General features: G+C 72.7%; 93 protein-coding genes, 1 tRNA gene and 10 pseudogenes (1 of these 104 running past the window's edge). 38 read left to right on the forward strand and 66 right to left on the reverse strand.

All coding sequences use genetic code 11. The features are described from left to right. Positions 1-35: 35 nt before the first annotated feature. Both QQK26_RS16455 and QQK26_RS16460 read right to left on the reverse strand, forming a co-directional pair. On the reverse strand, positions 36-503 hold the full coding sequence (locus QQK26_RS16455; protein WP_431307992.1) for an ATP phosphoribosyltransferase regulatory subunit: 468 nt from the start codon (positions 501-503) through the stop codon (positions 36-38). Further along, entirely contained in the window at positions 464-1,357 is an 894-nt protein-coding gene (locus QQK26_RS16460) for an ATP phosphoribosyltransferase regulatory subunit (RefSeq protein ID WP_431307993.1), read from the reverse strand. Before QQK26_RS16460 ends, QQK26_RS16455 begins: the two co-directional genes overlap by 40 nt. 120 nt (positions 1,358-1,477) lie before the next feature. Between QQK26_RS16460 and QQK26_RS07425 the strand changes: the two genes are divergently transcribed. Both QQK26_RS07425 and QQK26_RS07430 read left to right on the forward strand, forming a co-directional pair. After that, positions 1,478-2,419: an ABC transporter ATP-binding protein gene (locus tag QQK26_RS07425; RefSeq protein WP_284231632.1), complete on the forward strand. Its 942-nt coding sequence runs from the start codon at positions 1,478-1,480 to the stop codon at positions 2,417-2,419. Further along, positions 2,416-3,504, forward strand: coding sequence for an ABC transporter permease (locus QQK26_RS07430; protein WP_284231633.1), 1,089 nt, complete (start codon positions 2,416-2,418; stop codon positions 3,502-3,504). The genes QQK26_RS07425 and QQK26_RS07430 overlap by 4 nt, the downstream gene beginning before the upstream one ends. A 75-nt stretch (positions 3,505-3,579) precedes the next feature. On the opposite strand, the gene QQK26_RS07435 is transcribed toward QQK26_RS07430, so the two are convergent. Then, entirely contained in the window at positions 3,580-5,631 is a 2,052-nt protein-coding gene (locus QQK26_RS07435) for a bifunctional metallophosphatase/5'-nucleotidase (RefSeq protein WP_284231634.1), read from the reverse strand. A 93-nt stretch (positions 5,632-5,724) separates the two neighbouring features. Next, on the reverse strand, positions 5,725-6,426 hold the full coding sequence (locus tag QQK26_RS07440) for a nucleoside triphosphate pyrophosphohydrolase (protein WP_284231635.1): 702 nt from the start codon (positions 6,424-6,426) through the stop codon (positions 5,725-5,727). A 129-nt stretch (positions 6,427-6,555) separates the two neighbouring features. Here QQK26_RS07440 and QQK26_RS07445 point away from each other — a divergent pair, with 129 nt between their 5' ends. After that, positions 6,556-7,782 carry a Na+/H+ antiporter NhaA gene (locus QQK26_RS07445; RefSeq protein WP_284231636.1) on the forward strand — a complete coding sequence of 409 codons (1,227 nt, stop codon included), beginning with the start codon at positions 6,556-6,558 and terminating at the stop codon, positions 7,780-7,782. Positions 7,783-8,639: 857 nt separating this feature from the next. On the opposite strand, the gene mfd is transcribed toward QQK26_RS07445, so the two are convergent. From mfd to QQK26_RS07475, 6 genes are all read right to left on the reverse strand, one after another. After that, entirely contained in the window at positions 8,640-12,227 is a 3,588-nt protein-coding gene (gene mfd, locus QQK26_RS07450) for a transcription-repair coupling factor (RefSeq protein ID WP_284231637.1), read from the reverse strand. A 132-nt stretch (positions 12,228-12,359) separates the two neighbouring features. Next, on the reverse strand, positions 12,360-12,926 hold the full coding sequence (gene pth / locus QQK26_RS07455; protein WP_284231638.1) for an aminoacyl-tRNA hydrolase: 567 nt from the start codon (positions 12,924-12,926) through the stop codon (positions 12,360-12,362). 60 nt (positions 12,927-12,986) lie between these two features. Then, the gene (locus QQK26_RS07460; RefSeq protein WP_284231639.1) at positions 12,987-13,610 is read right to left on the reverse strand and encodes a 50S ribosomal protein L25/general stress protein Ctc; all 624 of its coding nucleotides are present in this window, start codon (positions 13,608-13,610) and stop codon (positions 12,987-12,989) included. A gap of 177 nt (positions 13,611-13,787) precedes the next feature. Then, a complete protein-coding gene (locus QQK26_RS07465; RefSeq protein ID WP_284231640.1) occupies positions 13,788-14,786 on the reverse strand; it encodes a LacI family DNA-binding transcriptional regulator in 999 nt (332 codons plus the stop codon). A 77-nt stretch (positions 14,787-14,863) separates the two neighbouring features. Continuing rightward, the gene (locus QQK26_RS07470; protein WP_284231641.1) at positions 14,864-15,766 is read right to left on the reverse strand and encodes an NAD(P)-dependent oxidoreductase; all 903 of its coding nucleotides are present in this window, start codon (positions 15,764-15,766) and stop codon (positions 14,864-14,866) included. Further along, positions 15,766-17,112 carry an NAD(P)H-dependent oxidoreductase gene (locus QQK26_RS07475; protein WP_284231642.1) on the reverse strand — a complete coding sequence of 449 codons (1,347 nt, stop codon included), beginning with the start codon at positions 17,110-17,112 and terminating at the stop codon, positions 15,766-15,768. The genes QQK26_RS07470 and QQK26_RS07475 overlap by 1 nt, the downstream gene beginning before the upstream one ends. A gap of 108 nt (positions 17,113-17,220) precedes the next feature. Between QQK26_RS07475 and QQK26_RS07480 the strand changes: the two genes are divergently transcribed. The 4 genes and pseudogenes from QQK26_RS07480 to QQK26_RS07490 all read left to right on the forward strand — a co-directional run bounded on the left by QQK26_RS07480 (position 17,221) and on the right by QQK26_RS07490 (position 20,474). Beyond that, complete coding sequence (locus QQK26_RS07480) at positions 17,221-18,234, forward strand: LacI family DNA-binding transcriptional regulator (protein WP_284231643.1); 1,014 nt, start codon at positions 17,221-17,223, stop codon at positions 18,232-18,234. 85 nt (positions 18,235-18,319) lie between these two features. Beyond that, the gene (locus QQK26_RS07485) at positions 18,320-19,678 is read left to right on the forward strand and encodes an NAD(P)H-dependent oxidoreductase (RefSeq protein ID WP_284231644.1); all 1,359 of its coding nucleotides are present in this window, start codon (positions 18,320-18,322) and stop codon (positions 19,676-19,678) included. Between the two features lie 125 nt (positions 19,679-19,803). Continuing rightward, positions 19,804-19,959, forward strand: a pseudogene (locus QQK26_RS16465) (winged helix-turn-helix domain-containing protein); the annotation flags it as partial. A gap of 107 nt (positions 19,960-20,066) precedes the next feature. Beyond that, a complete protein-coding gene (locus QQK26_RS07490; protein WP_284231645.1) occupies positions 20,067-20,474 on the forward strand; it encodes a FadR/GntR family transcriptional regulator in 408 nt (135 codons plus the stop codon). Positions 20,475-20,548: 74 nt separating this feature from the next. Here the strand turns inward: QQK26_RS07490 and QQK26_RS07495 are convergent, their stop codons facing one another. The 5 genes from QQK26_RS07495 to QQK26_RS07515 all read right to left on the reverse strand — a co-directional run bounded on the left by QQK26_RS07495 (position 20,549) and on the right by QQK26_RS07515 (position 24,360). Then, on the reverse strand, positions 20,549-21,259 hold the full coding sequence (locus QQK26_RS07495) for an NAD(P)-dependent oxidoreductase (RefSeq protein ID WP_284231646.1): 711 nt from the start codon (positions 21,257-21,259) through the stop codon (positions 20,549-20,551). A gap of 153 nt (positions 21,260-21,412) precedes the next feature. Next, positions 21,413-22,420: a TRAP transporter substrate-binding protein gene (locus QQK26_RS07500; protein WP_284231647.1), complete on the reverse strand. Its 1,008-nt coding sequence runs from the start codon at positions 22,418-22,420 to the stop codon at positions 21,413-21,415. A 41-nt stretch (positions 22,421-22,461) separates the two neighbouring features. Next, positions 22,462-23,580, reverse strand: coding sequence for a TRAP transporter large permease (locus QQK26_RS07505; RefSeq protein ID WP_284231648.1), 1,119 nt, complete (start codon positions 23,578-23,580; stop codon positions 22,462-22,464). Beyond that, a complete protein-coding gene (locus tag QQK26_RS07510; protein ID WP_284231649.1) occupies positions 23,577-23,780 on the reverse strand; it encodes a hypothetical protein in 204 nt (67 codons plus the stop codon). The genes QQK26_RS07505 and QQK26_RS07510 overlap by 4 nt, the downstream gene beginning before the upstream one ends. Positions 23,781-23,799: 19 nt before the next feature. Next, positions 23,800-24,360, reverse strand: a complete 561-nt coding sequence (locus QQK26_RS07515) for a TRAP transporter small permease (RefSeq protein WP_284231650.1) — start codon at positions 24,358-24,360, stop codon at positions 23,800-23,802. A gap of 301 nt (positions 24,361-24,661) precedes the next feature. Between QQK26_RS07515 and QQK26_RS16470 the strand changes: the two are divergent. Both QQK26_RS16470 and QQK26_RS07520 read left to right on the forward strand, forming a co-directional pair. Further along, a pseudogene (locus tag QQK26_RS16470) lies at positions 24,662-24,892 on the forward strand (GntR family transcriptional regulator); the annotation flags it as partial. A gap of 97 nt (positions 24,893-24,989) precedes the next feature. Continuing rightward, positions 24,990-25,349 (forward strand): annotated as a pseudogene (locus tag QQK26_RS07520) (FadR/GntR family transcriptional regulator); the annotation flags it as partial. Positions 25,350-25,370: 21 nt separating this feature from the next. On the opposite strand, the gene QQK26_RS07525 reads toward QQK26_RS07520, so the two are convergent. Beyond that, positions 25,371-25,688 (reverse strand): putative quinol monooxygenase, encoded by a 318-nt coding sequence (locus QQK26_RS07525; protein WP_284231651.1) that lies wholly within the window; start codon positions 25,686-25,688, stop codon positions 25,371-25,373. A 150-nt stretch (positions 25,689-25,838) separates the two neighbouring features. Here QQK26_RS07525 and gndA point away from each other — a divergent pair, with 150 nt between their 5' ends. Further along, the gene (gene gndA / locus QQK26_RS07530) at positions 25,839-27,287 is read left to right on the forward strand and encodes an NADP-dependent phosphogluconate dehydrogenase (protein ID WP_284231652.1); all 1,449 of its coding nucleotides are present in this window, start codon (positions 25,839-25,841) and stop codon (positions 27,285-27,287) included. A gap of 320 nt (positions 27,288-27,607) precedes the next feature. Here gndA and QQK26_RS07535 read toward each other — a convergent pair whose 3' ends face one another. Continuing rightward, entirely contained in the window at positions 27,608-29,146 is a 1,539-nt protein-coding gene (locus QQK26_RS07535) for a gluconokinase (protein ID WP_284231653.1), read from the reverse strand. A gap of 39 nt (positions 29,147-29,185) precedes the next feature. Then, on the reverse strand, positions 29,186-30,565 hold the full coding sequence (locus tag QQK26_RS07540; protein WP_284231654.1) for a GntP family permease: 1,380 nt from the start codon (positions 30,563-30,565) through the stop codon (positions 29,186-29,188). 178 nt (positions 30,566-30,743) lie between these two features. On the opposite strand from QQK26_RS07540, the pseudogene QQK26_RS07545 reads away from it, so the two are divergent. After that, positions 30,744-31,229: pseudogene (locus tag QQK26_RS07545) on the forward strand (FadR/GntR family transcriptional regulator); the annotation flags it as partial. A gap of 336 nt (positions 31,230-31,565) precedes the next feature. On the opposite strand, the gene QQK26_RS07550 reads toward QQK26_RS07545, so the two are convergent. The 4 genes from QQK26_RS07550 to QQK26_RS07565 form a co-directional block, all read right to left on the reverse strand. Beyond that, positions 31,566-33,194, reverse strand: coding sequence for a tripartite tricarboxylate transporter permease (locus tag QQK26_RS07550; RefSeq protein ID WP_284231655.1), 1,629 nt, complete (start codon positions 33,192-33,194; stop codon positions 31,566-31,568). Next, positions 33,191-33,703: a tripartite tricarboxylate transporter TctB family protein gene (locus QQK26_RS07555; protein WP_284231656.1), complete on the reverse strand. Its 513-nt coding sequence runs from the start codon at positions 33,701-33,703 to the stop codon at positions 33,191-33,193. Before QQK26_RS07555 ends, QQK26_RS07550 begins: the two co-directional genes overlap by 4 nt. Further along, complete coding sequence (locus QQK26_RS07560; protein WP_284231657.1) at positions 33,700-34,692, reverse strand: tripartite tricarboxylate transporter substrate binding protein; 993 nt, start codon at positions 34,690-34,692, stop codon at positions 33,700-33,702. The genes QQK26_RS07555 and QQK26_RS07560 overlap by 4 nt, the downstream gene beginning before the upstream one ends. A 249-nt stretch (positions 34,693-34,941) precedes the next feature. Beyond that, positions 34,942-35,262 (reverse strand): hypothetical protein, encoded by a 321-nt coding sequence (locus QQK26_RS07565; protein WP_284231658.1) that lies wholly within the window; start codon positions 35,260-35,262, stop codon positions 34,942-34,944. Positions 35,263-35,395: 133 nt separating this feature from the next. Between QQK26_RS07565 and QQK26_RS07570 the strand changes: the two genes are divergently transcribed. After that, complete coding sequence (locus QQK26_RS07570; protein ID WP_284231659.1) at positions 35,396-35,938, forward strand: MarR family winged helix-turn-helix transcriptional regulator; 543 nt, start codon at positions 35,396-35,398, stop codon at positions 35,936-35,938. A gap of 6 nt (positions 35,939-35,944) precedes the next feature. Here the strand turns inward: QQK26_RS07570 and QQK26_RS07575 are convergent, their stop codons facing one another. Continuing rightward, entirely contained in the window at positions 35,945-36,796 is an 852-nt protein-coding gene (locus tag QQK26_RS07575) for a fumarylacetoacetate hydrolase family protein (protein ID WP_284231660.1), read from the reverse strand. A 34-nt stretch (positions 36,797-36,830) separates the two neighbouring features. Between QQK26_RS07575 and QQK26_RS07580 the strand changes: the two genes are divergently transcribed. After that, positions 36,831-37,196, forward strand: coding sequence for a hypothetical protein (locus QQK26_RS07580; RefSeq protein ID WP_284231661.1), 366 nt, complete (start codon positions 36,831-36,833; stop codon positions 37,194-37,196). Positions 37,197-37,250: 54 nt separating this feature from the next. On the opposite strand, the gene QQK26_RS07585 is transcribed toward QQK26_RS07580, so the two are convergent. Together QQK26_RS07585 and glmU are read right to left on the reverse strand one after the other, a co-directional pair. After that, positions 37,251-38,228: a ribose-phosphate diphosphokinase gene (locus QQK26_RS07585; RefSeq protein ID WP_284231662.1), complete on the reverse strand. Its 978-nt coding sequence runs from the start codon at positions 38,226-38,228 to the stop codon at positions 37,251-37,253. 36 nt (positions 38,229-38,264) lie between these two features. After that, complete coding sequence (gene glmU, locus QQK26_RS07590) at positions 38,265-39,698, reverse strand: bifunctional UDP-N-acetylglucosamine diphosphorylase/glucosamine-1-phosphate N-acetyltransferase GlmU (protein WP_284231663.1); 1,434 nt, start codon at positions 39,696-39,698, stop codon at positions 38,265-38,267. Positions 39,699-39,940: 242 nt separating this feature from the next. Here glmU and QQK26_RS07595 point away from each other — a divergent pair, with 242 nt between their 5' ends. Continuing rightward, positions 39,941-41,269 carry an NtaA/DmoA family FMN-dependent monooxygenase gene (locus QQK26_RS07595; RefSeq protein WP_348520047.1) on the forward strand — a complete coding sequence of 443 codons (1,329 nt, stop codon included), beginning with the start codon at positions 39,941-39,943 and terminating at the stop codon, positions 41,267-41,269. A 117-nt stretch (positions 41,270-41,386) separates the two neighbouring features. Here QQK26_RS07595 and QQK26_RS07600 read toward each other — a convergent pair whose 3' ends face one another. The 5 genes and pseudogenes from QQK26_RS07600 to QQK26_RS07620 form a co-directional block, all read right to left on the reverse strand. Then, complete coding sequence (locus QQK26_RS07600; protein ID WP_284231664.1) at positions 41,387-43,978, reverse strand: glycosyl hydrolase 53 family protein; 2,592 nt, start codon at positions 43,976-43,978, stop codon at positions 41,387-41,389. 64 nt (positions 43,979-44,042) lie between these two features. Beyond that, positions 44,043-44,936 (reverse strand): sugar ABC transporter permease, encoded by an 894-nt coding sequence (locus QQK26_RS07605; protein ID WP_284231665.1) that lies wholly within the window; start codon positions 44,934-44,936, stop codon positions 44,043-44,045. Next, the gene (locus QQK26_RS07610) at positions 44,936-46,531 is read right to left on the reverse strand and encodes an ABC transporter permease subunit (protein ID WP_348520000.1); all 1,596 of its coding nucleotides are present in this window, start codon (positions 46,529-46,531) and stop codon (positions 44,936-44,938) included. The genes QQK26_RS07605 and QQK26_RS07610 overlap by 1 nt, the downstream gene beginning before the upstream one ends. A gap of 64 nt (positions 46,532-46,595) precedes the next feature. Further along, a complete protein-coding gene (locus tag QQK26_RS07615) occupies positions 46,596-47,813 on the reverse strand; it encodes a sugar ABC transporter substrate-binding protein (RefSeq protein ID WP_284231666.1) in 1,218 nt (405 codons plus the stop codon). 106 nt (positions 47,814-47,919) lie between these two features. Continuing rightward, a pseudogene (locus QQK26_RS07620) lies at positions 47,920-49,935 on the reverse strand (beta-galactosidase); the annotation flags it as partial. A 135-nt stretch (positions 49,936-50,070) separates the two neighbouring features. On the opposite strand from QQK26_RS07620, the gene QQK26_RS07625 reads away from it, so the two are divergent. Beyond that, on the forward strand, positions 50,071-51,081 hold the full coding sequence (locus QQK26_RS07625; RefSeq protein ID WP_284231667.1) for a LacI family DNA-binding transcriptional regulator: 1,011 nt from the start codon (positions 50,071-50,073) through the stop codon (positions 51,079-51,081). 27 nt (positions 51,082-51,108) lie between these two features. On the opposite strand, the gene QQK26_RS07630 is transcribed toward QQK26_RS07625, so the two are convergent. Then, a tRNA-Gln gene (locus tag QQK26_RS07630) sits at positions 51,109-51,180 on the reverse strand. A 49-nt stretch (positions 51,181-51,229) separates the two neighbouring features. Here QQK26_RS07630 and QQK26_RS07635 point away from each other — a divergent pair. Together QQK26_RS07635 and QQK26_RS07640 are read left to right on the forward strand one after the other, a co-directional pair. Next, on the forward strand, positions 51,230-51,724 hold the full coding sequence (locus QQK26_RS07635) for a MarR family winged helix-turn-helix transcriptional regulator (protein WP_284231668.1): 495 nt from the start codon (positions 51,230-51,232) through the stop codon (positions 51,722-51,724). A 148-nt stretch (positions 51,725-51,872) separates the two neighbouring features. Further along, positions 51,873-52,400, forward strand: a complete 528-nt coding sequence (locus QQK26_RS07640) for a hypothetical protein (RefSeq protein ID WP_284231669.1) — start codon at positions 51,873-51,875, stop codon at positions 52,398-52,400. A gap of 57 nt (positions 52,401-52,457) precedes the next feature. Here the strand turns inward: QQK26_RS07640 and QQK26_RS07645 are convergent, their stop codons facing one another. After that, positions 52,458-54,239, reverse strand: coding sequence for an ABC-F family ATP-binding cassette domain-containing protein (locus QQK26_RS07645; protein WP_284231670.1), 1,782 nt, complete (start codon positions 54,237-54,239; stop codon positions 52,458-52,460). Between the two features lie 254 nt (positions 54,240-54,493). Beyond that, on the reverse strand, positions 54,494-54,631 hold the full coding sequence (locus tag QQK26_RS07650; protein WP_284231671.1) for a hypothetical protein: 138 nt from the start codon (positions 54,629-54,631) through the stop codon (positions 54,494-54,496). A gap of 74 nt (positions 54,632-54,705) precedes the next feature. On the opposite strand from QQK26_RS07650, the gene QQK26_RS07655 reads away from it, so the two are divergent. Further along, positions 54,706-55,626, forward strand: coding sequence for a LysR family transcriptional regulator (locus tag QQK26_RS07655; protein ID WP_284231672.1), 921 nt, complete (start codon positions 54,706-54,708; stop codon positions 55,624-55,626). 299 nt (positions 55,627-55,925) lie between these two features. On the opposite strand, the gene QQK26_RS07660 is transcribed toward QQK26_RS07655, so the two are convergent. From QQK26_RS07660 to QQK26_RS07680, 5 genes and pseudogenes are all read right to left on the reverse strand, one after another. Then, the gene (locus tag QQK26_RS07660) at positions 55,926-56,861 is read right to left on the reverse strand and encodes a 4-(cytidine 5'-diphospho)-2-C-methyl-D-erythritol kinase (RefSeq protein ID WP_284231673.1); all 936 of its coding nucleotides are present in this window, start codon (positions 56,859-56,861) and stop codon (positions 55,926-55,928) included. Positions 56,862-56,902: 41 nt separating this feature from the next. Then, positions 56,903-57,739 carry a 16S rRNA (adenine(1518)-N(6)/adenine(1519)-N(6))-dimethyltransferase RsmA gene (gene rsmA / locus QQK26_RS07665; RefSeq protein WP_284231674.1) on the reverse strand — a complete coding sequence of 279 codons (837 nt, stop codon included), beginning with the start codon at positions 57,737-57,739 and terminating at the stop codon, positions 56,903-56,905. Continuing rightward, positions 57,739-58,629 (reverse strand): TatD family hydrolase, encoded by an 891-nt coding sequence (locus QQK26_RS07670; protein ID WP_431307994.1) that lies wholly within the window; start codon positions 58,627-58,629, stop codon positions 57,739-57,741. The genes rsmA and QQK26_RS07670 overlap by 1 nt, the downstream gene beginning before the upstream one ends. Continuing rightward, a pseudogene (gene metG / locus QQK26_RS07675) lies at positions 58,626-60,211 on the reverse strand (methionine--tRNA ligase). The gene QQK26_RS07670 and the pseudogene metG overlap by 4 nt, the downstream one beginning before the upstream one ends. A gap of 30 nt (positions 60,212-60,241) precedes the next feature. Further along, positions 60,242-61,579: an aminotransferase class I/II-fold pyridoxal phosphate-dependent enzyme gene (locus QQK26_RS07680; RefSeq protein ID WP_284231675.1), complete on the reverse strand. Its 1,338-nt coding sequence runs from the start codon at positions 61,577-61,579 to the stop codon at positions 60,242-60,244. Positions 61,580-61,677: 98 nt separating this feature from the next. Between QQK26_RS07680 and pdxS the strand changes: the two genes are divergently transcribed. The 5 genes and pseudogenes from pdxS (at position 61,678) to QQK26_RS07705 (ending at position 65,944) form a co-directional block, all read left to right on the forward strand. Then, the gene (gene pdxS / locus QQK26_RS07685; protein ID WP_284231676.1) at positions 61,678-62,574 is read left to right on the forward strand and encodes a pyridoxal 5'-phosphate synthase lyase subunit PdxS; all 897 of its coding nucleotides are present in this window, start codon (positions 61,678-61,680) and stop codon (positions 62,572-62,574) included. Next, positions 62,568-63,160, forward strand: a pseudogene (pdxT, locus tag QQK26_RS07690) (pyridoxal 5'-phosphate synthase glutaminase subunit PdxT). The gene pdxS and the pseudogene pdxT overlap by 7 nt, the downstream one beginning before the upstream one ends. A 16-nt stretch (positions 63,161-63,176) precedes the next feature. Then, positions 63,177-64,532 (forward strand): serine hydrolase domain-containing protein, encoded by a 1,356-nt coding sequence (locus tag QQK26_RS07695; RefSeq protein WP_284231677.1) that lies wholly within the window; start codon positions 63,177-63,179, stop codon positions 64,530-64,532. A 51-nt stretch (positions 64,533-64,583) separates the two neighbouring features. Next, the gene (locus QQK26_RS07700; RefSeq protein WP_284231678.1) at positions 64,584-64,937 is read left to right on the forward strand and encodes a DUF3140 domain-containing protein; all 354 of its coding nucleotides are present in this window, start codon (positions 64,584-64,586) and stop codon (positions 64,935-64,937) included. Next, positions 64,934-65,944: an SDR family oxidoreductase gene (locus QQK26_RS07705; RefSeq protein WP_284231679.1), complete on the forward strand. Its 1,011-nt coding sequence runs from the start codon at positions 64,934-64,936 to the stop codon at positions 65,942-65,944. The genes QQK26_RS07700 and QQK26_RS07705 overlap by 4 nt, the downstream gene beginning before the upstream one ends. A 490-nt stretch (positions 65,945-66,434) precedes the next feature. Here the strand turns inward: QQK26_RS07705 and QQK26_RS07710 are convergent, their stop codons facing one another. Beyond that, a complete protein-coding gene (locus QQK26_RS07710) occupies positions 66,435-67,367 on the reverse strand; it encodes a hypothetical protein (RefSeq protein ID WP_284231680.1) in 933 nt (310 codons plus the stop codon). Positions 67,368-67,424: 57 nt separating this feature from the next. Here QQK26_RS07710 and QQK26_RS07715 point away from each other — a divergent pair, with 57 nt between their 5' ends. Then, positions 67,425-67,838 carry a hypothetical protein gene (locus tag QQK26_RS07715; protein ID WP_284231681.1) on the forward strand — a complete coding sequence of 138 codons (414 nt, stop codon included), beginning with the start codon at positions 67,425-67,427 and terminating at the stop codon, positions 67,836-67,838. 37 nt (positions 67,839-67,875) lie between these two features. On the opposite strand, the gene QQK26_RS07720 is transcribed toward QQK26_RS07715, so the two are convergent. The 3 genes from QQK26_RS07720 to QQK26_RS07730 all read right to left on the reverse strand — a co-directional run bounded on the left by QQK26_RS07720 (position 67,876) and on the right by QQK26_RS07730 (position 70,573). After that, the gene (locus QQK26_RS07720) at positions 67,876-68,139 is read right to left on the reverse strand and encodes a protealysin inhibitor emfourin (RefSeq protein WP_284231682.1); all 264 of its coding nucleotides are present in this window, start codon (positions 68,137-68,139) and stop codon (positions 67,876-67,878) included. A 155-nt stretch (positions 68,140-68,294) separates the two neighbouring features. Further along, complete coding sequence (locus QQK26_RS07725) at positions 68,295-69,014, reverse strand: aspartate/glutamate racemase family protein (protein WP_284231683.1); 720 nt, start codon at positions 69,012-69,014, stop codon at positions 68,295-68,297. Next, entirely contained in the window at positions 69,011-70,573 is a 1,563-nt protein-coding gene (locus QQK26_RS07730; protein ID WP_284231684.1) for an NCS1 family nucleobase:cation symporter-1, read from the reverse strand. Before QQK26_RS07730 ends, QQK26_RS07725 begins: the two co-directional genes overlap by 4 nt. A 188-nt stretch (positions 70,574-70,761) precedes the next feature. Between QQK26_RS07730 and QQK26_RS07735 the strand changes: the two genes are divergently transcribed. Continuing rightward, on the forward strand, positions 70,762-71,361 hold the full coding sequence (locus QQK26_RS07735) for a cupin domain-containing protein (RefSeq protein WP_284231685.1): 600 nt from the start codon (positions 70,762-70,764) through the stop codon (positions 71,359-71,361). A 286-nt stretch (positions 71,362-71,647) separates the two neighbouring features. Here the strand turns inward: QQK26_RS07735 and QQK26_RS07740 are convergent, their stop codons facing one another. Then, the gene (locus QQK26_RS07740; RefSeq protein ID WP_284231686.1) at positions 71,648-72,706 is read right to left on the reverse strand and encodes a M4 family metallopeptidase; all 1,059 of its coding nucleotides are present in this window, start codon (positions 72,704-72,706) and stop codon (positions 71,648-71,650) included. Between the two features lie 666 nt (positions 72,707-73,372). Here QQK26_RS07740 and QQK26_RS07745 point away from each other — a divergent pair. After that, on the forward strand, positions 73,373-73,651 hold the full coding sequence (locus QQK26_RS07745; protein ID WP_284231687.1) for a hypothetical protein: 279 nt from the start codon (positions 73,373-73,375) through the stop codon (positions 73,649-73,651). On the opposite strand, the gene QQK26_RS07750 is transcribed toward QQK26_RS07745, so the two are convergent. Beyond that, positions 73,638-74,729, reverse strand: coding sequence for a fatty acid desaturase family protein (locus tag QQK26_RS07750; RefSeq protein ID WP_284231688.1), 1,092 nt, complete (start codon positions 74,727-74,729; stop codon positions 73,638-73,640). The genes QQK26_RS07745 and QQK26_RS07750 overlap by 14 nt on opposite strands. 142 nt (positions 74,730-74,871) lie before the next feature. Then, positions 74,872-78,356: pseudogene (locus QQK26_RS07760) on the reverse strand (bifunctional proline dehydrogenase/L-glutamate gamma-semialdehyde dehydrogenase). 142 nt (positions 78,357-78,498) lie between these two features. On the opposite strand from QQK26_RS07760, the gene QQK26_RS07765 reads away from it, so the two are divergent. Continuing rightward, the gene (locus QQK26_RS07765; protein ID WP_284231691.1) at positions 78,499-79,338 is read left to right on the forward strand and encodes a phosphatase PAP2 family protein; all 840 of its coding nucleotides are present in this window, start codon (positions 78,499-78,501) and stop codon (positions 79,336-79,338) included. A 189-nt stretch (positions 79,339-79,527) separates the two neighbouring features. Here QQK26_RS07765 and QQK26_RS07770 read toward each other — a convergent pair whose 3' ends face one another. Next, positions 79,528-80,265 (reverse strand): ThuA domain-containing protein, encoded by a 738-nt coding sequence (locus QQK26_RS07770; protein ID WP_284234495.1) that lies wholly within the window; start codon positions 80,263-80,265, stop codon positions 79,528-79,530. A gap of 2 nt (positions 80,266-80,267) precedes the next feature. Continuing rightward, positions 80,268-81,362 (reverse strand): Gfo/Idh/MocA family protein, encoded by a 1,095-nt coding sequence (locus tag QQK26_RS07775; RefSeq protein WP_284231692.1) that lies wholly within the window; start codon positions 81,360-81,362, stop codon positions 80,268-80,270. A gap of 284 nt (positions 81,363-81,646) precedes the next feature. On the opposite strand from QQK26_RS07775, the gene QQK26_RS07780 reads away from it, so the two are divergent. Continuing rightward, positions 81,647-82,261 (forward strand): nucleoside deaminase, encoded by a 615-nt coding sequence (locus tag QQK26_RS07780; protein WP_284231693.1) that lies wholly within the window; start codon positions 81,647-81,649, stop codon positions 82,259-82,261. Positions 82,262-82,468: 207 nt separating this feature from the next. On the opposite strand, the gene rsmI is transcribed toward QQK26_RS07780, so the two are convergent. Further along, complete coding sequence (rsmI, locus tag QQK26_RS07785; RefSeq protein WP_284231694.1) at positions 82,469-83,287, reverse strand: 16S rRNA (cytidine(1402)-2'-O)-methyltransferase; 819 nt, start codon at positions 83,285-83,287, stop codon at positions 82,469-82,471. Between the two features lie 291 nt (positions 83,288-83,578). Then, positions 83,579-84,349 (reverse strand): SDR family NAD(P)-dependent oxidoreductase, encoded by a 771-nt coding sequence (locus QQK26_RS07790; protein WP_284231695.1) that lies wholly within the window; start codon positions 84,347-84,349, stop codon positions 83,579-83,581. A 629-nt stretch (positions 84,350-84,978) separates the two neighbouring features. Here QQK26_RS07790 and QQK26_RS07795 point away from each other — a divergent pair. After that, a pseudogene (locus QQK26_RS07795) lies at positions 84,979-85,968 on the forward strand (phospholipid carrier-dependent glycosyltransferase); the annotation flags it as partial. On the opposite strand, the gene QQK26_RS07800 reads toward QQK26_RS07795, so the two are convergent. Next, on the reverse strand, positions 85,872-86,078 hold the full coding sequence (locus QQK26_RS07800) for a hypothetical protein (protein ID WP_284231696.1): 207 nt from the start codon (positions 86,076-86,078) through the stop codon (positions 85,872-85,874). The pseudogene QQK26_RS07795 and the gene QQK26_RS07800 overlap by 97 nt on opposite strands. A gap of 361 nt (positions 86,079-86,439) precedes the next feature. Continuing rightward, a complete protein-coding gene (locus QQK26_RS07805) occupies positions 86,440-87,660 on the reverse strand; it encodes a DUF418 domain-containing protein (RefSeq protein WP_284231697.1) in 1,221 nt (406 codons plus the stop codon). Between the two features lie 81 nt (positions 87,661-87,741). Here QQK26_RS07805 and QQK26_RS07810 point away from each other — a divergent pair, with 81 nt between their 5' ends. Together QQK26_RS07810 and QQK26_RS07815 are read left to right on the forward strand one after the other, a co-directional pair. After that, entirely contained in the window at positions 87,742-89,034 is a 1,293-nt protein-coding gene (locus tag QQK26_RS07810) for an O-acetylhomoserine aminocarboxypropyltransferase/cysteine synthase family protein (protein WP_284231698.1), read from the forward strand. After that, entirely contained in the window at positions 89,034-89,600 is a 567-nt protein-coding gene (locus QQK26_RS07815; RefSeq protein ID WP_284231699.1) for a CoA-binding protein, read from the forward strand. Before QQK26_RS07810 ends, QQK26_RS07815 begins: the two co-directional genes overlap by 1 nt. 60 nt (positions 89,601-89,660) lie before the next feature. Here QQK26_RS07815 and QQK26_RS07820 read toward each other — a convergent pair whose 3' ends face one another. The 5 genes from QQK26_RS07820 to QQK26_RS07840 form a co-directional block, all read right to left on the reverse strand. Further along, a complete protein-coding gene (locus QQK26_RS07820) occupies positions 89,661-91,193 on the reverse strand; it encodes a tripartite tricarboxylate transporter permease (RefSeq protein ID WP_284231700.1) in 1,533 nt (510 codons plus the stop codon). Beyond that, positions 91,181-91,861 (reverse strand): tripartite tricarboxylate transporter TctB family protein, encoded by a 681-nt coding sequence (locus QQK26_RS07825; RefSeq protein ID WP_284231701.1) that lies wholly within the window; start codon positions 91,859-91,861, stop codon positions 91,181-91,183. Before QQK26_RS07825 ends, QQK26_RS07820 begins: the two co-directional genes overlap by 13 nt. Then, positions 91,858-92,838 carry a Bug family tripartite tricarboxylate transporter substrate binding protein gene (locus QQK26_RS07830; protein WP_284231702.1) on the reverse strand — a complete coding sequence of 327 codons (981 nt, stop codon included), beginning with the start codon at positions 92,836-92,838 and terminating at the stop codon, positions 91,858-91,860. The genes QQK26_RS07825 and QQK26_RS07830 overlap by 4 nt, the downstream gene beginning before the upstream one ends. A gap of 159 nt (positions 92,839-92,997) precedes the next feature. After that, a complete protein-coding gene (locus QQK26_RS07835) occupies positions 92,998-93,819 on the reverse strand; it encodes an aldo/keto reductase (protein WP_284234497.1) in 822 nt (273 codons plus the stop codon). A gap of 136 nt (positions 93,820-93,955) precedes the next feature. Beyond that, positions 93,956-95,248, reverse strand: a complete 1,293-nt coding sequence (locus QQK26_RS07840) for a GNAT family N-acetyltransferase (protein WP_284231703.1) — start codon at positions 95,246-95,248, stop codon at positions 93,956-93,958. A 188-nt stretch (positions 95,249-95,436) separates the two neighbouring features. Between QQK26_RS07840 and QQK26_RS07845 the strand changes: the two genes are divergently transcribed. Beyond that, on the forward strand, positions 95,437-95,883 hold the full coding sequence (locus tag QQK26_RS07845; protein ID WP_284231704.1) for a DoxX family protein: 447 nt from the start codon (positions 95,437-95,439) through the stop codon (positions 95,881-95,883). Between the two features lie 59 nt (positions 95,884-95,942). Then, positions 95,943-96,785: an NAD-dependent epimerase/dehydratase family protein gene (locus tag QQK26_RS07850; protein WP_284231705.1), complete on the forward strand. Its 843-nt coding sequence runs from the start codon at positions 95,943-95,945 to the stop codon at positions 96,783-96,785. Positions 96,786-96,847: 62 nt separating this feature from the next. Here the strand turns inward: QQK26_RS07850 and QQK26_RS07855 are convergent. The 7 genes and pseudogenes from QQK26_RS07855 to QQK26_RS07890 all read right to left on the reverse strand — a co-directional run bounded on the left by QQK26_RS07855 (position 96,848) and on the right by QQK26_RS07890 (position 105,190). Continuing rightward, positions 96,848-98,265, reverse strand: a pseudogene (locus QQK26_RS07855) (SPFH domain-containing protein). Positions 98,266-98,365: 100 nt separating this feature from the next. Next, entirely contained in the window at positions 98,366-99,316 is a 951-nt protein-coding gene (locus QQK26_RS07865) for a sugar kinase (protein WP_284231708.1), read from the reverse strand. Further along, entirely contained in the window at positions 99,313-99,960 is a 648-nt protein-coding gene (locus tag QQK26_RS07870) for a bifunctional 4-hydroxy-2-oxoglutarate aldolase/2-dehydro-3-deoxy-phosphogluconate aldolase (protein WP_284231709.1), read from the reverse strand. Before QQK26_RS07870 ends, QQK26_RS07865 begins: the two co-directional genes overlap by 4 nt. After that, the gene (manD, locus tag QQK26_RS07875) at positions 99,950-101,191 is read right to left on the reverse strand and encodes a D-mannonate dehydratase ManD (protein WP_284231710.1); all 1,242 of its coding nucleotides are present in this window, start codon (positions 101,189-101,191) and stop codon (positions 99,950-99,952) included. Before manD ends, QQK26_RS07870 begins: the two co-directional genes overlap by 11 nt. 75 nt (positions 101,192-101,266) lie before the next feature. Then, positions 101,267-102,655, reverse strand: a complete 1,389-nt coding sequence (locus tag QQK26_RS07880; protein ID WP_284231711.1) for an MFS transporter — start codon at positions 102,653-102,655, stop codon at positions 101,267-101,269. Positions 102,656-102,704: 49 nt separating this feature from the next. After that, positions 102,705-103,709 carry a zinc-binding dehydrogenase gene (locus tag QQK26_RS07885; RefSeq protein WP_284231712.1) on the reverse strand — a complete coding sequence of 335 codons (1,005 nt, stop codon included), beginning with the start codon at positions 103,707-103,709 and terminating at the stop codon, positions 102,705-102,707. Then, positions 103,706-105,190, reverse strand: a complete 1,485-nt coding sequence (locus QQK26_RS07890; RefSeq protein ID WP_284231713.1) for a mannitol dehydrogenase family protein — start codon at positions 105,188-105,190, stop codon at positions 103,706-103,708. Before QQK26_RS07890 ends, QQK26_RS07885 begins: the two co-directional genes overlap by 4 nt. A 154-nt stretch (positions 105,191-105,344) precedes the next feature. Here QQK26_RS07890 and QQK26_RS07895 point away from each other — a divergent pair, with 154 nt between their 5' ends. Continuing rightward, on the forward strand, positions 105,345-106,202 hold the full coding sequence (locus tag QQK26_RS07895; RefSeq protein WP_284231714.1) for an IclR family transcriptional regulator: 858 nt from the start codon (positions 105,345-105,347) through the stop codon (positions 106,200-106,202). On the opposite strand, the gene QQK26_RS07900 is transcribed toward QQK26_RS07895, so the two are convergent. After that, positions 106,121-107,992: a thioredoxin domain-containing protein gene (locus QQK26_RS07900; protein ID WP_284231715.1), complete on the reverse strand. Its 1,872-nt coding sequence runs from the start codon at positions 107,990-107,992 to the stop codon at positions 106,121-106,123. The two genes, QQK26_RS07895 and QQK26_RS07900, sit on opposite strands and share 82 nt — an antisense overlap. Positions 107,993-108,200: 208 nt before the next feature. On the opposite strand from QQK26_RS07900, the gene QQK26_RS07905 reads away from it, so the two are divergent. From QQK26_RS07905 to QQK26_RS07915, 3 genes are all read left to right on the forward strand, one after another. Continuing rightward, a complete protein-coding gene (locus QQK26_RS07905) occupies positions 108,201-108,932 on the forward strand; it encodes a GTP pyrophosphokinase (protein WP_284234499.1) in 732 nt (243 codons plus the stop codon). Positions 108,933-109,091: 159 nt separating this feature from the next. Then, on the forward strand, positions 109,092-109,715 hold the full coding sequence (locus QQK26_RS07910; protein WP_284231716.1) for an N-acetyltransferase: 624 nt from the start codon (positions 109,092-109,094) through the stop codon (positions 109,713-109,715). Positions 109,716-109,786: 71 nt separating this feature from the next. Continuing rightward, positions 109,787-110,455: a hypothetical protein gene (locus QQK26_RS07915; RefSeq protein ID WP_284231717.1), complete on the forward strand. Its 669-nt coding sequence runs from the start codon at positions 109,787-109,789 to the stop codon at positions 110,453-110,455. A gap of 39 nt (positions 110,456-110,494) precedes the next feature. On the opposite strand, the gene QQK26_RS07920 is transcribed toward QQK26_RS07915, so the two are convergent. Then, positions 110,495-111,940 carry an NCS2 family permease gene (locus tag QQK26_RS07920; RefSeq protein WP_431307995.1) on the reverse strand — a complete coding sequence of 482 codons (1,446 nt, stop codon included), beginning with the start codon at positions 111,938-111,940 and terminating at the stop codon, positions 110,495-110,497. Positions 111,941-112,055: 115 nt separating this feature from the next. On the opposite strand from QQK26_RS07920, the gene QQK26_RS07925 reads away from it, so the two are divergent. Further along, complete coding sequence (locus QQK26_RS07925; RefSeq protein WP_284231719.1) at positions 112,056-113,330, forward strand: uracil-xanthine permease family protein; 1,275 nt, start codon at positions 112,056-112,058, stop codon at positions 113,328-113,330. Positions 113,331-113,426: 96 nt separating this feature from the next. On the opposite strand, the gene QQK26_RS07930 is transcribed toward QQK26_RS07925, so the two are convergent. Continuing rightward, positions 113,427-113,843, reverse strand: the 3' portion of a protein-coding gene (locus tag QQK26_RS07930) for an NUDIX hydrolase (protein WP_284231720.1). It continues 66 nt past the right edge of the window; the window shows 417 of its 483 coding nt (coding positions 67-483); its start codon lies off the right edge, out of view; its stop codon occupies positions 113,427-113,429.

Consider the following 113,843-nt stretch of genomic DNA (forward strand, 5'->3'; position numbering starts at 1 on the left):
CAGAGTCGTCGAGACCGACGCGGTGCGGCCGGGCGTCAGCCGATCGGCTTGAGCTCGATCGACTCGGGGGTGGTGTCCTCGCGTACGAAGGCGAAGGCGCAGAAGCCGTCGGCGGCGAGCGCGTCGAGCAGCGCTGCGACCTTCTTCGGCTTGCGCTCGAGGCGCACGCGCCGGCCCTGGGCGACGAGCGCGGCCTTCAGCGCGGCCAGCTGCGGGAGGGGCGCACCGTCGTGCAGCAGGGCGACCGCATCCGCCGCATCCGCCGCCGGCAGCGAGACGAGGTCGACGATGCGCTCGAAGCCGATCGAGAAGCCGGCCGCCGGCACGTCGCTGCCGAGGAAGCGGCCGATCATGCCGTCGTAGCGGCCACCGCCGCCGAGCGAGAACGCGAAGTCGGGGTGGTGGATCTCGAAGATGGTGCCCGTGTAGTAGCCCATGCCGCGCACGAGGAAGGGGTCGAAGATCAGCGGCACCGCGTCGACGGCGGCGACCGCCTCGTCCACGGCGTCCACCACGACGGACGGCGCACCCCCGCCGCGACCGCCGCACCGATCGCCGCGAGCGAGGCCACGGCCTCGTCGGGCACGCCCTCGGGCAGCTCCCGGCGGATCGCCGGCTCGCCGAACGGCATCGCCTGCAGCGTGCGCGGACGGGTGAGGAACGCCTCGGCGGCGTCGACCGCGCCGGTCGTGAAGCCGCGCTCGCGCAGCTCGGCGACGACGCCCTCGATGCCGAGCTTGTCGAGCTTGTCCAGCGTGATGAGCACCGAGTCGTGCTCCGTGGCCGCGAAGCCGAAAACCTCGAGCATGCCGAAGAGCAGCCGGCGGTCGTTGATGCGGATCGTGCAGCCCTCGAGGCCGAGCGCCGCGAGCGTGTCGAGCGTCGCCGCGATGAGCTCGACCTCGGCGAGCGCCGAGGCCTCGCCGAGGATGTCGATGTCGCACTGCACGAACTGCCGGTAGCGACCCTTCTGCGGCCGCTCGGCCCGCCAGACCGGAGCGACCTGCACCGAGCGGAAGACGCCGGGCAGCTCCGCGCGGTGCGAGGCGTAGAAGCGGGCCAGCGGCACCGTCAGATCGAAGCGCAGGCCGAGGTCGGCGAGGTCCAGCGCGCTCTCGGCCCCCTGCAGGTCCTCCGTCGTGAGGCCGCGCTTGAGCACGCCGAACGCCAGCTTCTCGTTGTCGCCGCCGAGGCCGGCGTGCAACCGCGAGCTGTCCTCCATCACCGGCGTCTCGATCTCGTCAAAGCCGTGCGCGGCGTAGCGGTCGCGGATGACGGCGAGCACGCGCTCGCGACGAGCCTTCTCGGCGGGCAGGAAGTCCCGCATGCCGCGGGGCGGGTTGACGGAGGTGGCCATGCCCCCATCCTTCCAGGACGGCGGACGAGCGGATGCACGTCATCCTGCTGGACGATTCCCCCGCGTCCGCCGCGTCCCTAGGCTTCGAGGCGGGGATCGGGAACCGAACGGAGCGCATCCATGGCCGCAGGCGGCATCCAGGTCGAGGGGGTGCGCCGTTCCTTCGCGGGCGTGCACGCGCTCGTCGACGCGAGCCTCGACGCCCCTCCGGGTGCCGTGACGGGGCTCATCGGCCCGAACGGTTCCGGCAAGACCACGCTCATGCTCATCCTCGCGAGCCTGCTGCGGCCCGATGCCGGCAGCGTGCGCGTGGACGGCGTCGACCCGGTCGCCGACCCGGCCGGTGCCCGCCGCGCGCTGGGCTGGATGCCCGACATCCTCGGCTCCTGGGCGACGCTCACCGTGCGCGAGACGCTCGTCACGACCGGGCGTCTGCACGGCATCGGCAAGGAGGCGGCGAGGCAGCGCGCCGCGGAGCTGATCGCGCTGATCGGTCTCGAGCAGCTCGCCGACCGCCCTACGCGGGTGCTCTCCCGCGGCCAGAAGCAGAAGCTGAGCCTGGCCCGCGCGCTGGTGCACGACCCGAGCGTGCTGCTGCTCGACGAACCGGCCAGCGGACTCGATCCGGCGGCACGCATCGAGCTGCGCGTGCTGGTGCGCCGCCTCGCCGACGAGGGCCGAACCGTGCTCGTCTCGAGCCACGTGCTGGCCGAGCTCGACGAGATGGCCGACGGCGCCGTGTACCTCGAGCAGGGCGCCACCGCCTCGGCCGAGCGCCTGGAGCGGGCGCGCACGAGCCTGCGCGAGTGGCGCATCCGCACTCTCGATCCGGGCGAGCAGGGCGCCGGCCTCGTCGCCGCCGCCGCGCGCGCCGCGGGCATCGAGGCCGAGCGGATGCGGGCCGACCACCAGGGACTGCTCGTGCAGGTCTCCGGCGATGCGGAGGCGGCCGCGCTGCTCGCCGCCCTCGTCGCGGGCGGCGTGCGCATCAGCGCGTTCGCGCCGGCCGTCGGCGATCTGGAGCACACCTTCCTCGACCTCGGACGGGAGCACCTCGCGTGAGCGCGTACCTCAGCGGCATCGGCGTCGTCGTCGGCCTGGAGCTCAAGCAGCGGGTGCGCAGCGTCGCCTGGTACGTGCTGCTCGGTGTCAGCGGCTTCCTCGTGCTCGTCGTCACCGCCGTGCTCGGCCTGTCGCTGGGCGCGTTCGGCAACGACGACGTCGGCGGCGCCGTCTTCTCCGCGCTGATCTTCTTCGTGCTGCTGCTCGGCACCCTCGTCAGCCCCGCCGTGAGCGGCAACGCCGTCAACGGCGACCGCGACGCCGGCACCCTCGCCACCACGCAGGTCACGCAGGCGAGCGCGGGCCAGCTCGTGCTCGGCAAGTTCGTCGCGGCGTGGCTCACGGCGCTGTCGTTCCTCGCCGTCTCCGTCCCCTTCCTCATCGTCGCTGTGGTGATCGGCGGCGTGCCGCTCGCGACGGTGCTCGTCGCGATCCCCGTGGTCGCGGTCGAGCTCGGTGTCGTCGCGGCCGTCGGCGTGGGCCTCTCCGGCGTCATCCAGCGACCGCTCTTCTCCGTCGTCGTCACCTACCTGACGGTCGCGGCCCTCAGCCTCGGCACCCTGATCGCCTTCGGCCTGGCCATGCTGACGGTGCGCACCGAGGTGACGACGACCTACGTCGACGTCGACTACGAGGCGAGCGAGTTCGACGAGCAGACCGGCGAGATCACCGGCGAGATCGTCTGCGCCGATCCGGTGACGAGCACGTACGAGGTGCCGCGAGCGGACACCGTCTGGTGGCTGCTGGCCGCGAACCCCTACGTCGTGCTGGCGGATGCGGTGCCGCCGAGCTTCGATCGCGACGGCAACGGACTCGACCTCTTCACCGGGATCGCCGGCCAGGTGCGCCAGGCGCAGATCGCCCCCGAGGTCGAGGACTTCGTCGACTACTGCGCCGAGTACGACAACCTCTACTCCGGCAGCACCGACTACGACACCGTCGAGGACGTCTACGGCAAGACCGTGCCGAGCTGGTTCGTCGGCCTCGCCATCCACGTGGCGATCGCGGCGGTCGCGCTGTGGGGCGCGACCAGGGCGACCCGCACTCCGTCAGTGCGCCTCGCGAAGGGCAGCCGCATCGCCTGACGCGTGCGCAGCGGATGCGCGGAGCCGGTCGGGCTCCGCGCATCCGCTGCGCTCCGGCGGTCGCCGCTGGAAGGGTCAGCTCGCGCGGTGTCGGCGGCGCCGGCGCGCCGCGATCGTCGCCGCCGCGCCGAGCAGCATGAGCACGAGGCCGATGACGCCCGCGAGCACCGGCGCACCGTCCGCACCGGTCGAGGCCAGGTCGCCGGACGATGCGTCGTCGCCCAGCGCTGCGTCGTCCAGCGCCGCGTCGGCCGAACCGGCGGGGGCGGGGATCGGAGCCGGCGCGGGCTCGCCCGGCTCCGTGGTCGGGGTCGGCCCCGGCGCGGGGATGGCGCCCGCCGTCGAGGTGGTCACGGCCCAGTTCTCGTCGAAGAGCTCCGTCGCGTCGATGACGCCTCGGTCCTGAGCCCAGTCGATGAGCAGCTGGCGGATCTCCTGCAGCTCGTCGTAGACCACGGGCGCGTCCGCGACGTGCGGGAATGCCCCACCGCCGCTCTGACGGTAGTTGTTGACCGCGAGCACGAACTCGTCGTCGTCGGCCACCGCGGTGCCATCGGGGTGGGTGAGCCCCTGGATGCGGTCGCCGACCTCGCGCGAGACGTCGATCGTGTAGTCGACGCCGGAGAGCGCGTCGTAGTTGTAGTCCGGCACGCCCTCGGGGCGGTCCGGGTAGGCAGCGTTGGTACCCGTCGCCGGATCGAAGTCGGCGCCCTCCTCGGTCTGCACGAAGTATCGCGCCGAGTACTCGAGGTAGTCCCGCAGCTGCGCGCCCGTGAGCAGCACGCCGCGCAGGGTGTTCTCGTAGATGTAGAGCCCCGCGATGTCGCGGATGGTCACCTCGCCCTGCGGGAACCGCGCCGTGCGCGAGAACGGCGAGGCCTGCGAGACCACCGGCGCTCCGGCGTACTCGGTACCCACCAGGGCCTGACTCACGGTCTCCGCCTGCACGGTGTTGATGAAGTCGATGATGGGCGTGTCCTCGTAGCGGGAGGTCTCGGTGAGCATCTCCTCGACGGACTCGGCCACGGGGGTGTTCACGTACTCGACCGTGGTGGCGTGCTGCTGCGCGACCGCCGCGACGACGTCCGGGTCCTCCTCCGTCACCTCCGTGCCGTAGTGGGGCGTGACCGAGGGCGCGGAGCCCGCGGACCAGTCGACGGCGAGTCCGCCCGCCCCATCGGGCGCCAGGTTCAACCGCACCTCGCTGACGCTGCGCGCCCAGTGCGAGGGCTGCGTGAGCAGCACCGGCTCCCCGGCGGAGTTGGTGACGATCGTCTGCGGCTCGTCGCGGTGACTGTGACCGACGACGAGCACATCGATGCCGGGCACCTGGACGGCGACGTTGTTCGCCACGTCCTCATTGAGGTCGGCGGGGTCGTAGTCGGCATCCGGTACGGTGCCCTGGCCGGAGTGCGCGAGCACCACGACGACGTCGGCCTGCTGCTCGACGATCGGCACCCACTCGGCCGCGGTCTCGACGACGTCGCGGAACTCCAGCTCGCCCTCGACGTACTGGCGGTCCCAGACCCGCACGCCCGGCGTCACGAGTCCGATCACACCCACGGTCACGGTCTGGCCGTCGATCTCGCGCTCGATGAGCGTGTAGGGGTCGTGATAGGGCTCGCCCGTGTCCACGTCGATGACGTTGGCGCCCAGCAGCGGTGCCTGCAGGTCGTCCTCGTAGGCGCCGAGCAGGCCGAGGTCGTAGTTGTACTCGTGGTTGCCGACGACCTGCGCGTCGTAGTCGATCGCGTTGAAGGCCGAGGCCATCGGGTGCGCGATCTCGTCGGCGAGCACCTCCGGGGCGCCGTCCCCCAGCCCGTAGTAGTAGGTGAGCGGCGTGCCCTGCAGGGCGTCGCCGTTGTCGAGCACGACCACCGACTCCGCGCCGCGCTCCGCGCGCACGTCGTCGACGACCGTGCCGACGCGGGTGAGGCCGAGCGTGTCGTCGTCCGGGAAGGGCGCGTTGCGGAAGTAGTCCCAGTCCATGACGTGCCCGTGCACGTCGGTCGTGGCCATGAGCGTCAGCTCGATGCGCTGCGGGGTCGTCGCGGCGCCGGCTGCGCCGGCTGTCGAGAGGACCAGGACGAGGGATCCGGCGATGGCTGCGGTGCCGATGCGTCGCATGTGCGGTTGTTCTCCTTGTGCCCCGTCCGGGGGACGGGATTGGCGTGGTTGCCAACGTTATCGGGGCAGGGAGGGACCGTGAGGGCGGTGCGGTTACGTTCGTGTGTCCATCGCGTTGCGCGACGCCTGCGACTCCGCCTCGCGGATCTCGTCGGTCAGTCCGCGCAGGGCCGTGCGCAGCGCGCGCTCGGCGTCGAGGCCGTTCGCCTTCGCGCTCGCGACGATGGCCAGCAGCAGCGGACCCAGCTCCTCCTCCGTCTCGACCGCCACGGCGCGCGGCAGCTCCTCGAGCACGCCCGCCTTCTGCGCTCGGCCCAGCAGCTTGTCGGCCAGGAGCAGCGAGGGCATCGCCATCGGGATGCCGTCGAGCACGCTCGTGCGCTCGCTCTTCTCCGCTGCTTTGACGTCGTCCCAGAGCGCGACGACCTCCTCGGCCGTGGCAGCCTCGCGCTCACCGAAGACGTGCGGGTGACGGCCGACCATCTTCAGGCGCGACGCCCTCGCGACGTCCTGCAGGTCGAAGTCCTCGCCGCGCGTGTGGGCGGCGATGTCCGCGTGGAACAGCACCTGGTAGAGCACGTCGCCGAGCTCCTCGATGAGGTCCTCGCGGCTGCCCTGCTCGATGGCGTCGACGAGCTCGTGGCTCTCCTCGAGCAGGTACCGCACGAGCGACTCGTGGGTCTGCTCGCCGTCCCAGGCGCAGCCACCCGGCGCCCGCAGCCTCGCGACGGTCTCGACGAGCTGGTCGAGCTCGCTCGGCTGGTCGAGCCCGCCGGGCTCGCGGTGGTCGGTCATGCGGCGCCTTCCCTCGGGATTCCCACCCTAGGGCTGTGACCGGTACGGTGGTTCGCGGTGCGCCGGGAAGTCTGGTCGGCCGCCGCGGAACGCGGTGCATCCGTCCATCGATCCCGAAAGCTCGTCATCATGCCCATCCGCCGCGCCGTCAAGGCCGTCCACCGAGCGAGCGTGCTCCGCTCCGACCGCTTCTCCGCATTCCTGCTGCTCGGCGCCGCCGTGCTCGCGCTCCTGCTGGCCAATTCCGCGATCGGACCGGCCGTGCTCGACGCCAAGGCGTCCTACCTCGGCATCGCCGGCCTCGAGCTCTCCATCGGCCACTGGATCCAGGACTTCCTGCTCGCGATCTTCTTCTTCGTCGTGGCGGTCGAGCTCAAGCACGAGCTCGTCGTCGGGCAGCTCTCGTCGTTCGGCAAGGCGATCGTGCCGGCCATCGGCGCGATCGGCGGGGTCGCCGTCCCGGCGCTGCTCTATCTCGCCATCGCGGGCTCGACCAGCCCTCAGGGCTGGCCGATCCCGACCGCGACCGACATCGCCTTCGCCCTCGGCGTCTTCGCCGTGTTCGGCAAGGGCCTGCCGAGCACCCTGCGCGTCTACCTGCTCGCGCTGGCGGTGCTCGACGACCTCATCGCGATCGTCTTCATCGCGGTCTTCTTCACCGCAGACCTCGACGTGGTCTCGCTGGTGCTGGGCGTCGTCGCCATCGCCGCGTTCGGCGTGCTCAGCGCCCTCCTCGCCCGGACCTCGGGCGCCGCGAAGATCGCGCTCGGCATCGCGATGGGCGTGCTCGCCCTCGTCTCGTGGGTGCTCGTCTACGAGTCGGGCGTGCACGCGACGCTCGCCGGCGTCGGCCTCGGCCTCGTCATGGCGCGCAGCGTCGGGCACACCGCGGCCGACGTGATCCAGCCCTACTCCAACGCGATCGTGCTGCCCGTCTTCGCCCTGAGCGCCGCGCTCGTGGCGATCCCGCAGGTGGCGCCGTCCGAGCTCGAACCGGCGTTCTACGGCATCGCGATCGCACTGCCCTTCGGCAAGATCCTCGGCATCACGCTCGCCGGCACGATCGCGCACCTCATCGTGCGCCGTCGTGGCAAGGAGGCGCTGCACGGCATGGACCTCGTCACCGTGGCGGCGGTGGCGGGCATCGGCTTCACCGTCTCGCTGCTCATGAACGAGCTCGCCTTCGCGAGCACGCCGCTCATCGTGGCCGAGGGCACGCTGGCCGTGCTGCTCGGCTCGGCGATCGCGATCGTGCTCGGCGGCTCCCTCGTGGCGCTGCGCTCCCGCTACTACCGTCGCCACGCCCATCCGGCCGAAGCGGATGCGGTCGAGCAGCAGGAACCGCACGCCGACTGACCGCGGCGGCGGCGTGCGGCGGCGTGCTGCGGCGGCGGCGTGCTGCGGCCGGAGGCGGCGCAGCTCGCGCAGCCGGTAGCGCAGCCCGTAGCGCAGCGGTGCGACTCGTGGCGGCCCCTGCAGGGCCGCCGCGCCGGGCGGTGCGAGTCGTAGCGACCCCGGCCGAGCCGCCGCGCCAAGCGGTGCGAGACCTCGCGACCCCGCGCCAGACCGGGCCTGCAGAACTCGCACCGCTGCTGCGACGGATACCGTCCCACGGCCCCCTCGAGCCGGACGACAGCGGTTGGCGCACCGGCGACTCAGCACCGGCGCGACGACTCAGGTCCGAGAAGAGCGCTGACTCGTCGTCCCGGTGCTGAGTCGTCCGTCCACGCGAGAACCGGGCCGGCGTGCGGGCGCGCCGCGGGCGAGAGCGCCGCGGTGGGTGCCGCGGCGCCTTCCCGTGCCAGAGCCGCCGCAGCGGTGCGAGTCGTGGCACCCCCGCGCCGCACCGGATATGCAGAACTCGCACCGCTGCTGCGACGGATACCGTCCCACGGCCCCCTCGGGCCGGACGACAGCGGATGCGACGCACCGGCGACTCAGCACCGGCGCGACGACTCAGGTCCGAGAAGAGCGCTGACTCGTCGTCCCAGTGCTGAGTCGTCCGTCCACGCGAGGACCGGGCCGGCGTGCGGGCGCGCCGCGTGCAGGCGCGCCGCGGGCGAGAGCGCCGCGGTGGGTGCCGCGGCGTCTCCCCTGCCAGAGGCGCCGCAGCAATGCGAGTCGTGGCGCACCCCGCCGCGCCGGCGCGCCGCAGGCCGGCGCGCCGCCGGGCCGGGGATCAGGCCGGGGCGGGGCTCAGGCCGGGCCGGGGCTCAGGCCGGGGCGGGCGCGGGCTGGGCCGGCGCGAGGGCGCCGAGCAGCGCCTCCGTCCAGGCGATGAGCTCGGCGTCGGTCGCCGGTTCGCCGTGCTTGGCGCCCGGCAGGGGCACGCTGAGACTGCGCGTCTGGTTGAAGAGGCGCGCCCCCGGGTAGAGCCGCTGCAGGCGGATCTGCAGGGAGTCGGGCAGGTCGATCGGGGCGAGTCGCAGGTTGCCGCCCATCGCGACGACCTCGCCGAGGCCGAGCTTCTGCGCGGCGCGGCGCAGGCGCGAGACCGCGATGAGGTGCTCCACCGGCTCGGGCGGGGTGCCGTAGCGGTCGCCGAGCTCGTCGAGCACGGCATCGATCGCGTCGTCGGCCGCGTTCGGGCCGCTCGCGGCCGAGAGCTTCTGGTACGCCTCCAGGCGGAGGCGCTCGCTGTCGACGTAGTCCTCGGGGATGCGCGCATCGATGGGCAGTTCCAGCCGCAGCTCGGTCTGACCCTCGGCGACCTCGCCGCGGAAGGTGCTGACCGCCTCGCCGATCATGCGCAGGTAGAGGTCGAAGCCGACGCCCGCGATGTGGCCGGACTGCTCGCCGCCGAGCAGGTTGCCGGCGCCGCGGATCTCGAGGTCCTTCAGCGCGATCTGCATGCCGCCGCCGAGCTCGTTGTTCGCGGCGATCGTCTGCAGCCGGTCGTGGGCCGTCTCGCTGAGCGGCTTCTCGGCGTCGTACAGGAAGTACGCGTAGGCCCGCTCACGGCCGCGGCCCACGCGGCCGCGCAGCTGATGCAGCTGGCTGAGGCCGTACTTGTCGGCCCGGTCGATGATCATGGTGTTCGCGTTCGACACGTCGAGGCCGGTCTCGATGATGGTCGTCGAGACGAGCACGTCGAAGCGGCGCTCCCAGAAGTCGACCATGATCTGCTCGAGCGCGCCCTCGCTCATCTGCCCGTGCGCCACCGCGATGCGCGCCTCGGGCACCAGCTCGGCGAGCTGGCTCGCGACGCGGTTGATCGACGAGACGCGGTTGTGCACGAAGAACACCTGGCCCTCGCGCAGCAGCTCGCGCCGGATCGCGGCCTGCACCTGCTTCTCGTGGTACGGCCCCACGAAGGTGAGGATCGGGTGGCGGTCCTCCGGCGGCGTCGCGAGCGTCGACATCTCGCGGATGCCGGTGACCGCCATCTCGAGGGTGCGCGGGATCGGGGTGGCCGACATCGCGAGGATGTCGACGTTGGTCTTGAGCTTCTTCAGCGCGTCCTTGTGCTCGACGCCGAAGCGCTGCTCCTCGTCGATGATGACCAGCCCGACGTCCTTGAACTGCACGGACTCGCTGAGGATGCGGTGGGTGCCGATGACCATGTCGACGGTGCCGTCGAGCAGCCCGGCGACGATCTCCTTCGACTCCTTGGCCGTCTGGAAGCGGCTGAGGCCGCGGATCTTCACCGGGAAGCCGGCGAAGCGCTCGACGAAGGTCTCGAGGTGCTGGCGCACGAGCAGGGTGGTGGGCACCAGCATGGCCACCTGCTTGCCATCCTGGATGGCCTTGAACGCTGCGCGCACCGCGACCTCGGTCTTGCCGTAGCCGACATCGCCCGAGAGCAGGCGGTCCATCGGGATCGACCGCTCCATGTCGGCCTTGACCTCGTCGATCGTGGTCAGCTGGTCGGCGGTCTCGGCGAAGGGGAAGGCCTCCTCCAGCTCGCGCTGCCACGGGGTGTCCGGGCCGAAGGCATGGCCCTTGCTCGCCATGCGTGCAGAGTAGAGCTTGACGAGCTCGACCGCGATGTCGCGCACCGCCTTGCGGGCCTTGCCCTTCGCGGCGGCCCAGTCCGATCCGCCCATCTTCGACAGCTGCGGGGCCTCGCCGCCGACGTAGCGGCTCAGCAGGTCGAGCTGGTCGGTGGGCACGTAGAGCTTGTCGCCGGGGTAGCCGCGCTTCGAGGGCGCGTACTCCAGCACCAGGAACTCGCGGGTGGTCTTGACGGCGTTGCGGCCACCGGTGGAGACCTCGCGCTGCACCAGCTCGAGGAACCTGCCGATGCCGTGGGTCGTGTGCACGACGTGGTCGCCGGGCTGCAGCTGCAGCGGGTCGACGACGTTCTTGCGCCGGCTGGCGAGCTTGCGCACCTGGCGCGAGCCGTAGCCCGCGGTGCGGCCGAAGAAGTCCGCCTCGCCGAGCACCGCCACCTTCAGGTCGGGCAGCTCGAAGCCCTGCTCGAGCGCGCCCTGCACGAGGTGCACGACGGCCGGCTCGGGCTGCTCGGGCAGCGCATCGACGGGGCGAGCCGCGAGGCCCTGCTCACCGAGCACGTCGACGGCGCGCTCGATGAGCCCGGTGCCGCGCAGCGTCACCACGAGCGACCAGCCGTCGGCGGCCCGCGCGGCGAGGTGCTCGAGGGCGCCCTCGGCTCGACCGGCGAAGCTCGGCACCGGCTCGCCGTCCAAGCGCACGTAGTCGCCGGCGGCATCGACCCGCTCGGCGTCGGTGAGGTCGACGGGCTCGGCGGCCCCGCTGTCGAAGGCGGTGATGGTCCACCACGGCCGGCGACCGGCAGCGGCGCGAAGCTTCTGTGGGCTCAGGAACTCACCCGAGCCGAGATCGATCGGAGCCTCGGCGCCGGCGGTCGCGGCGTTCCACGCCGCGGCGAGGAACTCGCTGTTCGTCTCGGCGAGGTTCGCGACCCGGCCGCGCACCTTCTCCGGTTCGATGAGGGCGATCGCGGCATCCTCCGGCAGGTAGTCGGTGATCGGCACCATGCCGTCCACGAGGGCCGGGGCGAGCGACTCCATGCCGTCGACCGGGATGCCCTCGACGATCTTCTCGAGCAGCGGGGCGAGGCTCGGGAACTCGCCGCGCATCTCGCGGGCTCGCTGGCGGACGGATGCGGTGAGCAGCAGCTCCCGGCTCGGCGCCAGGTCGACCCGGGCGATCGGCTCGGGCGTGGAGCGCTGGTCGGCCACGGAGAACTCGCGGATCTGCTCGACCTCGTCACCGAAGAAGTCGACGCGCACGGGATGCTCGGCCGTGGGCGGGAAGACGTCGAGGATGCCGCCGCGCACCGCGAACTCGCCGCGGCGCGTGACCATGTCGACGCGCACGTACGCCGCCTCGACGAGGTCGAGCGCGATGCCGCGCAGGTCGTGCCCACGGGCGCCGGCCTCGAGCACGATGGGCGGGGTCGATGCGAGGCCGGGCACGAGGGGCTGGAAGGCGGCGCGCACGGAGGCGACCACCACGAGCGGGGCATCGGATGCGCCGTGCTCGGCGAGCGCGCGCAGCGTCGCGAGCCGTCTGCCGACGGTCTCGGCGCTCGGGCTGAGCCGCTCGTGCGGCAGCGTCTCCCACGCGGGGAACTCGAGGATGCGTGCGGTCGGCAGCAGCGTGCCGAGCGCCTCGCGCAGCGCCTCGGACTCGCGGCCCGTGGCCGCGACGACGAGCAGGCTGGCGCCGGGGCCGCGCTGCTCGAGCAGCCCGGCGAGCAGCGGTGCGCGCAGACCCTCGACGGCGGAGAAGTCCGCATCCCTGCGGTGCTGGTCGAGCGCCCGCCCGAAGCTCTCGGACCGGGAGACGACGCGCGACAGACCCTGCAGACTCACCGGGGCAGTCTACGGGCGGCCGGAGACATCCATCCGCTCGCTCCGCTCAGGGCGGAGCCGGCATCCAGCGGAGCGGCGCATCGGGGCGCGGGAGGAACGGGCTCAGCAGCGACGGGCGCAGGAGGTACGGGCTCAGGAGGACGGAGCGTGCCAGCGCTGCTGCGCGGCGAGCAGCCCGTCGGTGGTGAGCTGCTCGACGGCGTCGGCGGCGTCGCCGAGCAGGTTCGGCAGCACGGAGCGCTCGGCGGCGCTGAAGTCGCGCAGCACGAAGTCGGCCGCGGGCTGCCGTCCGGGCGGCCGTCCGATGCCGACGCGCACGCGCAGGAAGTCGGGGCTGTCGATGGCCTTGATGATGTCGCGCAGCCCGTTGTGACCGCCGTGGCCGCCGCCCTGCTTCAGCCTGATGAGGTCGAAGTCGATGTCGAGCTCGTCGTGGACGACGATGATGCGCTCGGGCGGCACCTTGTAGAACCGCGCCAGACCCGCGACGGGGCCGCCGGACGTGTTCATGAAGCTGTTCGGCTTGGCGAGGACCAGCCGGGGGCCGCCCGGGAAGGAGCGGCCCTCGGCGATGGTCGCGTTCGCCTTGTGGTTCGAGAAGCGGGCGGAGATGCGGTGTGCGAGCTCCGCGATCACCATCTGCCCCACGTTGTGGCGGTTGCCGGCGTAGCCGGGCCCGGGGTTGCCGAGCCCGACCACGAGCCAGTGATCGCCCTCGACCGATGCCTGGGACTTCGTGAAGAGGGCGATGACGGGTCCTTACTCGGCGTCGGCGTCGGCGTCCGCGGCGGGGGCCTCGTCGGCCTCCTCGCCCTCGGCGGCCTCGTCCTCGTCCTCGACCGGGGCGGCGGGAACGGTGACGTTGACGATGAGGGTCTCGCCGTCGCTGAGCAGGGTGGCGCCCTTGGGCAGCTCGACGTCGGCGGCCGTGACCTGGCTGCCCTCCTCGAGGCCCTCGATCGAGACCGAGACGCTCTCGGGGATGTGGGTGGCCTCGACCTCGACGGAGATCGAGGTGGTCTCCTGCACGTGGATGGTGCCGGGGCCGCTCTCGCCCTCGACGTGCACGGGCACGTCGACGGTGACCTTCTCGCCCTTCTTCACGATGACGAGGTCGATGTGCTCGATGATGCGGCGCACCGGGTCGGTCTGCACGTCTTTGACGAGCGCGAGCTGGTTGCTGCCCTCGATGGAGAGGTTCAGCACGGCGTTCGCCTTGCGGGTGAGCAGCATGGTCTGGTGGCCCGGGAGGGTCAGGTGCACCGGCTCGGTGCCGTGGCCGTAGAGCACGGCGGGGATCTTGTCGGCGGCGCGGATCTTGCGCGCGGCGCCCTTGCCGAAGGACGTGCGGATCTCGACGTTCAGCGTGGCCTCGTCAGCCATGGTTCTCTCCTTGACGGGCCGATGCGGCCCGGGTCGTGTGCGGTTGTCATCTCGAACGCATGCGCGTGAGGACAGACTCGAGGCCTCATCCACCGCGTCGATCACGGAGCCGCATCCTCGCGGATGCGCTCCTCGCCGAAGTTCGCAGGAAGTCTACCCCAGCGATCGGATGCGCGCTCAGCGCGCGGTGGACTCCCGCGGCACCCAGGTGGTCGCGATGCCCTGCACCGACGGTCGGCGGGTGCGCAGATGCTCGACCACCGCCCGTCCCGCGGCGGCTCCGAGGGTGCGGCCGTCGAGCTGCACCGAGCTCAGCGAGGGTCGCAGCAGCGCTGCCGGCGGCAGATCGTCGAACGCGGCGAGCCCCAGATCCTCGGGGATGCGCAGACCGAGCCCGGCGGCACCCTTGATCACGCCGTAGGCGAGCCGCTCGTCGCCGCAGACCACGGCCTGCACGCCGAGCTCGGACCAGCGGGGCCAGCGCGCGACGAAGGCCGCGGCGACCGCGTCGCGATCCGGTCCGGGCACGCCGAGATCCTCGGCGGGGTCGAGCAGGTGCACGTCGTGCCGTGCGAGGGCCCCGGCCACGCGCGGACGGCGTTGCACGAGGCTGGCCGTGCCGTGCTCGAACGCGAGGTAGCCGACCGTGAGCATGCCGGCCTCGCGCATCCGCTCCCCCATCCCCCGCAGCGCCTCGTCGTAGTCGATGGGCACGCTGGAGAACGATTCCGGCAGATCGTCGACGTCGAGCACGACCGTCGGCACACCGGTGCGCTCGAGTTCGCCGAGGACGGCCCGCGACGCGCCGACGACGATGAAGGCGGCCGGCGCGAGGGCGAGCGCGCGGTCGAGCGGCGCTCGCGGCGCGGCCGCGTCGGCCGGGCGGTTGTCGACGAGCTGCACCTCCCAGTCCTCGCCGAGCGCGGCCGTCACCTCGTCGACGACGTCGCCGAAGAAGCTGAACCGGGCACCCGGGAAGAAAAGCACGACCGTGCGGCTGCTGCCGGTCGAGAGGTGGCGCGCCGCGCGGTTGGGCACGTAGCCGAGCTCGTCGATCGCGGCGGCGATGCGCTGGCGCCACGCCTCCGTGAGCCGTCCCTCGGCCTTGCCGTTGAGGTACAGCGAGACCGCTGCGGTCGAGCAGCCGGCGCGGCTCGCGACGTCCGCTGCGGTCACCCTCCGTTGCTGGTCTGGCATGAACCCGAACATAGCGTGGTCCACGAGCCGACGACCGTCGGGTACGCGGGCGGACCTCAGACCTGGTGGCTGCGGCGTTCGATCTCGCGGATGAGCCCGGTGTGGTCGAGCCCTCCGTCCCCGTGCGCCACGAGGGCCTCGAACAGTTCGAGGCTCGTAGCGGTCGCCGGCATCGCCACCCCGACGCGCTGCGCTGCGGCGAGCGCGAAGCGGAGGTCCTTGACCTGATTCACCGCGACGCCCCCGGCGACGTGCTCGTCGGCGACCCAGTTGCCGCCCTTCTGCCGCAGCAGCTCGCTCCCGGCCAGCCCACCCTCGAGCAGCCGACGCAGGGCGGCGAGATCGAGCCCGCTGCGCCCGGCCAGCAGGAAGGCCTCCGAGATCACGGCGATCGTGCCGGCGACGATGCTCTGATTGCAGGCCTTCGCGAGCTGTCCGGCCCCGAGCGGGCCGAGGTGCTCCACGACGGATCCGACCGCGCGCAGGAACGGCGACGCCTCGGCGACGTCCGCATCCGCTCCACCGACCATCACGCTGAGCGTCGCCGCCTCGGCGCCGGTGACGCCGCCGCTGACCGGGGCGTCGACGATGCGCACCGGGGCGAGCTCGGCGGCCAGCTCGGCGGTGGCCGCCGGCGAGTGGGTGCCCATGAGCACGAGCAGCGGATGCGCGATGCACGCCGCCGCCCATCCGTCCCGCAGCCCGTCCAGCAGGCCGAGCACGTCGTCGAGGTCGGTGAGCACGGTGATGACCACGGGGCGAGCAGCCTCCGCCAGCGAGGCCGCGACCGGCACGCCGACGGCGCGGAACGGCTCGGCCCGCGCCGGGGTGCGGTTCCAGACCACGAGATCGGCGCCCGCTGCGTGCAGGTTGCGGGCCATCGGCGCTCCCATGGCGCCGAGGCCCAGGAGGGCGACCGGGGCGGAGCGGCCCCGGTCGCCCGCGAGGGTCGCGCGCATCAGACCGCAGCGGCCGTGAGCAGCGCCTCGGTCTCACGACGCAGCGCGATGGCCGTCTCGAGGGACTCGTCGACCCGCACGTCCTCCCAGCGGACGATGCCTCCCTCGGGCACGGCGTTGAGCAGCGGCACGTGATGCGCGAGCGCGACCGGCAGCGCCCCTCGCGCGACCGACGTCTCGGCGGAGATGAGCTTGCCCCAGACGGTGAAGCCGCCCTCGCCGTCGAGCGTCTCGCCGGCCTCGAGGTCCTTCTTGGCGCAGGCCACGACGTCGGCGTAGAAGCCGGCCGGTGCGCCGGTGGCGACACCCCGCAGCACGGCGTTGGCGATGGAGATGTTCAGCTCGAGGCCGACGTAGTGGTACGGACGGAACAGCGCGGCGTACTGCCCGGACGGGTCGGGGTGCCAGGGGTACTCGGCGAAGCAGCTGGCGACGTAGGGGTTCGCGGCCTTGACCACGACGTAGACGCCCTCCTGGGTGTTGAACGGGATCCACTCGCCGTTCCGGGTGACGCTCGACATCACGTCGACGGTGCCCTCGTGGTCGAGCACCCCGCCGGCGCTGCGCGGGCTCTGGATGCTGGCGATGTGCTCGATGTCGCCGGGGGTGAAGGTGAGCCCCCTGTCGCTCGGCACCAGCTTCGCCGCGTTGGCGACCGCGGCCATCTCGATCGCCGCCTTGGTGCCGTCGCGGAACGAGGTGTGCATGAACGGGTTGAGCTGCCCGGAATCGGTGAGCTCCTTCGAGAACTCCCAGTGCTCCCAGACGTTGTCGGGGTTCATCGCGTGGTAGTGCTCGAGGTACTTGGCGCCCTTGCCGGCGCAGACCACGTCGAAGCCGGAGGCGCGGGCCCAGTCGACGAGCTCCCAGATGAGCGCCGGCTGGTCGCCGTATGCGAGGGAGTACACGACGCCCGCCCGCTCGGCTCGACGGGCGAGTGCGGGCCCGGCCAGCGCATCCGCCTCGACCGTGACCATGACGATGTGCTTGCCGGTCTCGATCGCGCGCAGTGCGTGGTCGATGCCGACGATGGGATTGCCGGTGGCCTCGACGACGACATCCAGGTCGTGCTCGAAGAGCCCCGCGCTGTCGCTGACGATCGTCGTCGTCCGATTCGCGATGGCCGTCGGGATGTCGGCCGCGTAGGCCTCCTCGGGCCAACCCACGAGCGCGAGCGCGCCCTTCGCCCGCTCGACGTCGATGTCGGCGATCGCCACGACGTGCACCCCGGGGATGTTGCGGGCCTGCGCGAGGTACATGGTGCCGAAGCGCCCGGCGCCGATGAGGCCGATGCGGATGGGGCGGCCGGCTTCTTCGCGGGCCGTCAGGAGGTGGTGGAGGTTCATGCCGGTGAGCATACTGGAAACGATTCCACTTTTGTTCCAATAGCTGCTGCATCCAGTCGGTAAACGGTTCCACTACGCTGATCGGGACGACTCTCGGAGGGGGACGGCATGGCCAGGAGCGCGACCATCCGCGACGTCGCCTCGGCGGCCGGCGTCTCGATCGCCGTCGTCTCCCGCGTCATCAACCCGGGCTCGGGACCGGTGCGCGCCGAGACGCGCGATCGGGTGCTCGCCGCCATCGAGCAGCTCGCCTACCGCCCCCGGACGGCGGCCCGCGAGCTCAAGCAGGCCGGCGCGGCGACGACCCTCGGCCTCGTGCTGGCCGACGTCACCAACCCCTTCTTCGCGCGGCTCGCCGACCGCGTGGTGTGGGAGGCGCGCAGCCGCGGGGTGCAAGTCCTGCTCATGACCACGCAGGAGGACCCGCACCTCGAGGAGGAGGCCCTGGCCACGCTCGTGTCGCGGCGCGTCGGCGGCGTCATCGCCACCCCCACCGCGACGAACCCCGACTCGTGGGCGCGTCTGCGGCAGCTCGACACGAACGTGGTCTTCGTCGACCGATCGCTCGACGACGTGCCCGGTGCGCACACGGTGAGCATCGACAACGTGCGCTCCGCGCGCCAGGCGACCGAGCACCTCGTCGACCTCGGACATCGGCGCATCGGCTTCATCTCGGGCCCCGAGACCTCGAGCACCGGGCGGGCCCGCACGGCGGGCCATCGCGCCGTGCTGGCCGAGCGGGGCGTCGAGCAGGACGACGCCCTCGTGCGGCACGTGCCGTTCCGCGGCGAGCAGGGCGGCGACGCCGTGGGCGCGCTCCTCGCACTGCCGGAGCCGCCGACCGCGCTGGTCGTCGCGAACACCGCGCAGGTCGTCGCCGCGCTGCGCCGCCTGCGCCTGCGAGGCACCGCGGTGCCGGCCGACCTCTCGGTGGTCGTCTTCGACGACGACCCCTGGACGGAGCTGTTCGAGCCGGCGCTCACCATCATCCGCCAGCCCATAGCGATGCTGGCCGCCCATTCGGTCGAGCTCGCCCTCGCCGAGCGGGCGAGCGCGGCGGAGCCCCGTTCGATCGCCGTCGAGGCGGAGTTCGTGCCGCGCGCGAGCACCTCGGCCCCTTGACATCCCAGGGTGTCGGCATCACGCTGTACGCATTGGTCTGACCATCTGAACATAGGTGGCTCATGCACGACGGAGAGGTGGTCACGTGAATCTGCACACCCTGCTCGAGGCACGCACGGAGGCGTCGGGTCCGGTCCGCGTGGGGGTGATCGGCGCCGGCAAGTTCGCGTCGATGTTCCTCACGCAGGCGTCCGTCTCCCCCACCCTGCACGTCGTCGCCGTCGCGGACCTCGACGTGCCGAAGGCGAGGGCGGCGATGGAGCGCACCGGATGGGCGCCGGAGCGCTTCGCTGCGGCGGGCTTCGACCAGGCGCTGCGCGACGGCACCACGTTCGTGACGGACAGCTCGGATGATCTGCTGCGTCGCGGCGAGATCGAGGTCGTGCTCGAGGTCACCGGCAACCCCATCGTCGGCACCCACCACGCCCTCACGGCCATCGAGCACGGTAAGCACGTGATCATGGTCAACGTCGAGGCCGACTGCATGGTGGGCCCGATCCTCGCTCGCCGCGCACGGGAGGCAGGGGTCGTGTACTCGATGGCCTACGGCGACCAGCCGGCGCTGATCTGCGAGCTCGTCGACTGGTGCCGCACGGTCGGCTTCGACGTCGTGGCGGCAGGCAAGGGCACCAAGTACCTGCCCGAGTACCACTACTCCACCCCGGACACCGTGTGGGACCACTACGGCTTCACCGACGAGCAGCTCGCCAGCGGCGACTTCAACCCGAAGATGTTCAACTCCTTCCTCGACGGCACGAAGTCCGCGATCGAGATGGCCGCCGTCGCGAACGGCACCGGACTCATCCCGCAGGACGAGGGCCTTCTCTTCCCGCCGGCCGGCGTCGACGACCTGCCCGCCGTCTACCGCCCGCGGGAGCTCGGCGGGTCGCTGACCCGGCGCGGCACCGTCGAGATCGCCTCGAGCCTCCACCGCGACGGCACCGAGGTGCCGCGCGATCTGCGCTGGGGCGTCTACGTCACCTTCGAGGCGAGGACCGACTACGCCGCGCAGTGCTTCACCGAGTACGGCGTGCACACGGACAGCACCGGACGCTACGGGTCGCTGTACCGGCCGTACCACATGATCGGGCTCGAGCTCGGCGTCAGCATCGCCGCCGCCGTGCTGCGCGGCGAGCCCACCGGCGTGCCCACCGGCTTCCGCGGCGATGTCGTCACCACCGCGAAGCGCGACCTCGCGGCCGGCGAGACGCTCGACGGCGAGGGCGGCTACACCGTCTACGGCACGCTGCGGCCGGCCCACTACTCGCTCGGGAGGGCGGCGCTGCCGCTCGGCCTGGCGCACGGCGCCAGGCTCGTCCGCGACGTCGCGAAGGACCAGTCGGTGACCTGGGACGATGTGCAGGTCGACGAGTCCGCCCTCGCGGTGCGGGTGCGCCGGCAGCTCGAGTCGGAGTTCAGAGCGGAGTCGCTCGCCGCGGTCTGACCATCGGAATCTAGGATTGCGAGGGCGTCGACGGCCGGTCGGCGCCCTCGCGCACGAAGGGGGCACGTCCGATGAGCGACGCCGACTGGGCGCCGGTGCAGCGCCTGCGCGCGCACGAGCAGGTCATGACGCAGATCGAGGAGCGCATCCTCGACGGCCGCCTCGGCGCCGGGGACCATCTGCCGAGCGAGCGCGATCTCGCCGCCGCGCTCGGCGTCTCCCGTCCCTCGCTGCGCGAGAGCCTGCGCGTGCTCGAGGCTCTGGGCCTGCTCGAGGTGCGCCGAGGCGGCGGCCCGGAGGAGGCGCGAAGCTGGTCACGGAGCCCGGCAGCGGCCTCGTCGACCTGCTGCGCCTGCAGCTCGCCCTCGGCCACTTCGACCAGCGCGACGTGCTGCGCACCCGCCTCGCGCTCGAGACCTGGAGCTGCAGCGAGGCGGCGCTGCACGCCAGCGCCGAGGACCATGCGGAGCTCGCGGCGATCCTCGACGAGATGGACCGGCCCGGCATCGGCACGGGTGACTTCAACCGTCTCGACGCCGCCTTCCACGTGCGCATCGCCGCATCGAGCGGCAACCTGCTCACCGGGCATCTGATGAGCTCGCTTCGCGGCGCCATCAACCGCCAGATGATCGACGCCTACGCGACGCTCGAGGACTGGCAGCGCACCGCCGAGACGGTGCGCTCCGAGCACCGGGCCATCCTCGCCGCCATCGTCGCCGGCGACGCCGACGCGGCCTCGCGCGCCGTCCGCGAGCACATCGAGAGCTTCTGGGCCCTGGGCCGCATCGCCGACTGAGCCCGCCCGGCGGGCCGGACGAGCGGATGCGGGCGGCCGGCGCGCCCGCCGACCACCCGCATCCGTGCCTGCGACTAGCGGTAGGTCTGCACCACCTGAGAGTCGTCGGCGCTCCCCCAGCCGCGCTCGGCGGCGAGGGCGAAGCGGTCGCGTGCGGCGATGAGCACCGGGAGGTCGATCCCCACTGACTCCGCGGCGCTCGCGACGAGACCGCTGTCCTTCACGAAGATGCCCACCGTGCTGGAGACCTCCTCAGGCTCGGCGAGCATCCGCGAGCCCCGGTCGCCGAGCATCCACGAGGCGCCTGCGCCGGCGCCGACGAGGTCGAGCACCGCCGCCGCGTCCAGCCCGAGGCCCTCGGCGAGCGCCACGGCCTCGGCGGCGGCCACGAGGTGCACCGAGCAGAGCAGCTGATTGATCACCTTGACCGCCTGGCCGGCACCGAGCGATGCGCCGACGGTCGCCGGGGTGCCCAGCGCCTCGAGCACGGATCGCGCCGCGGTGAGGTCGTCCTCGTGGCCGGCGGCGAAGATCCGCAGCCGGGCAGCCCGGGCGCCGGTGACGCCGCCTGTGACGGGGGCGTCGACGAGCCAGGCACCCGCGGACTCGAGGCGCGCGCCGTCGCGGCGCACCGCATCCGGGCCGACCGTGCTCATGACGATCCAGAGCTGGTGCTCGACGTCGCCCTCGAGGGCCGCGTCGACCACGGCGGTCAGCTGCTCGGCGGTAGCCACCATGACCACGGTCACCGGCGAGGCCGGCGCCTCGGCGAGCGCCGCGACCACGGGGAGTCCGGAGGAGGCCGCGCGATCGCGCGCGGCCTCCCGGGCTCCACCCCGGTCACGGCGAACCCCGCGGCCTGCAATCGCTGCGCCATCGGGAGACCGATGGCGCCGACCCCGATGAAGCGGACATCGGGTCGGGGGTCGGCCATCACGTCAGCCCTGGATGCGCGAGATCCACTCGCGTACCTGCTCCGGCTGGCCGTCGCGGATGCCCTGGGTGGCCTCGACCCACGCGTCGCGGTCGGTGATGTCGTTGAACACGGCGCCGCCGTCGACGAGCTGCTGCTCGTAGTCCGCGAAGCTCGCGATCGTGTCCGCGGTGTACTCCTCGCCGACCTGGTCCGCGGCGTCGCGGATGATCGCCTGGTACTCCTCGGGCAGGCCGGCGAGCGCCTCGCCCCAGTACAGGAAGTGGTAGTTCGCGTACATGTGGCTCGTCCGGGCGATGTTCGGTGCCACCTCGTGGATGGAGTTGAACAGGATCGCGTCGAGCGGGTTCTCCTGGCCGTCGAGCACGCCCGACTCGAGCGCCGAGTAGACCTCGTTGAACGGCAGCGCCTCGGCGCGGGCGCCCAGCGCCTCCCAGGTGGCGAGCATCGTGTTCGCGCTCGGGGTGCGGATGGTCAGCCCGTCCACGTCGCCGAGCTCGGTCACCGGCTCCTTCGTGGTGAGCTCGCGCGGACCGCGGTACAGGTTGCCGAGGATGTCGTATCCGGTAGCGTCGGTGATCGCGGTCTTGATCTCGTCGCCCAGCTCGCCGTCCCAGACCTCGAAGAACTGGTCCTCGCCGTCGTAGAGGAAGGGTGTGGTCTCGACGCTCGCGAGGTCGCTGTACGTCTCGAGCGAGAGCAGCGATTCGATGACGATGTCGATGGTGCCGAGCTGCTGGCCCTCGATCATCTCCTCCCAGGTGCCGAGCGTCGACGATGCGTGCACCTCGACGGTGATGTCGCCGTCCGACGCCTCCTCGACGAGCTCGGCGAGCCGGAGAGCGGCCGTCTGGCGGGGGTCGGTCTCGCTGCCGGCGTGGCCGAGGACGAGCGTGACGGGCTCGCCGGCCTCGGCGCCGCCCCCGCCTCCTCCGCCGCCGCCGGTGCAGCCGGTGAGGGCCATGGCTCCGGCGGCGAGGCCGGCGATGAGGATGATGCGCTTCTTCTTCATGATCACTTCCTTGTGTCGTGAACTGCAGGGGATGGTCGGGGTCAGCCGAGCAGCAGGTTCGGCAGGAACAGGGAGATCTGCGGCACGAACGTGATGAGCAGCAGGAACGCGATGCCGGCGATGAGGAACGGGGCCACCGCCCTGATCGCCTTCACCATCGACACCTTCGCGAGCTCTGCGGAGAGCATGAGCCCGATGCCGACCGGCGGCGTCAGCAGGCCGACACTGAGGTTGACGACGATGATGATGCCGAGGTGCACCGGATCGACGCCCATAGAGGTGGCGACCGGGTAGAGGATCGGGGTCAGGATGATCAGCGCCGCGTTCGCCTCGATGAACATGCCGACGACGAGCAGTACGGCGTTGATCAGCAGCAGCAGGACGATCGGGTTCTCGGTGATCGTGAAGATCGCCTCGGCGGCCATCTGCGGCACGAGGCCCGAGGTCAGCGCCCACGAGTAGATCTGCGCAGCCGAGAGCACGAGCATGATGAGGCCCACGATGAGCGTCGAGTCGGCGAGCGCGTAGACGAGCCGTTTGATGCTGAGCTCCCGGTACACCGCGAAGCCGACCACGAGGGCGTACACCACGGCGATCGCGGCAGCCTCCGTGGGGGTGAAGACGCCGAAGCGGATGCCGCCGAGGATGAGCACCGGCAGCAGCAGCGCAGGCAGCGCCTTCCACAGCGACGGCAGGAACTTCGGACGGTCCTCCTTGGGCGTCATGCCGATGCGCGCCTTGTCCTGCGCGATCGCGATCGCCTCCTTGGTGAAGCCGAGCCTCTTCACCGTGAAGTGGATCAGGACCATGAGCATCAGCACGTAGAGGACCGCGGGCACGATGCCGGCAAAGAACAGCGCGCCGATCGAGGTGCCGCTGACCACTCCGTAGACGATCATCGTGATGCTCGGAGGCATGATCGGGTCGACCACCGGGGCTGCGGCCATCACCGCGGAGGCGTACTCGGGGCGGTACTTGCGCTGCTTCATCGCCGGGATGAGGATGCGGCCCAGGCTCGAGACGCTCGCCACGGCTGATCCCGAGATGCCACCGAAGAACAGCGAGCTGAGCACCGTCGTCTGAGCGATGCCGCCGCGCAGGCCGCCGACGATCGAGTCCGCCAGATCGAGCATCCGCTTCGTCATACCGCCCTCGTTCATGACCGCACCGGCCAGGACGAACAGCGGGATCGCGAGCAGCGGGAAGGGGTGATGCCCGCGATGATGCGCTGCGGACCGATCGTGAGGGGCACGTCGGTGACCAGCACCAGCGCCACGAAGGACGCCGCGACGAGCGCGAAGCCGATGGGGACGCGCAGCAGCATCGCCACGCCGAAGTTGCCGAGCAGCCAAGCACCCATGGTTACAGCTCTCCCTTGATCACGATGACGTCGTCGGGCTGGAACAGGACCTTGGCCTGCAGCGGGTCCTCCCCCGTTCGGCGTGGAAGGTCCTCCACCACGCCTCGATCGCGAAGAGCAGCGAGAACGCGCAACCCACGGGCACGGCGAGCGAGACCCAGCCCATGGGCAGCCCGAGGCCGGGCATCGTGCGGCGCCAGGCCGGGCCGAGCGCCTCGAGGCCGAACCATACGAGCGCGGCCAGGGCGCCGACGACGACCAGCGCGGCGAGGGTGTCGACGGTACGGACCAGCCAACGGCGGTAGGGGACGAACTCCCAGATGTCGAGGAGCATGTGCCGGCCGCGCCGCACGCCGAGTGCGATCGCGATCATCGCGAGCCACACGAAGGCGTACGAGGCCAGTTCGCTCGTCCACGCGGACGGCGTCGAGGTGACGTAGCGGGCGATCACCTGCCAGGTGACGGCGAAGACCACCGTCAAAAGCAGGAGGATGCCCGCGATCTGCAGGGTTCGGTCGAGGGCCGCGAGGACCTTGTCGACCACGGTCGAGATGCTGATGATCGCTCCTTTGCGATTCATGAGGGGGTCCCTCGGCCATTCCGTTAGACTTTGGTCTGACCATCTGGCGTTACCCGATGATGATGGAGGGGGCCGGCCGCGTCAATCCCTCCGACGGAGGGACTGAGCCGTGATCGAGCCGGCCTCGAGCGCCGCGAAAAGCAAGTGTAACCGATTCCACTTTGTTCACCTAGGAAGGCCTAATGCGAGCTGCGGTCATTGCAGCACGCCGCGGGTTGAACTGTCAACAATCGAGCACCTCGACGTCCTGCGTCTAGAGTCGAAGCGCACGGCACCGGGGACGGCCGGCACGGAAGGGATCATGGCAGCCAGCAGGGTCAGCGCGCTCAGCACGATCGGCAACGTCGACAGGAAGACGCTCCGCGAGCTCACGCTCGCCCGAGTGCGCGAGGCGATCGCCGACGGGCAGCTGCCTCCGGGCACGCACCTCGCCGAGATCGAGCTCAGCGAGGCGCTCTCGGTGAGCCGCGGCACCCTGCGCGAGGCGCTGCGGCACCTCCAGCAGGAGGGGCTGCTGCAGGCCGACAGCCGCGGTCGGCTGACCGTGCGCGTGGTCACGGCGGAGGAGGTGCACGACATCTTCAGCGTGCGCGCCGCGCTCGAGGCGCTCGCCTTCGAGGAGATCTGCCGCCGCGACGACCGGGGAGATCGTCGCCGAGCTGCGCGCGCTGCTCGCCCCGCTCGCGGACCCCGCGGTGCCCCTGCCCGAGAAGCTCGAGGCGGACCTGCTCTTCCACCGCGCCCTCTGCCGGCTCAGCGGCAATGCGACGCTCTACGGCGCCTGGCAGAGCGTCAGCGGCCTCGCCCGCGCCTCCATCACCGCAGCCGGCAGCGTCAACGCGCTCACCAACATGTCGCACGACCGGCACGCGCCGATCGTGGCGCTGCTGGAGCGCGGCGACGTGGAGGCCGGACGTCTCTTCCTGCGGCAGCACATGCACGAGGCCGCGGAGCGCATCCTGGCCGATCTGGCCGCCGGCTCGGACTGAGCCGCGCCGGCGACCGTCAGGTCAGAGCGCGCCCTTGACGGCGTCGCCGACGGGGATCGGCACCAGGCGGGTGACCTCGACCGGAGCGGCGAGCAGCCCGTCGTTCGCGACGTTCAGGTCGGCGACCGGCCGGCCGGCACCGTGCGCGTCGAGCAGCTCGGCGCTCGTCCACTTCTCGATCATGACGATCGAGCCGTCGGGCGCATCGGTGATGGCGTACAGCTCGCATCCCTCCTCCTCGTGCACGAGCGGGATGGCGACGCGCAGGTTGGCCAGCACCTCCTCGCGCTTGCCGGGCAGCGGGCGGAAGATCGCGGTGACGTTGATGGGCTCGGACATGCCTCTCCTTCGAAGTGCGGCGAGTGGGACTCGTCTCCACACTACCGGTGGTGGAAACGGTTAACCCGGCGACTCGTCCCGGCCTGCGCTCGGCCCGGTCCCCTAGTCTGATCCCGGGATCCCCACCCCCGTCGAACAGGAGCAGCAACCGTGTCGCAAGCCAAGGCAAATATCGGCGTGATCGGCCTCGCCGTGATGGGCTCGAACCTCGCCCGGAACCTCGCGAGCCGCGAAGGCAACACCGTGGCGGTGTTCAACCGCTCGTACGAGAAGACCGAGACGCTCCTCAGCGAGCACCCCGAGGCAGAGTTCGTGCCGGCGAAGACCTACGAGGAGTTCGCCGCCTCGCTCACCACCCCGCGCACCGCCATCATCATGGTGCAGGCCGGTCGCGGCACCGATGCCGTGATCGACGAGCTCACCCGCGTGTTCGAGCCGGGCGACATCATCGTCGACGGCGGCAACGCGCTCTTCACGGACACCATCCGCCGCGAGAAGGCCGTGCGCGAGACCGGCATCAACTTCGTCGGCGCCGGCATCTCCGGCGGCGAGGAGGGCGCGCTCAAGGGCCCGTCGATCATGCCCGGCGGCTCGGCCGAGGCGTGGCAGACCCTCGGACCGATCCTCGAGGGCATCGCCGCGGTCGCCGAGGGCGAGCCGTGCGTGACCCACGTCGGCACCGACGGCGCCGGCCACTTCGTGAAGATGATCCACAACGGCATCGAGTACGCGGACATGCAGCTCATCGCCGAGGCCTACGACCTCATCCGCCGTGGCACCGGCAAGAGCCCGGCCGAGATCGCGGACGTCTTCGCCGAGTGGAACCGCGGCGACCTCGAGTCGTACCTCATCGAGATCACGGCCGAGGTGCTGCGTCAGGTCGATGCCGAGACCGGCCAGCCGCTGGTCGACGTCATCCTCGATCAGGCCGGCGCCAAGGGCACCGGCGCCTGGACCGTCAAGAGCGCGCTCGACCTGGGCATCCCGGTCTCGGGCATCGCCGAGGCCGTCTTCGCCCGCTCGCTGTCGTCGAAGCCGGCCCAGCGCGCCGCCGCAGGCGATCTGCCCGGCCCCGAGGCCGCCTGGGCCGTCGACGATGCCGACGCCTTCATCGAGGATGTGCGCCTGGCGCTCTACGCCTCGAAGATCGTCGCCTACTCGCAGGGCTTCGACGAGATCATCGCCGGTGCGCAGGAGTACGGCTGGGAGATCGAGAAGGGCGAGGTCGCCAAGCTCTGGCGCGGCGGCTGCATCATCCGCGCCCGCTTCCTCAACCGCATCACCGAGGCCTACGCCGAGGACCCGGAGCTGGTCGCACTGCTGACCGCGCCGTTCTTCCGCGAGGTGCTCGTCGGCGGCCAGGAGGCCTGGCGTCGCGTGGTCGTCGCCGCGACCCAGGCGGGCATCCCCGCCCCGGCCTTCAGCTCGTCGCTGGCCTACTACGACGGCCTGCGCGCCGAGCGGCTGCCCGCCGCGCTCGTGCAGGGCCAGCGCGACTTCTTCGGCGCGCACACCTACAAGCGCGTCGACAAGGAGGGCACGTTCCACACGCTGTGGAGCGGCGACCGCAGCGAGATCAGCGCCGTCGACAGCCACTGACGACGGCCGGCCCCCACGGGGCGAGCGGAGGGGCGGGGCCGGTTCGGCCCCGCCCCTTCGTCGTGCGCGGGGCTGGGCGGGCTCGGCTCCGCTCCTCCGTCGTGCGCGGGGCTGGGCGGGCTCGGCTCCGCGGTCGCGCGCCGGCTCGGCCTCGTCAGACGCATCCGCCAGTGCTTCGGGGCGCTTCGACGACACTGGGGCGCGCGGGCGCATGCCCCACTGTCGCCGAAGCGCCCCAAACCCGGTGGGTGAGGCTGCGAGCAGGCCGGTGGGTGAGGCTGCGAGCAACCCAGCAGTCGAGGCTGCGAGCAGGCCGGGGCTCAGTCCCGGTCGAGCGGCAGCGCAGGAGCGAGGCGCTTGAGGGCGCCGAACGTCGGCACGAGGGCGTCGTAGAGGGAGGAGTAGACCGGCCGCAGCTGCGCGTAGACGCCGGCCGAGGCCGGGTCCGGGCGCACGGTGGTCTCGACCTCGGCGCGCGCGGCGACGGCCTCGATCGAGTCGATGAGGCCGAGCGATTGCATGCCGAGGATGGCGGCGCCGTAGCCGGAGCCCTCCTGACCGTGGGCCAGGTCGATGGGCGTGCCCAGCGCATCCGCCAGCATCTGACGCCAGAGCGGGCTGCGCGTCACGCCGCCCGTCGCCCGGATCTCGGTGATCTCGAGCCCGGAGGCGCGCATCGACTCGAGCACGAGCGAGAGCTGCAGGCAGACGCCCTCGAGCACCGCGCGCACGAGGTGCTCGCGGCGGTGCGCGCGGGTGAGGCCCACGAAGGACCCCTGCGGCAGCGAGCTCCAGCGCGGCGCCCGCTCGCTGAGCAGGTAGGGCATCATGAGCAGCCCGCCGGAACCCACGGGCGCGGTGGCCGCGAGCTCGAGCAGCTGCTCCTCGCCGTCGTCGCCGAGGTCGGGGGCGAGCGCCTCGAGCGCCCACTTCATGACGACGCCGCCGTTGTTGATCGCGCCGCCGACGACCCAGAGGCCCGGGGCGAGCGCGTAGCAGAACACCCGGCCGAGCGGATCGACGACCGGGCGGTCGACGACGACGCGCAGCGCACCGCTGGTGCCGAGCGAGCAGGCGACCATGCCGGGCCGCACCGCGCCGACGCCGAGGTTCGCGAGCGGACCGTCACCGGCCCCGACGACGACGGGCGTGCCCTCGGGCAGGCCGAGCGCGTCGGCCGAGGCGCCGCTCAACGGCAGCGCCTGCGTGGTCGGCACGAGCTCGGGCAGCTGCTCGGGCAGCACGCCCGCGATGCCGAGCGCCTCGCCGTCCCACTGCAGCGAGGCCAGATCGAGCAGGCCGCTCGCCGACGCGATGGAGTGGTCCATCACGAGCGCACCGGTGAGGTGCAGCAGCACGTACTCCTTCGTGCCGCACCAGAAGGCGACCTGTTCGCACAGCTTCGGCTCCTGCTCGTTGTACCAGGCCAGTCGCACGAGCGGGGACATCGGATGCACGGGCGTGCCGGTGCGCCGGTGCAGGGCGAGCCCGCCCGCGCTGGCGCGGATCCGCTCGGCCTGCACGTCGGCGCGGGTGTCGCCCCACGTGGTCGACGGGGTGAGCGGCACCCCGTCGTGGGAGAGCCCGATGAGGGTGTGCATCTGCGAGCTGAACGCGAGTCCGGCCACGCGCTCGGCGCCGACCTGGGCAACCACGTCGCGCGCGCTCTCGCGGACGGCGGCGAGGATCGCATCCGGATCCTGCTCGGCGTAACCGGGGTGCGGCGTGAGCAGCGGGTAGCCCGCCGAGGCGCTGGCGAGCTCCTCGCCGTCGAGCCCGAAGGCCACGGCCTTCGTCGCGGTGGTGCCGATGTCGACGCCGATCACGATGTCGGCCGTGGCAGGCCGTTCTGCGCTCATGTCAGTGGTCCTCGCCCTCGAAGATGATCGACTCGATGATCAGGCCAGCACGAACAGCACGGCGACGAGCCCGAACGCCGTGACGGACTGGATGGTCTGCTGCACGGTCCACGTCTTCAGCGTGGTGCCGACACCGACGCCCATCAGGCGGCCGACGAGCCAGAAGCCGGAGTCGTTGACGTGGCTGGCGAAGACCGATCCGGCCGCGGTGGCGAGCACGATGGCGGCGAGCTCCAGGGGGTTGAGGCCCGCGGCCGCCACCGCCGGCGCCATGAGGCCGGCGGTCGTGACGAGGGCGACGGTCGCCGAGCCCTGCGCGACGCGCAGGAGCGCCGAGACGACGTAGACCGCGACGATGAGGGGCAGGCCGAGGTCGGTGAGCGTGTCGCCGAGCGCGTCGCCGATGCCGGAGGCGCGGAGCACGGCGCCGAAGCCGCCGCCCGCACCGGTGATGAGCACGACCGAGCAGATGGGGCCGAGCGACGAGTCGAGCAGCTTCTCGAGCGCGGTGCCGTTCTCGCCGCGGCGCGTACCGAGCACGATCATGGCGACGAGCACGGAGATCAGCAGCGCGACGGGCGAGGTGCCGAGGATGACGAGGGCCTTCACCCAGGTGGCCTCGCCGTCGACGGCGCCGACGCTGGCGAGCGCGGTCAGGCCGGTGTTCATGAAGATGAGCAGGAGGGGCAGGAGCAGCACGCCGACGACGGTTCCGACGCGCGGCGGGGCCATGGTCGAGTCGTCCTCGGAGCTGCCGAAGAGCTCGGGCACGGGCAGCGGGAAGCGGATGCCGACGAAACGCCCCCACAGGAAACCGGAGACGAACCACACCGGCACGGCGAGCACGAGGCCGATGAGGAGCACGACGCCGAGGTTCGCGCCGTACAGCTCGGTCGCCGAGACGGGGCCGGGGTGCGGCGGCACGAAGACGTGCATGACCGAGAAGGCGGCCGCAGCCGGGATGCCGTAGCGGAGCACGTTGCCGTCGAGGCGACGGGCGACGGCGAAGATGACCGGCAGCATGACGATGAGGCCGGCGTCGAAGAACATCGGGAAGCCCATCGCGAGCGAGGCGAGGCTCAATGCGAGCACCGCCCGCTTCTCGCCGAAGAGGTTGACGAGGCTCTCGGCGAGCACCTTCGCTCCGCCGCTGTGCTCGATGAGCTTGCCGAGCATGGCGCCGAAGGCGATCAGGATCGCGACCGTGCCGAGCGTCGTGCCCACGCCGCCCGTGACCTCGCCGACCACCCGCTCGAGCGGCACGCCCGTGGCGACCGCGGTGAGCAGCGAGACGATGATCAGCGTCAGGAGGGCGTGCAGCCGGAAGCGCATGATGAGCACGAGGATGAGCGCGATGGCCCCCGCGGCGATGAGCAGCAGCGTGCTCGCTGGAAGGGTCTGGGTCCATTCGTCGGTCATGGGATCTCCATCGATCGTCGGCGGTGCGCCGAGGGCTCGCGTCGCGCGGGAGGTGCGCGGGTCGAAAGGAACCTTGCCACGAATGGTCGTACTTTTCCAAACGGGTGGGCATCGGGCTCGATAGACTGGGCGAGCCGCGCACGACCAACCCGCCCGGCCGCCCGGCCAGGAGGAACGGATGCTCCACGACGAGCTGCTCGACGACCTCGGCCCGCGCATCGCCTCGGGCGAGCTGCGGCCCGGCACCGTGCTCACGATCGCCGACCTGCGCGAGCGCCACGCGGTGTCACGCACCGTGGTCCGCGAGGCGGTGCGGGTGCTCGAATCGATGGGCATCGTCGACTCGCGGCGCCGGGTCGGCCTGACCGTGCAGCCTCGCGAGGCGTGGAACGCCCTCGACCTGCGGCTCATCGGCTGGAACCTCGCGGGGCCCGGGCGCGAGGAGCAGCTGCTCGGACTGATGGAGCTGCGCGAGGCGATCGAGCCGATCGCCGCGCGTCAGGCGGCGCTGCGGGCCGACGACCGGCAGCGCGAGCGCATCCTGGCCCTCGCCGCCCGCCTCCGCGAGCTCGGCGATCGAGGCCTCGGCGTGAGCGACGACTACCTCGGCGCCGACATCGAGCTGCACCGGCTGGTGCTGCGGGCCAGCGGCAACGACATGTTCGCCGGGGTGCTCGGCGACGTCATCGGCGAGGTGCTCGCGGGCCGCACGCGGCTCGGGCGCTCCCCGCGCATCCGCGACCGGCGGCGCTCGACCTGCACAGCCGGGTCGCCCGCTGCATCGCCGACGGCGACGGCGACGGCGCGGAGGCCGCGGTGCGCGGCATCATCGACGAGGCGCGCGAGGCGGCGACCGGCGCCGAGCGCTGAGCCCGCGCCGCCCCCAGCGCACCCGCCAGGACGCCGTCCGCGCGCACTGCGGAGTCCTCCGCGGCGCACGGCAGCACCGTCCGGACGACGGAGGGGGCGGCACCGACCGGCACCGCGCCCTCCCCTGCGCTCAGGCGCGCGGGTCGTCGCGGCCGCGCCGATCGGCGTCGACGCGGTCGCCGGAGCCGGCGATCGCATCCGCTCGCTCCTGCGCGTCGTCCTCGGCGCCGACGTCGGCCTGGATGGCCTCCAGCGCCGACTCGTCGATGCCCGCCCCGCGCAGGCCCTTGCCCCGCACGAGGTTGAACAGCGGCGGACCGAGCAGGATGAGCGCGGCGATCGCGAGGATGACGAGCGCCGTCGGGCTGGCCGCGACGATCCCGACGAGGTCGCCGGCGCCGAGCGCCGAGGACTGCACGAGCGACTTCTCGAACAGCGGACCGATCACCAGGCCGAGCACCAGCGGCGCGAGCGGGAAGTTCATCCGCTTCAGCAGGTAGCCGATCACGCCGAAGACGAGCACCAGCAGCAGGCTGAACATGTTGTTCGAGATGGCGAAGGCGCCCACGAACGAGGTGAAGATGATCAACGGGTAGAGGTAGCCGTACTTGAGGCGGAGCAGCTGCGCGAACACCGGCGCGAGGGGCAGGTTGAGCAGCAGCAGGAGCAGGTGCCCGATGAGGAACGACACCAGCAGGCCCCAGACCAGTTCGGGCTCGTTGTCGAACAGCAGCGGACCGGGCGTGATGCCGTACATGAGGAACGCGCCGAGCAGGATGGCCGTGGTCGCGCCGCCGGGCACGCCGAGGGCCAGCGTGGGCACGAAGGCGCCGTTGGCGGCCGCGCTCGTGGCCGCGTCCGGACCGGCGACGCCCTCGATCTGACCGGTGCCCATCTTCTTGCGGTGCTTCGAGAACCGCTTCTCGGCGCCGTACGACATGAACGACGCGAGCGTCGAGCCTGCGCCCGGGAGGATGCCGAGCACGAAGCCGATCGCCATGCCGCGGAAGGTCGACGGGGTCGCCCGCTTGAGGTCCTCCTTGGTGAGGATGAGGTCGCGGAAGCGCGCGCGGATCGGCTTGGGCGCGCCCTTGTCGAGCTGGTTGAGCAGCTCGCCGACGGCGAAGAGGCCGATCATCGCCTCGACGAGCGGCACGCCCGAGAAGAGGTCGACGTTGCCGAAGGTGTAGCGCGCCACGCCGGTGCCCATGTCGATGCCGATGCAGGCGATGAGCACGCCGAGCAGGCACATGCCGGTGCCGAGCAGCACGTTGCCGGCCGAGAACACCGAGATCGTGGCGAGACCGAGGGCCATGATCGCCATGAGCTCGACGGGGCCGAAGCCCAGCGCGATGTCGGCGAAGGCCTGCGCCAGGCCGAACAGCAGCAGGACCGTGACGAAGGCGCTGGCGAAGGCGGCGAGCGCGGAGATCGCGAGCGCGGGCCCCGCCCTGCCCTTGCGGGCCATCTGATAGCCGTCGAGGGTCGACACCACGGACGACGCCTCGCCCGGTGTGGCGATGAGGATGGCGGTGATCGTGGCCCCGTACTGCGAGCCGTGGTAGATGCCCGCGAGCATGATGAGCGCGGTGAGCGGATCGAAGGCGAGGGTGAGCGGCAGCAGGATCGCCACGCCCGTGGCCGAGCCGAGACCCGGCAGCAGGCCGATGATGGTGCCGAGCAGCACGCCGACGAAGCACCAGACGAGGTTCTCGAGGCTGAGGGCCTGCTCGAAGCCGAGGATGATGTTCTCGATCATGCGAGCACCCCCTCGAGGACGCCGTACGGCAGCGGCACCTGCAGCGCGACACCGAACAGCAGGTGCGCGACGACACCGGCGGTGACGGCGATGAGGATCGACGGCAGCACGGGCATGCGCTCGACGAACAGCATGAGCGCGAGCACGAGCAGCGTGAAGGCCGGCAGCAGCCCGATGACGGGGGTCACCAGCAGGGCGATCGTGATGCCGGCGAAGACGGCCACCAGCTTGATCGCGGTGCTGCGGCTGATGCGCTCGGCGGCCTCGTCCGATCCGGAGTCGCCCTTGAGCACGGAGCCGCTGCGCAGCTCCTGCGCGACGAGCAGCAGGCCGATGACGGCGAGCGCGCCGCCGGCGATCCGAGGCAGGAAGCCGGGGCCGACGAGTCCGCCGCGCACGCTGAAGTCGTACTGGAACGACAAAAGGAAGAAGGCGGCGCCGACGGCGGAGAGTATCGCGTAGGCGATCAGCACGGAGCGGCGGGCGCGCCGGGTGGTGGCGGCGCTCATCCGAAGTACCCCGCGATGTCCTCGTCGTACTCGTCGAGGTAGGCGGCGAACTCGTCGCCGTAGAGCTCCTTGGGGGTCAGCATGTCGGCCTCCATGTAGTCGGCGAAGGCATCCTGCTGCACGGCCTTGCGCAGCTGCTCCACCCAGTAGTCGCGAGCCTGCTCGCTGAGGTCGCCGGGGGCGAGCACGCCGCGCCACATGAGCACCGTGCCGTTCTCGACGCCCTGCTCGAGCGCGGTGGGGATCGATCCCATCACCTCGTCGTCGATGCGCTCCTCCGACAGGGTGCAGAGCCCCTTGAAGTCGCCGCTCTCGATGTATCCCTTGACGCTCGCGGCGCTGGCCGGCGCGAGGTCGAGCAGGCCGCCGAGCATGGCGGTGACGACCTCGCCGGACGAGCCGAACGGCACCCGGTTGGCCTCGAGGCCGGCCTGCTCGAGTCGCGTGAGCACCATGCCATCGGCCCCGTAGGTGCCGCTGACGCCCGAGAAGAGCTGCTCGTCGGCGCTCGCCTCGATGAGCTCGGCGCAGCTGTCGTACGGCGAGTCGGCAGGCGCGACGACGAGGCGGCTGTCCTCGGCGAACATGCCGATCGGGGTGAAGTCCTCGTAGGTGAAGGGCAGATCGACGCCCTCCTGCCGGGGCAGCGTGTGCAGCGCGGTCTCGGCCACGAGCAGGTGCTGCGGCTCGCCGGCGAGCCCGTAGAAGTAGGACCAGCCGACCGCACCGCCACCGCCCTCGCGGTTCTCGACCACGGTCGAGTAGCCGGCGTCGTTGCCGTTCAGCGCGCCGGAGACGGCGCGTGCGGAGCGGTCGCTGCCGCCGCCGGCGGCCATGGCGACGACCACGCGGATCGTGCCGTCGGCGCGGTACTCGGCCTCGGGCGCGTCGTTCGAGGCGCATCCGGTTGCGAGCAATGCGGTGACCGCGGTGCCGGCGGCGAGCGCGGCGCGGCGTGGTCGGAGCTTGCGGGGGTCACGTGCGGGCACGGGCACTCCATCGTGTCGTGGTCGTCGCTCGGGCGCGCTGCGGCGCCGTCGCCGGATTCTCTTTCATATACGATCTAGGAAAACGGCGACGATGGCAAGTCGGATGCGGCGCGGGCGGATCCGCGTCGTCGCGCGGGCTCCGCGGGCAGCATGAAGAGGCCGGACGGCCAGGGCACCCCTACCCCGACCGTCCGGCGGGCGCGCTCCCGAAGCGCGCATCGTGCCGGCCACCCCTGACCGGCACGAGGTTCAGTGGACGACGAGCGCCGCCAGCGAGCTCGTCGTCACGGCGAGGGCGGCGAATGAGGCCGCAACCGCCATGATCTTCGAGAGCGCGACATCGCGACGTCCGTACTCGCGCACGCCGGCCCGCTCGGCCGCCCGCTCCAGCGCGACCTGTGCTTCCGAGGCGCTCGCGAAGGCGCCGAGCGCTTCACCGAGGCCGGTGGTGGCGAGGTACTCGCCGCCCCGGTGCTCGATCGTGCCGGCGAAGTTGCCGTCGATCTCACCGACGGCGAACTCCGGCTCGACCTCGCGCCACGAGGCCCTGCGGTCGACCGCGATGTCCATGCTGCTCCCGTCATGCATCGTTCGCTTCCGGAAGTGATTATGCACGGCTTTAGCTAGCTTGTCTAGTAATGAGCAGTCCAAGGCTTTATGATGGCGGTGCGCTCATCAAGCGCCCGAGTCACGAGGAGCACCGATGCCGGCCACCGCCACCTACACGTCCTCCGGCTACTGGTACGACGAGGGCCGGGTCGGCGCCGTCGACGTGCTCAACCTGTTCCGGCGCTATCGCGCGGCGGACGAGCGGATGCAGCGCCGCAGCCGCGAATCCATGCAGATGGGCGACAACGACCTGCGCGCCATGCGCTTCCTGCTGCAGTCCTGGGCCAAGGGGCGTCCTCCCGTAGCCCGCGAGCTGGCCGAGCTGCTGCGCATCTCCACCGCATCCGTCACCGCGCTCATCGATCGACTCGTGCGCGCGGGGCACGTCGTGCGCGAGGCCAACCCGGAGGACCGGCGCTCCGTCGTGCTGCGCACCACCGAGCACGGCGACGCGTGCGTGCGCGGGACGCTCGACCGGATGCACCACGAGATGATGGCCGCCGCGGAGCGACTCGACCCCTCCGAGCGCGCCGTGGTCGCGCGATTCCTGCGGGAGATGACGGAGGCCGTCGACCGCGGCGCGGCCGAGGACGCGCCCGAGCCCCGGGGCGGCGAGCGGTCGCCCGCGGGGGCCTGAACCGGCTCAGGCCGGCACGCAGCGCTGCCGGGTGGCACCCAGCCCGTCGACGGTCAACTCGACCACGTCGCCCGCACGCAGGAACGCCGGCTCGGCCATGCCGAGCGCGACGCCGGCCGGGGTGCCCGTGAGCACGAGCTCGCCCGGGTGCAGCGGCATGAACTGCGACAGGTACCAGACGATGTGGGCCACGCCGAAGATCATGTCGGCCGTCGTGCCGTCCTGGCGCGGCTCGCCGTTGACGGTCGTCGTCAACCGCAGCGCCTGGGGGTCGGCCACCTCGTCGCGGGAGAGGAACCAGGGGCCGAGGGGCGCGAAGGTCGCGCAGTTCTTGCCCTTGTCGATGCTGCCCCCGCGCTCCTTCTGGAACTCGCGCTCCGAGACGTCGTTGACCAGCACGTAGCCGGCGACGTGCTCCATCGCGACCTCGGGACTCTCGAGGTAGTGGGTGGTGCGGCCGACGACGACGCCCAGCTCCACCTCCCAGTCGGTCTTGCTGCTGCCGCGCGGGATCACCAGGTCGTCGTTCGGCCCGACGATCGTCGACGGGTCCTTCATGAACACCATCGGCTCGTCCGGCACCGACTGCCCGGTCTCGGCGGCGTGATCCCGGTAGTTGAGTCCGACGCAGACGATCTTGCCGGGGCGCGCGATCGGGGGCCCGACCCGCAGGTGCTCGGCACCCGAGATCGGCTTCAGCGTGCCGGCGTCGAGGAGGTCCTGCACCCGTCGCAGGCCGTCGGCCGCGAAGAAGTCGCCGTCGAAGTCGTTCGTGAGCTGGGCCAGGTCGTAGGCGACGCCGTCGACCTGCACCGCCGGGCGTTCGGAGCCGACGGGGCCGAGTCGCTGAAGACGCATGGTGCGAGCGTACCCGCGTGCGAGACTGGCTGCGATGAACGACGAGCTGCCCCCGGAACTGCGCGAGGCCGTCTCGGAGGAGGACCGGCGCCCCTTCGGCGCCCGCCGCAAGCGCCTCGTGCGCCTCGTGGTCTACGTCGCCCTCGCCGCGCTCGTCGTGCCGGTCGCCGGCGGCACCGTCCTGCAGGCGGAGCGCAACGCGCAGCGCGCCTGCGCCATCATCGGCAGCATCTCCGCGCCCCAGGCCGAGGGCACCCGCGCCGCCTTCGAGCTCTTCGGCCGGGGCGGACCCGGCTGGCAGTGCTACAGCGCCGGCAGCTACGGCGGCGACCACCTCGCTCCGCTCGGCCTCATCCCCGGTCTGCCGACCGACCTGCCCGAGCCGCGCACGAACGCCTGACGCGCGAAGCGCCCGATCCCATCCGGGACCGGGCGCTCCTGCGAGGCGGTGCGCTCAGGCGCTGCCGTCGAACATCGAGGTGACCGAGCCGTCCTCGAACACCTCGTGGATCGCGCGGGCGATCAGCGGGGCGATCGGCAGCACGGTCAGCTTCTCGAAGCGCTTCTCGGGCGGCAGCGGCAGGGTGTCGGTGACCACGACCGAGTCGACGTGGTCCGAGTTGAGGATCTCGACGGCCGGGTCGCTGAACACCGCGTGCGTGGCGGCGACGATGACCTTGCGCGCGCCGTTGTCCTTCAGCGCCTTCGCCGCGGCCACGATGGTGCGGCCGGTGTCGATGAGGTCGTCGACGATGAGGCAGTCGCGGCCGTTCACGTCGCCGACGATCTCGTGCACCGAGACCTGGTTCGGCACGAGCGGGTCGCGGCGCTTGTGGATGATCGCCAGCGGGGCGCCCATCTTGTCGCTCCACACGTCGGCCACGCGCACGCGGCCCATGTCGGGCGAGACGACGGTGAGGATGTCGCTGTCGAGCACCTTCTTCATGTGGTCCATGAGCACCGGCATGGCGAAGAGGTGATCGACGGGGCCGTCGAAGAAGCCCTGGATCTGCGGGGCGTGCAGGTCGACGCTCATGATGCGGTCGGCGCCGGCGGCCTTGAAGAGGTCGGCGACCAGGCGGGCCGAGATCGGCTCGCGGCCGCGGTGCTTCTTGTCCTGCCGCGCGTAGGGGTAGAAGGGCGCGACCACGGTGATGCGCTTGGCGGAGGCGCGCTTGAGCGCGTCCACCATGATCAGCTGCTCCATGAGCCACTCGTTGATCGGCGCCGCGTGCGACTGGATGACGAAGGCGTCGGTGCCGCGCACGCTGTCGTTGAAGCGCACGTAGAGCTCGCCGTTCGCGAACGAGTAGGCGCTCGCGGGGAGCACCTCGCTGTTCAGCTCAGCCGCGACGGCGTCGGCCAGGTCGGGGTGCGCGCGTCCGGAGACGAGCACCAACTGCTTCTTGTTCACGGCCTGGATGCCGGACACTGCTCCCGCTCTCTGCCGCTGCGCGGCGTTGCCTGTTCAGTCCACAGGGGTGTCGGACTGCTCCGCCGCCCGAGCGGCGGCGGTCCCGGGGCGGTTGGCGCTGACCCATCCGTCCCGGTTGCGTTGCGGAGCCGCGTTGTAGGCGAGGGCCCCGGACGGGACGTCCTTGCGGACGACCGTGCCGGCGCCCGTATAGGCTCCGTCTCCGATCCTAACCGGAGCGACGAAGACGTTGTGCGAGCCGGTGCGCACGTGCGAGCCCACCGTGGTGCGGTGCTTGCTCACCCCGTCGTAGTTGGCGGTGATGGTGCCGGCACCGATGTTCGAGCCCTCCCCCACCTCCGCATCGCCCACGTAGGAGAGGTGCGGCACCTTGCTGTTCCGGCCGATCACGGCGTTCTTCGTCTCCACGAAAGTGCCGATCTTGCCGCCCTCGGCCAGCTGCGTACCGGGGCGCAGGAAGGCCCAGGGGCCGACCGTGGCGCCGGCGCCGATGACGGCGAGCGTCGCATCCGTGCGCCGCACCGTCGCGCCCTGGCCGACCTCGGTGTCGAGCAGCGTCGTGTCCGGGCCGACGACCGCGCCGCGCTCGACGACGGTGGCGCCGTGCAGCTGCGTGTTCGGCAGGATCTCGACGTCGGGCTCGAGGCGCACGGCGCGGTCGATCCAGGTGGTCTCGGGGTCGCGGATCGTCACGCCCGCCAGCTGCCAGCCGCGCACGATGAGCGCGTTGAGGCGCTTGCCGGCCTCGGCGAGCTGGGCCCGGTCGTTGACGCCGCCGACCAGCCAGTCCTCGGCCACCGGCAGGGCGTCGACGAGCGCGCCGCGCTGGCGCAGCAGGCCGACGGTGTCGGTGAGGTAGCGCTCGCCCTGCGCGTTCTGCGCCTCGAGCGCGCCGAGCGGGCCGCGCAGATCGGCGAGGCGGAAGAGGTAGACGCCGGCGTTGACCTCGCCGATCGCACGCTCGTCGTCGCTCGCGTCCTTGTGCTCGACGATGCGGTCGAGACCGCCGGACTCGCTGCGCACGATGCGGCCGTAGCCGGTGGCGTCGAGCGGATGCGCGCTCAGCAACGTCGCGGCCGTCTCGGCCAGGCGGTGCGCGGCGATGAACTCGGCCAGGGTGGCCGCGTCGAGCAGCGGCACGTCGCCGTTGAGCACGAGCACGTCGCCGGAGAAGCCGTCCGGCAGCGCCTCGACGGCCTGCTGCACGGCGCGCCCGGTGCCGGGCACCTCGTCCTGGTCGACGAGCGCCACGTCCGGGTGCGTCTCGGCGACGTAGGCGGCGACCCGCTCCCGCTCGTGCCGCACGACCACGCTGACGTGCTCCGCGTCGAGCGCGCTCGCCGTCGCGAGCACGTGGCCCAGCATGGGCACGCCCGCGATGCGGTGCAGCACCTTGGGGGTGGCGGATCGCATCCGGGTGCCCTGCCCGGCGGCGAGGACGATGACGGCGAGGCGCTGATCGGTCATGGCCCCAGTCTGGCGGATGCGGGGCAGCGGCCGCGTTCAGGAACCGCCCGCGCCGCGCACCCGGCCGCCCGTCGCGCATGACGAAGTGCTACCTCCGCCGACGACGGACGTCGCCCGGCGCATACGCTGCCGGAGGCGCCGTGCCGGGCCCCGGCTCCGGCAGCAGCACCCGACCGTACCGGAGAGGCTCACCGCGCATGACCGACCGCAGCACCCGCCCCCTGCTCGTCAACGCCTTCGTGATGTTCACGCCGTCGCACATCCAGCACGGCCAGTGGCGCCGACCCGACGCCCGCTACGAGGAGTTCGAGACGCTGGCCTTCTGGCAGGGCATCGCGAGGACGCTCGAGCGCGGCCGCTTCGACGCCATGTTCTTCGCCGACGTCGTCGGCACCTACGGCCCCATCGGCGGGTCACTCGACGTCAACGCCGCCGAGGGCCTGCAGCTGCCGAACAACGACCCGTCGGTGCTGCTCGCGGCGCTCATCGGCTCGACCGAGCACCTCGGGCTGGCGATGACGAGCTCGATCCTGCAGGCGCACCCGTTCGAGTTCGCCCGCCGCGTCTCCACGCTCGACCACCTCTCCGGCGGCCGCGTGGCGTGGAACATCGTGACCAGCTACCAGGAGAACGCCGCCCGCAACTTCGGGCTCGACCGGCTGCCCGACCACGACGAGCGGTACCGCCAGGCGGAGGAGTACCTCGAGGTCGTCTACAAGCTGTGGGAGGGCTCCTGGGACGACGACGCCGTCGTGCGCGACAAATCGGGCGTCTTCAGCGACCCGGCCGGTGTGCACCGCATCGGGCACCGCGGCGAGTTCTACGCCGTCGAGGGGCCGCACCTCTCCGCCCCGTCGCCGCAGCGCACCCCTACCTCTTCCAGGCGGGCTCCTCCCCGCCGGTCGCCGCTTCGCGGCACGGCACGCCGAGGCGCAGTTCGTGGGCGGCAGCACCCTCGAGATGACCCGCTCGATCATCGACGACACCCGGGCGCTCACCGTGGAGCAGGGCCGCGACGCCGACTCGGTGAACTGCTTCGTGAGCCTCACCCCGATCATCGGCAGCACGGAGGAGGAGGCGCGGCGCAAGGAGCGCGAGCTCGAGGAGTTCGCGAGCGAGTCCGGCTTCCTGCTGCACGCGAACATGGGCGTGCGGCAGGAGGACGGCGTGGCGTACCCGCCGGAGACGAAGCTCCAGGACATCGTGACGAACGGCAACCGCACGACGCTGGAGTCGATGATCAGGATGGTCACCGACCGCGACGCGACGGTCGCCGACCTGGCCAGGCTCGCCGCCCGACGCCACCCGCGCGTCGTCGGCACCCCGGAGCAGATCGCGGACCACCTCGACGAGCTGCGCGGCGCCGGCGTCGACGGCATCAACCTCGCCAACGCGACGCTGCCGGGCACCTACGACGAGTGGGTCGACCACGTCGTCCCCGTGCTGCAGGAGCGCGGCCTGGCGAAGCGCGAGTACGCACCGGGGGCCTCCGCGAGCGGCTCACCGGCTCCGCGCGCATCGACCCGCGCCACCCGGCGGCCCGCTGGCGGGGCGCCTTCCGCGACGCCTGAGCGTCGCCGGTCGCTCGTCGACCGGACGTCGGTCGGACGCCGGTCGGTCGTCAGCCGAGCGGATGCGGAATGGGCCGGGCGCCGCGACGCCCGGCCCGTCCGCACTTCCGCTCGTCGTCAGGCGCGCTTGCGGCGCACCACCGTCGCGGTGACGAGACCGGCGCCGAGCAGCAGCGCCAGGCCCGCGATCGTCACGACGCCGCCGACGTCGGCGCCCGTGCTCGCGAGCGCAGCGGATGCGGGCGCGCGCACCGTGAGGTCGGCCCACGCGCTGCCGCTGGCGGCACCGCGCAGCTCGATGCGGTGCTGGCCCGCCTCGGTCGACGCCGGGATGGTGACGGTGCCACGCAGCGCGCCGGACGCATCGGCCGCGAGCACCGCGATGCGCGTCGGCTCGGAGTGCAGCCACACCTGGACGAGCTCGCCGGCCTGGAAGCCGGTGCCGCTCACCTCGAGGCGGCCGCCCGCGGTGACCGTGCCGACCGAGAGCGCGACGGTCGGGTCGGCGGCGGGCTGCTCGGGCTGGCCCGGGTCACCGGGCTGACCCGGGTTGCCGGGCTGCTCGGGGTCACCGGGCTGCTCCGGCTGCTCGACGCCGTCGATCGCGGTCTCGAGCTGCGCCAGGGCGCGGTCGACGGAGTCCTGCGTCGGCGCGTCGGCGGCGAGCACGACCCGGGCGATCGCGAGCGCCTCGTCGAGCGCAGCGAGGGACTGCTCCGTCGCACCGTCACGGTCGACCCCCTCGGCGCGGGTGACGGCGGCGGCGAGCGGAGCCGTGTCGGCGGGTGTCGCCGCGCCGACGCGCACGAGGGCGACGTCGTCGATCGTGCCCCAGGCCTCCGCCGGCAGCGACGCGGCGATGCGCACGGTGAGGGAGCCGTCCTCGCCGACCTCCACCGCATCCGTCTCGGGCGTCGACCAGCCGAGGAAGCCGGTCGCCCGGAAGGCGGCCTGCGTCGTCGTCGTGCCGTCGCTCAGCGCGATCGTCGCGAGGTCGCCGACCGACGAGGCGCCCTGCAGCGCCGCGGTGGCCGTGTAGCGACCGGGCTCGAGCCCGGTCACCGTCTGCTCGAACGAGAACGAGAAGGGCGACGCCGCCCAGAAGTGCGCGGACCGGGCGCCGGTGCGCGGGTCGTTCCACGAACCGACGGTCAGCGCATCGCCGGTCCTCGACCAGGCGCTCCCGCCCTGCTCGAAGCCGCCGTCGGTCAGGTGGTTGAACGGCAGCACGGTGATGGTCGCGGCCGCGGCGGATCCCTCGGCCGTGCGGCCCGGGATCGTGTACTCGCCGGGGCCGTCGATCCACTCGAGGGCCGACGACCAGGTGACCGGCGACTCCTCGCGGGTGCCGTCGTTCCAGAGCAGCTCCAGGGTGCTCGGCAGCTCGATCGGCTGCCCCTCCGTCACCGTGATCGTCGTGGACTCGACCCGGGCGACGGCTCGCGGCGACACCGCGCCCGTCCTGGCGTACTCGAAGACGCGCAGCGACTCCAGCGCGCGGCCGTCGGCGGCGAACAGCGCCTGGTTGTCCCAGCCGGAGCCGTTGTCGGTGTTCTCGACGTCGAAGGGGTCGTAGTCTGCGGCGGCCGAGGTGATCCAGCCGGACCCGTCCCGCTCCCACAGCAGACGGTTCTGCTCCACCTGCTCGGGCGGGCCGACCGGCAGCCATGCCGGCTCCCAGTAGTACACGCCGATGCCGGCGTCGCCGACCGCGGCGACCGCGGCGATCACGTCGCGCACGGCCATCGCCTGGCCCTGCACGCTCACCGGGTAGGCGTCGACGAGCTCGGGGCCGGCGATGACGTTGACCGCGCCGTCGCCGTCCTCGAGAGTGCGCGCCCATGAGGTCTCGGCGACGAGCACCTCCTTGCCGTAGGTGCTCGCGATCTCACCGAGCACCGCGGTGAGGTTCTCGGGGGTGCCGTGCCAGAAGGGGTAGTACGAGGTGGCGAAGACGTCGTAGTCGACGCCGCGATCCGCCAGCTCCTTCGCGATCGAGGCGTAGCGCCCCGGCGTCTGCGGGTCGGTGAAGTGCAGGGCCACCCGAGCCTCGGGCAGCACCTCCTGCACCGCCTCGGAACCGGCGGCGAAGATGCGGGCCATGTCCGCCCATCCGGTCACGCCGGCGATGCCGTTGTTCGTCTCGTTGCCGACCTGCACCATCGTGACGGCCACTCCGGCCTCCCGGAAGCGCTCCAGCGAGTCGGTCGTGAAGTCGCGCACCGCCTCGACCTTCTGGTCGACCGAGAACGACTGCCAGGCCTTCGGCGCCTTCTGCTTGGCCGGGTCGGCCCAGAAGTCCGAGTAGTGGAAGTCGACGAGCACGTTCAGGCCGGCGTCCGTGGCGCGCTCGCCGATCGTCACGGCTCGGGCGACGTCGACGGTGCCCGCGCCGTAACCGCGGCCCTCGGGGTCGTAGGGGTCGTTCCAGACGCGCACGCGCACATCCGTCACGCCCGACGCGGCGAGGACGGCGAAGAGGTCGTCAGGCCTGCCCTCGGCGTCGCGGAACACGACGCCGGATGCCTCGAGCGACAGGACGCTCGAGACGTCGACGCCGTTGATGAAGTCGTCGCCCAGTCCGGGCACCGCCTGCACCGTGATGCCGGCCTCGACCGGTCCTGTCGGGGCCGCCGCGGCCGGCGCCGCCGCCCCCGTCGCGAGCAGCGCTGCGACGAGCGCTCCCGCCGCGATGTGCTTCCTCTGCACGTTGCTTCCTCTCGATCTCCGTTGATCCGTGCCGTGCTCGGCGGTGCCCGGCGGGCGCCGCCGCCTATCCCTTGACCGACCCGGAGGTCAGCCCGCCGACGATGTAGCGCTGCAGCCCGAGGAAGAGCGCGAGCACCGGGATCGCGGCGATCACCGTGCCGGCGGCGAAGAGCCCCCAGCGCGAGGTGAGCTGGTTGGACACCCACTGGTACATGCCGACCGCGAGCGTCCAGTTCTCCTCGCTCGTGAGCACGAGGCGGGCGAGGATGAAGTCGCCGAAGGAGGAGATGAAGGCGAGCAGGGCCACGACGGCGAGCACCGGGGTGACCAGCGGCATGATGAGCCGCCAGAAGATCTGCGCGTGCGTCGCGCCGTCGATCTTGGCCGACTCGTCGATCTCGATGGGCACCGAGTTGAAGAAGCCGTACATGAGGAACGTGTTCGCGCCGAGCGCCCCGCCCAGGTAGACGCAGATCAGCGCCAGCTTGGAGTTGATGCCGAGCTCGGGCACCACCTCGCCGATCGCGAGCAGCATGAGGAACACCGCGACGAAGGCGATGGTCTGCGGAAACATCTGGATGATCAGCAGGCTCGTGAGACCGAACCGGCGACCGCGGAACCGGAACCGCGAGAAGGCGTAGGCGCCGCAGGCGCCCATCAGCACCGCGCCGACCGCGGAGATCCCGCCGATGAGGAGGGTGTTGCCGAACCACGTCCAGTACGCCGTGCCGCCGAGCGCGGCGAAGTTGTCCATCGAGAAGGTGCTGAACAGCGCGCTGCTGCCGGCCAGGCTGCCGCGCGGGTTGAGGGCGGCCGAGAGCACGTAGAGCAGTGGGAAGACGGCGAAGGCGATGATGACGACGGCGACGGGGTACCGCCATCCGACCTCCGCCCACCAGCGCGCCCTGCGCGCCGAGGTGCGGTTCGCTGCGGGCCGCGTGGTCGTGGTGCTGGACATCACTGGATCTCCTCGAGCTTGCGGGTCTGGCGGAAGGCGATCGCGGAGATCACGCCGATCACGACGAAGACGATGATCGACAGCGCGCTCGCGAGGCCGTAGTCGGCGGTGCCGCCGGCGACCCCCGAGATGGCGTAGATGGCCGAGATGAGGATGTCGGTCGACCCGATGCCGTTCGGCGCCCCGGGGATGGACGGACCGCCCTCCGTGAGCATGTAGATGATCGTGAAGTTGTTGAAGTTGAAGGCGAAGGACGCGATCGCGAGCGGAGCCGTCGAGACGAGCAGCAGCGGCAGGATGATCGAGCGGAACCGCCGGAAGGGCCCGGCCCCGTCGACCTTGGCCGCCTCGAGCGTCTCGCCCGAGAGCGACTGCAGCGCGCCCGTGCAGACCAGGAACCAGTACGGGTAGCTGAGCCACAGGTTGACCCAGAGGATCGCGAGCTTCGCCAGCAGGGGGTCGCCCAGCCAGTTGATGTCGGCCCCGAAGAAGAACAGGTCGTTGACGACGCCGAACTCGCTGTTGAGCATGCCCCGCCAGAGCAGCGCCGACATGAACGCCGGGAACGCGTACGGCAGGATGAACAGGGTGCGCAGCACCTTGCGGGCGCGGATCCGCGGGTCGTTGAAGATGAGCGCGAACAGCAGGCCGAGCCCGAAGCTCGTGAGCACGGTGAGGATCGAGAAGGCGAAGGTCCAGAGCGTGACCTGTAGCAGCGGGGCGGCGAACTTCGCGTCGGTGAAGGCGCGGACGAAGTTCTCGAATCCGACCCCCACGTACCAGCCCGTCGCGAGGCGGCTGCCGTCGTCGGCGACGAAGCTGCCGCGGTCGTCGGCCGTGTAGACGAGTCCCGTCTCGGTGTCGGTGAGCGTCCGCGCCTCCTCGTCCCACTGCAGCGAGGAGCTGTAGAGCACACCGGTCGAACCCTCGCGGGTGCGGATGGAGCCGTCCTCCGGGTCCTCGGAGAACGGCACCCGAAGGGCGACGACCTGCTCCTGCAGCGCCGGATCGGTGAGCACCTGGGCGCGCTCCAGCACCGTCCAGCCGGGCACCTCCGCGGGTGCACCGCTGCTGCCGACCTCGGCATCGGCGACCTCGGCGAGCGGCTCGAGGGCCGTGCCCGCCCGCACCTCGCCGTCGACGACGACCGCGAAGCCGAGCTCACCAGAGCGCTCCACCACCGTGAGGGGGTAGGCCGGGGAGTCGGGCACCCGCTGCTCGTCCTGGATGAACGCCGCGTCCACGGCCTGCTGCATCGACCCGGAGTGGCCGCTGCCGTAGTTCGTGAAGGCGACGTAGCCGGTGTAGCCGAGCGTGAACAGCTGGAACACGAAGAGGAAGGCGAGGCCCGGCGCCAGGTACTTCAGCGGCAGCGCGCGCTTGGTGAAGTAGACGACGTCGACCGCGACGAGCAGCGCGACCATGATGCCGAGCACGAGCCACGACTCGGCGCGGTAGGCGCTGAGGATGACCGTGAGTCCGAAGGCGTTCACGATCGCCATCAGCAGCAGCTTGACGACGAAGCCCCAGCTGAAGCCGCGCGTCGTTCCGGGGCGGCTCCCCCGTCGCGCCTCGGCGCGTTCCGTGATCGTCACGGTCTCCTCCTCGTTGGGATGTCGGTGGGGCCCGGGACGGCGTGCACCGCCCCGGGCCGGGGTGCTACTCGGCGAGTGCGCCGTCGAGCTCGGTGATCATGGCGTTCCACGTGCCGCTCGGGTCGGCGCCGTTGATGATCTGCGTCTCGGCGGCGTTCCAGAAGTCCCAGACGGAGCCCATCTCGGGGATGCTCGGCATGGGCACGCCGTTCTGCGACGAGGCCAGGAAGCCCGCGATGATCGGGTCGGACGCCACCTCGGCGGCGAGCGACGAGTAGGCCGGGATGCGCGGGTCGGCCTCGTACAGCGCGCGCTGGGAGTCCTCGGTGGCGAGGTAGTTGACCAGGAACTCGTTGGCGAGCAGCGCGTTGTCGCTCTGGGAGCTCAGGTAGAAGCCCTGCACGCCGACGAACGGCGCCGCGGTCTCGCCGCCGGCGGACGGGATGGGGTTGACGGCCACATCGACGTCGGCGTAGGAGCTGATCGCCCACGGGCCCTGGATCGTGTACGCGGCCTGCCCCGAGTTGAAGAGCTCGTTGTTGATGTCGTAGTCGATGGTGGTCGAGAGGTAGCCGGTGCCGGCCGAGCCGTTCTCGTGCAGCCATCCCGCGAAGGCCTCGCCGGGCTGGCCGCCCATGCCGACCTCGTTCGTGTACGAGCCGGACTCGTCCTGCACGAAGACGGGCGCGCCGAACGAGGTCTGCAGGCCGTACATCGTGTAGGCGTCGCCGGTCTCGCCGGCGGTGTTGATGGCGATCGGTCGCTCGGCGCCCGAGTCGACACCGCGCTGGATCATCTCGTCCCACGTCGCCGGCGCTTCGGAGCCGACGAGCGCCGTGTTCTGCACCAGGGCGACGGTCTCGAGCGAGTAGGGCAGCGCGTAGAGCTGTCCGTCGTAGGTGAAGGCGTCGAGCGACACCTGCTCGAACTGCTCGGCCGCGTCGCCGAGATCGATGGTGTCGACGACGCCGGCCGTGACGAGCGCGCCCAGCCAGTCGTGCGCGCCGACGGTGATGTCGGGGCCCTCGCCGGTCGGCACCTGCGCGGTGAAGTCGTTGCGCAGGTCCTCGAAGTTCTTCTGCACGAGGGTCACGGTCGCGCCGCTCTCCTCCTCGAAGGCCTCCGCGGCCGCGCGGATGGCGGGCTCGCGCTCCGCATCCGTCCAGATGACCAGCTCGGCGCCTCCGCCGCCGCCGCCCTCCTCTCCGGAGTCGGCCGAGCAGCTCGTGAGGACGAGGCCGGATGCGAGGACGAGGGCGGCGATGCCCAGTTGCTTGCGCATGGTGTGCTTCCTTCCGGTGCGGTCGTCGCGACGTCTCCCCGGGAGGGGTCGCGTCGTCACGACCTGGTGGTGTGCGGTGATGGTGGTCTGGGGGTGGATGCGCCTCAGGCGCGGGGGTGCGGATGACGGCGACGGCGCCGGCGGGCACCGCCAGGGAGCCGTCGACCTCCGCTCCGCTCAGCAGGTCGACGCCGGTGGCCTCGATCGTGGACGGCTCGTCGCGGTGGTTGATCGCGACGACGTAGTCGGCGTCGCCGCCGCGGCGGGTGACGACCTCGAAGCCCTCGGCCGGTCGCGGCGGGGTGATGCCCGCATCCGCGTAGACGGCGTCGATGACGGGGCGCAGGGCGGCGACGTCGAGGCGCGTGCTGACGTACCAGCCGGTGCCGGTGCCGTGGGCGTGGCGGGTGATGGCGGCGGGCTCGCCGTCCTCGAGCACGGCGGGGCCGTCGAGGTAGCGGCCGACGACCTCGGCGCCCTCGAGCACGAGGTGCTCCTGCCAGACGTCGGCGGCGAGCCGCTCGCCGCCGAAGTCGACGGCGGTCCGCTGCAGTTCGCGCAGCGGCAGGAACTCCTCGACCCGCACGCCGAGGGCGGTGCTCAGCGGAGCAAGGTAGCCGCCCTCGTGCACGGAGTCGGTCTCGTCGACGACGGCCGAGAAGTAGGAGACGAGCAGCGTGCCGCCGCCCTCGACGTAGCGCGTGAGGTTCTCGGCGTCGGCGACCGTGAGCAGGTACTGCGCCGGCGCGATGACGAGCTTGTAGCCGCTGAGATCGTGCCCCGGCAGCGCGAAGTCGACCGTGACGCCGTCCAGCCAGAGCCGCTCGTAGTAGGCGCGCACGCGCTCGGCGTGCGAGAGGTCGTCGGAGGGGCGCCAGTCGAGGTCCTGCGCCCAGAACGACTCGAAGTCCCAGAGCACGGCGACCTCGGCCTGCACGCGGCTGCCGCGCACCTCGTCGAGCCGGCCGAGCTTCGCGCCGAGGTCGACGACCTCCTTCCAGCCGCGCGAGCCGGTGCCGCCGTGCGGCAGCATCGCGGAGTGGAACTTCTCGGCGCCGGAGCGCGAGGCGCGCCACTGGAAGAAGAGGATGGCGTCGGCGCCGCGGCCGAGGTGGGCGAGCGAGTTGCGGGCCATCTCGCCCGGGCGCTTGGCGAGGTTGCGGGGCTGCCAGTTGACGGCCGAGGTGGAGTGCTCCATGAGGATCCACGGCTTGCCGCCGCCGACGGAGCGGCTGAGGTCGGCGGCGATGGCGAGGTGCACCTCGGCCCGCTCGTCGGCGGCCCAGAGGTAGTGGTCGTCGCTGACGATGTCGACCTCGCGCCCCCAGGCCCACAGATCGGTGGCGAGGCTCTGGTTGGCCATGAAGTTGGTCGTCACCGGCAGGTCCGAGTGACGTCGGATGGCGTCGCGCTCGAGCGCGAAGCAGGCCCGCAGCTGGTGGTCGGTGAAGCGCTGGAAGTCAAGCCGCTGCGCCGGGTTCACGGTCGAGGGCGCCGCGGCGGGCGCGCCCACGTGCGACCAGTCCGTGTAGTGCTGGCCCCAGAAGGCGGTGCCCCAGGCGCGGTTGAGGCCGTCGAGGTCGCCGTAGCGCTCGGCCAGCCACGCGCGGAAGGCGGCGACGGACTGCGGCGAGTAGTCCTCGCCGACGGGCACGCCGTACTCGTTGTGGACGTGCCAGAGCACCACGGCGGGATGCCCGGCGTAGCGGGAGGCGAGCGCGTCGGCGTAGCGGACGATCGCGGCGCGGTAGGCGGGCGAGGAGTGCGAGGCCATGCCGCGGGCGCCGAAGCCCATCACGGTGCCGTCGCGGGTGATGACGCGGGCCTCGGGGTGGTCGGCGAAGAACCATGCGGGCGGCGAGGCGGTGGGGGTGCCGAGGTCGACGGCGATGCCGTTGGCGTGCAGCAGGTCGAGCAGCTCGTCGAGCCAGCTCCAGTCGAAGACGCCCTCGGCGGTCTCGACGAGCGCCCACGAGAAGATGCCGACGCTGACGAGGTTCACACCCGCCTCGCGCATGAGGACGACGTCCTCGCGCCAGGTCTCGCGGCTCCACTGCTCGGGGTTGTAGTCGCCGCCGTATGCGACGGCCTCGAGCGCGGGCCAGAGGTACTGCTGGGTCATGACACTCCATCGGATCGAAAACTGTGACCGGTCACAGTGTGCGCGGGTCGCAGCCAGCAGCGCCAGTCGGTGACGACTCCGTTACCGAACTGTGACCGGTCACAGTACCGTTGGCTCCGCGCTAGAGTCGGCCGGGTGGAGGACACGACCCCGAAACGCAAGCCGACCATCCGCGACATCGCCGCCGTCGCGGGGGTCTCGCGCGGCACCGTCTCGCGCGTCATCAACGGCGGGCACTGGGTCTCCCCCGCCGCCCTCGAGGCGGTGGAGGACGCCATCCGCGTCACGGGCTACACCGCCAACCACGCGGCGCGCAGCCTCGCCACCGGCCGCGCCGGCTCGATCGCCTTCCTGCTCACCGAGCCGCAGCAGCTGCTCTTCGACGACCCCACCTTCGCGCTGCTGCTGCGCGGTGCGGCGACCGCGGCCTCGCAGCACCGGCAGACGCTCGTGCTGCTCGTCGCCGGCACCCCGGAGGAGCGCGCCAACGTCGAGCACTACGTGCGCACCGGTCACGTCGACGGCGTCATGCTCATCTCCTCGCACGAGTCCGACCCGCTGCTCGCCTCGCTGGTCGACGCCGGCGTGCCCACCGTCTCCTGCGGCGTGCCGCTGGCCCGGCCGCGCACCCCCACCGTCTCGGTCGACGAGGTCGGCTCGGCGCGCGCGATGACCCGCCACCTGCTGGAGCGGGGCTACGAGCGCATCGCCATGATCCCGGGACCCGACGACACCCCCGGCGGCCGGTACCGGCTCACCGGCTTCGAGCAGGAGCTCGGCGAGCGCTTCGACGCCGAGCTCATCGAACGCGGCGACTTCAGCCTCGAATCGGGCACGCGCGCCATGGAGCGCATCCTCGCCCGGCGACCGGATGTGCAGGCCGTCTTCGCCGCATCCGACCGCATGGCGATGGGCGCGGTCGCGGCGCTGCGCGCGGCCGGACGGCGGATCCCCGAGGACGTCGCGGTCGCAGGCTTCGACGACTCCGGCCTGGCCGAGCGGCAGGACCCGCCGCTGAGCACCATGCGCCAGCCCTGGGACCGGATCAGCGCCGAGATGGTGTCGATGCTGCTCGACGTCGTGAGCGGCGTCGAGCGCGAGGCCGTCGTGCTGCCGACCGAGCTCGTCGTGCGGGCGAGCACCTGAGCCTTCCGCAGCGCGGCTGAGCCGCGGCTCCGCCTCCAGGATTCGAACCTGAACCTCACAGCTCCAAAGGCTGTCGTGCTGCCGTTACACCAAGGCGGACCACCCCGAGGGGCGGTTCAAGTCTGCCAGAGTGCGCCATGATGGGCGGATGCCCGAGCGCGATGAGGTCGACCGCATCGTCGAGGCGTGGTCGCGGGAGCGCCCCGACCTCGACTTCGCGCCGCTGCACGTGTTCTCGCGCGTGGACCGGCTGGCCCGCCACCTCGACCGCGCGCGCCGCGACGCCTTCGCCGCCGGCGACCTCGAACCGTGGGAGTTCGACGTGCTCAGCGCGCTGCGCCGAGCGGGCCGGCCCTACCGGCTGAGCCCGAAGGCGCTGCTGCAGCAGACCCTGGTCAGCTCGGGGACGATGACCAACCGGGTCGACCGTCTCGCCGCGCGCGGGCTGGTCGAGCGCGGCACCGATCCGGACGACGGACGCGGTGTGCTGGTGACCATGACGGCCGCGGGTCGCGAGCGCGTGGACCGCGCCATCCGCGTGCTGCTCGAGGCCGAGACGGCGCTGCTCGGCGCGCTCAGCGCCCCGGAGCGCCGCCGCCTGGCCGAGCTGCTGCGCTCCTTCGCGCTGGGCTTCGACGCGTGAGTCCGAGCTCGTCGGGGAAGGGCACCGGCCGCCGGGTCGGGCTCACCCCCGAGCTGATCGTCGATGCGGCGGTCGAGCTCTCGGACGGTGCCGGGCTGCACGCGTGGTCGCAGCGCGATCTCGCGAAGCGGCTCGACGTCTCCCCTCGGTGCTCTACCACCACATCGGCGGCCAGGAGCAGGTGATCGGCGGCGTCGTCGAGCGCCTGCTCGACGGGCTGCGGGCACCCGACCCGGCGCTGCCGTGGCAGGAATGGTTCCGAGCGCTGCTCCATCCGGTGCGCCCCACGCTGCTGCGCTTCCCGGGCTCGGCGCGCTGGTTGCTGCTGCACGCGCCCGCCTTCCCCGCCATCACGGCCGTCTTCGACGCCGGCATCGCGGCGCTCGCGAGGGACGGCATCGCCCGGCCGGCGCTCGCCGCGACCACCATCATCGACACCGCGATGATGGCGATCACCCTCCACGACGACCGCACCGGCCTGCACGACGGACCGCGCGACCACGGCGCCATCCTCGACCGCTTCATCGCGGTGCGCGACGCCAGCAGCAGCGCCGGGCAGCTCATCGACGAGGTGATCGGGCCGCTGGCGCACGCCGAGGACGACGTGCTCGAGCAGCACTACCGGTACCTGCTGGAGTCGCTGATGGCGGGCATCGCGGCACGATCGGGCGCCTGAGCCGCGCCATCCGCTGGCTGGCCCTGCCGGGGCCGCTCGGCCCGCGCTCTCCGGCCCTCAGCCCTCCAGCTGCTCCGAGAGCTCGAGCCAGGCGAGCTCGGTCTCCTCGACCCGCGCGTCGACCTCCGCCATCTGCGACTGCAGGGCGCTCAGCGCCGCGAAGTCGCCCTGGTCGGCCGAGGCGAAGCGCTCGTGCAGCTTCTTGCGGTCGTCGTCGGCCTTCTTCAGCTGGCGTTCGAGGCGCTGCAGCTCCTTCTGGGCGTTGCGCAGCTCGGCGCCGGCGAGCGAGGACGCCTTCGGCGCGGCCTTGACGGGCGCCCCCGCGCTCGCGGCGTCCTGCGCTCTGCGCAGCCGCAGGTACTCCTCCACGCCGCCGGGCAGGTGCCGCAGCCGGCCCTCGAGCACCGCGTACTGCTGGTCGGTGACGCGCTCGAGCAGGTAGCGGTCGTGGCTCACGACGAGCAGCGTGCCGGGCCAGGTGTCGAGCAGGTCCTCGATGGCCGCGAGCATGTCCGTGTCCATGTCGTTGGTCGGCTCGTCGAGGATCAGCACGTTCGGCTCGCGCAGCAGGATGAGCAGCAGCTGCAGCCGGCGGCGCTGACCGCCGGAGAGGTCCTTGACCGGTGTCGAGAGCTGCGCGCTCGAGAAGCCGAGCCGCTCCAGCAGCTGGCCGGGGCTCATCTCCTTGCCGTCGACGGCGTAGCCGGCCTTCTGCCGCCCGACGATCACGCGCACGGGCTCGTCCATCACCGGCTCGAGCTCGGCGAGCTGCTGATCGAGGATCGCCACGTTCACGGTCTTCCCGCGCTTGACGACGCCGCTGGTCGGCTGCACCGAGCCGGAGACGAGGCCGAGCAGGGTGGACTTGCCGGCGCCGTTGACGCCGAGGATGCCGGTGCGCTCGCCGGGCGCGATGCGCCACTCGACGTCCTGCAGGATCTGGCGGTCGCCATAGCGCACGCCGGCGTCGAGCAGGTCGACGACGTCCTTGCCGAGCCGCTGCACCGCCACCGAGCTCAGCGCGACCTTGTCGCGCGGCGGCGGCACGTCGGCGATGAGCGTGTTCGCGGCCTCGATGCGGAACTTCGGCTTGGAGGTGCGGGCCGGGGCGCCGCGGCGCAGCCAGGCCAGCTCCTTGCGGGCGAGGTTCTGCCGGCGCGACTCGATCACGTTCGCCTGGCGGTCCCGCTCGACCCGCTGCAGCGTGTACGCCGCGTATCCGCCCTCGAAGGGCTCGACGATGCGGTCGTGCACCTCCCAGGTCGTGTTGCAGACCTCGTCGAGGAACCAGCGGTCGTGGGTGACGACGACCATGCCGCCGGCGTTGGCGCCCCAGCGCTTGTTGAGGTGCTCGGCGAGCCAGGCCACGCCCTCCACGTCGAGGTGGTTGGTGGGCTCGTCGAGGAAGAGCACGTCCCAGTCGCCGACGAGGAGCGCCGCGAGGGCGACGCGGCGGCGCTGGCCGCCGGAGAGCGAGCGGATGGTCGCATCCCACGCCAGCTCGCCGACGAGACCGGCGATCACCTCGCGGATGCGCGGCTCGCGCATCCACTCGTGCTCGTCCTTGTCGCCGACGATCGCGTGGCCGACGGTCTCGTCGAGCGGCAGCACGTCGCTCTGGTCGAGCATGCCGACCGTGATGCCGCCGCGGCGGGTGACCTTGCCCGCGTCGGGCTCGCGACGGCCGGCGAGCAGGCCGAGCAGCGTCGACTTGCCGTCGCCGTTGCGACCGACGATGCCGATGCGGTCGCCCTCGGCGATGCCGACGGTGACGCCGTCGAAGACGACCTTGGTGGGGTATTCGAGGTGCAGGGACTCGGCCCCGAGGAGATGCGCCATATCCGGGCCAGCCTACGCGAGCGGATGGGGGGCACCGGCTCGGCGGGCGCGACCTCGGCGTCGGCACGCCTCGGCGACATGGGGGCATGCGCCCGCACGCCCCCATGTCGTGAAGGCACCCCGAAGCCGATGCGCCTCCGCTCGGCGCACGGGCAGGACGCGGCGGGAGCGCAGGAGCCCGGGATCCACGCGCGGCGCGCGTCGGCGCGCGCTCCGGAGCAGGGGTGGTGGGCCCCGGAACGCCGTCGGCGCGGTCAGCGGCCGGCGCGCATCCGGTACTCGATCTCGTTCATCCGCTGCCACGCGGCGAGCATCTCGGTCCAGAACCGGGTGACGGGGCCGACGACGGCGACGGAGGCGGTGCGGGGGACGGTGATGGATGCGGTGGTCATGGAACCATGCTTCGCTGCATCCGCTCATGCGTCCAATGCCGGTTCTACCGCTGATTCATGCGTAGCATGCATGGATGGACGTCCGCACGCTCCGCTGGTTCCAGCTCGTCGCCGACGGCGTCACCGTCACCGAGGTCGCGGAGATCGAGCTCGTCAGCCAGCCGGCGATCTCGCGCGCGCTGGCGCGGTTGGACGCGGAGGTCGGCGCCCCGCTGCTGCGCCGGCACGGGCGCGTGCTGCGGATGACCGCCGCGGGCTCCGCGTTCAAGCGCCACGTCGACGAGGTGCTGCACCGGCTCGACGACGGCATCGCCGCGGTCGCGCAGACCGTGGACCCGGAGCTGGGCACGGTGCGCCTGGGCTTCCAGCTCTCCCTCGCGACCTGGCTCGTGCCCGACCTCGTGCGGGCGTTCCGCATCGGTCATCCCGGCGTGCAGCTGGCGTTGTCGCAGGTCGCCGACGGCGATGCCGACCGCAGGCTCGACGACGGTTCGGTCGACCTGCTGCTCTCCGCCGCGCGCACGCGGCCCGGGCTCGCCCGACGCGAGCACCTCGTCACCGAGCCGCTCGACGTCGCCCTGCCCGCGGATCACCCGCTCGTCGGCGCCGGATCGCTGCGCATCGAGCAGCTGCGCGAGGACGAGTTCCTGGTGCTCCGCGAGCCCGCCGCGCTGCGGTCGCGCACCATCGCCCTGGCGGAGGCCGCCGGGTTCGCGCCGCGCATCGGCTTCGAGGGCGACGATGTGACGACGCTCGCCGGGCTCGTCGCCGCCGGCCTCGGCGTCGCGCTGGTACCGCGCTCGGTGCGCGCCGACCCCGCCGCACCGAACGCCGCGCTGCGGCTGGTGCCGCTCGAGCCGGTGCAGACCCGCGACATCGCGGTCGCGTGGGTGCGCGAGCGTCCGCTGCTGCCCGCGGCCGCGCTGCTGCGCGACGAGCTCGTGGCGCGGGCCCGCCGCGGCGAGCTCGCCCAGCTGCTCGATGATCGGGCCTGAGCGGCCCGGCGGCGTTCGCCCTCGTCGTGCCCGCAGGCGCGGTCGTGCTCGCGGCGCAGTCTCCATCGGGCGACAGCCGCTGCGACTGGGCGCGGATGCGACGGTGCAGCTTGCGCGCGAGTGACATCGCGCGTTATGTCTGAGGCCAGCGATGCCGACCACCGCGCGCACCCCTGCTTCGTGGAGCGCTCAACGCGCGGACGCGGGCACCTGGCCCGACGTCTCGATCATGCGAGGCGCAGTCACGCGAGGGCTCCCGCACAAGACGCGTGTGCGTCGACGGTTCACATCCGCCCGCCTCAGTCGTGCACGATGCGCGCGCCGTGCACCGGGCCGGTCACGCGCAGCGTGCGGTAGCCGGATGCGCTCAGCGCGACGTGCAGTTCCAGCGCCGCATCCGAATCCGCCACCAGGAAGGCCGTGGTCGGCCCGGAGCCGGAGACGACGCCGGCCAGCGCGCCGCTCGCCTCGCCCGTCTCGAGCACCTCGGCGATGCTCGGACGCAGCCGCAGCGCGGGGGCCTGCAGGTCGTTGCCGAGCGACTCGGCGAGCATGTGCGGGTCCCCCGCGCGCAGGGCCTGCAGCACGTCGGCGCCGACCATGGGGGCGCGCACGGCCGGGAAGATGTCCTGCTTGTGCCGCTCGCGGTGCTCGTCGAGCGCCGCGTAGACCTCCGGGGTCGAGAGGCCGTGCTCGGCGGGCACGAGCACCCAGTGGAAGACGCCCTTGGCGAGCGCCGGGCTCAGCCGATCACCGCGGCCGGTGCCGATGGCGGTGCCGCCGGTGAGCGCGAAGGGCACGTCGGCGCCGAGCCGTGCGGCGAGCGCGAGCAGCTTCTCCCGGCCGAGGCCGGTGCCCCAGAGCGCATCGCAGGCGAGCAGGGTCGCCGCCGCGTCGGCCGAGCCGCCGCCCATGCCGCCGGCGACGGGCACGTGCTTGTCGATCTCGAGGTGCGCGCCGCCGCGGTAGCCGGTCTCGGCGGCCAGCAGGCGCGCGGCGCGCACGGCGAGGTTGGCCTCGTCGAGGGGCACGCCGCTCGTGTCGATCGTGCCCGTGAAGGCCACGCTGAAGCCGTCCGCGTGCGAGGCGCGCACGTCCTCGTAGAGCGAGACCGCCTGGTAGGCGACGGCGACGTCGTGGTAGCCGTCTTCCTGCAGCGCGCCGACCTGCAGGGCCACGTTGATCTTGCCCGGGGCTCGCGCGTGCACCACTGCGGCGGGCGGTGCAAGGCTCATGCACCCACGCTAGCGGTAGCGCCGCGACGGATGCGCGAGCCTCAGGCCAGCGACGCCCTCGCGATCGCCAGGAAGTCGGGCATCGAGAGCGCCTCGCCGCGGGCGGTCGGCGCGAGCCCGGCCCGCTCGATGACCTCGGATGCGGCCGCCGACGATCCCAGCACGCTCGAGAGCGACTGCCGCAGCATCTTGCGGCGCTGCTGGAAGGCGGCGTCCACGAGGCTGAAGGTGCGGATGCGCTCCTCCTCGGTGCCCGGCGCCGCGCCGCGCTCGAACGCGACCAGCACGCTGTCGACGTTCGGCACGGGCCAGAACACCTGACGGCTGATCGTGCCGGCGAGCCACCAGCGGCCGTACCACGCGGCCTTCACCGAGGGCGAGCCGTAGATCTTCGAGTCGGGGGTGGCGGCGATGCGCTGGCCGACCTCGGCCTGCACCATGACGACGCCGCGCGCGATGTGCTCGAAGCCGCCGATGAGGTGCAGCAGCACGGGCACGGAGACGTTGTAGGGCAGGTTGGCGACGAGCGAGGTCGGACCGCCGGGCAGCTCGGCCACCTTCAGCGCGTCCTCGTTGATCACCGTGATGCGCGCCTCCGGCTGCATCGCGGCAACCGTGTGCGGCAGCTGCTGCGCGAGCCGCGGGTCGATCTCGACGGCCAGCACCTCGGCGCCGGTCTCGAGGATGCCGAGGGTCAGTGAGCCGAGGCCCGGGCCGACCTCGAGCACCAGCTCGTTCGACTGCACGCCGGCGGTGCGCACGATCTTGCGCACCGTGTTGGCGTCGAGCAGGAAGTTCTGGCCCAGCTTCTTCGTCGGCTGCAGGTCGAGCAGCTCGGCGAGGTCGCGGATCTCGGCGGGTCCCAGCAGCGCGGCCATCAGATGCCCCAATCGCCGTAGACGGCCTCGGTGTTGGCGGCCACCTGCGCGGCCAGCTCGTCGACGGGCGCCCCGAGGTGCGCGGCCATGAAGCGCAGCGTGTGCGGGATGAGGTACGGCGCGTTCGGGCGACCGCGCAGCGGCGCGGGGGTCAGGTACGGCGCGTCCGTCTCGACCATCACGAGCTCGCGAGGGACGACCTCGAGCGCCTCGCGCAGGTTCGGCGCGTTCTTGAACGTGACCGTGCCGGCGAAGGAGAGGTACCAGCCGCGCTCGGCGGCGAGGCGCGCCAGGTCGGCGTCGCCGGAGAAGCAGTGGAAGACGGTGCGCTCCGGGGAGCCGACCCGCTCGAGCATCGCGACGACGTCGTCGTGCGCGTCGCGGTCGTGGATCTGCAGCGCGATGCCGTGCCGCTTCGCGATGTCGATGTGCGCCTCGAAGGCCTGCAGCTGCACGCGCAGCCCGTCGCCCTCGGTGCGGAAGTAGTCGAGCCCCGTCTCGCCGATGGCGCGCACGCGGTCGCGGGCGGCCAGCTGGTCGAGCTCCGCGAGCGCGGCGTCGAGGGTGCCCTCGGCGGCGTACCGCGGGGTCTCGTTGGGGTGCAGGGCGACGGCCGCGAGCATCCGCCGGTCCTCATCCGCTCGATCCGCCGACCAGCGCGACGTCTCGAGGTCGGTGCCCACCTGCACGACGCCGCGCACGCCGACCGCGGTGGCGCGATCGAGCTGCTCGCGCCAGTCGAGGGGCGCGTCGCCGTCGGCGATCTCGAGGTGGGTGTGGTTGTCGTACACCGGCACCGCGAGCGGCTCGGGCAGCGGCGGGTACGCCCGCTTGGAGGCGCCCGGCTCGGGCCCCTCCTTGCGCTGGCGCACGTGCACGGGATCGCTCACGCGGTCGTCGTCTCCTGCTCGATGCGCGGGAACAGCGGCTCGAGCGCGGTCGTGGCGGTGCCGGCGGGGAGCTGGCCCCAGCGGGCCGCGTCGCCGAGCGGCTGCGCGGCCAGCGCGCCGAGCACCGGCTCGGCGCCCAGCGCGGTCCAGAGCTTCTGGGCGGCCTTCGGGATCACCGGCGAGAGCAGCACCGCGAGCGCGCGCAGCCCTCCGCGGTGGTGTTGAGCACGGTGCCGAGCCGTTCGCGGGTGGCGTCGTCCTTCGCGAGCACCCAGGGCTGCTGCTCGGTGATGTAGCCGTTGAGCTCGTCGACGATGGTCCAGACGGATGCGATCGCCTCGTGGATGGCGAAGCGGGAGATCGCGGCGTCCGCATCCGCGACGGCAGCCTCGACGACCTGGTGGATGCGCGCCTCCGCCGCCGTCTCCTCGCCCGCGGCCGGAACGGCGCCGTCGAAGTACTTGGCCAGCATCGCGATCACGCGGGAGGCGAGGTTGCCGAAGCCGTTCGCGAGCTCGGCCTGGTAGCGAGCGGAGAGGTCCTCCCAGCTGAACGAGCCGTCCTGCCCGAAGGCGATGGCGCGCAGGAAGTAGTAGCGGAACGCATCCGAGCCGAACGTGTCGGTGATGTCCTGCGGGGCGATGCCGGTGAGCTTCGACTTCGACATCTTCTCGCCGCCGACGAGCAGCCAGCCGTGGCCGAAGACGTGCTTGGGCACCTCGAGGCCCGCGGCCATGAGCATGGCGGGCCAGATGACGGCGTGGAAGCGCGCGATGTCCTTGCCGACGAGGTGCACGGCCGGCCAGCGGCGCGCGAGGGTCTCGTCGTCCTGGCCGTAGCCGGCGGCCGTGACGTAGTTGAGCAGGGCGTCGAACCAGACGTAGACGACGTGGTCGTCGTCCCACGGCACCTTGACGCCCCAGTCGAAGGTGGAGCGCGAGATGGAGAGGTCCTCGAGGCCGCGGCGCACGAAGCTGACGATCTCGTTGCGCACGCTCTCGGGCTGGATGAAGTCGGGGCGCGTCTCGTAGAGGTCGAGCAGGCGCTCCTGGAAGGCGCTCATGCGGAAGAAGTAGTTCTTCTCCTGCAGCAGCTCCACCGGCTTGGAGTGGATGGCGCACACCTTCTGGTGCTCGAAGGCGCCGGTGCCGTCGACGAGGTCGCTCGGCTGCTTGTACTCCTCGCAGCCGACGCAGTAGAAGCCCTCGTACTCGCCCGCGTAGATGTGCCCCTCGTCGTAGAGGTGCTGCAGGAACCGCTGCACGCCCGTCTCGTGGCGCTCCTCCGTGGTGCGGATGAAGTCGTCGTTCGACATGTCGATCGTCTGCAGCAGCGGCTGCCACGCCTCCTCGACGAGCTTGGTCGCCCACGCCTTCGGGGTGGTCTCGTTGGCGACGGCGGTGCGCAGGATCTTCTGCCCGTGCTCATCGGTGCCGGTCAGCAGCCAGGTGTCGTCGCCCGACTGGCGGTGCCAGCGCGCGAGCACATCGGCCGCCACCTCCGTGTACGCGTGCCCGATGTGCGGCACGTCGTTGACGTAGAAGATGGGGGTGGTGATGTAGAACGAGTCGCCCGAGGCCATAACCCCCATCCTACGGGCGCTGCGGCTGCGTCATCGCGCCGCCAGCGCCTCGGCGAGCGCCGCCGCGAAGCGCTCCGCGCGCTCGACGGTCATCGTCGAGATCGTGACCCGCACGGCCGCGCCGCCTCCCGCTCCGGTGACCCCTCCGGCGCCTCCGCCGGTCCCTCCGCCGGTCACGAAGTCCACGCCGCGTCGCACGGTCCAGCCGGATGCGGCCAGCGCCGTCACGACGGCGTCCTCGTCGCCGTCGAGCGGCACCCAGACGTTGACGCCGTCCTGGTGCGGGGCGGCGGCGATGCCGTGCACCGCGAGGGCGTCGGTCAGCATCCGCGCCCGCTCGGCGTACGCCTCGCGAGCGGCGCGCAGCAGCTCCTGGGTGCCCGGCGCCTCGAGCACCGCCGCGACCGCGCGCTGCAGCAGGTGGCTCACCCAGACGGCGTGCCCGCCGCGCGCGTCGAGCAGGGCGCCGGTCTCGTCGTCGCAGTGCACCATCGCGACCCGCAGGTCGGGGCCGAGCGACTTCGACACCGAGCGCACGAGCGCCCAGCGCCGGGCGCCGGGCGGGGTGCTGCGCGCGTACGGCGCTTCGGCGAGCCCGGCGTAGTGGTCGTCCTCGACGACGAGCACGTCGGGGTGCTGCGCGAGCTCGGCGCGCAGCTGCTCGGCTCGATCGGCCGAGATGCTCGACCCGGTGGGGTTCTGCGCGCGCGGGGTAAGGATGACGGCGCGGGCCCCCGCCCGCAGCGCCTCGCGCAGCGATTCGGGCCGCGGCCCCTCCGCATCCATGGACACGCCGATGGGCCGCAGGCCGTGCAGCCGCAGGATGCCGGCGTGCGAGAGGAACCCCGGGTCCTCGACGGCGACGGCCTCGCCGCGCACGAGGGCGCTCGAGAGCAGCCGCTCGATCGCGTCGACGGCGCCGCCGGCGACGGTGATGCGGTGCGACTCCGGCAGCGATCCGCGCACCTGGGCTCGCGCGATCGCCTCGAGACGCGGATGCACGGGCGGCGCCCCGTAGAGCACCGGCTGCGCGTCGGCGGCCAGAGGCGGCAGCGGTGGCAGGAGCAGCGGATCGGGATTGCCGTCGGCGAGGTTGACGGCGCCCTCGCGGCTCGCCCGTCCCTCCCCCGGCAGCTCGGCCGCGGCGGCGGCGACGGTGCCGCGGCGCCCGTGGGACTCGACCGCGCCGATCGCGGCGAGCTGCGCGTAGGCGGCGGCGACCGTGTTGCGGTTGACGCCGAGGTGCTCGGCGGCGGCGCGCATCGTGGGCAGCGTCTCGCCGGGCGCGAGTGCGCCGTCGGCGATGGCGGCGCGCACGGCGTCGACGATCTCGGCGGCGGTGCTGCCGGTGAGGCGCTCGACGCGCATGCGGACCTCCCCTGCCGACGGACGTGCCCACGCTATCGTCACGTATCCGATCGCATTGTCCTAGGACAAAACGACCTGCGGGTGTATCGTCCCCTCCCATGACCGAACAGCACCCCGCCACCGGAACCGCCCGCGTCAAGCGCGGCCTCGCCGAGATGCTCAAGGGCGGCGTCATCATGGACGTCGTCACCGCCGACCAGGCCCGCATCGCCGAGGATGCCGGCGCCGTCGCCGTCATGGCGCTCGAGCGCGTGCCCGCCGACATCCGGGCGCAGGGCGGCGTCGCCCGTATGAGCGACCCCGACCTGATCGACGCCATCCGCGCGGCCGTGTCGATCCCCGTCATGGCGAAGGCCCGCATCGGCCACGTCGTCGAGGCGCAGGTGCTGCAGGCGCTCGGCGTCGACTACATCGACGAGTCGGAGGTGCTCAGCCCGGCCGACTACGTCAACCACATCGACAAGTGGAGCTTCGAGGTGCCCTTCGTCTGCGGTGCGACGAACCTGGGCGAGGCGCTGCGGCGCATCACCGAGGGCGCGGCGATGATCCGCTCCAAGGGCGAGGCGGGCACGGGGGACGTCTCCGAGGCGACCAAGCACATCCGCACCATCCGCTCCGAGATCGCCGCCCTGGCGTCGACGCCGGCGGACGAGCTCTACGTCGCGGCCAAGGAGCTGCAGGCGCCCTACGACCTCGTCGCCGAGGTCGCCCGCACCGGCGCCCTGCCCGTCGTGCTCTTCACCGCCGGCGGCGTCGCCACCCCGGCCGACGCGGCGTTCATGAAGCAGCTCGGCGCCGACGGCGTCTTCGTCGGGTCCGGCATCTTCAAGTCCGGCGAACCGGCCAAGCGCGCGGCCGCGATCGTGCGCGCCACGACCTTCTTCGACGACCCGGATGCGATCGCCGAGGCCTCGCGCGGCCTCGGCGAGGCGATGGTCGGCATCAACGTCGCCGACCTGCCCGCACCGCACCGGCTCGCCGAGCGCGGCTGGTGAGCGGCGCCCGCGTCGGGGTGCTCGCGCTGCAGGGCGGGGTGCGCGAGCACCTGCGCGCGCTCGGGCGGCTCGGCGCGGATGCGGTGCCGGTGCGCAGGCCCGGCGAGCTCGACGGGCTCGCCGGGCTCGTCGTCCCCGGCGGCGAGTCGAGCGTCATCGACAAGCTCGCCCGCGCATTCGGGCTGCGCGACCCGTTGCGCGCCGCCATCGCCGACGGGCTGCCGGTCTGGGGCACCTGCGCCGGGCTCATCCTGCTCGCCGAGCAGATCGAGGGCGGCGCGCCCGGTCAGCGGCAGCTCGGCGGCCTCGACGTCACCGTGCGCCGCAACGCCTTCGGGGGCAGCGCGAGTCGTTCGAGACCACGATCGCGATGCCGGCGATCGGAGCGGATCCGGTGCGCGCCGTGTTCATCCGCGCTCCGGTCGTCGAATCGTTCGGCCCCGAGGTGGAGGTGCTCGCGACGCTGCCGGACGGGGCCATCGTCGCGGTCCGCCAGGGTGGACTGCTCGGCACCGCCTTCCACCCCGAGACCACGGACGACGAGCGGATGCACGCCTACTTCCTGAACGAGGTCATGGGCGGATGAGCGCCACAATGGATCGGTGACGATCCCTGCAGCGCTCCTGACCGACCTCGACGCCCGCTTCTCGGACTACCTGGCCACCGGCCGCGCGCCCGGCGCCGCCTGGGGCGTCTTCGACCGCAGCGGCCTCGTGCACGCCGACGGCGACGGGCGCGACCGCGCCTACCGCATCGCGTCCTGCACGAAGAGCTTCACGGCCGCCGCGGTGCTCGCGCTGCGCGACGAGGGTGCGCTCGCGCTCGACGACCCGATCACGCGCTGGGTGCCGGCGTTCGCATCCGTCCCCCTGCCGACGGCGACGTCGACGCCGCCGACGGTCGCGCAGCTGCTCACGATGTCGGGCGGCCTCGCCACCGACAACCCGTGGGGCGACCGGCAGGAGTCGATCACCGACGACGAGCTCGACGCGCTGGTCGCCGCAGGTCTCGGCTTCGACACCGTGCCCGGCACGGCCTTCGCCTACTCGAATCTCGGCTACGCGCTGCTCGGCCGCGTCGTGCAGGAGGCTGCGGGGGCGCCGTTCCGCAGCGTGATCCGCCGCCGCTTCCTCGACCCGCTCGGCCTGGTCCACACCGGCTGGGACGCGACGGTGGAGGCGCCCGGCGGCATCGCGCCCGGCCTGCACGCGCGCGACGGGCGCTGGGAGGAGCTGCCGTTCAGCGGCCCCGGCGCCTTCTCGGCGATCGGCGGCCTGTTCAGCACGGTCGAGGACCTCGCCCACTGGGCCGGCTGGCTGGCGAGCGCCTTCGACCCGTCGCTGCCCGCGCTCGGCGGCCCGCTGTCGGCCGCGAGCCGTCGGGAGCTGCAGCAGATCCACCGCTTCGACGGCGTGCGCGGCTACGGCTACGGGCTCGCCGTCGACGTGCACCCGGGGCACGGCCCGCTCGTCGCGCACTCGGGCGGCTACCCCGGCTTCAGCGCGCGGATGCGCTGGTCGGCCGAGCAGGGCGTCGGCGTCGTCGCCTTCGCCAACGGCACCTACGCGAACGTCGCCGAGCCGGCGGACGCGGCCCTCGTCGCGCTGCTCGACGGGCTCCCCCGCCGCGACCGGCTCGCGGAGCTGTGGCCCTTGACGCGGGCGGCGCAGCAGGCGGCGACCGCCCTCATCCGCTCGTGGTCCGACGCGGATGCGGAGCGGCTCCTCGCGATGAACGTCGCGATGGACGAGCCCCTGGAGCGCCGCCGCGCCCAGATCGAGCGCGCGGTCGCCGCGGTCGGCGGGCTACGCGAGGCGCCGGCCTTCGCCGAGCGCTCGGTGGCGCCGTCGCACCTCGAGTGGCGGCTCTCCGGCGTGACCGGCTCGCTGAGGGTCGTCATCGAGATGACCCCGCTGGCGGAGGCGACCGTGCAGACGTTCCGGGTGACGGTGGGCTGACGTCCAGCCCCGCGGCGGCGGCGCGGAGCCGGCGTGGGGAGAGTGCTCGGCATGGATGACGACGAGCGCACGAGCATCGCGAAGGACTGGGACGAGGCGGTCAACCTGACCGCGAAGCAGCTGGAGGACTGGCTGCAGACCGAGGAGTCGAAGTCGGTGGGGCAGGGCGACGGCGAGTCGACCGGCCACCGGAGCGGACGGCGGATCGTCGAGATCCTCGGCACGAAGCGCGCCGACCTGAGCGACGCCGACTGGGCGCACATGCGCAAGGTCGTCGGCTACGTGCACCGCCACCTCGAGCAGCGGCCGAAGGGCGACGTGACCGAGACGAACTGGCGCTACTCGCTCATGAACTGGGGTCACGACCCGGAGAAGGCGGGCGCTTCGCGGGGAGGGCGCTCGTGAGCGCCCGCATCGCCGTCGTCACGGGCGGCACCGCGGGCCTCGGCCGCGCCACCGCGCGCGCCCTCGCCGAAGACGGCTGGGACGTCGCCGTGCTCGCCCGCGGCGCCGACGGACTGGCCGCGACCCTCGCGGAGATCGAGGCGAGCGGACGCCGCGGGCTCGCCATCGCGACGGACGTCGCCGACCGCGAGGCGGTGGAGTCCGCCGCCGCCCGCGTGGAGGCCGAGCTCGGCCCCATCGACCTCTGGGTGAACAACGCGATGGTCGGGGTCTTCGGCACCTTCCTCGACACCGACCCGGACGACTTCCGCCGCGCCACCGACGTCACCTACTTCGGCGTCGTCAACGGCACCCGTGCCGCGCTGTCGCGGATGGTGCCCCGCGACCGCGGGCACGTCATCCAGATCGGCTCGGCGCTCGCGCACCGAGGCATCCCATTGCAGGCCGGCTACTGCGGCGCCAAGCACGCCATCAAGGGCTTCACCGAGTCGGTGGTCGCCGAGCTCACCCACGAGGGCAGCGCCGTCGCGATCTCGATGGTCGACATGCCGGCGCTCAACACGATCCAGTTCAGCTGGGTCAAGTCGAAGCTGGACGCGCACCCGCAGCCGGTGCCCACCATCTTCGAGCCGGAGGCGGGCGCCCGCGCCGTCGTGCAGGTGGCGCGCACCCCGCGCCGGCGCACGTGGGTCGGCGAGCCGACCGTCATGACCGTGCTCGGCAACATGTTCCTGCCGCGCTTCATGGACTGGTACCTGTCGAAGGCCGCCTGGGACGGCCAGTTCGCGCCGGACAAGGACGGGCCCCGGCTGCCGGAGAACCTCTACGAGCCCGCGCCCGGCGACCACGGCGCACGCGGCGCGTTCAGCGACCGTGCGAAGGAGGACTCGGTGCAGCTCTGGGGCATCCGCAACCGCCGGCTCGCGGCGGGTGCCGGCGCGGCGCTCGGCGCGGCGCTCGGCGCGGGCGCTGCCGCGCTCGCCGTCGGGCTGCTGCGCCGACGCTGAGGCTCGGGCCCGGCTTCTGGGCACCGCGGGCTCGGCTCCGGCCTGCGCGGATCGCGGGCTCGGGTCGGGGTCGCGTGCACGGACTGTGCAGTACCGCGACGACAGCGGAGTACGCGGAATCATGCTGCGCTGTCGTCGCGGTACTTCGTCTCGTGCGTGCCGACCGCTCCGGAGGAGCAACGTCCTGCGCGAGTCCGAAGCATGCCCGCTGCTCCGCCGACCCGGTCGGCCGTACGCGAACGACGCTGCGGTATCGGAACGGATGCTGCGCTGTCGTCGCGATACTGCGCCGTGAGGAAGGTGTGCCAGGCCGGATGGGCGGAGCGGCACGCTCGGCCGGGCCGGCGCGGCGCGGCGCGGCGGCTCGGCTCCGCGCGGCGGCTCAGCGCGGCGGCTCGGCGGCTCGGCGCGGCGGCTCCGCGCGGGCGCACGGGCACCGCAGGGCGCACCGAGCCGTCGCCCTGCGCTCAGCCGTGCCGTCGCGCTGCGCTCAGCCGAGCGGCTTCAGGCCCTCACGGGTCTCGACGAGGAACTCGAGCTGGGCGGGCGTCGGCCAACCCGGCAGCTCCTGCACGTCGCGGCCCTGCTCGAACCACTCGAGGTGCTGCTGCTCGGTCCAGTCCGCTGCGGGCTGCACGAAGAGGTTCGCGAGGCGGCCGTCCAGCACGGTGACGGCCACGTCGAAGCTGCGGTCGTCGAGCGCCGTGTACCGCCCGACCACCGGGAAGTTCGCGTTCCCCGGCACCGCCAGCGGCGAGCCCTCGGGGATGGCGAAGCCGATGCCCGGGTAGAACGCTTCCTCGTCCTCCCCCAGGTACTCGACGGCGCGGGCGAGCTTCAACTGGGCACGCAGCTCGTACGAGCCGTGGTCCTCGCTGCGCTCGAGCAGCGCCTCGACGAGGGCGCGCGCGGGTGCCGGGATGTCGACGAGCTGCTCCTCGAGGGCGGGCTGCTCGTCGTCGAAGAGCCGTTCCAGCTCCTCCAGCTCGCGCTGGTCGGCGCTGCGCTTCGAGAACCACCAGCTGGCCGCGGTGGCCGCGACGGCGCCGAGGGCCATCGCGAGGCGCGGGGCGGGAACGCCCGCGCGCTGGAGGCGCTGCTGGAACCGTGCATCCGCCGCCTCGCCCAGCTCGGCCGCTGCGAGGGTGAGGCCGGCGGCTCCGGCGGTGAGACCGCCGCGCAGGCCGGGCTGGTCCTGCAGCTGCGGCTCGTCGCGCAGGCTCGCCCAGACGACGGCCGCACCGAGACCGGCGTTCGCCAGGCGCAGCGCGAAGCGCGCCCGCGGGCCGAGCGAGGCCGGGTCGATGAGCGCGAGCGCACCGGTCGCGGCGCTCGTGACGACTCCGTGCTCGACGCTTCGAGCGTCGCCCAGGCGGCGGAGGGAGGTGAGCAGGCAGTGCTGGATGTCGTCGCGGGTCGGCATGCGCCAACGCTAGCGCCGGCCGCTGGCAGAACCCAGGCCGCGTCCTAGGCTGGAGGCATGACCCCGCGCGTGCCCGGCCTCACCGACCTGCAGCCCACCGACGCCCCCGAGGGCGTGACCGCCTGGCTCGGGTGGGCCGGCGACCTGCCGGTCACGATCGTCGTCGAGGAGCCCGCCACCGAGGAGCAGCTCGACACGTCCTTCATCGCCGGCGTCCTCGCCGACGCCGACGCGTGGATCGTGCGCGCCGGCGACGCGGTCGAGGAGTTCTACCGCGCCGAGGCCGGCACCGCGACCGGGTGGTCGCCTGAGGCGACCTTCTGGGCAGGGCAGGAGTGGAGCATCCGCTTCGCCGAGTGCCCGCTGCCGGAGGTGGGCGACCTCGGCGTCGCGGTGCTGTTCTCGGGTGAGACGCTCGACTCGGTCGAGGACCTGTCGGCGGACGACGCCGACGACGCGCACGGACGCTGACCGATGCTGACGGCCCGTCGCCCGAAGCGGACCACCGTCAGCCCTGCGCGGCGCGCACCCGGTCGACGAGCTCGCGCCAGGGCCCCTCGAGCGCCGACTCCCCCACGCGCACCTCGTGCGTGGACGAGCGGATGCGGTACACGTAGCGGTCCGGACGGCCGTCCTCCGCGGGCGGCGCCTCCCACGGCACGTGCTCGAGCAGCTCGCGCCACGCATCGGCGTCGGGCTGCTGTTCGACGACCACGGTCCACTCCCGCGAGAGGCCCGCGACACCGCCGCTGCGCACCACCGTGATCCTCATGCGGCCGATGGTACGCCGCGCGCCGGGACGTCGCCCGATCGTGCTCGCAGCGGTGCGAGTCCTGGCGCCCGGGGCCGCGCCGCGGGCGCCAGGACTCGCACCGCTGCCGCTCGGGTCGGACGCGCTCAGATCGAACGCGCTCGGATCGAACGCGCTCAGACCCGCAGCAGCTCGCCCGGGCGGCGCGGTGGGGGCGCGTACTCCTCCCGCCGCGACGTGCTGGCGCCCATGCGCACCAGCGCGCTCGCCAGGCCCACCGCGGCGGCCACGCCGTCGATGACGGGCACGCCGAGGCGCACCTCGAGGGCGGTGCAGAGATCCGTCATGCCCGCGCAGCCGAGCACGATCGACTCGGCCCCGTCCTCGTGCACGGCCCGCTCGGCGAGGGCGCCGATGCGCTCGACCGCGGCGGGCGACGCCTCCTCGAGGTCGAGCACCGGGATGTCGGCGGCGTAGGCCGCCGCGCACGCCTCGCCGAAGCCGTAACGCCGGGTGAGGTCGCGGGTATGGCCGAGCGTGCGGGCCAGCGTGGTGACGACCGCGAAACGGCGGCTCACCAGCGCGGCGGCGTGCATGCCCGCCTCGGCGATGCCGATCACGGGCCCGCGGGCGAGCTCGCGCGCCGCGTCGAGGCCGGGATCGCCGAAGCAGGCGATGACGTGCGCGTCGGCGCCGCCCGCATCCGCTCGTTCGATCGCCCGCAGCAGGCCGGGCAGGGCCAGTGCGTCGTCGGTGTGGCTCTCGAGGGCGGCGGGCCCCTCGTCGTTCGTGACGGCGTCGATCTCGACGCCGGGCCCGGCGACCGCCCGGGCCGTGACCGCGATCTTCGCGGTCATGGCCCGCGACGCGTTGGGGTTGACCAGCTGGATCCTCACGCGGCGTCCTCCGATACCGAACCGTCGTCGACGCCCTCGGTCTCGCCCTCGAAGGACGGCACGCGCGGGCGCATCCGCTCGAGCAGCACGAACAGCGCGAAGCCGATGCCGCAGCCGATGAACCAGCTGAAGTTGCCGAGCCAGGTGAGGTCGACCAGGCCGAGGTCGGCGAGCGGGCGGGTGAGCACCGCCGCGGCGACCGACGGCAGGCCGGCTCCGACCATCGCCCAGATCGCGTTGGGGTTGACGCCCTTGCGGTACCAGTACGCGCCGTTCTCGGCCATCGTGTACATCGCGTCGACCTTGATGCGCTGGCGGGCGACCACGTAGTAGCCGGCGATGAGGATGCCGAACAGCGGTCCGATCAGCGCACCGAGGAAGCCGAGGGTGTACTGGATCGCCTGGTCGTTGTTGTACCAGTTCCAGGGGGTCAGCAGCACCGAGCCGACGGCGGCGATCATGCCGCCCATCCGCCAGCTGATCTTCGACGGGGCGACGTTCGAGAAGTCGAAGGCCGGGGCGATGAAGTTGGCGACGATGTTGATGCCGACGGTCGCGGTGACGAAGGTGAGGCCGCCGAGCAGGATCGCGAAGGGCGTGTCGATGCGCTCGACCGTGTGGATCGGGTCGGTGATGAGCTCGCCGAACACCGGCACGGTGGCGGATGCGGTGAGCACGGTCAGGATCGAGAAGAACAGGAAGTTGACGGGCAGGCCGAGCAGGTTGCCCTGCTTCACGGCCTTGAACGACCTGCCGTAGCGCGAGAAGTCGCCGAAGTTGAGCATCGGGCCCGAGAAGTACGACACGACGATCGCGATGGCCGCGAACATGACGGGGATCGACGCCCAGAGGTCGAGGGGCTCGCCGACGGAGAGGTCGAGGCTGATGTTCTCCCACCCCGCCCGGCTGACCAGGTAGACGGCCAGCACGATCATGACGACGTAGACGGCGGGCCCGGCGAAGTCGATGAAGCGGCGGATGCGCTCCATGCCGCCCCAGAACAGCGCGGCCTGGGCGAACCACAGGATCGCGTACGAGATCCAGCCGAGCGCCGAGAGCCCGAGGAAGGAGTAGTCGGTCGCGAGCGCCGCGGAGCCGGGGATGAACTTGAGGAACACGATGTTCAGCGACTCGGCGGCGAGGAAGGTCTGCACGCCGTACCAGGCGATGGCGATGAGACCGCGGATGATCGCGGGCACGTTGGCGCCGCGGATGCCGAAGATCGCCCGGTTGACGACCGGGTAGGGCACGCCGGTGCGCTGGCTCGGCTTCGCGACGAGGTTGGTGAAGACCTGCACGATGACGATGCCGACGATGAGCGAGACGAGCACCTGCCAGCTGGCGATGCCGAGCGCGAAGAGACTGCCCGCGGTGACGTAGCCGCCGACGCTGTGCACGTCGCTCATCCAGAACGCGAAGATGTTGTAGCTGCCCCAGCGTTGCTTGCGCAGCGGGGCGAGGTCCTCGTTGGCGAGGCGCGGATCGTAGCCCGGGCGCAGGTTGGTCTCGACGGGGGTCGCCGTCGCGGGGGCGGCGTCGCGCTCCAGTTGGTCGGTCATGGGTGGCCTTTCGTCCTGCGGCGTTCGCCGCTCGTCGGTGACGGGGATGGAGCCGGTGATGCGATGACCTGAAGTTATGACTTCGCGATTCGGGCGGCGTTTCCGCGATGTGAACGGCGTGTAACGCCTGCTGGGCTGCGCGAGCTTGCAGTTCGGACTTCACGACGGGCGGTGCATATCATCGAGGCGTGGACGAACCCGACGCCCCGGCCTCCCTCGGCGCCCGCCTGCGCGCGGTGCGCGAGTCGCGCGGCCTGAGCGCCTCAGCGCTCGCGCGAGCACTCGGCATCTCGGCGAGCGCCGTCTCGCAGATCGAGCGCGACGTCATGCAGCCCTCGGTGTCGCGGCTCATCGCCATCACCGATGCCCTCGGCGTGCCGCTCGCGACCGTCTTCGGCGACGGCGGCCCGGTCGACGCCGAGCCGAACTCGGTCGCCTCGCTGGCGGGTCACGACTTCGCGCTGACGCGCGCCGGCCAGGCGCCGGCCGTGGAGCTCACCGGCGGCGTGCTGTTCCGCCGGCTCTCACCGCTGCCGACCCCCGGGGTCGACTTCTTCGAGTCGACCTACCCGCCCGGCACGGCGGCGACGCCGGACGCGGAACGCATCCGTCACGAGGGCCACGAGATCGGCACGGTGCTCTCCGGCGAGCTCACCATCGATTTCGACGACGAGCGCGTGGTCCTGCGGGCCGGGGATGCGATCAGCTACGAGTGCTCGCGCCCGCACCGCATCCACAACGCCGGCACGGCGCCGGCGGTGGCCACCTGGCTGATCGTGCATCCGTAGGGTTCGGCGCATCCGCGGGGGTCGGTGCGTCCGCGGGGTCAGGGCGTCCACGGGGGTCAGCGCGTCCACGGGGTCAGCGCGTCCACGGGGTCAGGGCGTCCGCGGGGATCAGGGCGTCCGCGGGGATCAGGGCGTCCGCGGGGTCAGCGCGTCCGCGGGGATCAGGGCGTCCGCGGGGATCAGGGCGTCCGCGGGGATCAGGGCGTCCGCGGGGATCAGGGCGTCCGCGGGGATCAGGGCGTCCGCGGGGATCAGGGCGTCCGCGGGGTCAGCGCGTCCGCGGGGGTCAGCCCAGGACCAGCCCCACACCCTCCCAGGCCTCGATGACCGCGGCGGCCTCGCCGGAGCCGTCGCCGTACTGCTCGGCGGCGGTCGCGACCGTGGCGACGGCGAAGGCCGAGAAGTCCATGGTCGGCGTGACGCGACCGCTCGTGAGCGTGTCGTACCAGATGCGGCCCGCCGTCTCCCAGGCCCGCCCGCCGAGCTTCGTCGCTGCGAGGAAGAAGGCGCGGTTCGGGATGCCCGAGTTGATGTGCACCCCGCCGTTGTCGTCGCTCGTGGCGACGTAGTCGTCCATGTGGCCGGGCTGCGGGTCCTTGCCGAGCACGTCGTCGTCGTAGGCGGTGCCCGGGGCGCTCATCGAGCGCAGCGCCGACCCCTGCACCTCCGCGGTGAAGAGGCCCTCGCCCACGAGCCAGCTGGCGTCGGCCGCGTTCTGCCCGCGGGAGTACTGCTCGACGAGCACGCCGATCACGTCGGCGATGGACTCGTTCAGCGCTCCGGACTGGCCCTGGTAGACGAGGTCGCCGGAGTGCTGGATCACGCCGTGCGCGAGCTCGTGGCCGATGACGCTCAGCGAGGCGGTGAAGCGGTTGAAGACCTCGCCGTCGCCGTCGCCGAACACCATGCGCTCGCCGTCCCAGAAGGCGTTGTCGTAGTCGCGCCCGAAGTGCACGGTCGCGTCGAGCGGCAGCTCAGCGTCGTCGATCGAGCGGCGGCCGAACACCTCCGCGAAGAACGCGTAGGTCTCGCCGAGGCCGTCGTAGGCCTCGTCGACGGCCACGTCGCCGTTAGACGGCTGGCCCTCGGAGCGCACCAGCACCCCGGGCAGCTGCTCCGCGCCCTGCGCGTCGCCGATGCTGCGCGCGGGCCCGGCCGGCTCGTCGGTGCCGGGCTCGGCGACGAGCGTCGACCGCGGCCGCAGCGGCGCCACGCGTCGCGCCGCGCGGAAGTCGGCCGCCTCCTGCAGCGAGAACCGCGCGGCGGCGGACGCTCGGCCGAAACGGGGGTCGTCGGTCTCGGCCAGGCGGTGCAGCAGGTACGGGGGGACGATGAAGCGAGCCATGGGACGACTCTCCCAGCGACCACTGACACCCGTCCAGGGGGCGGGCGGATGCTCAGCCCGCGTTCGCGAACCCGAAACCTGCCGCGCGGCTCACGTCGGCGCGCGGCCACGCCCGACGCGGCGACGCGCCCGATGCGGCGATGCGGCGACGCGGCGACGCGGCTGCGCGGCTGCGCGGCGACGCGGCTGCGCGGCTGCGCGGCTGCGACTCAGCGCCGAGACGACGACTCAGCACCGCATCCGCTGCTGACATGTCGCGAACGCACTGAGTCATAGCGTGGCCCGGCGTCACGACGCTGGCTCCGCGCGACACCGACCGTGAGCGGCACCAGGCCCGCGCGGCGCCGGCTCCGCGCGGCAACGCCAGTCGCGCGCGGCAACGCGGGCGCGCGCGGCAACGCGGGCGCGCGCGGCAACGCGGGCGCGCGGCGACTCAGCACCGAAACGACGACTCAGCACCGCATCCGCTGCTGACATGTCGCGAACGCACTGAGTCATCCGCGAGGCGCGGCAGCGGCGAGTGCAGCGCGGCGGCAGCGGCGCGGCGCGTACGGCGGGTGCTGCGCGGGGCGGCGCGGTGCGGCGACGCAAGCGCGCGGCCACTCAGCACCCAAGCGACGACTCAGCACCGCATCCGCTGCTGACATGTCGCGAACGCACTGAGTCATGCGCGAGGCGCGGCAGCGCGGCGCGGCAGCGCGGCGCGGCAGTGCGGCGCGGCAGCGCGGCGCGGCAGCGCGGCGCGGCAGCGCGGCGCGGCAGCGCGGCGCGGCAGCGCGGCGCGGCAGCGCGGCGCGGCAGCGCGGCGCGGCAGCGCGGCGCGGCAGCGCGGCGCGGCAGCGCGGCGCGGCAGCGCGGCGCGGCAGCGCGGCGCGGCAGCGCGGCGGCAGCGCGGCGCGGCAGCGCGGCGGCAGCGCGGCCGCCGCGCGGGTCACCAGCGTTTGAGGGACATCGCCGTCGGGCAGTCGAAGGGGTCGCGAGCGGAGAGCCCGACCCGGTTGAGGTAGCCGATGACGATGCGGTAGGAGCGCACCAGGTTCGTCTCGGTGTACGGCACCGACTGCTGCTGGCAGTGCTCCTTGACGATCTCGCGGGCGCGGGCCAGGGCGGGCCGCGGCATGCTCGGGAAGAGGTGGTGCTCGATCTGGTAGTTCAGGCCGCCCATGAGCGCGGTCACCGGCACGCCGCCGGTGATGTTGCGGGAGGTGAGCACCTGCTTGCGCAGGAAATCCATCTTGCTCTCGCGCGGCACGATCGCCATGCCCTTGTGGTTCGGGGCGAACGAGGCGCCCATGTAGATGCCGAACACGGCCAGCTGCACGCCGAGGAAGGCGAAAGCCATGCCGAGGGGCAGCAGCCAGAATACGGCGCCGACGACCACGACGAAGCGCGCGGCGATGAGGCCGAGCTCGATCCAACGACCCGGCGTGGTGGCATCCGTGGCCCGGTCCTTGATGGAGCGCAGGTGCAGGTTGATGCCCTCGAACGCCAGCAGCGGGAAGAACAGGTAGCCCTGGCGGCGGGTGATCCAGGCGACGATGCCCTTCGCCTTCTCGGCGTCCTCCTCGAGGAAGGAGATCGTGTCGACCTCGATGTCCGGGTCCTTGCCGACCTTGTTCGGGTTGGCGTGGTGCCGGGTGTGCTTGGTCATCCACCACGAGTACGAGATGCCGACGACTCCGGCGGCGAGGGCGCGGCCGAGCCGGTCGTTGGCCTTGCCCGACTCGAGCACGGCGCGGTGCGAGGCCTCGTGGGCCAGGAAGGCCACCTGCGTGAAGACGATGCCGAGGGCGGCCGCCATGAGCAGCTGCAGCCAGGAGTCGCCGAGCAGGATCATGCCCGTGATCGTGCCGCCGAGCGCGAGGGCCAGCACCGACATGAGGGTGATGTAGAAGCCGTAGCGGCGGCGCAGCAGTCCGGCGTCGCGGATGGTGCGCGAGAGCGCCGAGAACGTGCTCGTGATGGCGTCGCCGGGCTCGCGGCGCGGGCGCGTGGGGATAATTCGGGGTGCAGCGAAACTCATGACGCGGCTTTCGGGTGGGGTCCGACTTCACAGCCGCGGGGGTGGGAGCGTGCGCTCCATCGTGCAGATGGTCCAAGGCTAACCGCCGCCCGCCGGGGTCCGGTCCGCCGCGGCGGATTCGGAGCCGCCGCGCTGAGCCCTCTCAGCGCAGCGGCGTGCCGAAGCGGTGGTTCGTGATGCTCAGCGACTGCTCCCGCAGGTACGGCAGCAGCGCCGCGCGCGGGTGCGGCGCCGGACCGACCGCGAGGTGGATCGCCGGCGAGCCGAGCGCCCACGCGATGCTCTTCGCATAGACCGGGTCGACGAGGCGGATGCGGGAGGGCCGCCGCTTCGACACCGCCCCGATCCACTGCTGGTCCGTCTCGACGAGCGCGAAGTCCGCGAACGGCACCTCCGCCTCCGACCACGCCCGCGCGACGGTCGGAGGCAGGGAGAGGGTGAGGATCGCGCCGGTGCGCAGGGCCGCGGCGATCTCGCGCAGCACGGCGACCGGGTCGGCGGCCTCGTTCATCCGCAGCTCGATGGTGGCCGGTCGGTAGCGCAGCTCGTTGCGCTCGACGCCGAGACCCGAGGGTCTTGCGGCTCGGCGTAGCGCTCGCGCCAGGCGAGCTCGTCGCCGATGACGGCGGCGCGCAGCCCGAGCATCGCGTCGGTGGACGAGGGGTCGCCGCCGATGATCCGCTCGGCCGCCGCGAGCACCCGGGCGACGCGTTCGTGCACCTCGCCGCGCAGCGACGCCGCATCGAGGTCGAAGGGCGCGAGGTCGCCGAAGCCGAGCAGGTAGTTCGGGCCGCCGGCCTTGGCACCGGGGCCGACCGACGAGCGCTTCCAGCCGCCGAAGGGCTGGCGCCGCACGATCGCGCCCGTGATGCCGCGGTTGACGTAGAGGTTGCCGGCGCGCACCTCCTCGAGCCACAGCTCCTGCTCCTCGACGTCGAGGCTGTGCAGGCCCGCGGTGAGCCCGAAGTCCGTGGCGTTCTGCAGCTCGATGGCCTCCTCAAGGCTGCCGGCCGCCATGATGCCGAGCACCGGGCCGAACGCCTCGGTGCGGTGGAACGGGCTGCCGGGCTGCACGCCGGCCTTGATGCCGGGGCTCCACAGACGGCCCTCGTCGTCGAGTCGGCGCGGTTCGAGCAGCCAGCGCTCCCCCGGCTGCAGCACGGTGAGCGCGTCGAGCAGCTTGCCGGCGGCCGGCTCGATGAGCGGACCCATCTGGGCGCGCGGGTCCTGCGGCAGGGCCACCACGAGCGAGGCGGCCGCATCGACGAGCTGCCGCTCGAAGCGCTCGGACTCGGCGACGCTGCCCACGAGGATCGCCAGCGATGCCGCCGAGCACTTCTGGCCGGCGTGCCCGAAGGCGCTGCGCACGAGGTCGGCGACCGCGAGGTCGAGGTCGGCGCTGGGGGTCACGACGAGGGCGTTCTTGCCGCTGGTCTCGGCGAGCAGCGGCAGCTCGGGCTTCCACGAGCGGAACAGCTCCGCCGTCTCGTAGGCGCCGGTCAGCACGACACGGTCGATGCCCGCGTGCGTGACGAGCCGCTTGCCGAGGTCGCCCTCGGCGACGTCCGCGAGGCGCAGCACGGACCTCGGCACGCCCGCGTCCCACAGCGCCTGCACGACGACGGCCGCCGAGCGGCGCACCTGCGGGGCGGGTTTGAGGATGACGGACGCCCCCGCGGCGAGCGCCGCGAGCACACCGCCGGCGGGGATCGCGACGGGGAAGTTCCAGGGCGGCACGACGAGCACGAGCGTCGCCGGGGTGAAGCCGAGGTCGTCGAGCTCGGGCGCCAGGGAGGCGTAGTACTCGGCGAAGTCGGCGGCCTCGCTGACCTCCGCGTCGCCCTCGGAGAGGGTCTTGCCCGCCTCGCTCGCCATGACCTCGAGCAGCTCCTCGCGCGCCGCGCGCAGCGAGGCGGCGGCGACCCGCAGGACGCGGGCGCGCTCCTGGGCGCTCAGCCCGCCCCACTCCGGCTGGGCGGCGCGCGTCGCGGCGACGAGCCCGTCGACCGACTCGGGCTTGGTGATCGCCGAGTCGGCCACGAGCTGCCGCCCCAGGTCGGAGTCGGCGGAGCGCTCGAGGATCGCCCGCCCCCAGGTGCGGTTCGCCGCGACGGCGGTGTCGGTGTCCGGGGTGTTCACGAAGTGCTCGTGCGCCTCCGGCTGCTCGGTCGCGCGGTCCTGCACCCGGTTCGGGCCGACCCGCGGCGAGACGGTGAGCGCTCGGGCGGCGCGGTAGCGCTCCGCCTCCCGCTCGAAGAGCGAGTGCTCGCCGGTGAGCCGGTAGAGCGCGCTCATGAAGTTCTCGGGGCTGCCGTTCTCCTCGAGGCGGCGCACCAGGTAGGCGATGGCCGCGTCGAAGTGCTGGGGGTCGACGACCGGCGTGTAGAGCAGCAGCCCGCCGACGTCCTCGCGGATCCGCTCGCCCAGCTCGTCGGCCATGCCCAGCAGCATCTCGACGTCGACGTGCTCGCTGAGGCCGCGCCGCTCGGCGAGCAGGTGCGTGTGCGCGATGTCGAAGACGTTCTGACCGGCGGCGCCCAGGTGCACCCAGCGCATCCGCTCGGGGTGCAGCATGCGGTCGATGACGGCGCGGTAGTTCGCATCCGTCTCCGCCTTGCTGCCGAAGGTGGCCAGCGGCCAACCGTGGATCGCCGCGTCGACGCGCTCCATCGACAGGTTGGCGCCCTTGACCACGCGGATCTTGATGGGCGCCCCGCCGGCGCGCACCCGGTCGCGCGCCCATCCGGTCAGCTCGTCGACGGCGCCCAGGGCGTCGGGCAGGTACGCCTGCACGACGATGCCGGCGCGCAGGCCGAGCAGCTCCTCGTGGTCGAGCAGCCGCCGGAACACCGCGATGGTGAGGCCGAGGTCGCGGTACTCCTCCATGTCGAGGTTGATGAACTTCGGCGTCGGGCTGGCGGCGGCGTACCGGTAGAGCGGCAGCACCCGCTCCACGACGCGCTCCACCGTCTCGTCGAAGGCCCAGAGGCCCAGGTTGCTGACGATGTTGCTGATCTTGATCGACACGTAGTCGACGTCGTCGCGCCGCAGCAGCCGGTCGATGCCCTCGAGCCGGCGCTGCGCCTCCGTCTCGCCCAGCACGGCCTCGCCGAGCAGGTTGATGTTCAGCCGCACCCCGGGGGTGCGCAGCTTCGCCATCGCCGCGCCGAAGGCCTCGGGCGTCGCGTCGACGATGAGGTGGCCGACCAGCTCGCGCAGCACCCGCCGCGCGATGTGCACGACCGGCCGGGGCAGGATGCGGGCACTCGGCCCGCCCGCGCCCAGCACGGCCTGCAGGCCCAGCGGCAGGAAGCGGGGCGGCGGGCTCGCCAGACGGGCGAGCTCGCGCGCCGCGGCCCTGGAGTCCTCCGGCCGCACGACCCGGTCGACGAAGTCGATGGTGAAGCGCAGGCCCTCCGGGTCCTCGAGCGCGCGGGCGAGCAGCGCGGCCGATCCGCGCGGCTTGTGCGCGGCCGCCTCCTCGCTCCATCGCCTGGCGAGCGCGACGACCTCCTCGGTGAAGGCGTCGTCGACGATCGCCGGTCGCTCGACGGTGGCGTCGTCGAGCGGATGGGCGGCGGCGGTGCGCTCGGTCGGGGGCTCCTCGGGTGCGGCGCGATCCTGCATCCGCTCAGCATCGCCCTCCCGCCTGGGGGAGCGCAGGGCGGCGCGCCGTCGCCCAGCGGTCCCCAGGACTTCGCGTCGCGGTCGGCTGGGTGCCGGCCCCGCGCATCCGCCCGCCACGCGGCGATGCCGGTAGAACGGTGCGATGGCGGATGAGCGGATGCAGGACCTCGGCGCGGGCCCGGACCCCGGAGCGGAGGGCGAGCTGCGGCAGGACCGGCGGATCGGCACCGTCGAGCTGACCCACTGGTACACCCCGTGGGGGCGGGCGCTGGCCGCGCTCGCGCACCGGATCGGCGAGCGGCTGGGCCCGTACGCGGCCCTCATCATCACGCTGCTCGTCGGCGCCGGCATCGCGTTCGCGCTCAGCGCCGTCGCCGTCCAGGTCTACGACGCCGTCACGGACGAGGACGGCGTCGCCGGCGTCGACCAGCCGCTGCTCGACCTCGCACTCGGCCTCAGGAGCCCGACCGCCGAGACCGTCGTCACCCTCTTCACCGACCTCGCGGGCACCACCGTCATGCCGATCATCGCGGTGGGCACGGCGCTCATCCTGGGCGTGCACCGCCGCTCCTGGACCCCCGTCGTCCTGATCGTCGCCTCGGGCGGCGGATCGCTGCTCATGACGATCGCGGGCAAGGAGCTGATCCAGCGCGAGCGCCCGCCGCTCGCCGACGCCGTGCCGCCGTTCGAGCACTCCCCGTCGTTCCCGAGCGGCCACACGCTCAACGCCGTGGCGGTCGTCGGCATCATCGCCTACCTGCTCATGCTGCGCCGCAGCACGACGCGGGCCCGTGTCGCGCTCGCCATCGGCGCCGTGCTCGTCGCCGCGTTCGTCGGGCTCAGCCGCGTGTACCTCGGCCACCACTGGTTCACCGATGTGCTGAGCGGATGGGCGCTCGGCGCCGCCTGGCTGTCGCTCGTGATCACGGCGCACCGCCTGTACCTGACGGCCCGGGAGCGGTCGCGCAGCAGCGCCTCCTAGGGTGACCGGACGAGGATCGCCACCACCGGGGGCACCGGGTTCGTCGGACGGCACCTGGCCGAGCGCCTCGGACCGGAGGATGCGGTCGTCGTCTCGCGGCGCACCGGCACCGCGGTCGACGACGTCGCGGCGCCGCCGCCGCGCGGCGGGTCCACGCTCGCCGACCTCCGACTCGGGCGGCGCTGAGCCTCAGCGTCCGGCGTCCTCCTCCAGCCAGCCGCGCTGCAGTGCGACGACCTCGGGCAGCGCCCGGCCGTTGACCGGCGCGACCCAGCGGGCCCCGTTGGCGAGCACGCGGCGCACCTCGGGCTGGTGGTAGACGGGGTACTCCTGGTCGCCCGGCGAGAAGTAGAAGATGCGCCCGCGACCGCGCGTGAAGGTGACGCCGGAACGGAACACCTCGCCGCCTGCGAAGGTCGACAGGAAGATGACGTCGTCGGGCTTCGGGATGTCGAAGTACTCCGAGTAGACCTCCTGCGCGGGGATCGTGAAGCGCGGCGGCACGTCCGCGGCGATGGGATGGCCGGGGTCGACCGTCCACACCCGCTCCTGATCGCCGTCGTTGCGCCAGCCCAGCGAGCAGGTGGTGCCGAGCAGGCGGATGAACGGCTTCGCGAAGTGCCCGGAGTGCAGCACCACGAGGCCCATGCCCGCCTGCACCGAGCGCTGCACGCGGTCGACGACCTCGTCCGAGACCTCGTCGTGCGCGATGTGGCCCCACCAGAGCAGCACGTCCGTGTCGTCGAGGCGCTCCTGCGACAGGCCGTGCTCGGGGTCGGCCAGCGTGGCGGTCTCGACCCGTGCATCCGGCAGCAGCTCGCGCAGGCCGTCGGCGATCGCCGTGTGGATGCCGTGCGGGTAGTGGCCGAGCACCGTGGCGTCGCCGCGGGTCTCGTGCACGTTCTCGTTCCAGACCAGGATGCGCAGGCTCACAGCGCGATCTCCTTGCCCTCGGCGGCGGAGCGGTAGCAGGCGTCGATGATGCGGGCCCGGGTGAGCGCGTGGCTGCCGTCGTGCCGCGCCCACCGCTGCGGGTCGCGCACGGTCGCCACGAACTCCTCGACGACGGCCTCGTGGCCGCGACCGGCGACCGCGGGCGGCGAGTAGTCGGAGCCCTCGCCCTCGCGGAACACCCGGATCTCGCCGACGGGGGTCTCGGTGGCGCCGCGGATGACCAGCTCGGCACCGCCCTCCGTGCCGAAGACCGCGAAATCGATGAGGTCGACCGGGTCGCGGTAGGCGGCCCAGGACGACTCGACGACGAGGGTGCCCCCGCCCTCGAGGCGCAGGAACGCCGAGACGAGGTCCTCCACCTCGAAGGGCGAGGTGAGCTCGTCGACGGGCACGCCGACCGCACCGCCGAGGCCGCGCGGGCCGAGCTCCGAATGGGTGGCCGCGCTCACGGCGATCACCTCCGGCTCGCCGAGCAGGTGCAGCGCGTAGTCGAGCACGTGCACGCCCAGGTCGGCCATGGGGCCGCCGCCCGACATCTCGTGGTTCGTGAACCAGCTGCCGAGCCGCGGGATGCCGCTGCGCCGCATCCAACTGGCCTTCGCGTGGTAGGCCCGGCCGATCTCGCCGGCGTCGATCACCTGCTTGAGCGCCTGCACGTCGCCGCGGCGGCGGTGGTTGAAGGCCACGTCGAGCACGCGACCGGCCTCGCGGGCGGCGGCGACCATCCGACCGCCCTCCTCCGCGTTGCGGGCGATCGGCTTCTCGCTGAGCACGTGCAGGCCGCGCTCGAGGGCGGCGATCGCGATGGGCGCGTGCAGGAAGGTGGGCACGGCGACGCTGACGGCGTCGAGCTCGTCGAGCGCGACGAGGTCCTCCCAGTCGGCGAGGACCAGCGGCACCTCGAACTCCTGACCGAGGGCGAGGCCGAGCTCGGCCTCCTTGCCGGCGATCGCGACGACCTCCACGCCCGGCATGCCGCTGTACGCGGCGAGATGCTGCTGCCCCGCCCAGCCGAGGCCGACCACCCCCACCCGCAGCGGCTGTTCGGTATCGATCGCGGTGATGGTCATCGGGGCCCCTTCGCTCGGCGGGCGCGGGAGAGCGCACGCGCACGCGGCGACCCTATCGAACGGGGGTGGGGCGCCCCTCCATCCGACGGGATCCGGCGCTCGACCGCCCGGCGCGCGCTCGTCGCAGGGCGGAAACGCGGCTGAAACAGGCCCCCCGTAGCGTGCGGTGCAGCGGATGCGCGCACCGGCGGGAGTCCGCCCGGATCGCCCCGTCCGGACGGCTGGACAGCGCCGGCCGCTCGCCGCATCCGCTCGTTCCATCCGCTCCGACCGTCAGGACCCCCATGCGCACCGCCGACCTCGCCCACCAGTTCACGATCGCCCTGCCCGCGTGGATCGACGAGGAGCTCGCCGAGGTTCCCGAGGCGCTGCCGGACCGCGACGAGCGGATGCGGCTGGTCAACCGGCTGGCGGCCCGCAACTTCCGCGAGGGCAACGGCGGCCCGTTCGCCGCCATCGTGGTCGAGACGGAGACGGGGCGGATCGTCTCGGTCGGCGTCAACGTGGTGCTCGGCACCGGCATCTCCTCCGGCCACGCCGAGGTCACCGCGCTCGGCCTCGCGCAGGCGCGGCTCGACAGCTGGGACCTCGGCGCCGAAGGGCTGCCGGAGCACGAGCTCGTCGTCAACTGGCGGCCCTGCGTGCAGTGCTACGGCGCCACGATGTGGTCCGGCGTGCGCACCCTGGTGATCGCCGGCTCGGGCCCCGAGCTCGAGGAGATCAGCACCTTCGACGAGGGCCCGATGCACGAGCAGTGGCACGCGCAGTTCGAGGAGCGCGGCATCGCGGTGGTCACCGACGTGCTGCGCGACGAGGCGATCGAGGTCTTCCGCGCGTACCGCGAGGCCGTCGACGCGGATGCGGTGGTCGTCTACAACGCGCGCGGCGCCGCGAGCTGACCCGCCCGGCGCTGCTGCGCCCCGCGGCTGCGCTCCCCCGGCCCTGCGCTCCCTCGGCCTGCGCTCCCCCGGCCGAACCCTCGGCCCGCCCCGGTGCCGAATGCAGCGGGTTCCGCCACCGGCCCCGGAGTCACGCGGGCCAGGCCCGGCGTTGCGCGACGATCCACTGCATTCGGCATCGGGGGGCGGGCCGGAGGGCGTGGGGGCTCAGCTGCGGGCGTCGAGCACGGCCTGGTAGAGCTCGCGCTTCGACAGGCCGGTCGCGTCCGCGATCTCGGCGGCGGCGTCCTTCGTGCGGGCGCCGCCGGCGATGAGGCTCAGGGCCCGGCGCACGCCCTCCGCCAGGTCGGCGACCGCGGGCTGCGCGCCCTCGACGACGACGCAGATCTCGCCGCGCACGCCGCCCTCGGCCCAGGCGGCGAGCTCCGACGCGGTGCCGCGGCGCACCTCCTCGTGCAGCTTGGTCAGCTCGCGGCACACGGCGACGCGGCGCTCGGCGCCCATCGTCAGCGCGAGGTCGGCGAGCGACTCGGCGAGGCGGTGCGGCGATTCGAAGAAGACGAGCGTGCGCTGCTCGGCGGCGAGCGCCTCGAGCGCGCTGCGGCGCTCCCCCTGCTTGCGTGGCAGGAAGCCCTCGAAGCAGAAGCGGTCGGTCGGGAGTCCGCTCAGGGCCAACGCGGTGAGCACGGCGCTCGGGCCGGGCAGGGCGGTCACCGTGATCCCGGCCGCGGCGGCCGCAGCCACGAGCGGGAAGCCGGGGTCGCTGATCGCGGGCATGCCCGCATCCGTGAGCACCAGCAGATCGCGCTCGCGGGCGAGCTCGACGAGCTCGTCCGCCTTCGCGTCCTCGTTGTGCTCGTGCAACGCGATCAGGCGCGGGCGCGACTCGACGCCGAGCGCGCGCAGCAGCTGGATCGTCGTGCGGGTGTCCTCCGCCGCGATGACCTCGGCGTTCTGCAGCGCCTCGACGAGGCGCCGGCTCGCGTCGCCGAGGTTGCCGATCGGGGTCGCGGCGAGGATGATCACCGCCCCATCCTCCCATCCGCTCGTCCGGGGCGCCGCCGGACGCATCCGCTGGTCCGGGGCGCCGCCCCGCCGACGTGCTTCGGCGGAACGACGGAGATCCTCCTGACCCGAAATCCCGAATGACGGAAATCCTTCGGCACGCGGTGCCCCGATCCCCGAGACCTCGGCATTCTCATCGGTGACTCCGTCATTCGGGCTCGCCGCCGGCTGAAGGGCCCCGCAGATCTCCGTCGTTCGGCGACGCGCTCATGTGCGAGCGGATGCGGACGGGCGCCGGATGCGAGCGGCCGCTCAGTGCATGTGCAGGCCGCCGTCGATGGAGATCGACGCGCCGTTGACGTAGCCGGCGTGCTCGGAGACGAGGAAGGACACGATCGCCCCGATCTCGTGGGGCGCGCCGACGCGCCCGACGGGCACGCGGGCCGACATGCCGTCCTTGCGCTCGTCGCTGAGCGTGCCGCCCATGATGTCGGTGTCGAACGGGCCGGGCAGCAGCACGTTGCAGGTGATCCCGTGCGGGCCCAGCTCGCGGGCGCCGCCGCGGGTGAGGCCCTGCACCGCGGCCTTCGCCGCCGCGTAGCCGGCCTTCGAGAAGGTGCCGCCGCCGTCGAGGGCCGTCACGGACGAGGTGTTGACGATCCGTCCGCCGAGACCGTGGGCGATCATCCGCTCGCCCGCAGCCTGCATCATGAGCAGCGTGCCCTTGGCGTTGACCGCCATGACCTCGTCGAAGAGCTCGCCGGTGATCTCGAAGAACGACGCGGGGCTGGGGATGCCGGCGAGGTTGACCTCGGCGAGCACGGGCGGCAGCGCGGCGTCGACCTCGGCGAAGGCCGCATCGACGGCGGCCTTGTCGGTGATGTCGACGACGGCGCCGAGCGTCTTCGCGCCGGTCTCGGCGGCGAGCTCGGCGGCGAAGTCGACGACGCCGGGCTGCACGTCGAAGAGGGCCAGGCTCCAGCCCTCGGCGGCCAGGGCGCGGGCGACGTGGCGGCCCATGCCGCGCTCGCCGCCGGCTCCGGTGACGACGGCGGTGCGCTCGCTCGGGAAGGTGGTGCTCATTGTGGGGTGGTCCTCTCGTCGTCGAGTGCCGGCTCTCCGGCCGCGCGGTGCCACGGTCGGCCGCAGCAGTCATCCTATAGGAAATATGGAGCTCGGATGAAGACGAGCGGATGCGGGCACCGGGCAGCTCCGCACGGTCGGCCGAACCCCGCGCATCCGCTCGCCGGGCCCAACCCGAACAGCTCCCGTACCATCGACCCGTGACCGCCGCGCCGCCGCTCGGGCTCGCCCCGACCGCGCCCGCCACCCTGCTCGACCGCCTGCGTGCCGACCCGCGCCGCCGTCGCGTGCTGCGCTGGGCGGCCCCCGCCGCCGTGCTGCTGCTCGCCGCCGTCGCCCGGCTCTGGAACCTCGGCGAGCCGCACGCGCTCGTCTTCGACGAGACCTTCTACGTCAAGGACGCCTGGACCCTGCTGCACCTCGGCTACGAGGGCGAATGGCCGGACGGGGCGAACGACGCCTTCGAAGCGGGCGACGTCGACGGCTACTCGACGGATCCCAGCTACGTGGCGCATCCGCCGCTCGGCAAGTGGTTCATCGCGCTCGGTCTCGCCGCCTTCGGTGCCGAGTACCCGGTCGGCTGGCGCATCGGCACGGCGGTCGCCGGGGTGCTGCTCGTCGCGCTCACGATGATCGTGGCGAAGCTGCTCTGGCGCAGCACCGTGCTCGCCTGCGTCGCCGGCCTCGTGCTCGCTGTGGACGGCGGTGCCATCGTGCTGTCGCGGGTCGGCCTGCTCGACGTCTTCCTGGCGCTGCTCGGGCTGCTCGGCGCCGCCTTCGCACTGCTCGACCGCCGCTGGGCCCGGCACCGCCTCGAGCGCTGGCTGGCACGCCGCGACGGACGCAGCACCGACTGGGGCCCGTCCTTCTGGTGGCGCCCCTGGCTGCTGGCCGCCGGCCTCGCCTTCGGCCTCGCGAGCGGCGTCAAGTGGTCCGGGCTCTACCTGCTGGCCGTGTTCGCCGTCTACTCGCTCGTCAGCGACATGCTCGACCGCCGCCGGGCCGGCGTGCACTTCTGGTTCACCGGCACGGTCGCCGGCCAGGGCGTGCCGAGCTTCCTGCTCACCGTGCCGCCGGCGCTGGTCGCCTACCTCGCGACGTGGAGCGGATGGCTCGCCACGAGCGGCGGCTACTTCCGAGGCTGGGCGGCCGAGCCGGGGAACGCCTGGACCGGAGCCCTGTCGTGGGTTCCGCTGCCGCTGCAGAGCCTCTGGCACTACCAGGACAGCGTGTACCGCTTCCACGTGGGCCTCGCGGCCGAGCACGCCTACGCCTCCCCCGCGTGGCAGTGGCCGCTGCTGCTGCGCCCGACGAGCATGTACTACGAGGCGGACGGGAGCACCGGCGCGCTCATCACCTCGCTGCCAAACCCGCTGCTGTGGTGGGGCGGTTTCGCGGCGATGGGCTGGCTGGTCTATCGGCTGATCCGCACCCGCGACTGGACGCTCGGCCTGCCGCTCGTCGGGCTCGCCGCCGCGTGGCTGCCCTGGCTGCTCTACCCCGAGCGCACCATGTTCCAGTTCTACGGCATCGCCTTCCAGCCGTACCTGGCCCTGGCGCTCGCGGCCGCTGTGGGCGCGATGCTGGCGACGCCTTCCCATCCGACCTGGCGACGCCAGACGGGCGAGCGGATCGTGGTGGTGCTGCTGATCGCGGCCGTCGCGATCAGCGCGTTCTTCACCCCCTGTGGACCGGCATCGAGGTGCCGATCACCTTCCTGCGCATGCACTACTGGCTGCCCGGCTGGATCTGACGGGGACCGCTCCGACCGATCCAGCAGCGCCGACTCCGGCATACGCGGATCCGGCAGGAACGCGATCCGTCCGATCCGGTCCGACGGTCCTCTGCCCGAGCCGCCTCCCTCCGATCCGGTCCGACGGTCCTCGGCCCGAGCCGCCTCCCTCCGATCCGGTCCGACGGTCCTCCGCCCGAGCCGCCTCCCTCCGATCCCGAATGACGGAACTCCGCCGCGGGATCGACTGTCGGCTCGCAGGCCGGCTGGCTCCCCGACCAGGACGCCGTCATTCGGGACCGGGACGACGAGCGGATGCACGGCGCGGGTCGGGTACGGGTGCGTACGCCAGCCCAGGTCAGCTGCGGTCGCGCGGCCCGTACGTCAGCCGACGCAGCAGGCGCTCGGCCGGCCCGGGGACGCCGCGGCGCTCGAGCAGCACCGCACCGAGCAGGGTGAGCGCCCAGACCGCGACGGCGACGAGGTCGGCGACCGCGGTGCCGACCGTCGCGCCGAGCCCGCCCGCGTAGGGCGCGAAGACGAGCACGAAGAGCAGCGACTGCGCGAGGTAGCCGCTCAGCGAGCGGCGGCCGAGCGCGGCGAGCGCATCGGCGACAGGGCCGCGGCGCACCGCATCCGCTCCCCCGCGGGCCAGCACCAGCCCGATCAGCGCGAGCACGCCGACGGCGCCGACGAGGCCGGTCACACCGTGCAGGGTCGCGGCGCCGAGCTCGGCGAAGGGGTTCAGCGAGGTCGCGCCACCGAGGTCGAGCGCCACCGGCAGCGCGCCGAGCAGCGAGACGCCGATGCCGACGACCGCGGCGAGGCGCAGCTGCGGACGGAACCGCCACGGCTCGTCCAGCACGCGCTTGCGCGCCAGCAGGGAGCCGAGCAGGGCGGGGCCGAGCAGCGCCGGGCCCAGGAACGGGAACGAGAGCTGCGCGAGCACCCACTCGCCGGCGCGCGCCAGCACGGCCCAGCCGAAGGCGTCGGCGCCGGCGGAGAGCAGCGGGTCGCCGACGCTGCCGGCCCCGAACGACGCGGTGAGGCCCATGAGCCCGTCCATCGCGGCGAACGGCACGTAGAGCGCGACGCCGACCCACATGAGCACCTTCACGAGCTGGTCGCTCGCCCGCACCAGCAGCACGAGCACCAGGCCGAGCAGCGCGTAGGTGCCCAGGATGTCGCCCGAGAACAGCAGCACGCCGTGCACCGCGCCGAAGCCGAGCAGCCAGAGGTTGCGGCGCACCAGCACGCCGCGCGCCTGCGGCCAGGGCGTGCCGAGCCGCTGCTGGCGCAGCACGAGCTGCGTCACGCCGTAGCCGAAGAGCAACGCGAACAGCGGCATGCTCCGGTTGTCGGCGAGCATCGCCACGAGCACGTCGGCGACGCGGTCGATCGGCGTCGGGTCCTCGGGCCGCATGAGCACGCCGCGCTCGCGGCCGTACAGGTGGAAGGCGACGTTCGCGAGCGCGATGCCCAGCAGCATGAGACCGCGGGCGACGTCCGGTCCGAGCGAGCGCTCGCTGCCCGGGGTGGCGGATGAGCGGATGGGCGGGGTCGGGATCGGCGCCGTCATGCCCGCGACGCTAGCAGCGCCGCCGGTAACGCGGCGTCGCAGCGGACGATCGCCCGCCCCTGCTCGGGTACCGTTCACTGCATGGCAGACCGCGAATACGGCTTCAAGACCAGGGCGATCCACGCCGGCAACATCCCGGATGCGGTGAGCGGCTCCCGCGCCCTGCCCATCTACCAGTCGAGCGCCTTCGTCTTCGACGACACCGCGGATGCGGCGGCCCGCTTCGCGCTGCAGAAGTACGGCAACATCTACAGCCGCCTCGCCAACCCGACGGTGGCGAGCTTCGAGGAGCGCGTCGCCTCGCTGGAGGGCGGCCTCGGCGCCGTGGCGACCGCATCCGGTCTCGGCGCGCAGTTCATCACCTTCGTGGCCCTCGCCGGCGCCGGCGACCACATCGTCGCCTCCGCGAACCTCTACGGCGGGTCGATCACGCAGCTGGACGTCACGCTGCGCCGGCTCGGCATCGAGACGACCTTCGTGCGCTCCTCCGACCCCGTCGACTACGCCGCGGCGATCACCGACCGCACCAGGGCGGTGTTCGCCGAGACGATCGCGAACCCGTCCGGTGAGATCGCCGACATCGAGGGCCTCGCCGACGTCGCGCACGCGGCCGGCGTGCCGCTCATCATCGACTCGACGATCGCGACGCCCTACCTCAACCGTCCGATCGAGTGGGGCGCCGACATCGTCACGCACTCGGCCACCAAGTTCCTGGGCGGCCACGGCACCACCCTCGGCGGCGTCGTCGTCGAGAGCGGGCGCTTCCACTGGGCCAGCGACCGCTTCCCGCTCTTCGACACCGAGGTGCCGAGCTACGGCGGCCTCAACTGGCACGGCAACTTCGGCGAGTACGCGTTCCTCACCCGGCTGCGCGCCGAGCAGCTGCGCGACATCGGCCCGGCCCTCGCCCCGCACTCCGCATGGCTGCTGGCGCAGGGCGTCGAGACCCTGCCGTACCGCATCCAGGCGCACGTCGACAACGCGCGCAAGGTCGCCGAGTGGCTCGACGCGGACGACCGCATCGAAGCCGTCTACTGGCCCGGCCTCGAGAACCACCCCCACCACGAGCGCGCGCTCAAGTACCTGCCCAAGGGCCCGGGCTCGGTCTTCAGCTTCGTCGTCAAGGGCGGCCGCGCGGTGGGCCAGCAGTTCATCGAGTCGGTCGAGCTCGCCAGCCACCTGGCCAACATCGGCGACGCCAAGACGCTGGTCATCCACCCCGCCTCGACCACCCACGCCCAGCTCACCGAGCAGCAGCTCGTCGACGCGGGCGTGCTGCCCGGCGTGGTCCGCATCAGCGTCGGCATCGAGGACGCGGACGACATCATCTACGATCTCGATCAGGCCCTCGCCCAGGCCGTGAAGGAGTCCTGATGAGCACCACGGAGACCGTCACCCTCGCGAACGGGCTCACCTGCGGGATCCCCTCCGATTCCCCGCTGGCGAAGCTGCTCAAGTCGCAGCGCACCTGGGTGGGCCCGGGTGCGAAGGACCGCCTCGGCATCCTGCGCGCCGCGAAGAGCATCGCGATCGTCGGCGCGTCGCCGAAGCCCGAGCGCGCCAGCTACTTCGTCGGCACGTACCTGCTGCAGTCGACCGACTACACCGTCTACTTCGTCAACCCGAACGCCGACGAGATCCTCGGCCAGCCGGTCTACAGGTCGCTCGCCGACCTGCCCGAGGTGCCGGACATCGTGGACGTGTTCCGCAAGGCCAGCGACATCCCCTCCGTCATCGACGAGGTCGTCGCCATCGGCGCGAAGACGATCTGGGTGCAGCTCGGCATCTGGAACCAAGAGGCGGCGATCTCCGGCGAGCAGCAGGGCCTGACGGTGGTCATGGACCGCTGCATCAAGGTCGAGCACGCCCGCTTCCACGGCGGCCTGCACCTCATGGGCTTCGACACGGGCCACATCAGTTCGCGCAAGCTCGCGCGCTGAGCGACGACGAGGGCCCGGGAGCTGCCGCGCGGCGCACGGGCCCTCGCTCGTGCACGCGGCTCAGCGGGCCCCGACGCGCTGCCGCGCATCGCGTCGCGCGTGCCGCAGGTGCTGCACGGCGCTGATCGCGACGGCGGCCGCCATGACGGCGTAGAGCACCACCGTGATCGGCGAGCCGACGAGCACCGAGGGGTCGCCCTCCGAGACCGCGAGGGCCCGGCGCAGCTCCGTCTCGGCGAGCGGGCCGAGGATCGCGGCGATGAGCACGGGTGCGAGCGGGATCTCGAAGCGACGCATGACCACCCCGATGACGCCGATCGCGAGCAGCAGCCACAGGTCGAGCGTGGACGACGCGATCGCGTAGACGCCGAGCATGGCCACCACGGTGATGCCCGCGTAGAGGTAGTGACGGGGGATGACGAGCAGCTTGGCCCAGACCGCCGCGAACGGCAGGTTCAGCACGAGCAGGATCACCAGCCCCAGGAACAGGCTGGCGATGAGCGGCCAGACGAGGTCGGCGCTGCGCTCGAAGAGCAGCGGCCCCGGCTGCATGCCGTACTGCTGGAACGCGGCGAGCATCATGGCCGCGGTCGCCGAGGTCGGCAGCCCGAGGGCGAGCAGCGCCCCCATCGCCGTGCCGGCCGTCGCGTTGCCCGCCGCCTCGGGACCGGCGACGCCCTGGATCGCGCCTCGGGTTCCGAAGTCGGGGTCGCGACGGCGCTGCGCGAGCCGCTTCTCCGTGCCGTACGCGAGGAAGGTGGGCACCTCCGATCCGCCCACGGGGATCACGCCGAACGGCAGACCGAACGAGGTGCCGCGCAGGAAGGCCGGCAGCGCCTTGCGCCACTCGGCGCCGCGCAAGAAGGGCGAGCCCCCGCCGATCGCGAGGGTGCCCGTCCGCGAGCGCTCCCGGCGGATGCGGGAGCCGACGTACAGCACCTCGCCGATCGCGAGCAGCCCGAGCGTCACCACGATGATCGAGATGCCATCGAAGAGCGCGGGCGCCCCCATGGTGAAGCGCTGGGCGCCGCTCGCCTGGTCGATGCCGACGAGCGTGATCAGGAGCCCCAGGCCGAGCGCGGTGAGCCCGCGCACCACGGATTCCGCGACCACGGACGAGATCGCCACGAAGGCGAAGGCCGCGAGCGCGAAGTACTCGGCGGGGCCGAACAGCGAGGCCACGGTGGCGAGGTAGGGCGCGAGGAAGACGACCGCGGTGGTGGCGATGGTGCCGCCGATGAAGGCACCGATGGCGCTCGTGCCGAGGGCCTTCGCCGCGCGGCCGTCGCGCGCCATCCGGTGCCCTTCGAAGGTCGTCGCGATCGCCGAGGAGTTGCCGGGGGTGTTCAGCAGGATGCCCGCGGTGGAGTCGCCGAACAACCCGCCGAAGTAGATGCTCGCGAACATGATGAACGCGCCGGTCGGGTCGAGGGCGAACGTGACCGGCAGCAGCAGCGCCACCGCCATGGCCGAGCCGAGGCCGGGCAGCACCCCGACCGCGGTTCCGAGCACGGCGCCGATCAGCAGCCAGAGCAGGTTGATCGGCTCGAGCGCGACGCTGAATCCGCCGAGCAGGCTGGTCAGCTGATCCATGCGAAGACCCCCTCGAAGATGCCCGAGGGCAGCGACAGACCGAGCCCCGCCGAGAAGGCGAGCTGCACAGTGCCGGCGACGAGGGCGGATACGCCGATGTCGAAGAGCGGACGGCGGCTGCCGAAGATGCGGCAGACGGTCCAGAACAGGGCCGCCGAGCTCAGCAGCCATCCGACCGGCTCGAGCACCAGCACGAACCCGGCCAGCGCGCCGACGAGCAGCAGCAGGTTGCGCCAGTCGAGCCCCGGCCGCTCCACGATCGCCGCATCGGCGGCCCGGGCGGCGGCCGCTGCACGGGCGCGCGGATGCTCCGGGTCGACGACGCCGATCTCGCTCGTGGCGTCGAGCCGACCCAGGTCCTCGAGCAGGTCGGCGGAGAGCTCGCCGGGACGGGAGTCCTCCGGGAGCTCGCGCGGATTGCGGACCACCGAGATCGCGTAGGCGACCGCGAGCACGCCCAGCAGCAGCGCGACGATGGTCGGGAAGAAGCGCGGCCCGGGCGCCGCGGTGTTCGGCGGCACCTCCATGGCCGCGGTGCCGATACCGAGGCCGACGGCGAGGATCAGCACCGCCACGGGCACGACCAGTTCGACGCGGCGGCGGAGCCATCGGCTGCGATCCGTGCCCTGGGTGCTCCCGGTTCCCCGCTCGTGCTCGGTGGCGGTCACAGGCCCAGCTCCTCGATGATCGTCTCGATGCGGGTGCTCTCCGCCTCGAGGAAGGCGCCGAACTCGTCCCCCACGAGCATCGAGTCGGTCCAGTTGTTGCGGTCGAGGGTCGCGCGCCAGGCGTCGGAGGCCTGCATCTCCTCGACGATCGCGATGAGCTCGGCCCGCGTCTCGTCGCTGATGTCCGGCGGCGCCACGAGGCCGCGCCAGTTCGACATCGCCACGTCGACGCCCGCCTCGCGGAAGGTCGGGATGCCGAGGCCCTCCTGCGGCTCCTCCGCCGAGACGGCCAGTGCGCGGATGTTGCCGACCTCGATCTGGTCGCGGAACTCGTTGAGCCCCGAGATGCCCGCCGCGGCCGAGTTGGAGAGCATGGAGGAGACCACCTCGCCGCCACCCGGGTAGGCGATGTAGTTCACGTCGCGCGGATCGATCCCCACCTCCGCGCCGGCGAGCCCCGCCACCAGATGGTCGATGCCGCCCAGCGAACCGCCGGCGATGGCCGTGCCCCCGGGGTCCTCCTGCCAGGCCGCGACGAAGTCGTCGAGGGTCTCGTACGGGGAGTCGGCGGGCACCACGAGCACCGCGTAGTCGTCGGCGATGCGGGCGATCGGCGTCGTGTGCTCGAGCGTCTCGCCCGAGGTCGCCATCGCGACGCCGCCGATCATCACGGTGCCGGTGACGAGCATGATGTCGTGCCGGTCGCCCATCTGGGCGACCTGGCCGAGCCCGATCGTGCCGGCCGCGCCCGGCACGTTGACGACCTGCACGGTGCTCGAGGCGCCCTCGTCGCGGATCACCTGCTGCGCCTCACGCGCGAAGGCGTCCCAGCCGCCGCCGGGGGCCGCCGGGGCGACGAGCGTGAGCGCGGTGCGGGGCGTGGCGCCGGCACCCCCTCCGCTCGCATCCACGGCCGCCAGGCCGAAGACGGCGGCGCTCGCTGCCGAGAACAGGATGAGCGGTATGCGTCGTCGCATGCACGTCCTTCACGTCGGGGCGACATCGTCGTGGCCGCCGGGGTGCTGCCACCACCTTGCCACAGCCGGAACCGATGGTGTGACCCGAACGAGGGAGGGCCCGGGAGCATCGCTCCCGGGCCCTCGTCGTCGCGCTGCGCGGACTCGTTGATCTCGGCGTCAGTTGATCTCGTCAGGGTGCCCGCCGACGCGGCGGTTCTGATCGGCCGAGCGGATGGCGTCCATCTCCTCCGCCGACAGCTCGAAGTCGAAGACGTCGGCGTTCTGCGCCATCCGCTCCTTGGAGTTCGACTTCGGGAAGACGATGAGGCCCTCCTGCAGGTGCCAGCGGATCGCGATCTGCTGCACGCTCTTGCCGTGCGCATCCGCGATCGCCTGGAAGCCGGTCAGCTCGCCGAGGTCGTACTTGCCCTGGCCGAGGGGGCCCCAGCTCTCGACGTGGATGCCCTTCGGCGCGAGGTAGCCGCGCAGCTCGCGCTGCTGGAACGCTGGGTGCAGCTCGATCTGGTTGACGGCCGGCGCGATGCCGCCCTCGGCGAGGATCGCGTCGAGGTGCTTCGTCTGGAAGTTGGAGACGCCGACGCTGCGCGCGCGGCCGCTCTCGGCGATGGCCTGCAGGCCCTTCCAGGCGTCGACGTAGGTGCCGCGCTCGGCGACGGGCCAGTGGATCAGGTAGAGGTCGACGTGCTCGAGGCCGAGCTCGTCGAGGCTGCGCTGGAAGGCGCCCTCGGGGTCGCCCTGGTCGTCGTTCCAGAGCTTGGTGGTGACGAAGAGCTCGTCGCGGGCGATGCCGCTCTCGGCGATGGCGCGGCCGACGCCGGCCTCGTTGCCGTAGATCTTCGCGGTGTCGAGGTGCCGGTAGCCGACCTCGAGCGCATCCGCGACGATGCGCTGCGTCTCGACGGGGTCGACCTGGAAGACGCCGAAGCCGAGCTGCGGGATCTCGTGACCGGAGTTGAGCTGGATGGTGGGGCTGGGAATCGCAGTCATGCCGACAGCCTGCCACCCGCGCACCGGATGCGCCCGGCATGTCCGCTGGGTGCGAACAGGACGCCGGCTGGAACGGCGCGGCACGTCACGAGCGGATGCGGGCTGCGCGCGTGCGCTCCCCCGCCGCTCAGAAGTGCGACTGGAAGTAGGCGCCGCCCGGCACCGCGAACAGCCCGTCCGCCAGTGCGACGGCACCGGGCTCGAGTTCGTCGATGCGGCCCGCGGCGGCCAGCGTGGTCGCCGCGTTGCCGAAGAGCAGCGAGCCCAGATCGCTGACGTCGAGCTCGAGCTGCGCGCCGCCCTCCACCCGCTCGGCGTCGACGCCGTCCGCGTGCGGACGAACGGCGAACACGCCCTCGGCGTGCCCGAGCACGTCGCGCACCCGCAGGCGCAGCTCGAGTCCGGCCGCGCGGGCCAGCGGTCCGTACCCGCGCGAACGCAGCACGGCGACGGGGTCGAGCACGCGCGCCCAGAGGTCGTCGTAGACCTCGGTCGTGCGCACGACCCGCTGGTCGACGAGGGCGAACTGCAGCGGCCCGTTCAGCGGCGCGGCCTCCAGGCTCGCGGTCGCCGCCAGATCGATCGCGGCGAGGTGCTGCCACAGGCCGAGGTAGGCGTCGTCGCTGCCGGCGACCAGCTCGTGCACCTCGAGCTCGCGCGCCTCGAACTCGCCCTTGGCGGTGTACGCGACGTAGCCGTCGATCGCGCCGGCGTCGTCGAGGTGCACGGCGGCACGCACGCCGCGGGCGCGGGTCTCGCCGTCCGACTCGACGAAGTAGCGCGACCACCCGGCCCGCCGGGTCACCGAGCCGATCGTGCGCGCGTGGAAGCGCTCGAAGAGCGCGCCGATGCGGGGCTCGAGCCACGCGCCGTCGACGGACTCGACGCGCCCCGCGGGCTGCCGGTGCAGGGCGAAGCGCGGGCCAGTGTCCACCGTCACGGAGCGGCTGCGCACGGCGGTGCCGAAGCCGAAGCGCTGGTAGATGGAGCCCTCGGTGACGGTCAGCAGCGCGAGCGGGGCGCCGGCGTCGACCGCGTCCTGCAGCTCCGCCTCCATCATCGCCCGCAGGATGCCGCGACGGCGGTGGGCCGGCCGCACGGTCACCGAGGTGATCATGCGCGTCGGGACGAGCTCGGGGCCGCCGAGGTTGACGGAGCCCTCGGTGCGCACGAAGGTCGCCACCGGGCGGCCGAGACCATCGACGCCCTCGCGTCCCTCGACGGGGTGCACGGCGCGCAGCACGGCGCCCTCCTCGACGAGCCACGCCGCTCGCCGACGCGATGCGGCGGCCGTCGGCGCCTCGGCGTTGAAGCCCTGGGCGACGGTCTGCATCCAGGCCTCGGTGCGCTCGTCGGGCGCGCCGTCCTGCTGCAGGCCGGCGGGGAAGGTCTCGTGGACGTAGGCGGGGGTGGTGCTCACAGGATCACGGTACCGGCGAGCGGATGCGCGGTCACCGAGTGCCTCGCCCGGCGAAGCACCTGCGACGACCTTATGAGGTGCCTGGGAGCGGATGCGACGACCCCCGTCCGCGGGGCACGATACTGGAGCGTTCAAGCAGATAGCCGGCATTCGTCGGACACCCCACTCCTTACGGAAGGCGCTCCCCCATGCCCAACCTCCCCGCATCCGCCGGCCTCCTCGTGCTCCGCGTCGCCGTCGGCGTCATCGCCATCGCCCACGGCTGGCAGAAGATCTGGACGAACGGCATCGAGGGCACCACGCAGGGCTTCGCCGGGATGGGCGTGCCCCTGCCGCAGCTCGCCGCACCGCTCGTGGCCTGGACCGAGGTCGTCGGCGGCGCGCTGCTCATCGTCGGCCTCGCCGCACGTCTCGCCGGAGCGGCGATCGGCGTGGCCATGCTCGTCGCCATGCTGCTCGTGCACCTGCCCGGCGGGTTCTTCGCCGCCGAGGGCGGCATCGAGTTCACGCTGCTGCTGACCGCCGCCTCCTTCGCGATCGCGCTGACCGGCAGCGGCGCGCTCTCGGTCGACGCGCTGTTCTCGCGAGCCCGCGTGGCGCGCCGGGACCGGCGGCTCGAGGCGTCGCCTGCCTGATCCCCGTGCGCGACGTCCTCGTGCTTCGCAGCGGCCGCCCCGGATGCTTGACTGGGCGCATGAGGATCGCAGTGACGGGATCGACGGGCAAGCTGGGCACGGTCGTGGCGCGGGAGCTCCGCGCCGCAGGCCACGAGGTGATCGGCCTCGACGTGCAGGGACGGCGCGGGCCGGGCTTCGTGCAGGTGGAGCTGACCGACTACGGGCAGGTGATCGACGCGCTCGGCGGTGTCGGGGACCAGCATGACGGCCTCGACGCCGTCGTCCACCTGGCGGCGATCCCGGCACCGGGCATCCGCTCGGACGTCGCGACCTTCCAGAACAACATCGCCGCCACCTTCAACGTGCTGTGGGCCGCGACCCGCCTCGGCATCGACCGGATCGTCACGGCCTCGAGCGAGACGCTGCAGGGGCTGCCGCTCGAGACGCCGCCGCCCTACATCCCCGTCGACGAGGACTACCCGGCGCGGCCCGAGTCCACGTACTCGCTCTCGAAGCACCTCGAGGAGCATCTGGCGATCGAGCTGGTGCGCTGGAACCCCGGGCTGTCGCTCACGGCGCTGCGCTTCTCGAACGTCATGAACCCCGAGGACTACGCCGAGTTCCCCTCGTTCGACGCCGACGCGAGCGTGCGGCGCTGGAACCTGTGGGGCTACATCGACGCGCGCGACGGAGCACAGGCCGTGCAGCTGGCCCTCGAGGCGGGCCGTCCCGGCTTCGAGCGCTACCTCATCGCCGCCGCCGACACCGTGATGAGCCGACCGAACGCCGAGCTCGTGGCCGAGCAGTTCCCGGAGGTGCCCGTGCGAGGCGACCTCGGAGTGAACGACACGCTGCTCTCCATCGAGAAGGCCCGCCGCGAGCTCGGCTACGAGCCCCGGCACAGCTGGCGGGACGTCTGACGGGCTCCGCATCCCGCCCGTGCGCAGCGCCGGGGCGGGATGCGGAACCCGTCGGGTGACGGCTACTCGGTCGCCGGCGCCTGCTTCGGAGCGGATGCGGGCGCATCCCGCTGGGCGGGCGGGGCCGGCGGGGCCCAGTTCGCCTTCACCGCGCCGCCGATGCCCTCGCCGACCGCGCGGCCCTGGATGATCGCGCCCAGGTCGATGCCGGTCGCGGCCTTGACGGCCTCGAAGGTCGAGCGCATGCCCGTGGCGGACTCGGACGCAAGGTGGCTGCTGGCCCCCTCCCCGCCGAGCACCGTGACGTTGCCGACCTTGTCGTAGCCTTTCGCGAACTCGGCCATCATCGGCACGAGCGCCTCGAGGGCGCGCTGGGCGAGCAGCGCCTCCTGGTTCTTCGCGAGCGCGTCCGCCTCGGCGCTGATCGCCGCGGCGCGGGCCTCACCGGCGAGGCGCACGGCCTCGGCGTCGGCCTCGGCCTTGAGGCGCACGGCCTGCGCCTCCTGCTCGGCTATCTGGGCCCTCGCCTGAGCCGCCTTGACCTGCGCGTACGCCTGCGCGTCCGCATCCTTCTGGCTCTTGTAGAGGTTCGCGTCGGCCACGCGGCTGACCTCGGACTCGAGGCGGGCCTGCGTGTTCTGCGCCTCCTGCTCGAGCACCGCCTGCTGCCGCTCGGCGCGGGCCAGCGCCTCCGCCTGCTCGGCCTCGGCGTTCGCGCGGCCGACCTCGGCCTTGGCCGCGGCGCTGTTCTTGTCGAGCTGGGTCTGCTCGATGAGGTTCGCCTCGTCCGTGGCGATCTGGCGGGCGCGGATCTCGCGGTCGGCGTTGATCTTGGCGACCTCGGCCTCGCGCTTGACGCGCTCGACCTCGGTGGCGCCGAGCGCGGAGATGTAGTTGTTCTGGTCGGTGATGCCCTGGATCTGGAACGAGTCGAGGATGAGGCCCTGCGACGAGAGGTCGTTCTTGATGCCCTCGGCGATCTGGTCGCTCAGGCGCTGGCGGTCGCGCATGAGCTCCTCGACCGTCAGGGTCGCGACGACGCCGCGGAGCGCGCCCTCGAGCTGTTCGGTCGTGAACTGCTCGATCGCCTTGTCCTGCGAGGCGAAGCGCTCGGCGGCGCGGCGCACCGACTCCGGGTCGGAGCCGATCTTCACGAGCGCGACGCCGCTGACGTTCACCGTGACGCCGGTCGACGACTGCGCGGTCGGCTCCATCTTGATCTGGCGGGCGCGCAGCGAGATCATCTCGGCGCGCTGCGTCAGGGGTTCACGATCGCGCCGCCGCCGGTGATGACGGTAATGCGCGAGGAGTCGCCCTGCGCGTTCTTCTGGCTCTTGCCGACGATGACCAGCGCCTCGTCGGCCTTGGCCACGCGGTACCAGGCCCGGATGAGGACGATGACGATGATGAGCGCGATGACGGCCGCGCCGATGGCGAAGATCACGGCGATGCCGATGCCTCCCGCTGCGAGCAGATCCATGCAGTTCCCCCTTGGTTCGGCAGCGCCGGCGGATGGACCGGGCCGGCGCGTGGTGTCCGTCCAACCTATCGGCTGGTGGCACCCGTACGGGGTGCGGCTTTCAGCGCGAGACCGGGTCGCGCCCCGCCTCGAGGAAGCGTTGCACCTGGCGCAGGGTCGGCGCCGACTCCCAGTCGCCCGGCACGGTGCAGAGCAGCGCACCGCAGGCGTTGCCGCGGCGCAGGCGCTCCTCGACGGGCTGCCCCTCGAGCTGGGCGCTGAGGTAGCCGGCGACGAACGCGTCGCCGGCGCCGACCGTGTCGACGACCGCGACGCGGAAGCCGTCGTGCCGGGCGAGTCGGCCGTCCACGATCGCGAGCGCGCCGCGCTCCCCCAGCTTCGCCACCACGGAACGGCCGCGGCTCGCCAGCGACGCCGCGACCTCCGCCGCGTCGTCGCCGGTGCCGCCGACCAGCCGCAGCTCTTCCTCGCCGCCGATGAGCACATCCGCTCGCTCGGCGAGCTCGCGCAGCACCGGCCCCGCCGCATCCGCCGCGCCCAGTGCGGTGCGGTGGTTGACGTCGAAGCTCACGGGCACGCCGGCCGCGCGGGCGCGGTCGACGGCCGCGTGCGCGACCGCCAGGCAGGAGGCGGAGAGCAGCGGTGTGATGCCGGTGAGGTGCAGCAGCGCCGCGCCGTCGAGGACGTCGGCGGGCAGGTCGTCGGCGTCGAGGCGCGAGCCCGCGGAGCCGGTGCGGTAGTAGTGCACGGAGGTGGCGTCGCCGCTCGGGCGCTCCTTGAGCATGAGGCCGGTGCGGGCTCCTCCATCGACGATCACCCGCGCGTCGACGCCCTCGGCGCGGAGTTCGCGAGCGACCCGCACGCCGAGGCTGTCGTCGCCGACCCGACCGACCCAGGTCGCCTCGACGCCGAGGCGGCGCAGGCCGATGGCCACGTTGCTCTCCGAGCCGCCGACCCCGATCGACAGGGCGCCGAGGTGGGCGAGCGAGCCGACCGCATCCGCTCGCAGCAGCGCCATCGTCTCGCCGAGGGTGACGACGCGTGCGCTCATCGCGGCACCGCGTCGCAGCGCTCGACGAAGGCCCGGGTGCGCCGGCCGAGCTCGCCGAGGTCGCCACCGGCGAAGGCGTCGCCGAGCAGCGGCCCGCCCACGCTGACGGCCGCGGCGCCGGCGCGCAGCCACGCCTCGGCGCCGTCGAGGTCGATGCCGCCGGAGGGCACGACCTGCATGCCGGGGAACGGCCCGCGCAGGTCCTTGACGTACCCGGGGCTCACCTGGCTGGCGGGGAACACCTTGACCGCGGCCGCGCCGCGCGACCAGGAGGCGAAGAGCTCGGTGGGCGTCAGGCCGCCCGGCACGATGGCGGTGCCGGATGCGACGGCCGACTCGACGAGGCCCGAGTCCGTCACCGGCGTGACCAGGTAGGCGGCCCCGCCGTCGACCGCGCGCCGCAGCGCATCCGGTCGCAGGACGGTGCCGACGCCGACGTCGACGCCCTCGTAGCGCTCGACGAGCGCGGGCAGCGCCTCCAGCGTGCCCGGCGTCGTGAGGGTCAGCTCGATGCTGCGGATGCCGTGCTCGACGAGCACGTCGAGCACGGGCGCGTAGGCCTCCGCGCTCGGCGCTCGCACCACGACGAGCAGGCGCGCCTCGGCGGTGCGGGCGGGGACGGGGATGCGGTGCTCACCAGTCATGGACGGTCCCGTCGATCAGGCGGTTCACGGGCAGGTACGCGGCGGTGTAGTCGAAGCGCGCCGCGGCCTCCTCGTCGAGCTCGACGCCGAGCCCCGGCGCGTCGCCGGGGTGCAGGAAGCCGCGCTCGAAGCGGTAGGAGGTGCGGAACACGTCGAGGGTGTCGTCGTTGTGCGGCATGTACTCCTGGATGCCGAAGTTGTGGATCGCGAGACCGAGGTGCATCGCGGCGGCCATGCCGACCGGCGAGATGTCGGTCGGCCCGTGCATGCCCGAGCGGATGCCGTAGATCGCCGCGAAGTCGAGCAGCTTGCGGGTGGCCGTGATGCCGCCGGTGTGGGTGACCGCCGAGCGCACGTAGTCGATGAGGCGCTCCGTGATGAGCGTCTGGTAGTCGTGCACCGAGTTGAAGATCTCGCCGATCGCGAGCGGCGTGGTCGAGTGCTGGCGCACCGTGCGCAGGGCGGTCTGGTCCTCCGCCGGGGTGACGTCCTCGAGCCAGAACAGGCCGTAGGGCTCGAGCGACTTCGCCAACCGGGCCGCCTCGATCGGCGACATGCGGTGGTGCGCGTCGTGCAGCAGCCGCAGACCGGTGCCGAACTCGCCCCGGAGCTCCTCGAACACGCCGGGCACGTGCGCCAGGTAGGCGGGCGTGTCCCAGATCTCCTCCGAGGGCCGCACGGCGCCGCTGCCGTCGGCGGCGCGCTTCGCCGGCTCGTAGTTGTACTTCGTGCCGGGGGTGTTCGACGAGACGCCGTAGATCTGGCCGAGGCCGGGCACGCCGGTCTGCACCCGCACCGCGGTGAACCCCTCCTCCACCAGGCCCGTGACGGTGTCCTTGAGCGCCGCGATGTCGGTGCCGGAGGCGTGGTAGTAGGTGCGCAGGCTGTCGCGGCTCGCGCCGCCGAGCAGCTGGTAGAGCGGCACGCCGGCCCGCTTGGCCTTGATGTCCCACAACGCCATGTCGACCGCGGCGATGGCGCTCATGGTCACCGGCCCGCGCCGCCAGTAGGCGCCGCGGTAGAGGTACTGCCAGGTGTCCTCGATGCGCTCCTCGTCGCGCCCGACGAGCATGGGCGCGAGGTGGTCGCGCAGGTAGGAGGCCACCGAGAGCTCGCGGCCGTTGAGGGTGGCGTCGCCCCAGCCGACGATGCCGTCGCTCGTGACGATCTTGAGGGTGACGAAGTTGCGGCCGGGGCTGGTGACGTTGACGCTGATCTGCTCGATGCTCATGGTTGCTCCTGGATGGGGTGGGGCCGGGCTCCTCGTCGAGGAGGAGCCCGGCGGATGCTCGATCCGCTCAGCCGGTCACATGGCGTCGCGCGGGTCGGTCAGGTCGCGGCCGGCGACCTCGGGCATCCACAGCGCCGCGATGAGCGCGCAGACGGTGAAGACGCCGAGCATGATGACGATCGGGATGAACGAGCCGGTGACCGCCGCCACCCAGGCGGCTGCGACCACGGGGCCGATGCCGGTGGCGATGATCGCCGCGATCTCGCGCGCCATCGCCGTGTAGGTGTAGCGGTTCCGCGAGCCGAAGATCTCCGGCAGCGTCAGGTTCTCCAGCGAGGCCAGGGTCATGACGGCGAGGTTGTGGATGATGATGTACCCGGCGAAGACCAGCGGGGTGTCGCCGGTCGAGATCATGAGGATCGACGGGTAGATCGCGATCAGCGCGACGACCGTCCAGACGATGTACATCGTGCGCCGGCCGAAGCGGTCGCCGAGCAGGCCCGACAGCGGCACCGTGATGAACGCGACGAGCGACGAGACGATGACGACGTTGGCGCCGATCGAGCGGTCGAGCAGCAGCACGACCGTGAGGTACGAGATCAGGTAGGTCTGGATCATGCCGGAGTTGCCGGCCTGGCCGAAGCGCAGCAGCAGGGCCACGACGAACGCCTTGATCGGCTTGCGGTTCAGCGCGTCGAGCGTGCGCTGATCGCCCTGCTCGGTCGCCCGGATGACGATCTGCTCCTTGGTGAGCGCGGCGCCGTCGACGACGTCGTCGCGCTCCTCGAAGACCGGGCTCTCCTTGAGGTTGGCCCGCACCCAGACCGCGAAGAGCATGATGACGGCGCTGGCGAGGAACGGGATGCGCCATGCCCAGTCGATGACCTCCTGCTCGCTGAAGGTCACCAGCAGCACCGCCCAGATCGCGGAGGCGAGCAGGGTGCCGCAGTTAGTGCCGAGCGCGACGAGCGAGGCGATGATGCCGCGGCGGCGCGCCGGAGCGTACTCGGCCAGCATCACGCCGGCGCCGGAGATCTCCGCGCCGGCACCGAAGCCCTGGGCGAGGCGCAGGATGACCAGCAGGATGGGCGCGAGCACGCCGACCTGCGCGTAGGTGGGCAGCACGCCGATGAGGGTCGTGGCGGCGCCCATGAGCAGGATCGTGTAGAACAGCACCTTCTTGCGGCCGGTGCGGTCGCCGAGCCGGGCGAAGAAAAACGCGCCGACTGGACGGGCGACGTAGCCGACGCCGTAGGTCGCCATCGAGGCGACCACCGCGACGGCGGGGTTCTCGCTCGAGAAGAACAGGTCGGCGAAGACGAGCGCCGCGGCCAGCGAGTAGAGCTGGTAGTCCATGAACTCGAGCGCCGTGCCGAGCCAGCCGGAGATCGCGGCGCGCACGAGATCGCGCATCGAGCGCTTGGTGGTCGGATCCGGCTGCGCGGCCCGTGCCGATGCGGTCATGGGGGACTCCTTCGTCAGGTGATGCAGTGCGGGGTGGCGTGGGGTGGGGTCAGAGTTCGAGCAGGACCTTGCCGGAGACGGATGCGTCGCGCGCGGTCGCGAAGGCCGCCGCGGCGTCCTGCGCCGGCAGGGTGTGGGTGATGACCGCGTCGAGCGCGGGCGTCTCGGCGAGCATGGCGACGGCGTCGTCGATCTCGTCGGAGAACCGGAAGGCGCCGCGCAGCTGCAGCTCCTTCGCGAGCATGGGCGCGAGGTTCACGGGGACGGCCTCGTTCGGCAGCATGCCGACCTGCACGATGACCCCGGTGCGCGCCGCCGAACGCACCGCCTGGGTCAGCGCCGGGGCGGCGCCCGAGCACTCGAGCACGATGTCGAAGGCCGTGTCGGCCACGGCGTCCTCGCCGACGACGAGCAGCTCGTCCGCTCCCTGCGTGCGAGCCCGGTCGAGCGCCTCGCGGCGCAGGTCGGCGACGGCGATCGCGCCGGCGCCGGCTCGGCGCAGCGCGGCCACGACGAGCAGGCCGATCGGCCCCGCGCCCAGCACGAGCACGCGGCGACCCGCGACGTCGCCGGCCAGCGACACCGCGTGCAGGGCGACGGCGAGCGGCTCGGCGAGCGCGGCCCGCGGCAGCGGCAGCGACTCGGGCAGCACGCGCACCATGGCGCGCTCGACGATCACCTGCTCCGCCGCCGCACCCTGACGGTGCGGGTCGGCGGCGGCGCTGCCGAGGTAGTCGCCACCGGGTCGGAGGTGCGGATGCGCCTCCAGCCCCGCGACGGACGGCCCGAAGCGCGCGGGATGCACCGTCACCGGCGTGCCCGCGGCGAGCTCGCCCGAGGGATCGAGGTCGACGACCGCCGAGAGCTCGTGCCCGGGGGTGAGCGGCTCGCGGATCGTGTACTCGCCGTTGGCGCCGTGGAAGTAGTAGTGCAGGTCGGAGCCGCAGATGCCGACGTAGCGCACGCGCAGGCGCACCTCGCCGTCGCGCGGCTCGGGCAGGGGTCGGTCCTCCCAGCGGATGTCCTCCGCCGCGTGGATGGCGAGCTGCTTCAACGTGCCTCCTCCGCGCTCGCTCGGAGCGCCTCCTCCGCTGCTGCGCGCGCCCCGTGGCGCGCGATGATCTCGACGAGCTCGGCGACGCGCTCCCGGAAGGGAGCGCGAGCCGCGAGCGATGCCGGCAGCACACCGGCGTCGAGCGCGGCGAGCGCGTGCTCCCGGGCGGTGACCGCGCCCCGGGTCGCCGCCGCGAGCTGCTCGCGCGCCGGCTCGACCATCTCGGCGGCGACGGGGCCGGGTTCGAGGCCCGCGGGCGGGGCGACGCAGGCGATCCAGGCCGCGGTGGTGAGGGCGAGCAGGTGCGGCGTGCGCCCTGCGTCGAGGGTCTGCGCGGCCGGCTCGGGCACGCGCTGGAGCAGCTTGGTCGACCCGCCCGAGCCCACGCGTGCGGTGAGGTCGCGCAGCGGGGCGTTCGACCAGCGGGCGATGAGGGAGGCGACGTAGTCCTCGACGTCGAGGCCCTCGGGCAGGGTGATCGTGGGCAGGTAGTCGCGTCGGATGAGCTCGAGCACGGCATCGCGCACCCACGGCTGGGCGAACGACTCGACGATCGTCGGCGCACCGGAGAGCCCGCCGAGGTAGGCGATGAGCGAGTGCGATCCGTTGAGCAGCCGCAGCTTCACGAGCTCGTAGGCCTCGACCTCGTCGCTCATGGTCGCGCCCGCGGCGTGCCAGGCGGGGCGACCGGCCGCGAAGCGGTCCTCCAGCACCCACATCGAGAAGGCCTCGGCGGGCACCGGCGCGGCGTCGTGCACGCCGAGCAGGCGCTCGACGTCGGCGACCGTCTGCGGCGTCGTCGCGGGCACGATGCGGTCGACCATCGCGTTCGGGAAGGCGACGTGGCGGGCGACGTAGCGCAGCGCATCCGCATCCGCTCCGCTCGCCTGCAGGAAGTCGGTGACCGCGCGCTCCGTGGTGCGGCCGGAGGACTGCAGGTTGTCGCAGGAGAGCACGGTGATGGGCGCGCCGGACGCCGAGCGCTCCACGAGGCCGCGCGCGATGAGCCCGATCGCCGTGCGCGGCTCGTGCGGCGCGGCGAGGTCGGCGCGGATGCCCGGGTCGTCGAGGTCGAGGCCGCCGCCGACCGCCAGGCTGTAGCCGACCTCGGAGACGGTGAGGCTGAGGATGCGGTGCTCCGGCCGGGTGAGCGAGCGGATGAACGCCCGCGGCTCCTGCGCCAGCACCCCCGTCGCGCGGTGCACGTCGACGACCCCCGCGCTCGTGCCCTCCTGCGAGAGCTGCAGCACGGCGTAGCGGTGGTCCTGCGCCTGCAGCGCCTCGACGACGCGCGCCGACCGGTTGGCGAAGCCGTGGATGCCCCACTCGCCCTGCTCGACCGCGAGGGCTCGCGCGGTGTGCACCGCGAGGTGGGCGCGGTGGAAGCTGCCCAGGCCGAGGTGGACGATGCCGGTGCCGTCGGGCGCCGATGCGCCGATGAGGGTGCCTGCCGGGGTGGTCCCGGCGGTGAGTCGCTCCATTGCCGCTCCTGATCGGGTGCGCGGTCCGCGCGCCGTCGTCGCTGTTCGACACCGTGTCATCACGGTTGCGTTCCGCATCGCGCAACGCTAGTGTCGCTATGCGGACCACGGTAGCACGGCGCTGCCGCCGATGCCACGAGAGGGGACGTCGCCGATGACGATCGAGCACTCCGGGGCCTCCCCCGTCGGCAGCGTCGACAAGGCGCTGCACGTGATCGAGCTGCTCGCCGAGGCGGGCTCCGACGGCGTCACGCTCGCTGCCCTGGCCACGGCCTCCGGCTACACCAAGACGTCGGTGCACCGCGCGCTGCAGGCGCTGCGGCACCGCGGCTTCGCCGAGCAGGCCGGCGACCAGCGCTACCGGCTCGGCTCCCGCCCGGGCGCGCTCGTCGAGCGCTTCCAGCGCGGGCAGAACCTGCCCGCCCTCTTCCGCACGGCGCTGCTCAGGATCTGCGAGCGCACGGAGGAGCTCGTGCACCTCGGCGTGCTCGACGGACGGTCGGTGCTCTACCTCGACAAGGTCGAGCCGGATCGCGCGATGCGCGTGTGGTCGCGGATCGGCCGGCACGCCCCGGTCGCGACGACCGCGCTCGGCCGGGCGATCATGGCCGCCGAGCGGGTGCAGGACGAGGGCCTCGACGCCTACCTCGGCGACGCACCGGACGAGGAGCTGCCGCGCTTCCGCGCAGCCGTCGGCGACGCCCGGCGCCTCGGCTGGGCCATCGAGCGCGAGGAGAACGAGGCCGGCATCTGCTGCGTGGGCGTCGCGCTCGTGCGCCCGCAGGGCCGCCGGTGGCGGTCAGCGTCACCGGCCCGACCTCGCGCATCGACGTGGCGCGGCAGGCTCGGTTCGGCGAGCTGCTCGTCGAGGAGCTCGAGCGCTCGGCGCCGCAGGGCTTCACGGTCGCGCGCCCCTGATCGGGCGGGCGGTCAGCGCAGCGCGCCGAGCGCGTCCGCGAGCGCCTCGGGATCGGTCGTCGGCAGGGCGCAGACGAGGTCGCGGCAGAGGTAGGCGGTGGCACGGCCGTCCTGCGCCGGCCGGTGCTCGAGCAGTGCGAGGCCCGCCTCCGCCAGGGCGCGCATCCGACCCTCCGGTTGCACGACGACGACGACGCCGGCGCGGTGCCACGCGCGCCCCAGTCCGGCCATCGCCGCCGGCGCGGTGGCCGCATCCGCCTCGGTGACGACCAGCTGCAGGCTCGGCTCGGCGAGGCGCGCCGCGACCGCGAGCATGGCGCCGGAGGCGAGCGGACGCTGCAGCGCCGCCTGGCCGAAGCACGCCACCACGGCCTCCGCCGCGGCGCGGTACTCGGCGCGGCCGGTGAGCTGGTGGGCGAGCAGCGCGGCATCGGCGATCGCGCTGAGCCCGGACGGGTAGGCGCCCTCCGAGGGATCGGCCGGCAGGGCGACGCCGGCGGCGGCGAGCACCGGGTCGGCACCGCCCGGCGCGACCGGCAGGCCGCCGGGCACCAGGCAGGCGTCGAGCAGCCGCAGCGCCGCACGCGCGTAGCGCGGCTCGCCGACCGCGGTCGCCAGGCGCAGCAGTCCGGTGGCCAGCAGCCCGTGGTCCTCGAGGGTCGCGACCGCGTCCGACGGCTCGCCGTCGAGGCTCGCCCGCACCAGGCGTCCGTCCGGCAGCACGTGCAGCTCGAGCAGGTGGTCGGCGGCCTGCCGGGCGGCGACGAGCCATCCCGGCCGCTGCCAGAGCGAGCCCGCCTGCGCCAGCGCGGCGATCGCCAGCCCGTTCCAGCCGGCGAGCACCTTGCCGTCGACCGCCGGCTGCGGCTGGGTCGCCCGGGCCGCGGCGTCGAGCGCGTAGTAGCCGCCCTCGCTGCGCACGCCGTCGACCGGGCTCTCGCTGTCCTGCGCGCTGCCGAAGCCGCCGTCCGGCCGCTGCAGCGAGCGGATGAGGAACTCGGCGACGCCCAGCGCCAGCGGCATCACCGCGGCGCCGTTGAGCTGCCCGACCGCGGCGAACGCCTGCAGCAGCAGGGCGTTGTCGGTGAGCATCCGCTCGTAGTGCGGCTCGCCCCAGTCGCGCTGCGTCGCGTACCGGAAGAAGCCGCCCTCGACCGGGTCGCGCAGCGGGGAGTCGGCCATGGCGAGCAGGCCGCGCTCGGCCAGGGCGAGCGCCTCGGCGTCGCCGGTCGAGCCGCGCTCGAGCAGGAACTGCAGCGCGGGCACGGAGGGGAACTTCGGCGCCGTGCCGAAGCCGCCGAACTCGCGGTCCTCCTGCGCGGCGAGGTCGCGCACGGCGACGGTCAGCTGCTCGCGGGTCGGCAGCGGCGAGGGCTCCGGCGCGGCGGAAGCGGCGAGCGCCCCCGCGATGCCGGCGGCGTTGGCGCGCACCTCGTCCCTCCGCTCGGTCCACGCGTCGTGGACCGCCTCGAGCACCTGTCGGAACGACGGATGCGAGCCCACCGGCTGCGGCGGCGAATAGGTGCCCGCGTAGAACGGACGGCCGTCCGGCGTCGCGAAGGCGTTGAGCGGCCAGCCGAGGTGATCGGTGAAGGCCCCGGCCGCGGCGAGGTAGCTCGCGTCGACGTCGGGGTGCTCCTCGCGGTCGACCTTGACGGCGACGAAGCGCGCGTTGAGGTACTCGGCGAGCGCCGGGTCGGCGAAGCTCTCGCGAGCCATGACGTGGCACCAGTGGCAGGTGGCGTAGCCGATCGAGACGAGCACCGGCAGGTCGCGGCGGGCCGCCTCGGCGAAGGCCTCCGCGCCCCACGGCCACCAGTCGACGGGCTGGTCGGCGTGGGCCCGCAGGTACGGGCTCACGGAGTCGCTGAGGCGGGAGGGCATCCCTCCACTCTCCCACGTGCGCCGCGCGTCGGCGACGGGGGAGCATCCAGGGCGACCTCCGACCGGCCGTCCAGGCCGTTCGCCCTACGCTCCTGGGGTGGACATCGACCGCCCTCCCCGAGATCTCGTGCGCGCCGCGGCGCCCGTCGCCGTCGACCCGCAGGTGGTGGGCGAGATCACCCGGCTGCGCGACGAGTTCACGGCGTTCATGCTCGAGTACAAGTTCGGCATTGACGAGATCCTCACCAAGGTGGGCATCCTGCGGGAGGAGTTCGGGCTGCGGCACGACTACAACCCGATCGAGCACGTGGGATCGCGCCTGAAGAGCCCCGAGAGCATCATCGCGAAGGTGCAGCGCAAGGGCGTCGAGCCCACCTTCGAGGGCATCCGCGCGGCGATCCACGACATCGCCGGCGTGCGGATCACCTGCAGCTTCGTCTCGGACACCTACCGCGTCTTCGAGCTGCTGACCCAGCAGAGCGACATCACCGTGGTCTCGGTGAAGGACTACATCGCCGAGCCCAAGGAGAACGGCTACAAGAGCCTGCACGTGGTGCTGTCGGTGCCGGTGTTCCTGTCGAAGGGTCCCGTGCAGGTGCTGGTCGAGGTGCAGATCCGCACCATCGCCATGGACTTCTGGGCCAGCCTCGAGCACAAGATCTACTACAAGTACGACAGGCAGGTGCCCCAGGCGCTGCTCGACGACCTCACCGAGGCCGCGCTGACCGCGAGCCGGCTCGACGCCACGATGGAGCGGCTGCATCAGGAGGTGCGGCAGCTCGACGAACCCGCCGCCGCGCCCTCCGCCGACGGTAGCCTGGTGCCCGACGACGCTGCGATCTGGCAGTTCCAGGCGGTGCGTCAGCACCTGAGCGGACGGATGCGGGCGGATGCGGCGGTCGATGCCGAGGGCGGGCCGCCGCGGCGGAGCCACGTGTGACCCCGGCGTCCCCCGCTCCGCAGCGACCGCGCACCGGCGCCCTTCGGGTGTAGCGTCGCAGCACCACCCCGAGGAGACCCGACTCCATGACGCCGACGTCCGCGCTTCCGCACCGAGAGCGCTCCCCCATCCGCAGCCGGCGAGACGGCTGAGCCGGCCGTGCCCATCCGCATCGAGACCGCGACCCGTCGCGACCTGCACGAGGTGGCCGCGCTGCTCGCGACCGCCATGGAGACCGATCCGGTCTTCCTCGACGTCGTCCCGCCACGTCAGGGACGCGCCGAGGCGCTGCGCGGCTTCTTCGAAGCCTACGTGCTCACGTACACCGGGTCGGAGCGCACGATCGATGTCGCCCGCCGCGACGACGGCACGGTCATCGGGGCCGCCACCTGGGCGGTGAACCGGGTCGGCCGCGACAGCCGCTTCGGCGAGCAGCTCGCCCTCGCGCCCCGCTACCTCCGCGCGCTCGGTCCGCTCGGAGTGATCCCCCCGTACCGAGTGCAGAAGGTGCTCGAGCGGCACCGCCCGCTCGACACGCACTGGTTCCTGTCAGCGGTCGGCGTGCTCGGCGCGAACCGCGACGCCGGCGTGGGCACGGCCCTCGTGCAGTCGCGGTTGGATGCGATCGACGACGCGCAGGAGGACGCCTACGTCGAGTCGTCGACCGTGCACGACCGGCGGTTCTTCGAGCGGCTCGGCTTCGTGCCGGGGGCCCTCATCCAGGGCCTCGACCATGCGCGACCCGTCGGCATGTTCCGGCCGCCGGCCCGCCGGCGGCGCTGAGCCGCTCGGCGGCACCTTCCGGTCGCCGCGTTCCGCTACGGTGTCCCCACCCGATCCCCCGGAGGAACCCCATGACCGATGCCGCCGAGCGACCGGACCTGCGTCGCGCGCCGCTGAGCGTGCGCATCGAGACGGCCTCGCGCGAGGACTTCGAGGAGATCGCCGCGGTGCTGGCCGTGGCCTTCGCCGACGATCCGGTGCATCGCGACATGATCGGCCCGCACCCGCACCGCGACCGTCGGCTCTGGCGCTACTTCGACACCCTCCTGCGGGCGACCGCGAACGACCGGCTCGAGGTCACGGTGGCCCGCGGCCACGAGGGCAGGATCCTCGGCGTCAGCGTGTGGCAGTACATGCCGGTCGGGCACGAGGGCGAGATGCCCGCCCTGCTGCCCTACCTCTCCGGGCTCGTGCGCGCGCTCGGCGCGGGGAACGCGCTGCGCGCCCTCCGCGTGCAGCGCGCGCTGCAGCGGCACCGGCCCGTCGACGAGCACTGGTACCTGCCCTTCGTGGGCGTCCTGCCCGAGGCCCGCCGCGGTCGGGTCGCGTCGGCGCTGCTCGGCACCAAGCTCTCCCAGCTCGACGAGCAGGGCGTGCCGGGCTACCTGTACTCGCGCTCCGACGCCGACCGCCGCTTCTTCCAGAACTTCGGCTTCGGCCACGGCGCGGTCGTCGGCGGCCTCCCCTCGGCCCGCCCCCTGGCGATGTTCCGCCCGCCGGCCCGCCGGCGCCGGAGCTGAACGGCGCGGCCCGCCGGCGGAGGGACGAGCGCGGCCCGGCTACATGCCGATGAGCGTCTCCACCGGTCCGCGGGCGAAGTAGAGCACGAAGCCCGCCGCCACGACCCAGAGCAGCGGCTTGACCTCGCGGGCCTTGCCCGAGAGCGCGCGCAGCACGACCCACGACACGAAGCCCGCGCCGATGCCGTTCGCGATCGAGTAGGTCAGCGGCATGACGATGACGGTGAGGAAGACCGGCAGCGACACCGAGAAGTCGCTCCAGTCGACGTCGCGGATCTGCGCGATCATCATCGCGCCGACCACGACCAGCGCGGCGGACGCGACCTCGGAGGGCACCATCTGGGTCAGCGGCGTGAAGAACAGCGCGACGAGGAAGAGCGCGCCGGTCACGAGGTTCGCCAGGCCGGTGCGGGCCCCCTCGCCGACGCCGGCGCCCGACTCGACGAACACGGTGTTCGAGCTCGCGCTCGCGGCACCGCCGGCGACGGCGCCGATGCCCTCGACCACGAGGGCCGAGCGCAGCCGCGGGAACTCGCCCTTCGCATCCGCCAGCCCCGCCTCCTTCGACAGGCCGGTGAAGGTGCCCATCGCGTCGAAGAAGTTCGTGAAGACGAGGGTGAAGACGAGCATGAGCGCGGCGAGGGCGCCGATGCGCTCGAAGGAGCCGAAGGAGACCTGACCGAGCAGCGACAGGTCGGGCAGGCTGACGACCTGGGTCGGCAGCACGGGCACGTTGAGGTTCCAGCCGGCCGCGTTCTCGCCGCCGTTCGAGGCACCGACCTGGAAGACCGCCTCGGCGACGATCGCGAGGATCGTGCTCGCGACGATGCCGATGAGCAGGGCGCCGCGCACCCTGCGGGCCACCAGCACGCCCGTGACGAGCAGGGCGATCACGAAGACCAGGGTCGGGACGGTCGCCACCGAGCCGTCGATGCCGAGGTCGACGGGCGGCGAGCCGAGCCCCGTCGCCCGCACGAAGCCGGCGTTGACCAGGCCGATGAAGGCGATGAACACGCCGATGCCGACCGAGATGGCCACCTTGAGCTGCTGCGGCACCGCGGTGAAGATGGCGCGGCGCAGGCCGGTGGCCGCGAGCAGCACGATGACGAGGCCGTTGATGAGCACGAGGCCCATCGCCTCGGCCCAGGTGACCTCGCCCACGACCGTGACGGCCAGGAACGAGTTGATGCCGAGACCCGCCGCGAAGGCGAACGGCAGGCGCGCCACGAGGCCGAACAGGATCGTCATGACGCCGGCGACGAGCGAGGTGACGGCGGCCAGCTGCGTGAAGCCGAGCTGGGTTCCCTCGATGTCGACACCGCCCGACAGGATGATCGGGTTGAGCACGACGATGTAGGCCATGGCCACGAAGGTGACCAGGCCGCCGCGCAGCTCGTTGCCGATCGAGGAGCCGCGCTCCGTGATCGAGAAGAAGCGGTCGAGTCGGGAGCGGATGGGGGTGCTGGCGGCCACGGGGGTCCTCACGTGTTGCGGGGTGGAACCGGAACAGCTTAGGCGGATGCGGAGCCGGGGCGGCGATCCCGGTACGCTCGACCCGGCCCCATCCCTCCCCGCTCCCCCTCAGTGAGGAACCCGTAAGATGCCCCTGCCCTGGACCCAGCACGCCGACGGCAAGACCGTCGCCCCCGGCGCGATCGTCGCCCCGAGCGAGCGCCTCAGCTGGCCCCGCACGATCGGCCTCGGCGCGCAGCACGTGGTCGCCATGTTCGGCGCGACCTTCCTCGTGCCAGCGCTCACCGGCTTCGAGCCCACGACGACCCTGCTCTTCTCGGGTGTCGGCACGATCCTCTTCCTGCTGATCACGAAGAACCGGCTGCCCAGCTACCTGGGCTCCTCGTTCGCCTTCATCGCGCCCATCCAGGCCGCCGTGGCGGAGCAGGGCACCGGCAGCGCGCTGTTCGGCATCGTCGTGGTGGGGCTCAGCCTCGCCCTCGTCGGGGCGGTGGTGCAGCTCACCGGCACGGGCTGGATCGACGCGCTCATGCCGCCGGTCGTCGCCGGCGCCATCGTCGCGCTCATCGGCTTCAACCTCGCGCCGGCGGCGTTCGACAACTTCGCGAAGGCGCCCCTCACGGCCGTGATCACCCTCGCCGCCGTCGTGATCAGCGCGGTGCTGTTCAAGGGCATCCTGGGCCGTCTGTCCATCTTCATCGGCGTGATCGTCGGCTACGTCGCCGCGCTGATCCAGGGCGAGATCGACTTCACGAGGGTGTCCGAGGCCGCGCCGCTCGGCCTGCCGCCGCTGGCGTTCCCGACGAACCCCTTCGCGACGCCCGAGGTCTGGGCCGTTCTGCCCGCGTTCCTGCCCGTGGTGCTCGTGCTCGTCGCCGAGAACGTCGGCCACATCCGCGGCGTCGGCCAGATGACCGACCCGGCCGTCAACAGGCTCACCGGCCGCGCGCTCATCGCCGACGGCGTCGCCACCGTCATCGCCGGCAGCGGCGGCGGCTCGGGCACCACCACCTACGGCGAGAACATCGGCGTCATGGCCGCAACCCGCGTCTACTCGACCGCCGCCTACTGGGTGGCCGGCATCGTCGCGGTGCTGCTCTCGCTCTCCCCCGTCGTCGGCGAGGTCATCAACTCGATCCCCGCCGGCGTGCTCGGCGGCGTCACCACCGCGCTGTACGGCCTCATCGGCATCATCGGCATCAAGATCTGGACCGACAACGGGGTCGATTTCGCCAAGCCCGTCAACCAGTTCACGGCGGGCACCGCGCTCATCGTGGGCGCCGGCAACTACATCTGGTCGTCGGGTTCGCTCACCTTCAACGGCATCGCCCTCGGCACGATCGCCGCCATCGGCGTGTACCACCTGATGCGCGGCATCGCGAAGGTGCGCGGCACCGACTGAACCGGCCACGGCACGACCGGATGCCCCGCTCCCGAGGGAGCGGGGCATCCGTCGTTCAGGCGGTCCCGCTCGAGAACGGTGCTGGAGGTCCGTCGTTCAGGCGGTCTCGAAGCGGGCCTCGCCGCGCTCCGGCAGGGCCGAGCGCAGTCGCGCGAGCATCCCCTCGCTCATCGGCGGCAGCGCGTCGAGCGCGAAGAAGCGCGCCTCGGTGTTCTCGCCGTCGACCGGATGCGGTTCGCCCGACACCCAGCGGAACCGGAACACGAGGTCGAGGTACTGCGACTCGTCGCCGTTGCCGTAGGTCATCGGCGGCAGGGTGTTGACCCAGGCGAGCCGCTCGGCCTCGGCCACGACGCCGGCCTCCTCGAGCACCTCGCGCGCGGCGGCGACCGCCGGTTGCTCGCCCGGGTCGATGATGCCCGTCACCGGCGTCCAGGCGCCGTTGTCGCTGCGGCGCACCAGCAGCACCTCGGTGCCTCCGCCGCCCTCGCGCAGCACCACCGCGGTGACGCC

Source organism: Arenivirga flava, from assembly GCF_030161575.1.
Classification (GTDB): domain Bacteria; phylum Actinomycetota; class Actinomycetes; order Actinomycetales; family Microbacteriaceae; genus Arenivirga; species Arenivirga flava.

Excerpts from the sequence above, each read along its gene's own strand:
- QQK26_RS07635 (WP_284231668.1), top strand. The coding sequence starts at position 51,230 with ATGCCCGAGCGCGATGAGGTCGACCGCATCGTCGAGGCGTGGTCGCGG.
- manD (WP_284231710.1), bottom strand. The coding sequence starts at position 101,191 with ATGAGCATCGAGCAGATCAGCGTCAACGTCACCAGCCCCGGCCGCAAC.
- QQK26_RS07890 (WP_284231713.1), bottom strand. The coding sequence starts at position 105,190 with ATGGAGCGACTCACCGCCGGGACCACCCCGGCAGGCACCCTCATCGGC.
- QQK26_RS07720 (WP_284231682.1), bottom strand. The coding sequence starts at position 68,139 with ATGAGGATCACGGTGGTGCGCAGCGGCGGTGTCGCGGGCCTCTCGCGG.
- QQK26_RS07915 (WP_284231717.1), top strand. The coding sequence starts at position 109,787 with ATGACCGATGCCGCCGAGCGACCGGACCTGCGTCGCGCGCCGCTGAGC.
- QQK26_RS07805 (WP_284231697.1), bottom strand. The coding sequence starts at position 87,660 with ATGACGGCGCCGATCCCGACCCCGCCCATCCGCTCATCCGCCACCCCG.
- QQK26_RS07435 (WP_284231634.1), bottom strand. The coding sequence starts at position 5,631 with ATGCGACGCATCGGCACCGCAGCCATCGCCGGATCCCTCGTCCTGGTC.
- QQK26_RS07580 (WP_284231661.1), top strand. The coding sequence starts at position 36,831 with ATGAACGACGAGCTGCCCCCGGAACTGCGCGAGGCCGTCTCGGAGGAG.
- QQK26_RS07595 (WP_348520047.1), top strand. The coding sequence starts at position 39,941 with ATGTTCACGCCGTCGCACATCCAGCACGGCCAGTGGCGCCGACCCGAC.
- QQK26_RS07815 (WP_284231699.1), top strand. The coding sequence starts at position 89,034 with ATGAGCACCACGGAGACCGTCACCCTCGCGAACGGGCTCACCTGCGGG.
- QQK26_RS07765 (WP_284231691.1), top strand. The coding sequence starts at position 78,499 with ATGGCGGATGAGCGGATGCAGGACCTCGGCGCGGGCCCGGACCCCGGA.
- QQK26_RS07830 (WP_284231702.1), bottom strand. The coding sequence starts at position 92,838 with ATGCGACGACGCATACCGCTCATCCTGTTCTCGGCAGCGAGCGCCGCC.
- QQK26_RS07445 (WP_284231636.1), top strand. The coding sequence starts at position 6,556 with ATGCCCATCCGCCGCGCCGTCAAGGCCGTCCACCGAGCGAGCGTGCTC.
- QQK26_RS07655 (WP_284231672.1), top strand. The coding sequence starts at position 54,706 with ATGGACGTCCGCACGCTCCGCTGGTTCCAGCTCGTCGCCGACGGCGTC.
- QQK26_RS07555 (WP_284231656.1), bottom strand. The coding sequence starts at position 33,703 with ATGAGCGCCGCCACCACCCGGCGCGCCCGCCGCTCCGTGCTGATCGCC.
- QQK26_RS07775 (WP_284231692.1), bottom strand. The coding sequence starts at position 81,362 with ATGACCATCACCGCGATCGATACCGAACAGCCGCTGCGGGTGGGGGTG.
- QQK26_RS07525 (WP_284231651.1), bottom strand. The coding sequence starts at position 25,688 with ATGTCCGAGCCCATCAACGTCACCGCGATCTTCCGCCCGCTGCCCGGC.
- QQK26_RS07740 (WP_284231686.1), bottom strand. The coding sequence starts at position 72,706 with ATGGCTCGCTTCATCGTCCCCCCGTACCTGCTGCACCGCCTGGCCGAG.
- QQK26_RS07730 (WP_284231684.1), bottom strand. The coding sequence starts at position 70,573 with ATGACCGACCAACTGGAGCGCGACGCCGCCCCCGCGACGGCGACCCCC.
- QQK26_RS07660 (WP_284231673.1), bottom strand. The coding sequence starts at position 56,861 with ATGAGCCTTGCACCGCCCGCCGCAGTGGTGCACGCGCGAGCCCCGGGC.
- QQK26_RS07810 (WP_284231698.1), top strand. The coding sequence starts at position 87,742 with ATGGCAGACCGCGAATACGGCTTCAAGACCAGGGCGATCCACGCCGGC.
- QQK26_RS07780 (WP_284231693.1), top strand. The coding sequence starts at position 81,647 with ATGCGCACCGCCGACCTCGCCCACCAGTTCACGATCGCCCTGCCCGCG.
- QQK26_RS07900 (WP_284231715.1), bottom strand. The coding sequence starts at position 107,992 with ATGCCCTCCCGCCTCAGCGACTCCGTGAGCCCGTACCTGCGGGCCCAC.
- QQK26_RS07710 (WP_284231680.1), bottom strand. The coding sequence starts at position 67,367 with ATGCCGACCCGCGACGACATCCAGCACTGCCTGCTCACCTCCCTCCGC.
- QQK26_RS07650 (WP_284231671.1), bottom strand. The coding sequence starts at position 54,631 with ATGACCACCGCATCCATCACCGTCCCCCGCACCGCCTCCGTCGCCGTC.
- QQK26_RS07845 (WP_284231704.1), top strand. The coding sequence starts at position 95,437 with ATGCCCAACCTCCCCGCATCCGCCGGCCTCCTCGTGCTCCGCGTCGCC.
- QQK26_RS07425 (WP_284231632.1), top strand. The coding sequence starts at position 1,478 with ATGGCCGCAGGCGGCATCCAGGTCGAGGGGGTGCGCCGTTCCTTCGCG.
- QQK26_RS07540 (WP_284231654.1), bottom strand. The coding sequence starts at position 30,565 with ATGACCGACGAATGGACCCAGACCCTTCCAGCGAGCACGCTGCTGCTC.
- QQK26_RS07880 (WP_284231711.1), bottom strand. The coding sequence starts at position 102,655 with ATGACCGCATCGGCACGGGCCGCGCAGCCGGATCCGACCACCAAGCGC.
- QQK26_RS07790 (WP_284231695.1), bottom strand. The coding sequence starts at position 84,349 with ATGAGCACCACCTTCCCGAGCGAGCGCACCGCCGTCGTCACCGGAGCC.
- pdxS (WP_284231676.1), top strand. The coding sequence starts at position 61,678 with ATGACCGAACAGCACCCCGCCACCGGAACCGCCCGCGTCAAGCGCGGC.
- QQK26_RS07745 (WP_284231687.1), top strand. The coding sequence starts at position 73,373 with ATGCGCGAGGCGCGGCAGCGCGGCGCGGCAGCGCGGCGCGGCAGTGCG.
- QQK26_RS07515 (WP_284231650.1), bottom strand. The coding sequence starts at position 24,360 with ATGAATCGCAAAGGAGCGATCATCAGCATCTCGACCGTGGTCGACAAG.
- QQK26_RS07440 (WP_284231635.1), bottom strand. The coding sequence starts at position 6,426 with ATGACCGACCACCGCGAGCCCGGCGGGCTCGACCAGCCGAGCGAGCTC.
- QQK26_RS07470 (WP_284231641.1), bottom strand. The coding sequence starts at position 15,766 with ATGCGCGCGACCCTCGCGGGCGACCGGGGCCGCTCCGCCCCGGTCGCC.
- QQK26_RS07605 (WP_284231665.1), bottom strand. The coding sequence starts at position 44,936 with ATGTCCAGCACCACGACCACGCGGCCCGCAGCGAACCGCACCTCGGCG.
- QQK26_RS07565 (WP_284231658.1), bottom strand. The coding sequence starts at position 35,262 with ATGGACATCGCGGTCGACCGCAGGGCCTCGTGGCGCGAGGTCGAGCCG.
- QQK26_RS07700 (WP_284231678.1), top strand. The coding sequence starts at position 64,584 with ATGGATGACGACGAGCGCACGAGCATCGCGAAGGACTGGGACGAGGCG.
- rsmA (WP_284231674.1), bottom strand. The coding sequence starts at position 57,739 with ATGGCCGCGCTGCTGGGACCCGCCGAGATCCGCGACCTCGCCGAGCTG.
- QQK26_RS07750 (WP_284231688.1), bottom strand. The coding sequence starts at position 74,729 with ATGAGTTTCGCTGCACCCCGAATTATCCCCACGCGCCCGCGCCGCGAG.
- QQK26_RS07505 (WP_284231648.1), bottom strand. The coding sequence starts at position 23,580 with ATGAACGAGGGCGGTATGACGAAGCGGATGCTCGATCTGGCGGACTCG.
- QQK26_RS07905 (WP_284234499.1), top strand. The coding sequence starts at position 108,201 with ATGCTCGAGTACAAGTTCGGCATTGACGAGATCCTCACCAAGGTGGGC.
- QQK26_RS07895 (WP_284231714.1), top strand. The coding sequence starts at position 105,345 with ATGACGATCGAGCACTCCGGGGCCTCCCCCGTCGGCAGCGTCGACAAG.
- QQK26_RS07925 (WP_284231719.1), top strand. The coding sequence starts at position 112,056 with ATGCCCCTGCCCTGGACCCAGCACGCCGACGGCAAGACCGTCGCCCCC.
- QQK26_RS07850 (WP_284231705.1), top strand. The coding sequence starts at position 95,943 with ATGAGGATCGCAGTGACGGGATCGACGGGCAAGCTGGGCACGGTCGTG.
- QQK26_RS07715 (WP_284231681.1), top strand. The coding sequence starts at position 67,425 with ATGACCCCGCGCGTGCCCGGCCTCACCGACCTGCAGCCCACCGACGCC.
- QQK26_RS16460 (WP_431307993.1), bottom strand. The coding sequence starts at position 1,357 with ATGGCCACCTCCGTCAACCCGCCCCGCGGCATGCGGGACTTCCTGCCC.
- glmU (WP_284231663.1), bottom strand. The coding sequence starts at position 39,698 with ATGACCGATCAGCGCCTCGCCGTCATCGTCCTCGCCGCCGGGCAGGGC.
- QQK26_RS07510 (WP_284231649.1), bottom strand. The coding sequence starts at position 23,780 with ATGGGTGCTTGGCTGCTCGGCAACTTCGGCGTGGCGATGCTGCTGCGC.
- QQK26_RS07615 (WP_284231666.1), bottom strand. The coding sequence starts at position 47,813 with ATGCGCAAGCAACTGGGCATCGCCGCCCTCGTCCTCGCATCCGGCCTC.
- QQK26_RS07680 (WP_284231675.1), bottom strand. The coding sequence starts at position 61,579 with ATGCGCGTCGAGCGCCTCACCGGCAGCACCGCCGCCGAGATCGTCGAC.
- QQK26_RS07575 (WP_284231660.1), bottom strand. The coding sequence starts at position 36,796 with ATGCGTCTTCAGCGACTCGGCCCCGTCGGCTCCGAACGCCCGGCGGTG.
- QQK26_RS07645 (WP_284231670.1), bottom strand. The coding sequence starts at position 54,239 with ATGGCGCATCTCCTCGGGGCCGAGTCCCTGCACCTCGAATACCCCACC.
- QQK26_RS07475 (WP_284231642.1), bottom strand. The coding sequence starts at position 17,112 with ATGAACCTCCACCACCTCCTGACGGCCCGCGAAGAAGCCGGCCGCCCC.
- QQK26_RS07500 (WP_284231647.1), bottom strand. The coding sequence starts at position 22,420 with ATGAAGAAGAAGCGCATCATCCTCATCGCCGGCCTCGCCGCCGGAGCC.
- QQK26_RS07820 (WP_284231700.1), bottom strand. The coding sequence starts at position 91,193 with ATGGATCAGCTGACCAGCCTGCTCGGCGGATTCAGCGTCGCGCTCGAG.
- QQK26_RS07550 (WP_284231655.1), bottom strand. The coding sequence starts at position 33,194 with ATGATCGAGAACATCATCCTCGGCTTCGAGCAGGCCCTCAGCCTCGAG.
- QQK26_RS07570 (WP_284231659.1), top strand. The coding sequence starts at position 35,396 with ATGCCGGCCACCGCCACCTACACGTCCTCCGGCTACTGGTACGACGAG.
- QQK26_RS07865 (WP_284231708.1), bottom strand. The coding sequence starts at position 99,316 with ATGAGCGCACGCGTCGTCACCCTCGGCGAGACGATGGCGCTGCTGCGA.
- QQK26_RS07460 (WP_284231639.1), bottom strand. The coding sequence starts at position 13,610 with ATGGCTGACGAGGCCACGCTGAACGTCGAGATCCGCACGTCCTTCGGC.
- QQK26_RS07480 (WP_284231643.1), top strand. The coding sequence starts at position 17,221 with ATGGCCAGGAGCGCGACCATCCGCGACGTCGCCTCGGCGGCCGGCGTC.
- QQK26_RS07870 (WP_284231709.1), bottom strand. The coding sequence starts at position 99,960 with ATGACTGGTGAGCACCGCATCCCCGTCCCCGCCCGCACCGCCGAGGCG.
- QQK26_RS07535 (WP_284231653.1), bottom strand. The coding sequence starts at position 29,146 with ATGAGCGCAGAACGGCCTGCCACGGCCGACATCGTGATCGGCGTCGAC.